This is a genomic window from Streptomyces sp. NPDC059080 (assembly GCF_042739975.1).
Taxonomy (GTDB): domain Bacteria; phylum Actinomycetota; class Actinomycetes; order Streptomycetales; family Streptomycetaceae; genus Streptomyces; species Streptomyces benahoarensis.
Genome location: NZ_JBHYGX010000001.1, coordinates 268,952 through 374,591 on the forward strand (window position 1 = coordinate 268,952; position 105,640 = coordinate 374,591).

Below are 105,640 nucleotides of genomic sequence, written 5' to 3' on the forward strand. Positions count from 1 at the left end.
GCGCTCACCCCCCCGGGGGGGGGGGGGGGGGGGGGTGGGGGCGGGGGGGGGGGGGGGGGGGGGGGGGGGGGGGGGGGGGGCACCGGCCCCCCCCCCCCCGCCCGGCCACGGGCCTACGGCAGCGGTCGGTAGCCGTCCGCGAAGTAGTCCTCGGCGGTGCCCTCCCGGTTGACGTCCCAGGTGGCGCAGTGCAGGGACCCGCCGTATTCGAAGACGTCACGGAACGGCAGGGGGAAGACCTCGAAGCCGAGCTTGTCGAGCAGTTCCTGGAGCGGCTTCTCCCGCTCCTCGCAGACCACCTTCGTCGGCGAGATGCTCAGCACGTTCATCGACAGCCACTTGGAGGACTGGCAGTGGACCGGCATCTCGTCGTTGGTGGACGTCGGCTGCGGCGCGTCGATCAGCTCCCAGTCGTTGCGCAGGAACAGCTGCTCCTCGCCCTCGCGCAGTGGCCGTTCCGGGTTCGTCAGGACGAGCCCGGGACGCAGCGGGACGAAGGTGCAGTCGATGTGGGAGGGGAAGAAGTCGAGCGGGAAGTGCACGGGGTGCACCCGGAAGCCGCGCGGCTCCAGATGGCGCTTGAGCCAGTGGATGCCGAGCCGGTTGGTGGTCATCGACTCCTGTACGACAAGGTCCCGCCCGAACCGGCTGATGTCGGCGGCGTCGAAGACCACCTCGTCCTGGGTGACGCAGAACTCCGACGCGTGCATCTCCCGGTGCCGCTGCTCCAGCGGCCAGTCCCAGAACCCCTCGCGGTACATGGAGTCCGCCATCGACGGCTTCGGCGCCACCGTCCACACCGCGTCGGGGTCGCCGTGCCAGTACCCGTAGACCAGCTTGCGGTACGCCTGGTACTCGAAGTACCGGGCCCGGCGCGACATCGTGGCCTCGATGATCTCGTTGCCCACCGTGATCATCACGTCCCGGGGGCACACCACGCAGTACGGGTTCGCCACCTCGAAGTCCGGGGTGCGCAGCGGGCCGGGCGTGCCCGGTGGCTCGGGCCTGCGCACCGTCACCCCCTGCGAGGCGAGCAGCGCCGCCAGACCGTCCAGCTGCGCGTTGGCGCGGTCGATCATCTCGGCGGGTTTGGGGCCGGTGGGGAAGGGGGCGGGCCGGCCGTCCGCGGCCCGCAGTTGCGGCCGGTATCCGGGTTCGGTGGGCTCGAAGCAGGCATGGTCGGCGATGCCGACGACGATCTCCCGCAGCGGGTCCCATTCGTTCCAGGAATTGACCGGGCTCACCGGTCGGCTCATGGTGACACTCCCTCTCTGTCGTCCGTCAGTACGCGGTCGGTGTGCGGTGCCCGGAGCCCGGTGCGGCCCGGGCGTCCAGGGGGAAGGAACGCAGCCCCGGGTCGCCCAGGTGGGCGGCGAGGGCGGCGCAGGCGGGCCCGGCGCGGTGGTCCGCCGCCGGGGGAGTCAGGGCCGACAACGCCGTGACGCCGTGTGCGGTGTGGTGGTCGATGACCTGTCCGTCGTGGTGCAGTTGCCCACGTCCGTCCGGATGCCCGGCGTCCGTCACCGGCACCGTCAGCGCGTACGACGGCGCCGCCGCCACGGCGCGGCGCACAAACCGTTCGAGCGCGGCGTGGCCGACTCCCTCCAGACCGGGCAGCTCCTCCTGGACCGCGCGGTTGAACAGGTAGACGGGGAAGTCGGGATGGGCGGCGCGCAGACCGAGGCCGGAGGCGTGGCGCGGGTTGAGTTCGGTGGCGGTGAAGCCGTCCGGGGTGAGGATCCCGTCCACGCTGAAGATCCCGCGGTAGCCGGTGGCGCGGACCAGCTCCGCGCCCGCGCGCCGGGCGGCGCCGCGGATGTCCTCCACCGCCGCGTCCCCCGGCCGCCAGTGCGTGGACGAGCCGCAGAACAGCAGCCGCCCGGTGGCCGGATCGCCCAGCGTGACGATCTCGATCGGGTCGAACACGGCGATCCCGTCGGGCAGCGCCGCCCCGAGCACGCTGCACGGCACCCCGTCAGTGAACCGGGCGACCCGGACCCGCTCGCTCCGTCCGGCGAGGTCGCGCACGGCGCCGTCGAACTCCTCGGGGCGCGGCACCCACCGCAGGCCCCGCGCGTCCCCGACATGGCCGCGGGTCGAGTCGGCGGCGACCACGACCCCGGCCGGCCCGCCGAGCGCGGTGGCTGCCCCGGAACGGCGCAGCACCTCGGCGCTGTCGCCGACGAGGTGGGGCGGCGATGCCACACCGGCGGCGGACCACAGCGCGTCGATGGTCGTCTTGTCCTCGACGGCGGCCCACTCCGGACGCCGCCACCCGTGCACCGGCCGTCCCCAGAACGCGGCCACCCCGGTCCGCGGCGTCCCGAGCGCCTGCCACGCCCGCTCCGGGTCCCGCGCGTCCAGCCAGCGCCGGACCTCGTCGGACGGGTCGCGCAGCCACGCCTCGAACTCGGGGCGGGAGCGCCGCGGTCCGGCGTCGGAGCAGTGCCAGCTCGCCGGGACCTCGGGCGCGCCGGGCCCCGGTCCGGTGCGGGCGACGACCGCCTCCACCCGGGCGCCGCACGCCCGCAGTTCACCGGCGAGGGAGCGGGCGCGGTGGTCGAAGTCGTCGAGCAGCAGGACGGCGCCGCGCCCGGCCCAGTGGCGCCGAAGCGCCCCGGTCACGGTGGCGATGAGGGCGGCCGCGGATTCCCCGGCGTCCTCGGGACGCGGGGCGTTCTCGGGACGCGGGGCGTTCTCCCGGCGGGTGGTGCGGGTCATGTCTGTTCCTTCCGGCCGACCGGGGCACCGTCGTCCGGTGCCGGTACGGCGTCGCGGGGTGAGGTGGCGGCGAGCCTGAGGTAGACGGCGGCGCCCGCGAGCAGCGCGCACGCCATCACGGCCCAGGGCGCGCTGCCCGACACGGAGAACAACAGCGTGTGCACACCGGGTCCCAGCGCGCCCGACAGGCCCCAGGCGAGCTGGTAGAGGGCGCTGTAGCGGCCGGTGTCCCGCGCGGTGGCGAACGACAGCACAAGGGTCATCGCGACCGCCCCGAAGACTGCCTCGCCCAGGCTGAACACCAAGACCAGCAGGACGAGCAGCACCGTTCCGGCGGCGCCCGGCACGCTCCCCAGCAACACCAGCGCCCCGAGGGCGAGCGCGACCAGAACGGCGGCCAGTGCCATCAGCCGCATCGGCGGATACCGGCGGCCCAGCGCCAGCGCCGGCGCCTGGCACGCGGGGATCGCCACGCAGGACAGCACGTACGCCACCGGCGGCAGCCACAACGGCATGCCCAGCGACCGGAGATAGACCGGCAGCACCGAGTCGAACGCCACGCTGGAGAGGGTCAGGGAGAGCGTCGCGCCGGTGAAGACGAGGAACCGGCGGTCGGCGAGCACCCCGCGGTACGACGCGCCCGACCGGCGGTCCGGTGCGGGCCCCGCCGCTGGGCCCGCACCGCGGCCCACCCGGAGGAACAGCACACCGGCGACGGCGAAACTTGCCGCGTTGGCCAGCGGGATGGCGTGCCACAGCGCGGCGCCCCCGGTCTCTTCCGACGCCGCCACCAGCGCCACCGCCAGCGCGCCCACCCCGAGCCCCACGTTGCGCAGACTGTTCATCAGGGCGAACAGGCGGCGCCGCGCGTGCTCCTCGGAGGTGACGCCGCCGACCAGCCCCGCATGGGCGGCCCAGTACAGACGGTCGCCGAAACTGACGGCGAAGGCGGTGACGGCGACCGTGACGGGGCGGTCGGCCAGCAGGTAGCAGGGGAAGGCCACCGCCCGGATCGCGCAGCTGAGCACCGCGGCGGGGAACGGCCCCATCCGGTCGGTGAGCACCCCGACGGCCAGCCCCCCTGTCAGCAGCGCGGTCAGCGATCCCGCGCTGAGCGCCCCGCCGGCGGCGGTCAGCGCCATGCCCTGGCCGTAGGTGAAGTACAGCAGCGAGAACGTGATCCACACGCCGCTGCCCACCGCGTCCACGACCATCGCCGTCATGAAGGCCGCGGCGTGCCGCCTCGTGCCGGTCACGGCGCCCATCGCGCCTCCCGCGACCACCAGGCGTCGACCTCCTGCAGTTGGGCGGTGAGCGGTTCGCCGCCGTCGATGCGGAAGAGGAGTTCGGCGACGCTGTCCGTGCTGGACCGCGGGCCCTCGTACCGGGTGCCGGGCGCGCCGGAGGCGGCGTAGCTGCGGGCGCGCGGCAGCGGACAGCGGTCCGGCAGCCGCGCCAGGGTGCCGCGCCGGGGCGGGAACCAGCCCCAGCCGTGGCGCGGATAGCGCCGCCCGGGATCGGGCACCTCGGTGGCGAGCCCGGCCTGGCCCCGCACATGCGCCTCGTAGAGGCCGGTCCCCGTCGAGCGGGCGTACGCCTCGGCGATGCCGCAGCCGCCGGGGCGGCAGGCGATCTCGCACAGGACCAGCGCGTCCAGGGGCGTGTGGAAGAACTCCGCGTGGAAGGCGGTCACCTCCTCGACGGCGGGCAACGCCGCGACCACCCGCGCCGTCGCGGCCAGCAGCCGGTCGCCGAGCGGGTCGCCCGCACCGAACATGCCGCTGACGCTGGGGGCGCCCCGGGTCGCCGTGTCGAGGTTGGTGTGCAGATAGCGGGAGGCGAGGGCGTGCAGGACCGTGCCCTTCGCCATCAGCCCGTCGACATGGCAGAGGTAGCCGTCGACGTACCGCTCGGCAAGCCAGACGTGGTCGGCGGGCAGTGCACAGGCGTCCACCTCCCGGGCGTCGCGCAGCACCCGCACCCCGATCGACCCGGCGCCGTCCGCCGGTTTCACCACCACGGGAAGGCCGTGTCCGGCCACGAAGGACCGCAGGCCCTCGGTGTCCTGGACCGGCGCCATCGGGGCGACCGCGATGCCGTGCCGCGCCGCCAGCACCTTCATCCGGTGCTTGTCCCGATAGGCAAGGGCGCTCGCCGTCGACTGGCCGGGCAGGCCGTGGCGCTCCCTGGCCCGCGCCGCGCGGAGCACGTCGATCTCCGCGCAGGTGACCACCCGCTCGATGCCGCCGCCCGCACAGATCCGGTCGATCACCTCGTCGACCTCGGGCGACGCGTAGTCGTCCACGGTCTCCAGGCGGACGAACCGCTCCCGCGGCACCGGACGGGACGGCGGCGCCACGGCCGACCGCGCCGTCACGACGATCAGCTCTGCGCCCGGCAGCCACTCCGGGTAGAACGGCAGCAGGGGCCTGCGGTTGAGCAGCAGCAACGCCATGGACAGCCTTTCGTGACGCACTCCTCGAAGCGACGGCGCGGGGCGCGGCGCGACAGAACATCGGACGGTGGGTCAGCGCCGCAGGAACCACTGCCGCAGTGCGGCCGTGGCGTAGCACCCCGAGGGCAGCAGGAAGGAGACCTCCACCGCGCGGCGCCCGGGGAACGCGCCGTCCGGACCGTCCGCGCCGACGGTCAGCGCCGTCTGGATCACCGTGGGCCGGACCGTCGGCCGCTCCACGGGCCCGTCCCGGTACGCGTAGCGCAGATACGGAAGTTCCTGGCAGGACGCGAGCAGCGCGGCCACCCCGTCCGCCGTGGCGGGGAAGCGGTAGGGCAGCCCGTCCACGGCGCTCTCGGGGGCGTCGTCCGGGCAGACCGCCGCGATCAGGTCGCGGACCTGCGCGTTCCACGCGTACGAGGAGTGCGCGGCAAGGTAGAACGCCACGGTGCGCGGGTCCAGCGCGCGGAAGAGGTCCCGGTCCTGGCCCGTCCACCGGGCGGCCTCGCCGCTCTCCGGCGCGCCGAGCCCGGCCAGCTCCCGCCGGGCGAGGGCCCAGTCCTCCTCCAGCAGCGCCTCGCCGACCAGATGGGTGCGTTTGGGACCGCCGGGTACGCCGAAGCGCTGGGTGTCGTAGTAGTTGACGAACAGCAGGTTGACCCGCCGCCGTTCCGTCAGCCGTGCCGCGGCCGCCTCGTCGAGGTTGCGCAGCACCACCCGGAAGCCGTTGCCGTTGAGCTGCCCGACGGCCAGCGGCTCTTGGCCGTAGCCGTAGTGGCTCAGCCGCAGCTCCCGCTCCGGCCCCGACCGCTCCGTGAACTCCCCGGGCGGCGGGCCGTCGCCGGGCGGGGACGTCAGCGGCACGGACAGCAGCTGCTCCGTGATCCCGTCCTCGTCCTTCAGGCCCGCGTAGCCGACGTCCGCGCGGGCCACGCCGAGCCGCTCCGCCACGGTCCCCACCGCCTCCATCGTGGTGTGGCCGCGCTTGTGCAGCAGGAGGTAGCGGTGGGTGGCGTGCGCCGGGGCGGTCAGCGCGACGACGAGGTTCTCCCGTACCCGGAAGTCCTCCTGACGGTGCTTGAGCACCAGGGCGTCGGTCATATGCGGTCCCTCCCCGCGGTCCGGGTGGCGGTGGCCGTCGCCGGGACGGCCGGCGGCTCCTGACGTGACCAGGCGGCGACGCGGGCGCCGATCACGAGCGAGACGAGATGGGTGTTGGCGCGCACCGGAACCGGGATGACCGAGGCGTCGGCCACCTGAAGCCCTTCGGTGCCGTGCACCCGGCAGCGCGCGTCGACCACCGCGTCCGGGTCGTCCGCCCGGCCGATCCGCGCGGTGCCCATGGGGTGGTGGGCCGTCCGCGCCGCCCGGCGGACGAATGCGCCGAGCCGGGCGGGCGAGCGCACCGTCTCCGCGTCCATGTCGATGACCTCGCCGGTCAGCGCGGTGAACGCGGGCCCCCGCAACATCTCCCAACACCGCCCGACGCCGTCCCGCAGGCGCCGCAGATCCTCCGGGTCCGCGGCGTAATCGATGGCGATACGGGGCGGTTCGGCGGGGGAGCGGGAGACGGTGGTGACCGTCCCGCGGCCCCGGGGCGCCATCAGGTTGGCGGTCACCATGAAGGCCCGGCCACCGGGCACCCGGTCCGCCAGGTGCGGGGCGTAGACGTCAAGTTCGACGTGGTTGAGCGCGTACAGCTGCATGTCGTTGGCGACGTCCGAGTCCGGCGCGGTGTACCGCAGGACGGCCTGGGCACACGGCACGGACGGGTCACACAGCTCCGCGGCGGCCGGGATGACACCGAGGGGGACCTGGGAGTGGTCCGCGAGTCCGGCGCCGACGCCCGGCAGATCGGCAACGACGTCCACCCCGAGCGCGCGCAGCGTTGCGGCGGGCCCGATGCCGGACCGGTGCAGCAGGCCGGGGGTCCCGTAGGCGCCCGCGCACAGCGTCACGCGCGCGCCGTACACCTCGGTGGCGGTGGAGCCCGCGACGGTCACCACGCCCCGCGCCCGCGCTCCGTCGAACAGCACCCGGTCCACGAGGGTGTCGGCCCACACCGTCAGGTTCGGCCGCCCGCGCACCGGGTCCAGGTACGCGGCCACGGCCGACACCCGGCGTCCGCCGTCGGCGAGGTTCAGCGGCAGCGGCCCGACGCCGGTCGCCCCGGGCGCGTTGTGGTCGGCGGCGTAGGGGTGGCCGTACGCGGTCGCGGTCGCCACGAGGGCCACCGACAGCGGCGACAGCGCGGACCGGGGAGGCCGTCGCAGCGGCAGCGGGCCGTGGGTACCGTGGTGGGCTCCCCCGAAGTCCGCGTCGGACTCCAGCGCGGTGAAGAACGGCAGGATGCGCGGCCACGACCACGCGTCGTCGCCCGCCAGCCGCGCCCAGTCGGCGAAGTCGTCCGGCTCGGGGCGCAGCGCGATGCAGCTGTTCACCGCCGACGAGCCGCCGACGACCCGGCCGCGCGGCAACGGCAACAGCGCGCCGTCCGCCCGCTCGCCCACCAGCGACCAGTCGTGCTCCACCATCGACGGGGTGCAGCCGTTGCGCAGGTCGGCCGGGAGCCGGGCCGGGTCCGGATCGGGCCCCGCCTCGATCAGCAGGACCCGCCGTTGCGGATCGGCCGACAGCTCGGCGGCGAGCACCGCCCCCGCGGCTCCCGCGCCGACCACGACGTCATCGAAGTCCTGACGCATCGCTTCTCCTCTCCGTGACGGTGCCCGCGGACGGCGCCGGCCCCTGTGACGTATCGGTGAGCCGCAACAGCCACCGGGACAGCTCCGCGGGGCGGGTGAACCGCAGGACGTCCAGCGTGAGCCGGGGGGACTGCCGGGCCAGGGCCCGCAGCTCCTCGCGGGCCGCGTGCCGGGTCGACCAGCCGTACCGCAGGATGTGCTCCGGGTCGGTGAACACGGCCCGCAGCCGCGGTTCCCGGTTACCGCTCCACAGGACCTCCTGGTGCAGCGACCGCAGCAGCGTCCGCAGCACCAGGCTGGTCATCGTGGTGCGGGCCGGATAGTCGAGCCAGACGAGCAGATCGGCGCGGTCCGCGAGCAGCTGGGCGACTTCCGGGTAGTGCCACTCCGTGATCCACCGCGGCGCCCCGCAGGCCCGTCCGACGTCCTCCACGAACTCCTCGCGCGGCTCCCAGCCGGCCCGGTAGTACAGCGCGTCGAGTTCGATACGGGGCAGCGCCAGCAGCGTGGCGAGCTTCCCGGCGAGCGCCGTCTTGCCCGCGCCGCTACCGCCCGCGACAAGTACCCTGTCCGGCCGGCGTGGCAGGTCAGCCGCCGGATCGAGCGCGTGCAGTGTCACCGTCGGATCCTCCCGGTCCGTTCGCCGGCCGCCTGTGCCCGCCGGCGCCTCAATGATCAGCACAACGGCCTCCGCTGACGCCCTGACAGATGTGAGGGTGTGCGCGGCCCGGACGGCCTGCATGATCGGCGGCATGTCGCATACCAACGGTGAGAACGCCGGCGTGGACGAGGAACGGACCCGTGAGCGCGACCGGCGCCATGTGTGGCACCCGTGGTCCCCGGTGCGGAAGAGCGGCGCGGACGGCCCGGTCCTGGTGTCCGGCGAGGGGTATCGCGTACGGGATACGACGGGCCGCGGATATCTCGACGCGATGGCGTCGGCGATGAACTCCAGCTGCGGCTACGCCCATCCGGCGCTGCTCGCGGCGGCCGGGAAGCAGTTGGCGCTGCTGCCCCACTTCGACCTGAGCGTCGGCTCGCATCTGCCGGTCGGCCGCGTCGCCGAGCGCCTGGCCGGTCTGTTGCCGAAGGGCCTGGAGCGGACCCTGTTCGTCAACAGCGGTTCGGAGGCCACCGAGGCCGCGGTGCGGATCGCCCACGACCACTGGACGAACAGGGGCGAGCCGCGCGAGCGCATCGTCACCTTCGCCGCCGGCTACCACGGCACCACCTATGTCGCCCAGCACCTGTCCGGGCTGCCGACCAACGCCCTCTACGGCGGCGAGCCGTTCCCGGTGACCCGGGTGGGCTCACCGCTGCCCCCGCGCGAGCTGCGCACCCCCGCCGGGCTCGCCGCGCTGACCGGGGCGTTCGAGAGCGCGGTGCTCGACGGCCCGCCGCCCGCCGCGGTCTTCGTCGAACCGCTCCTGAACGTCGGCGGCGGCGTGGTGCTCCCCGCCGGTCTGCTCCGCGTCCTGCGCGACCTGTGCGACCGGACCGGCGCCCTGCTCATCCTGGACGAGGTGTTCTGCGGCTTCGGCCGCACCGGCCGGATGTTCGGCTTCGACCACGACGGTGTCACCCCTGACCTTGTCACCATGAGCAAGGGCATCAGCGGCGGCTACCTCCCCTTCGCGGCGCTGACCACCACGGAGGAGGTCTACGCGTCCTTCGCCGCCGACCCGCTCATTGGAGGGCTGCGCTACGGCCACACGACCGGCGGGCACGCGGTGGCCTGCGCGGTCGCCCTCGCCGTCTTCGACGTCCTGGAGGAGCAGAAGCTGACCGAGTCGGCCGCCGCGCTCGGCGGGCACCTCCTCGACGGGCTGCTCCCGATGCTCGACCATCCGCAGATCAGCGATGTACGCGGGCTCGGGCTCGTCGCGACGGTCGAATGCCACCGCCCCGAGACCGCGGCCGCGCTGGTGGCCGGGGCTGCCGCGCGCGGGGTGCTGCTGCGCCGTCAGGGCCCCTGCGTGATGGCGATCCCGCCGCTGATCATCGACCGGGACGGGATCGCGGAGCTGGTGCACGTGATGGGACAGGCTCTTGCGGACCTGTGACCCGACGGCGGGGGAGCAGCCCCAGATGTGCCTCCTCCACCAGACCGGACCGCAGGGCCATCGCCACGATCGCCTCCCGCTTCCAGTAGGAGCGCTTTCCGTCGGAGACACCGGCCCATTCGCCGATCCGCAATTTGTGCGTCGCCAGATAGCCGATGTGATGGTTGACGGCGGCGCGGCTCAGCCGCTGTGGGAGGCGTCCGCCGAGTCGGGCGATGACGTCCATGACGGTCGGCACGGCACCGGGCGGACCGCCCCGCAACTGCGGTTCGCACAGGGCGACAAGAACACGGAAATAGACGCACCGTTCATCGAGCCGAGGCCAGTTGGTGGTGCGGCCCGCGACGGAGGAAACGGCAAGAAACCGGGGCTCGGGACCGAATACGTTGACGACGCCCGTACCGCGCTGCACCGGAATTACCAGCCGGGCGAGTTCGAAGGGAATGGGAATATCCGCGCGGCGGGGTGCCACCTTGATGAATTCCCCGCCGGTCTCCATGTTTTCGACGAAGTAGGTGTCCTCGGCGTGCAGATTGGTCAGGCACCAGTGCCCGCCGCGGGCGGTGACCACGGCGACACCGTCCGGTCCGGGGCGGGTGGCGGGCGAGAAGGCGAGGGCGTCGCTCTCCGGGTCGTAGCGGATGACCATCCGTGCGTTCTCGGTGAGTTCGTGGCGCCGGGGCGTGCCCGGGGGAACCACACCCCCGGATAACCATCCGGCGAATTGAAGAGAGACATTCCACACAGAGAAGAATCCTTTTCCGAACGCTGTTGTCGGGAACGTGAATTCACTGTTCTGCAGGCGTGATCCACACTAGCCGGGGCGCTGAGCCCACGGCAGACAGCCGCAGCCGTTCGTCCGAAACCTGTCGGTCGGCCGGGCGCGGCGAGGCATGGTTTTCCGCCGCAGGTATTGACTAAAAGACGCCGGTTGTCGATAAGCGTGGAGGCTTCATCATGTCGATTTCCCTGACGTTGAACTCGGAGATGCAGCCGGCGACGGCCAGCGGCGAGCAGGCGGTCTCGGCGGTCACGAAACTCCAGGACCTGCTCGCCGAACAGGCGGAGGCCACCGACCGGGAGGGGCGCTTCGCTCGCGAAAGCGTCGAAGCGCTCGCGGACGCCGGGGTCTTCGCCGCCGCTGCCCCCGCCGACCTGGGCGGACTCGGCGTCGAGCGGCTCCACGACCTGACGGTCCTCACCTCCCGCATCGCCCGCGCCGACGCCTCGGTCGCCGTCGCCTTCTACATGCACACCGCCCTGGCGTGGTACTTCGCCCGCGTCGTCCGCTTCGCGGCCGACGGCGAGCCCGGCTATCTGCCCCGCGCGCAGTGGCTGGAAGCCATTGGCGCACGACGGATGCTGCTCTGCTCGGCAGTGGCCGAACGCGGCGCCGACTACTGGAACCTGGCCACCACGGCGACCGCCTCGTACAACGGCTGGGTGGTCAACGGCCGCAAGATCCTTGCCTCGCTCTCGCCCTCCGCGACGCATTTCTACTGCCGTCTCAAGGCCGTCCGCGGAGGAGGCGACCACCTGGCGAGCGCCCTGATCCCCGCCACCACGCCCGGGCTGCACGTCGAGGACGACTGGCAGGGGCTGGGGCTGCGCGGCTCCGGCAGCGGCTCCGTCCTGTTCGACGAGTGCGTCGTGCCCGACGACGCGCTGCTGGTCCGGGGCCCCTGGGGCAAGCGGGATCCCGGCATGCTGGAGGGGCGAGCGGTCAGCGGCATGGGGCTCAACGGCGTTTACCTGGGGCTCGCCGAGGCGGCCCGTGACCACGCGCTGCGGGCCCTGACCGCCCGGGGGGCGGGCCGCGACCGGACGAGCGCGGCATCCGTCAAGTACGCCGTCGCCGAGATGGAGACCGCGCTGACCGCGGCCCGCGGCACGCTCACCACCGCCCTCCAGGATTTCGACGCCCACCTGATGCTGAACAAGCCACAGGTGATCACCGACGACATGAGCCGGGCCATGATGAAGGAGTGCCAGCTGGTCAGTGCGGTGGTGGAACGCGCCGCCACCCAGGTCGTGGACCACGCCATGCGCCTGACCGGCGGCGCCAGCTACCAGGCCCGCCACCCCCTCGCCCGCGCCCACCGCGATGTGCGGGCGGCCGCCTTCATGCCGCCGTACTCGCCGCCGGAGGACGCTGTCGACTTCGTCGCCGACACCACGCTGGGCCTCCCGGGCGGCCGGGACGGAGCCGGGTGAGCGGGTGACCCCGAGTTTCCGTGGCAGATGCCGCCACGGACACCCCTAGACGACCGCCGACCCGACGACATCCGATGTCGCCAACGGTCCCGACAAGGGGTGAGGCAGCGGAGTGCGAGCTTCGCTGCGGCAGTGGGGGGGGGGGGCGCCCCCCGGCCCGGGCCCCCCCCCCCCCCGGGGCGCCGCGCCCCGCCCCCCCCCCCCCCCGGGGGGGGGGGGGGCGGGCGGTCGCGAGGCGGGCGGGCGGGGGGCCCCGCCCCCCCCCCGCCCCCCCGGCCCCCCAGCCGCGTCCGGTGCCGCGGCGCGCCTGACCGCCGCCGAACGGGGAGGGGAGGCGCAGGCCGGACGGTGAGGATGCTTGGATGGGCCGGTCGAACACGGGATCTGGCGGTGGCCCTTGCGGGAACGGCCGCCGGGGACCGCGACGGGCACGGACCGTTCCGACCGGCGAGAGGGCGCACCCACATGAAGATCCTCATCAGCGCGGACATGGAGGGCGCCACCGGCGTCACCTGGCCCGCCGATGTGCTGCCGGGCACGCCCCAATGGGAGCGCTGCCGCCATATGTTCACCTCCGACGTCAGTGCCGCGGCCGCCGGGTTCTTCGCCGGGGGCGCCGACGAGGTGCTGATCAACGAGGCGCACTGGTCGATGCGGAACCTCCTGCTGGAGCAGCTCGACGAACGCGTCCAGATGCTCACCGGCCGTCACAAGTCCCTGAGCATGGTCGAGGGCGTCCAGCACGGCGACGTCGACGGCATCGCCTTCATCGGCTACCACACCGGCGCCGGAACCGAGGGCGTCCTCGCCCACACCTACCTCGCCAACTCCCTCACCGGCGTCTGGGTCAACGGCACCCGCGCCAGCGAGGGCTACCTCAACGCCCTCGTCGTCGCCGAGTACGGCGTCCCCGTCGTCCTCGTCACCGGCGACGACCGCACCTGCGTGGACGCCTGCGGCTACGCCCCCCAGGCCCGTACCGTCGCCGTCAAGGACTACGTCTCCCGCTACGCCGCCGTCTGCCGGCCCCCGGCCCGTACCGCTGCCGACATCCGCGAGGCCGCCCGCGCCGCCACCGCCCTGGCGGTCCGCCACGAACCGGCGCGCGGCGGGCCGTTCCGCGTGGAGATGGAGTTCGACGCCGAGCACCTCGTCGGCGCCGCCTCCTGCGTCCCCGGCGTCGAACGCTGCGGGGAACGCCGCGTCGCCTACACCAGCGACGACATGTACGAAGGGATCCGCTGCTTCAAGGCGGTCACCACCCTCGCCTCGTCCGCGGTGGAGGAGCAGTATGGCTGAGCAGCAGCACGGACCCGTCGACGACAGGGCCCTCGACGAGGTCGTCCGGTTCACCTCGGATCTGATCCGCATCGACACCACCAACCACGGCGACGGCGCCTGCCGGGAACGCCCGGCCGCCGAGTACGTCGCCGAAGCCCTCGCCGAGGCCGGGCTCGAACCGACGCTGCTGGAGCGGACCGAGGGCCGCACCAATGTCGTCGCCCGCATCGAGGGCACCGACCCGTCGGCCGATGCCCTCCTCGTCCACGGTCACCTCGACGTCGTCCCCGCCGAGCCCGCCGACTGGACCGTCCACCCCTTCTCCGGCGAGGTCCGCGACGGCGTCGTCTGGGGCCGTGGCGCCATCGACATGAAGAACATGGACGCGATGGTGCTCGCCACCGTCCGCCGCTGGGCCCGCGACGGCGTCCTCCCCCGCCGCGACATCGTCCTCGCCTTCACCGCCGACGAGGAGGCCAGCGCCGAGGACGGCTCCGGCTTCCTCGCCGACCGGCACGCCGCGCTCTTCGAGGGCTGCACCGAGGGCATCAGCGAATCCGGCGCCTTCTCCTTCCACACCGACACCGGGCTCCACCTCTACCCCGTCGCCGCGGGGGAACGCGGCACCGCCTGGCTCAGGCTGACCGCCCACGGCCGCGCCGGACACGGTTCGAAGGTCAACCGCGCCAACGCCGTCACCCGCCTCGCCGCCGCCGTCACCCGCATCGGCGAGCACCGCTGGCCGGTCCGCCTCACCCCCACCGTCCGCGCCGCCCTGCGCGAACTCGCCGCCCTGCACGGCATCACCGACGCCGACCCCGGCGCGCCGGACTTCGACGTCGACGCCCTCCTCGCCCGCCTCGGCACCGCCGCCGCGCTCGTCGAGCCGACCGTCCGCAACAGCGCCAACCCGACGATGCTGGACGCCGGTTACAAGGTCAACGTCATCCCCGGCAGCGCCGGAGCCCAGGTGGACGGCCGGGTCGTGCCCGGCGGCGAGGACGAGTTCCGCGCCACCCTGGACCGCCTCACCGGACCCGACGTCAGCTGGGAGACCACCCACGGCGAGGTCGCCCTCCAGGCACCCGTCGACTCGCCCGCCTTCGCGGGCATGCGCGCCGCTCTGGAGCACTTCGACCCGGACGCCCATGTCGTGCCGTACTGCATGTCCGGCGGCACCGACGCCAAGCAGTTCTCCCGGCTGGGCATCACCGGCTACGGCTTCTCCCCGCTCAAGCTCCCGCAGGGCTTCGACTACCAGGCGCTCTTCCACGGCGTCGACGAACGCGTCCCCGTCGACGCCCTGCACTTCGGCGTCCGCGTCCTGGACCACTTCCTGCTCCGCGCCTGACCGCTGCCGCGCGGCCGGCGCCCCGCCCGGGACCGGCCGCGCGTCCGGGCGGTCCCGTCGTCCGCGCACCCCACGCCCCGGCTCCGCCGGTGAACAAGGAGGAAGACCCGCATGGTGACCACGGCCCCCTACGGCGCCTGGACGTCCCCGGTGGACGCCCGGACCGTCGCTGCCCACGACGGACGCCCCGCCTTCGTCGGGGTGATCGGCGACGAGGTCTGGTGGACCGCGCCGCGCCCCGCCGAGGGCGGCCGCCGGGCGCTCGTCCGCCGCCGCGCCGACGGTACGGAGGAGTCCGTGCTCCCCGCGCCCTGGAACGTCCGCAGCCGCGTCCACGAGTACGGCGGCCAGCCCTGGGCCGGGACCGTCACCGACCGCGGACCGCTCGTCGTCTTCAGCGACTTCGCCGACCAGCGCCTCTACGCCTACGCCCCCGACCACGACGCGGCGCCCCGCCCGCTCACCCCGCTCTCGCCCGTCGGCGACGGACTGCGCTGGGCCGACCCCGTCCTCGTCGGCGACGAGGTGTGGTGCGTCCTGGAGGAGTTCACCGGCGACGGGCCCACCGATGTCCGCCGCCTCGTCGCCGCGGTGCCCCTCGACGGCTCCGCCGCCGCCGACCGCGCCGCCGTCCGCGAACTGGGCGACGACCGCCACCGCTTCGTCACCGGCCCCCGCCTCTCGCCCGACGGCCGCCACGCCGCCTGGCTCGCCTGGGACCACCCCCGGATGCCCTGGGACGGCACCCTCGTGATGCTCGCGGACACCACCGCCGACGGGGAGTTCACCGCCGTCCGCCCGATACTCGGCGACCTCGGGCCCGACGCGCCCGCGCCCGGGCAGCGCGGCGAGTCCGTCGCCCAGATCGAATGGGCCCCGGACGGCGCCCTGCTCTTCGTCTCGGACCGCGAGGGCTGGTGGGAGCTGTACCGCACCGAGCTCGCCGACGGCCACGCCGCGGAGCCCCGGCGGCTGTGCGCCGCCCGCCGGGAAGAGTTCGGCGGCCCGCTGTGGAACGTCGGCTCGCGGTGGTTCCTGCCCCTGGAGAGCGGCACCCTCGCCACCCTCCACGGTCACGGCACCACCGCCCTCGGCATCCTCGACCCGGTCAGCGGCGATCTCGTCGACACCGCCGGACCCTGGACCGAGTGGGCGCCGGCCCTCGCCGTCCACGGCAGCCGCGTCATCGGTGTCGCCGCCGGGCCGCACACCGGATACGAGATCGTCGAACTGGACACCTGCACCGGCCGCGCCCGCGTCCTCGCCCACCACCACACCGACGCCGTCGCCCCGGCCTACTACCCGCGCCCCGAGGCCCGCACCTTCACCGGCCCCGGCGGACGCGACGTCCACGCCCACCTCTATCCGCCGCACAACCCGGACCACACCGCGCCCGACGGGGAGCTGCCGCCGTACGTCGTCTGGGCCCACGGCGGTCCCACCGGCCACTCCCCGCTCGTCCTCGACCTGGAGATCGCCTACTTCACCTCCCGCGGCATCGGCGTCGCCGAGGTCAACTACGGCGGCTCCACGGGCTACGGCCGCGCCTACCGCGAACGGCTGCGCGGCCGGTGGGGCGTGGTCGACGTCGAGGACTGCGCGGCCGTCGCCGAGGCGCTGGCCGACGAGGGCACCGCCGACCGCGCCCGGCTCGCCATCCGCGGCGGCAGCGCCGGCGGCTGGACCACCGCCGCGTCCCTCACCTCCACCGGCCTGTACGCGTGCGGCACCATCAGCTACCCGATCCTGGATCTCGCGGGCTGGGCGACCGGCGAGACGCACGACTTCGAATCGCAGTACCTGGAATCCCTCGTCGGCCCCCTCGCGGAGGTCCCCGACCGCTACCGCGAGCGCTCGCCGCTGCACCGCGCCGACCGCATCCGGGCGCCGTTCCTGCTGCTCCAGGGCCTGGACGACGTCATCTGCCCGCCCGCGCAGTGCGACCGTTTCCTCGCCGAGGTCGCCGGGCGCGGCATCCCGCACGCCTACCTCGCCTTCGAGGGGGAGGGCCACGGCTTCCGCCGCGCCGACACCATGATCCGGGCCCTGGAGTCCGAACTCGCCCTCTACGCCCATGCGTTCGGCGTGGAACGCCCGGATCTGACGCCGCTCGCCCTGCGGCACTGAATCCGGCGGGGGGGGGGGCCCCCCCCGCGGGGGCGGCCCCCCCCCCCCCGCCGGCCGCGCCCCCGCGGGCCCCCCTCCCCCTCCCCGGCCGCGCGCCCCCCCCGCGGGCCGCGCCCCCCCCCCTCCCCGGCCCGGCGGGCCGCGGGGCGGGGGGGGGCGGGGGGCCCCCCGCCCACGCCCAGGTTTTCCGTGTTCCCGCCGTTGACATGCGAGTTGGGCATCCCTGAGCATGAGCGCGCCGTTACCGACTGGTGGGTACGGCACGTCCCTGTGGAGGTCCCCGTGCCCAGCGTCTTCCGCCCCACGCATCGCCGCACCACCCGCCCCGTGCACCGCGCCGCCCTGACCGTGCTGACCGCCACGGCGCTCACCGCCCCGCTCGCCCTCGCCGCCCCGGCCACCGCCGCGTCCGCCGACCCGTACACCGCCACCGCGCTCAAGCTCACCGTCCGCGCGGGCGGCCGCGACTGCACCGTGGACGCCGACCTCTACCGCCCGGCGGGCGTCGACGCGGCGCATCCGGCGCCCGCCGTGCTGACCACCAACGGCTTCGGCGGCAGCAAGTCCGACGGCTCGACCGCCACGACGGCCAAGGCGTTCGCGTCCCGCGGCTATGTCGCCCTCGCCTACTCCGGACTGGGCTTCGGTACGTCCGGCTGCCCGATCTCGCTGGACGACCCCGGGATCGACGGCAAGGCCGCGAGCCAGCTCATCGACTTCCTCGCCGGGGCCCGCACCGCCGACGACGGCACCCGCGTCGACTACGTCACCAAGGACCGCACCGCGAAGGGCGCCGCCCCCGACCCGCGCGTCGGCATGATCGGCGGCTCCTACGGCGGCGCGATCCAGATGGCCACCGCCGCCGTCGACCACCGCGTCGACGCGCTCGTCCCCCTCATCACCTGGAACGACCTCGCGTACTCCCAAGACCCCAACAACGCGGGCCGCACCGACGGCGTGACCGGGCCGGTCCCCGGCGCGTACAAGAAGGAGTGGACCAGCGGGTTCTTCCTGATAGGCGAGGCGCAGGGGCTGCTCCACCCGAGCCTGGACCCGTCCCGGCTCGGCGGCGCGGGCTGTCTGCACTTCGTCGCCGACGCCTGCCGCACCAAACGGCTGCTGGACTCCGGCCGTTACCCCGCCGACCGCACCGCGCAGATGCTGGCGTACGCGCGCAGTGTCTCCCCGGTCTCGTATCTGAAGTCGGTCAAGGCGCCGACCCTGCTCGTCCAGGGGGAGGCCGACACCCTCTTCAACCTCAACGAGGCGACCGCCACCTACCGGACGCTGAAGGACCAGGGCACCGACGCCAAGATGATCTGGCAGTCCTGGGGCCACAGCGGCGGCATGGACAAGCCCGCGCCCGGCGAACTCGACCTGGGCAAGGGCAACCTGGAGACCAGCTACGTCGGCCGCCGCATCCTGGCGTGGTTCGACCGCTACCTGAACCACCGCACCGGTACGGACACCGGCCCCGCGTTCGCCTACTACCGCGACTGGGCCGCCGACGGCGACACCTACGGCACCGCGGACACTTTCCCGACGGGCAGTGCGCGCACGCTCTACCTTTCGGGCGACGGCACGCTCGTCGACAGCCGCGCGAAGGTGGTCCGCGGCAGCCGCGAGTACCGCAACTGGCTGGTGCCCACCAGCCATTCGGAGAACTCCCTCGCCGGGATACTGGGCCTGCCCGACCCCGCGCCGTACGACACCCGGGGCACCGCCCTGGACTGGACGTCCGAGCCGGTCACCGGCGGTCCGCTGGACGTCGCAGGCATCCCCCGGGCGACACTGAAGGTCGTCTCGCCCCGGACCGAGCGGACGCAGGGCAGCTCCGACGCCGCCGACCGGCTGGTGCTCTTCGCCAAGCTCTACGACGTCGCACCGGACGGCTCCCAGACGCTGGTGCACCGCCTGGTGGCGCCGGTGCGGGTACCGGACGTCACCCGGAAGTTCACCGTCCAGCTGCCGGGCATCGTCCACCGCTACGCCCCGGGTCACCGGCTGCGCTTCACGCTCGCGGCGAGCGACAGCGCGTACAAGGGCAACCGCGGCATCAAGCCGGTGACGGTCACCAGCGCGCCCGGCGACACCGGAGCCCTCGAACTCCCCGTCGTCCAGGGGAGCGTGCGGTAGCGGAGAGGGCGCATCCGAGGACATCGCGCGCCGCCCTCCGCCGCCGACCGGTGGCGCGGGGCGGCGCGCCCCCGGGGGCCCCGGGGGGGGGGGCGCCCCCCCCCCCCCCCCCCCCGCGCGCCCCCCCGCCCCCCGCCCCCCCCCCGCGCGCCGGGGGGCCGGAGGGGGCCTCTGGCGGCCATACGGCCCCCCCCCCCCCGCCGCCGCCGGGGGGGGGGGGGGGCCCCGCCCCGCGGAGCCGGGCGGGCGTGCGCTCCCCGGCACGGCCACGGCGGAGCGCCGCCCGGCCCGGCCCCGCACGGCAGCGGACCGGGACCGTCCCCCTCCGCCACGCGCCGCCCCTGCCGCCCCACCCGCCCCACCACGGCTCCGGCACTCCGGATGCGGTCCGCCCCCGGCTACCCCTGGCCCGGCGCGCGGCGCCAGACTGCGCCCATGGGGCAACGACTCGGCGGGGAAACCGCGCAGGCATGGGCGGCGCTCGGCGGCGCCCCGGAGCTGACGGACCGTATCCGGTACACCGGACCACCGGGGCTGCTGCCCGCCCGGCTGCCGGTGCGGGAACTGGCCCGCGCCACGGTCGCCGGCTGCGCCCTCGCCGCCGCCGAACTCACCGCACGCCGCACCGGGCGCCCCGTCCCCGCCGTCCGCGTCGACGACGGCGCGGTGGCGACCGCCTTCGTCAGCGAACGCCATCTGCGCATCGACGGCCGGGCCCCGTCCACCTTCGCCCCGCTCTCCCGCTTCTGGCGCACCGCCGACGGCTGGGTCCGCACCCACACCAACTACCCGCACCACCGCGAGCGGTTGCTGCACGCCCTCGGCCTGCCCGCGACCGCCGACGCCGCCGATGTCGCCGCCGAGCTGGCCGGACGGCGCGCCGAGGAGGTCCAGGAGACGGTGTACGCGGCGGGCGGGCTGGCGGTCGCCGCCCGCACGCCCAGGGAGTGGGCCGTCCACGGCCAGGGCGCGGCCGTCGCCACCCACCCGCTCGTCACCCGTCAGCGCCTCGGCGCGAGCGCCCCGCCGCGCCGCCTGCCGCCGCTGGCGGGCGACCCGCTGCTGCCCGCCCGGGGGCTGCGCGTCCTCGACCTGACCCGGGTGATCGCGGGCCCGGTCGCCACCCGGACGCTCGCGCTGCTCGGCGCCGACGTGCTGCGCATCGACGCGCCGCAGCTGCCGGAGAGCCAGGACGCGCACCACGACACCGGGTTCGGTAAACGCTCCACCGCCCTCGACCTGGGCGCCCGCTCCGGCCGGGCCGCCTTCGAGGAGCTGCTGGCCGACGCGGACGTGGTGGTGACCGGCTACCGCCCCGGCTCCCTCGACCGCTTCGGCCTCGCCCCCGAGGCGCTGGCCGAACGCCGTCCGGGCCTGGTCCTCGCCCGCCTCTCCGCCTGGGGTGAGGACGGCCCCTGGGGCGGCCGCCGGGGTTTCGACAGCCTGGTCCAGGTGGCCACCGGCGTCGCCGTCGTCGAGGCGGCCGCCGACGGCACGCCCGGCGCCCTGCCCGCCCAGGCGCTCGACCACGGCACCGGCTATCTGCTGGCCGCGGCGGTGCTGCGCTCCCTCACCGAACAGGCGGAGACCGGCGGTGCGCAGCTCACCACGCTCTCCCTGGCCCGCACCGCGCACTGGCTGGTGCACGGCATGGCCCAGGACATCCCGCTGGGGCCCGCGGCCGACGGCACGTACGCCCCCGACCGTCATCTGCGGAGCACTGACAGCCCGGTCGGACGGCTGCGGTACGCGGCCTCGCCGGTCGCGTTCGACGGCGGGCCCACGGACTGGGCGGCCCCGCCCGGCCGGTGTGGCGCGGACGCGCCCCGGTGGCGCCACGACGGCTGACCCGCCGCCACGGTACGGACGGACCTGGCCGGACGCGCCCGCCGCTCCGTACGATCGGCCGATGACCGCTGATCACTACCTCGCGACGGGTCCCCGGGTGGGCATCCGCCACTTCACCCCGGACGACCGCGCCGAGTTCACCGCCCGGGCACGGGAGAGCGCCACACTGCACCGGCCGTGGCTCTACCCGCCGTCCGACGCCGACGCGTACGCCGGGTACGTCGCCAACCTCCGTGAACCGGCGCGCGAGGGCTTCCTGATCTGCGAACGCGACGGCGGTTCGATCGCCGGATATCTGACGATCAACAACATCGTGCACGGCGCCTTCCGCTGCGGGGCGATCGGCTACGGCGGCTTCGCGCACGCCGCCGGACGCGGCCTGATGAGTGAGGGCCTGCGGCTTGTCCTGCGGTACGCCTTCCACGTCCTCGGGTTGCACCGCCTGGAGGCCAACATCCAGCCCGGCAACGAACGTTCCCTCGCCCTGGTGAGCCGCGCGGGCTTCCGGCTGGAGGGCTTTTCGCCGGACTTCCTCCTCATCGACGGCGCCTGGCGCGATCACGAGCGCTGGGCGATCACCAGCGAGATGGTGCCCGAGGACGAGGCGGCCTGACGGGGCGGGGGCCACAGGGGCAGGCCGGGGGCCAGGGCGGGCTGAGGTCGGTAACTGAACGACACCAGGGCGGCGCCGTAGACCAGCGATCCCTCGGGCGTGAAGCGCCGGAGGCATGGGACGCGCGGGCGCCGGGCGCGGGCCGGAGCGGGTCCGGCCGTCCGTTGCGCGCCCGGCCGGAAATTCCCCCGGAGAGATCAGCGGGACGCGGAATCATCCTCGATCGTTACGCGTTGTGACGGACATGAAGGCAATCATCACGAACAGCTACGGCGGGCCCGAGGCCCTCACGCTCGCCGACCGTCCCGACCCCAAGGTCGGCCCCGACTCCGTCCTCGTCCGCGTGCGCGCCGCCGGGGTCAATCCCGTCGACTGGAAGGTCGTCGCCGGTGCGCTCGATCCGATGATGGACGCGTACTTCCCGCTGACCCCCGGCTGGGACGTGGCCGGTGTCGTGGCGGCTGTCGGCGTCGACGCCACCGAATTCGCCGTCGGCGACGAGGTCATCGGCTATGTCCGCAAGGACGCCATCCAGCACGGCACCTACGCCGAACTGGTCGCCGCGCCGGTGCGCACCCTCGCCCGGCGTCCGGCGGCGCTGAGCTGGCAGCAGGCGGCGGGGCTGCCGCTCGCCGGGCTGACCGCGTATCAGTCGATCCGGCGGGTCGGGCTGCGCCACGGCGAGACGGTGCTGGTGCACGCGGCGTCCGGCGGCGTCGGCTCGCTCGCCGTGCAGATCGCCGTGGCGGAGGGCGCCCGCGTCATCGGCACCGCGGGCGAGCGCAACCACGCCTTCCTCCACTCCCTGGGCGCCGAACCGGTGGTTTACGGTCCCGGGCTCGCCGAGCGGGTGAGGGAGTTGGCGCCCGACGGCGTGGACGCGGCGCTGGACTTCGTCGGCGGTGGTGTGGTGGCCGTCTCCCAGGAAGTCCTCAAGGACAGATCGCGGGTGGCGTCGATCGCCGACGGCGAGGTCACCGCCCGCGGCGGCCACATGGTGTGGGTACGGCCCGACAGCGCCGATCTCACGGCCCTCGCCGCGCTGGCGGACGCCGGGCAGCTGACGGTCCCGGTTGAGGCCACCTTCCCGCTCTCCGGGGCTGCCGACGCCTTCCGCCTCAGCCAGGGCGGCCATGTCCGCGGAAAGATCGTTCTGGAGGTGTCGTGACGGGGTGAGCGGGGGCAGACCGACGGCGTGGGGGCCCGGCTTCGTACGGGCGGCTTTGCACGGACCGCCTTGTACGGGCGGCTTCGTACGGGCGGCTTCGTGGGGGCGGTGCGGCCGTCGGCACGGGTGCCCGGGGCCGCACCGCCCGTCGGTCGGTGCTGCGGGCGCGTCAGCCGCCCTGCCGGTCGACGTATTCGAAGATCGAACCGTCCGGGTGGCGGGCGATGAGGTTGCGGCCGATCGGTGTCGGCAGCGGACCGGCGATGATTTCCGCGCCGACCGCCCGCAGATCCGTCACCGCCTCGTCCACATCCTTGACGGCCAGCGTCGCGGTCACCTTCGACAGCACCGAAAGCTCCGCCTCCGGCCCGCTCATGAGGAAGAAACAGCCCACCGCCGCGACCGCGACCGGACCGTGCTGGAAGCGCACGGCCTCGGTCCCGGTCAGCCGCTCGTAAACACCGACGGCGGCGTCCAGATCGCCGACGCACACCCGCAAGGAGGTCCCCAGAATGTCCATACGGCGAAGGGTAGTTGAGCAGGGGCACGGTGCGCGATCAGCAGATCCGGGACAGGGGTCGGGGCGGGCGCGGTCGTCCGCGCCGACGTGCCCCGCGGCGTCACACCCGGCAGAGGATCTCGCCGTGCAGCACCGCGAACCAGGCGTCCTCCTCGGCGCCCCACGTCCGCCATGTCGCCGCGATCTCCGTCAGCTCCCGCGGGGTGGCGTGCCCGCCGTCCACCGCCAGCTTCGCGTACCCCGAGGAGACCGTGCGGTCCGCCCACAGCCCGCTCCACCAGGCGCGCTCCTCGGGGGTGCGGTAGCACCAGGTGCCGGCGGTCGCGGTGACCGCCTCCGGGGCGAAGCCCGCCTGTCGTGCCCAGGCATGCAGGCGACGGCCGGCGTCCGGCTCACCTCCGTTGGCGCGCGTCACCCGCTCGTAGAGATCCAGCCATGCGTCCATGCCGGGGACCTCCGGATGCCACGTCATCGCCGCGTAGTCCGCGTCGCGCACGGCGACGATGCCGCCGGGCCTGGTCACCCGGCGCATCTCCCGCAGCGCCTGGACGGGATCGCCGACGTGCTGGAGCACCTGATGGGCGTGGGTCACACAGAAGGTGTCGTCCGGGTAGTCCAGTGCGTGGACGTCACCGACCGCGAAGCGGACGTTGGCCAGGCCCCGGTCCTCGACGGTGGCGCGGGCCTTCTCCAGGATCCCGGGCGCGTGGTCGAGGGCGGTGACCCGCCCGTCCGGCACCAGCTCGGCCAGATCGGCCGTGATGGTGCCGGGACCGCAGCCGATGTCCAGCACCTCCATGTGCGGACGGAGCGAACCCAGCAGGTAAGCGGCCGAGTTGGCGGCGGTGCGCCAGGTGTGCGAGCGGAGGACGGACTCGTGGTGGCCATGGGTGTAGACGGCGGTCTCCTGCGGCATGCGGTCTCCTTCGCGGCGTCGGGCGGCGGCCCCGCGCTCCGGCGGCCCGGCCCGGGTGTCCCTGGGGCGCCCGCGCCGCAGCAGCGCGGACGCCCTCGCGGCGTGGTGGATTCACCGTACGCCGCCGTCTCGCATCACGAGAGAGGTATCTCAGTATTCGGGCAGCAGGCGGTAGACCGTCAGCGCCTCGTTCTCCTTCGTCAGCGTCAACGGGCCCGGACCGGAGGTGACTTCACCGTCGTACGCCAGGTCCGTGCCGTCCGGCAGCCCGCCGATCCGCAGGCGGCGCAGCCGCGCCTCCTTGAGCACGGGGGAGGAGCGCGGGGTGCCGGTCAGCGCCGCCGCCAGCAGCCGGGTGCGGGCCAGTCGCCCGGCCCGCACCACCCGTACGTCGAGGACTCCGTCGGCCGGATCGTGGCGGCGCGCGGGCGTCAGCCCCAAGCCGCGGTAGGAGCAGTTGCCGACGAACAGCATCCACAGCTGCATCCGGCGGCCGTTGATCTCGGCGGACACCGGCTGCGCGGTGCGCAGCACGTGCCAGGCGGCGAGCACCCCCGCGGGCCAGGCGCCGATCGTGCCCGCCCAGCGTTCCCGCAGCCGGACCAGCTCCGGATAGGCGCCGATCGAGAAGGTGTTGAGGAAGTACCACCCCTCGCGGTGCGGCGCGGCGCGGAAGCGCACCAGGTCGACGGCGACCGCCTCACCGTCCTCCACGGCGCGCGCGGCCTCACCGACCGTCTCGATGCCCAGGTCGTACGCGAAGTGGTTGTGGGTGCCGCCGGGCAGCACCGCCAGCGGCAGCCCGTGCCGGACCGCGACGGCGGCCGCCGCGTTGACGGTGCCGTCGCCGCCGAGCACGCCCAGCGCGCCGCCGCACCGCTTGGCGTTCTCCGCGGCCTCCTTCAGCGCCTTGTCCAGAGCGGGGGCATCCGGTCCGCCGCAGGTCACGACCGTGGCGCGGGGCAGCGCCCCGTGCACCTCCGGCGCCCGGTCCGGCCGGGTCTCGCCGCGCTGCCCCGATCCCTGGTTCGCCACCACGAACAGCCCGCGGCCGCCGGGCAGCGCGGGCGCGTCGGCGCGCGGCCGGGCCGGGGGCGCCAGTTGGGCCCGGGTCGGGGCGAGGCCGCGGACCGCGAGGGCGGCCCCGGCGCCGAGCGCGGCGCCCGCCAGCACATCGCTGGGATAGTGCACCCCCGTGTAGACACGGGAGAACGCCACGGACGCGGCGAGCGGCGCCAGCGCCAGCCCCCACCATGTGTTCTCGAAGGCGACCCCGGTGGCGAAGGCGACCGCGGACGCCGCATGCCCCGACGGGAACGACGAGGTGAAGGGCTGGCGCCGCAGACGGCGTATGACGGGCACCGGGTCCAGGAGCGGCCGTTTGCGCCGTACGGAGCGTTTGCCCAGGGTGTTGACGGTCGCGGACGCCACGGCGAGGGAGGCGACCCCGCGCACGGCCGCCCGGCGCGCCGGGCGGCCCCCGAGCGCCGCGGCCCCGGCGGCGAGCCCCAGCCAGAGCAGCCCGTGATCCGCACCGCGGCCCAGCCGCGGCAGCACCTGCTGCGCACCGGGCCACTCGCGCGTGGCAATGGTGGCGAAGAGCTGTCGGTCGACACGGGAGAGGAGTGAGCGCATGCGGCCTCTTGTACCCCAAGTGGGAGGTGCGATACGGGAACGTTGCCGGGGTGGGTGTCGCCGTGGCGGGGCCCGGGCCGCCGTTGCCCCGGGCCCGAGGGGCCAGGGCGTTCTGGGGTGGCTCGGCGTTCCTGGGCGGTGGTGGGGTGTGCTGTGAGGTCGGTTGTTCCTGGGCGGTGGTGGGGTGTGCTGTGAGGTCGGTTGTTCCTGCGCGGTGGCCGGGCGTGCTGCGAGGCTGGGTATTCCTGGCCGGTGGCCGGTGGCCGGTGGCCGGTGGCCGGTGTGCCGGTTGGGCCGGTGGCCGGTGGGCGCGGGAAAACCACCTGCCCGCCGTGCCCCGGTGTGCTTTCCTCCCGGGATGATCAGGAACCGTGACGCCGCCGACCTCGACGCCTGCGCGGCGGTGCTGGCCGAGGTGCACCGCCACAACGGCTACCCGCACCACTGGCCCGCCGACCCGGCACGCTGGCTCACCCCCGACGGCCTCACCGCCGCCTGGGTGGCCGAGGAGTCCGGCGTGATCGTCGGTCATGCCGCCCTGTGCGGCCCGGAGATCAGCCGCCTCTACGTCCACCCCACCGCCCGCGGCAGCGGCGTCGGCGGCAGCCTGCTGCGCACCGCCCACGACACGGCACTCGCGCACGGCCGCGCCCCGGTCCTGGAGGTCAAGGCCACCGACCACACGGCCGTCGCCCTGTACGAACGTCACGGCTGGACGCGCACCGCCACCGAGGAACAGGAGTGGCGGCCGGGGGAGCGGGTGGTGATCCACCGTTACCGGGCGGGGCGGGGCGACTGAGCGGAGGCTCGGCAAGGCTCCGGCTCGGACGGCCGCCCGCCCCGAAGCGCCCGCCCCACCCCAGCCCCACCGGGCCGGCATCCCCACCTCGTACACACGCCCACCCCTGCCCCATTCGTCACGCCCACCCCTGCCCCATTCGTATGGCACCGGGGTCGTCAGATCCGGCCGGGTGGGCGTGGCACGGGGTCCGCTGACGTGTCGGGGGTGTTCGGGGCGTGGGATCTGCCAAGGTGGGCCGGGCGTGATTCATGTGATGGGCCCACGAACGACCCGCGCGGCCGACATCCGGTCGGCGCACCGGCGGTGCCGCGACCGGCGGCCGTCGGCGGCCCACCGTCCCGTCGTGTGCACTGTGGAGGTACGGATGCAGCGGACCGCCCCGGATCCGCGGCCGGAGCCCGCCCCGGAACCGCCCGGCCTCCCGGTGCTCCCCGAACTCGCCGACCGGCTCGCCGCCGCGGCCGGGCGCGCCGAGCCGGAACCGCTCGGCGGCTCCGGGGAGCTGCGTACCGCCGCCGCCGGATACGCCGGGCGCCGCGGCCCGGCCGCCGCCCCCGACCGTCTGCTCGTCGGCCCCGGCGCGCCCGCCCTGCTCCTCGCGCTGTACGCGGCGGTGGGCGGCGCCGTGGTGCTGCCCCGGCCCTGTGCTGCCTGGTACGCGCCGCCCGCCCGGCTGCTCGGCCGGGCCGTGCACCTCGCGCCCGTACCGGCCGAATCGGGCGGCGCGCCGGATCCGTTCGCCTTTCTGGAGACCGTGCGGCGGGCCCGGATGGAGGGCGCGGAGCCCGGGGTGCTGGTGCTGTCCGTCGCCGACGATCCGACCGGTACCTGTCCGCCGCCCGAGTTGCTGCACGAGGTCTGTGAGGCGGCCGTGGGGGAGGGGATGTGGGTGGTCAGCGACGAGACGCGCCGCGATCTGCTGCACGATCCGCACGACACGGTGGTGCTCAGCCCGGCCGAGATGCTGCCCGCGGACGTCGTGGTGCTGACCGATCTGCGTGCCACCCTGCTGCCCGCGTCCTGGCCGGTCGGGGTCGCCCGGTTCCCCGCGGGGGAGCGCGGCGCCGCGCTGCACGCCGCCGCCCTGGGCGCGCTGACCGCCGCGTCCACCCCGCTGCCCGGGCCGCTCGCCGACGCCGCCGGGTACGCACTCGGCGAACCCGCCGCGGTCCGCGCCCGCACCGCGGCCGCCGCCCGGCTGCACGGCACCCTCGCCGCCGCCCTCTACCGCACCCTCACCGCCGCCGGTGCGCTCTGCCGCCCGCCGCACTCCGGCAGCCACCTCTACGCCGACCTCGAACCGCTCCGCCGCCGCCTGTCCGCCGTCGGGGTCACCGGAGCGGCGGCGCTGGAGCGGGAGTTGGCGCCCTGGGCGGCGCGCGGCGGGCACCGCTTCGGCGACGACCCCGGCGCGCTCCGCGTCCGCCTGAGCACCGACGCGCCCCTGGGACGCGACGCGGACGCCCGCCGCGCCGTCCTGGACGCCCCCGACCCGCTGCGCACCGCCCCGGTCGCCGCGGCACTGACCGGACTCGACCGTGCGCTGACCGCCCTGACCACCGGCGGCTGACCGCCCTGACCACCGGCGGCTGACCGCCCTGACCACCGGCGGCTGACCGCCCTGACCACCGGCGGCTGACCGCCCGCCCGCACCGCTGTCCGACACGGACCGCCGCCCGCCCCCGTCCGTATCCGCCCCGGCCCGCCGTCCGCACGAACCCCCGCCACCCCCGCCCGGCCTACCGGCCCTGCCGCACCGTCCCCCCGGCCGCGTCGTTCCACCTCCGAAAGGGAGCCCCGCGATGACCGAACAGACCGAGCGCTCCGTCCCCGCGTCCCCGCACACCGGGCCGGCCGTGCCCCCGGGGCCGTCTGTCGTGGCCCGATCCGCAGTAGGGCGTCCCGGCGCGCCCGTCCGACCGGCTGCGCCGCCGCTCACCGCACCGCGGCCACTGGCCGAACCCCGCACCTGGCCGCGGGACTTCACCGACCGGCTGACCGCGCCGCTGCCCGGCGTCCGGGCGCTGGCCCGTATCGCGCGGGAGGGCAAGCTGCGGCCCGCGCCGGAGACGATGGCGCAGATCCAGGACCTGCCGTTCGCGCCCGGCCCGCTCCCGGCCGCCGGGCTCGCCACCACCGCCGTCACCTGGGCCGGTCACGCCAGCTGGATCGTCCGCATCGGCGGGCTGACCGTCCTGACCGACCCGGTCTGGTCCCGAAAGATCCTCGGCACCCCCGCCCGGGTCACGCCCGTCGGTGTCCGCTGGGAGGATCTGCCACCGGTCGACGCGGTGGTCATCAGCCACAACCACTACGACCACCTCGACGCCCCCACCCTCAAGCGGCTGCCCCGCACCACCCCGCTGCTGCTCCCGGCGGGCCTCGCGCCCTGGGCCCGGCGGCGCGGCTTCACCGCCGTCACCGAACTGGACTGGTGGGAGGCGGTCGAACTGCCCGCGCCCGGCGGGCCCGTACGCGTCGACTTCGTCCCCGCCCACCACTGGAGCAAACGCACCCTCCTCGACACCTGCCGCACCCTGTGGGGCGGCTGGGTGCTCACCGCGCCCGACGGCCGCCGGGTGTACTTCGCCGGGGACACCGGCTACGGCCACTGGTTCGAGGAGATCGGCCGCCGCCACCCGGGCATCGATGTGGCGCTGCTGCCGATCGGCGCGTACGACCCGCGGTGGATGCTGCGGCCGGTGCACACCGACCCCGAGGAGGCGGTCCGCGCCTGCCAGGATCTCGGCGCGCGGGTGCTGGCCCCCATGCACTGGTCGACGTTCCTGCTCTCCGGTGAGCCGCCGATGGAGCCGCTGCACCGGGTCCGCGCCGCCTGGCAGGCCACCGGACGGCCCCGCGAGGACCTCTGGGACCTGCCGGTCGGCTCCTCCCGCGTCCTGCCCGAGACCTGACGCCGTCTCACATCCCGCCGTGCGGCTCCCGGGCCCGCACCCGCCGCCACAGCGCCGGGACCGCGCCGACCAGCACTGTCAGCGCCACCGCCGCCGCCACGCCCTGCCACGGGCTGCCGAACAGCGAACCGCCCGCCACCCCGATGAGCTGGTACGTCGCCGTCCAGGCCAGGCAGGCGGGCGCGTCGCCGCGGGCGAAGGTGCGCAGCGGCATCCGCGACAGCAGGCACGCCAGCATCACCGGGATCCGCCCGGCCGGAACCAGCCGCGACACCACCAGCACCAGCACCCCGTGCGTCCGCAACTGCTCCTGCGCCTGCGCCAGCCGCTCGGGCGCCGCCCGGTCGCGCAGCCGCTCCGGCCACCGCGAACCGCTCCCGGCGCGCAGCCCGCGGGCGCCCAGCCAGTACAGGCCCATATCGCCGAGGAACGCCGCGACCGACGCCACCACGAAGACGCCGAGCAGCGCGAACGGCGACGCATGGTGGAACGCGACCACCGCCGCCGAGCTGACCACCGCGCCCGTCGGCACCACCGGCACCAGCGACCCCAGCACCACCAGCAGGAAGAGCGACGGATAGCCCACCGCCTGCTGCGCCGACTCCGGCGGTACCCCGGTCGCCAGCACCGCGCCGAGCGTCATCGCGCGACCACCGGCCGGACCCGCTCGCCGTGCGCGGGCCGGTACACCCGCACTCCGGGCGCCAGCGCCGCGGCCTGCCGCTCGAACTCCTGGCCCGGCGCGTGGAACTCGTGCGGCCGCACCGCGTCAAGCCCGATCGGCCAGTACGTGCCGTAGTGCACCGGCACGGCACACACCGGCCGGAGCAGCGCCGCCGCCCGGGCCGCGCGCCGCGCGTCGAGATGCCCGCTCCCCAGGAACGGCCCCCAGCCGCCGACCGGCAGCAACGCCACCTCGCACTCCCCGACCGCCTCCGCCATCGCGTCATACAGCCCGGTGTCGCCCGCGAAGTACGTCCGCGCGGCGCCCCGCACGACATAGCCCAGGGCGGGCACGCGGTGCGGCCCGTACGGCAGCCGCCGTCCGTCGTGGGCCGCCGGGACCGCGGTGACCGTGACCGTGCCCGCCGGGTCCGCCGCCACCGTCTCGCCGGGCGCCACCTCCGTCAGCCGCAGCCCGCGCGCGACCCGCCGCAGGGCGGGCACCGCGGCGGCCGCGCCCCGGGGCACCACGACCCGGGTGCCGGGCGCGAGCCGGGCGAGGGAGGCGGGGTGCAGATGGTCGGCGTGCAGATGGGAGACGACGACGAGATCGGCGCGGGCGGCCTCGGGCGGCGGCAGGGCACCGCGCCGCCGCCGCAGATGGGCCAGGCGGCGGGCGAACAGCGGATCGGTGAGCACCCGCACCCCGGAGTCCTCGATCGTCGCGGTGGCATGCCCCCACCAGGTGATCTCCACCGGCACCGCGGACCTCCCGACTCCCGGCGCCGGGCCGACTCCCGCGCGCCGCCACCGATCCTGCCTCATCCGCGCCCCGCCCCCGGCCCCGGGGCCAACGGGACGTCCCTTTCCTTACCTTTCCGTCCATCACGGGGCCAAGGCCGGGGACCGGCGCGTATATGACACGCTGGGGCGGATGCCCGCGCCGCCGGCCCGGGGCCGGAGCGGAAGAGAGGAAGGCCGTGACCGGGCGGTGGAGAAACCTCGGCGGCGCCGTGCTGCGCGTACTCGCCGTCTGGGCCGTGTCCAGCCTCACCCTGCTGCTCCTCGCCATGGTGCTGCCGGACTTCCGCCTCCAGTCGCCCGGCGGCGACAGCCTCACCCGCACCGCGCTGACCGCCGTCCTCGGCGCCGGCGCCTTCGGTCTCCTCGGCGCGCTGGTCTGGCCGCTGCTGGTCCGCGCGTTCCTGCTGGTTCCCGCCCTCGTCCTGGGCCTGCTGGTCTTCTTCCTCAACGGCTCGCTGCTGCTCGTCGCCCTCGCCCTGCTCCCCGAGGGCCGCGGCCAGGCCGCCCCCGAGACCGCCGTGATCGTCGCCGCCGTGATGTCCGCGACCTCCTCGGCCACCTCCGCCTTCCTCGCCGTCCGCAACGACGAGGCGTACCGCAGACGGCTGGTGCGGCTCGCCGGACGCCGCGCCCGCCGCGCCGGGGCCGCCGAGGCCCGCACCCCCGGCACCCTCTTCGTCCAGCTCGACGGCGTCGGCCACGACGTGCTCCGCGACGCGACCGAGGGCGAGCGGCCGCTGATGCCGACCGTGGCCCGCTGGCGCGCCGACGGCCACCACCTGACGCCCTGGCACACCGACTGGTCCAGCCAGACCGGCGCCAGCCAGCTCGGCATCCTGCACGGCACCAACCACGACCTGCCCGCCTTCCGCTGGTACGAGAAGGAGAGCGGCCACACCCTCGTCAGCAACCGCCCCACCAGCGCCGCGGAACTCCAGCGCCGCGCGGTGTCCCGCACCGGCGACCCCGGGCTGCTCGCCGACGACGGTGCCAGCCGCGGCAACCTCTTCAGCGGCGGCGCCGACCAGGTCGCCCTCGTCATGTCGGTCGCCGCCCGCCGAGGCCGCGCCACCCGCTCCCGCGCCGGATACTTCGCCTACTTCTCCGACCCGGCCAACGCCACCCGCACCGCCGTCTCCTTCGCCGCCGAACTCCTCCGCGAGACCGCCCAGGCGCTCCGCAGCCGCCTGCGCCGCGAGGCACCCCGCGTGGGACGCGGCGGCCTCTACCCCGTCCTCCGCGCCTTCGCCACCGTCGTCGAACGCGATGTGGTGGTCGCCGCGATCGTCGGTGACCTCCTCGCCGGACGCACCGTCGTCTACGCCGACCTCGTCGCCTACGACGAGGTCGCCCACCACTCCGGGCCGCGCCACCGCGACACCCACCAGGTGCTCCGCAGCCTCGACCGGGCCCTCGCGCTCCTCGCCCAGGCCGCCCGGCACGCCCCGCGCCCGTACCGCATCGTGCTCCTCTCCGACCACGGGCAGAGCCCCGGGGCGACCTTCCTGGACCGCTACGGACTGAGCCTGGGCGACCTCGTACGCGCCGGGTGCGGGCTGCCGGTGCCGCGCCGGGTGCGGCGTACCCACAGCGGCGCCGAGGCGCGGGAGGCGGCGCGCGCCGCGCTGGGCAGGCCCGAGGACACCGACGGCCACAGCGCCGCCTCCCAGCCGGTGGTGCTGGCCTCCGGCAACCTCGGCCTGGTGTCGTTCCCGGACATGCCCGGCCGCGTCACCCGCGAGGAGCTGGACCGCCGCAACCCGGCGCTCCTCGGCACCCTCGCCCACCACCCCGGCATCGGCTTCCTGCTGGTCCGCTCGGCGGAGCACGGCGCGGTGGTGCTCGGCCCGGCCGGCGCCGAACACCACCTCGACACCGGCCGGATCGTCGGCGCCGACCCGCTCGCCCCGTTCGGCCCGGGCGCGGCCGACGCGGTGCGCCGCACCGACGGCTTCCCGCACGTCGCCGACATCATGGTCAACTCCGCCTACGACCCGGCCACCGGCGAGGTGCACGCCTTCGAGGAGCAGATCGGCTCGCACGGCGGCCTCGGCGGCGACCAGGGCCGCCCGTTCCTGCTGGCCCCCGCCGACCTCTCACCCCCGGTCCCCGACAGCGCCCCGCCCCTGACCGGCGCCGCGCAGGTCCACCACGTCCTGCGCCGCTGGCTGCGCGAGGCGGCGGAAAACCGCCCGGCCGCCGCCCCGGCCGACGGGGGAGTCCGGGTCGCCGACGAGGCGTGAGCGCACCCCGCACCGGCGAGTCGCACGCCTCGGACCAGGGAAGACACCCGTTCGGCGGGCCGCCCGGGATTTCCGTCCGCCACCCGCCGGGCCGTAGATCCTCCGTCCCGGCGAACGCTTGACGAGAGCATTCGCGGCGATTTTGTACCCCGCCCCGAACCGGTGACCATGTGCATCAGTCCGGCACACCGGACACCCGGCACGACGAGAGACACCCACTCCATGCACCCCAGCCCCGACGAGCGGCACCCCGGGACGGGTGCGGCCACCGACGCACCCGAGCCGACCCGCCGCTTCGGTCTCGCCACCGCCACCTGCCTGGTGATGGGCAACATCATCGGCGGCGGCATCTTCCTGCTCCCCGCGTCCGTCGCCCCGTTCGGCACGGTCAGCCTCGTCGCCTTCGGCGTCCTCACCCTCGGCGCCGTGGCCCTCGCGCTGGTCTTCGGCAAGCTGGCCCGGCGCCACCCGGACACCGGCGGGCCCTACGTCTACGCCCGGGAGGCGTTCGGCGACTTCGCCGGGTTCCTGTCGGCCTGGTCGTACTGGACCCTCACCTGGGTCAGCAACGCGGCCCTCGCGGTCGCCGCCGTCGGGTACGTCCACGTCCTGCTGCCGGGCCACGCGGGGCGCGGCACCGACCTCGTCGTCGCGCTGGCCGCGTTGTGGCTCCCGGCGCTCTCCAACCTCGCCGGGACCCGCTACGTCGGCGCCGTGCAGATGGTCTCCACGGTCCTGAAGTTCGTCCCGCTGCTGTTCATCGCCGTCGTCGGCCTGTTCTTCTTCGACCCGGCCAACCTCGGCTCGTTCACCGAGGGCGGCACCGGCGCCCTCGGCGGACTGTCGGCCGCCGCCGCGATCCTGCTCTACAGCTACGTCGGCGTGGAGTCCGCGGCGATGAGCGCGGGTGAGGTCCGCGACCCGGGGCGCAACGTCGGCCGCGCCACGGTCCTGGGCACCCTCGGCGCCGCGCTGGTCTACCTCCTGGGCACCCTCGCCGTCTTCGGCACCGTCTCCCACGACAAGCTGATCCACTCCAAGGCGCCGTTCTCGGAAGCGGTCAACGCGATGTTCGGCGGCCACTGGGGCGGCACCCTCATCGCCGCCGCCGCCGTCATCTCGATCGTCGGCGCCCTCAACGGCTGGACGCTGATGAGCGCGCAGTCCCCGTACGCCGCCGCGCAGGACGGCCTCTTCCCCGCCGCCTTCCTCACCAAGCGGCGCGGCGTGCCGACCTTCGGCGTGATCGCCGCCGCGGTGCTGGCCAGCGGCCTGACGGTGATCAACTACCTGTTGGGCTCCGCCGGCGTCTTCGAGATCCTGGTGCTCATCACCACCTTCTCGGCCACCGTCCCGTACCTCCTCGCGGCCGGGGCACAGATCTACTTCCTGCTCACCGGCGAGCGCGACCGGGTCCGCCCGGGCCGCTTCGTCCGCGACCTGACCCTGGCGCTCGCCGCGTTCGGCTTCACCTTCTGGCTCGTCGCCGGGGCCGGGTACGCCGCGATCTACCAGGGCGTGCTGTTCCTCTTCGCCGGGATCCTCGTCTACGCCTGGATGGCGGCGCGCCGCACGGGACGCGGGCAGCGTGCCACGGGCGCCGAACCGGTGCACCCCGGGGACGCTCCCACGCCGTAACCCGGCGGCCCGGCCCCGCCGCCGGGCGCCCACCCGGGCCCGCATGCCACGCTGGTAGCGGTACGGGCCCGACTCCCGTACCGGCCCGCCGGGTGCGGAGCGACCGCGCCGGGAGACGACGAGGGAGGCGACCGGGATGCCCCAGCCGGAACCGCTCAGTGACCAGGACATCGCCGCACGGCTCGGGCAGCTGCCGGGCTGGTCGGTCTCCGAGGGCCTGCTGCGCCGCGGCTACCACTTCGCGGGCCACTTCCCGGCCGCCGCGATGGTCCTCCACATCGCGCAGATCCAGGAGGAACTGGGCCACCACGCCGATCTGACCCTCGGCTACAACCGGCTCGCCGTCGCGGTGAACACCCACAGCGTGGGCGGCCGGATCACCGCCCTCGACTTCGGTCTGGCCCACCGGATCGAGGCCATCGCCTCGGGGCACGGGGCCGACTGAGCCGGTACGCACGCGGGGCGGGGGCCGGGCCGGGCGGTGTGCCGTCGGCCCGGCCGTGGCGCGTCAGCCCGAGGAGCGGGTGACACCGGGGCCGGGGCGCGGGACCGCGCCGGTTGGCCGTACGGGGGGCTCCGAGGCCGGGCCGGGGGCGGGCTCCGGTACGGGCGCGGGGGAGGCGTCCCCCGCGCCGCCGTCGCCATCCGCCCCGTCCCACCCCGCCCGCCGCAGCTCCACGTTGAACTGGGCGCCCGAGAGCAGCGACAGGTGGGAGAACCACAGCCAGATCAGGAAGACCACCGGACCGGCCAGCGACCCGTAGAGCCGGTTGAACGTGCCGACGTACGACGCGTAGAACGTGAACGCCGCCGACGAGACCAGCCACATCAGCACCGCGACCACCCCGCCCGGCACGGCGCGGGGCACCTCGCGCGCGGGCGGCGGGCCGGAGCGGTACAGCACCATCACCAGCACCACGGCCAGCAGCAACAGCAGCGGCCACTGGAGGAGGTTCCAGGTCTGCTCACCGGCCTCGCCCAGGCCCAGCGTCCGGCCCAGCGCCGTCGCGATCGGCCCGCTGACCAGCAGCGCCACGGCCGAGCTGATGAGCAGCGCGATCAGCAGCAGCGCGGTGGCGAGGATGCGCGGCGCCTTGCGCCACGGCGGCCGGTCGTCCTTCGTACGGTTCATGGCGTGCAGCGCCCGCCGGAACACCGCCAGATAGCTGCACGACGACCAGACCGCGCTGACCAGCGCACCGCCGACCAGCATCCAGGCGGCGGTGCGCTGATGCGCCATGCCCACCAGCGCCCGCCGCAGCGTGGGGCCGGAGTCGGCCGGTGCCAGCGACGTCAGATGGTTGATCAACTGCTCGGTGGCCGAGGGATCGGCGAGCCCGATCAGCGACACCGTCACGATCGTCGAGGGCAGCAGCGCCAGCACCGAGTAGTACGTCAGGCTGGCCGCCCAGTCCGTCACATCGTCGTGCCACACCGAGAGCGGCGTACGGCGCAGCGCGGTACGGCACTGGCGCGCCGTCGGCAGCGCGCGCCGCATCCGGCCGCGGCGCGGGGCGGTCCCGGCGCTCACCCGGACCTCCTGCTGAGACGCGGCGGTGTGCGGTGCGGCCCGCGGCGGATACCACTCCCGGCCATGTCGTGTCCGTCCTTTACGCGAGCAGGGTGTACGTCGAGGGGGCGCGCCGACGGGGCGGGTGGCGCCGGGCGCCGGAAGACCTCCTACGCGGGGGCGATACGGATCACCAGGCGCGGTGGCCGGACGAGGCCCAGCCGGTCGCGCAGGGCGCGCAGCTCCGCGGTGAGCGCGGCCCGCGCCTCGGCCGGATCGCCGAACACCAGCACCGCCCGGACCACGGCACGACGGCCCCGCACCCGCACCCGGGCCCGCGCGATGCCCGGCACCCGCAGGGCGGTGTCCCGCAGCAGCGTGCCGAGCCCACGCCGGTCCAGGGCGGCGTCCGCGCCGGGCAGCAGCCGCGCCCCGGCGCCCTCCCGGAGCCCGCCCGGTACGAGAGCCAGTACCACCATCGCCACGCCCAGCAGCGCGACCACCGCGCCGCCCGCGATCAGCCGCCCGTCGGTGAGCCGCAGGGCGGCCACCGCCCCGTCGAGCAGCCCGCCCAGGATCCCCATCGGGCCGGACGGACCGGGGAGCGGCCGCCCGCCCCACGCCACCGCCAGCGCGGCACAGCAGGGCACCACGGCACCTGCCGTCAGTACCACGCTCCACCGGCGTCCCACGCGCTCCATCGCCGTCCTCCTCATTCCTGGTTCCGCTCCGTGAGGCGCGTGCCGTGCCGCGCCCCTCTCGCCTGCCCACTGTTCTGATGAAGTCAACCTCATCCACCGGCCCCCTTGCGCCCGAACCCCGTGGAGTAGGGGGTCAGCCCGCGGGCGCCGCGCCGTCAGCAGTGCCGGTACACGTAACCGTGCTCCCCTTCGGGCCGTACGTCGCGATCGCGCAGGGTGAGGGAGAGGCGGTCGCCCCAGTGGCGGCAGCCGGTGGTGAAGTCCCGGGTGCGGTACTCGATGTCGAGGACCCGGCCGTCGTAGGCGGTCAGATAGCGGTCGCACTCCCGGTAGCGGGCGCACTCCTCGGTCACCGCGAAGTCGAAGCCGATCCGGTCCCGCTCCCCGAGCAGTCCGGCGGTGTTCTTCTGCGCGAAGGCCAGCCCCCGTGCGTGGGCCCGCTGCGCCAGCAGCCGGGCGAACGCCGCCGCGTCGTCCGCGTCGAGCCGCCCGCCGGAGCGTTCGTACGAGTCGAGGTTGTCGGCCTCCACAGCGTCGAAGCCCGCCGTGGCGCAGCCGTCGATCCAGCGCCCCACGACCTCGGCGGCGGCCGCGCGCCGGGCGGACGTGGACACGTCCAGCAGCGGTTCGTCCCAGTCCTCGTCGATCACCAACGGGCCGTCGTCGCCGTCCTCGTGCAGCAGCAGTTCGGGGTGGTGGTGCCGCCACCAGCCGACCGCCGCACCGGGCTGCGTCTGGAACGCGTTGACGTAGCAGACGCTGTAGCGGCCCTCCGCCGGTTGCGCGGTGCGGTCGCGGGAGACCACCCGTACGTCGTCCCGCGGCGGGTACGCGCCGCCCAACTGGTAGTCGAAGACGGCGTCGGCGGGCGGCAGCCGCACTGTGCCGGGAGCGGTTGAGGTGGCCGCGGGCCGTGCGCCGGACGGGCCGCCGGCGGTGGGGGAGCAGCCGGAGAGAGCGGTCACCGAGCACAACAGGGCGAGGAGCAACGCGGGGCGAGGGGACGGGCGGCGCACGACGGCATCAGCTTTCGGTCGGTTCGCCCCGGGGGACCGGCCCGGGAAGCGGACCGGAGCGCGCGCGGTCCGTGCGCTCGGAGGGGACATCAGGAAGCGTACGCACCGGGGCGCGTTCGCCTGCCGTGCGCCCCCTGGCCGCGGCGTACGCCCTGGGGGCGGCCCGAGGCCGACGGGGGCCGACGGGGGCGCCGGGCGGGCGCCGGCCGGGGCGCCCGTCACCGCCCGGCCGCGTCACGCATCGGCCCGACCGTCAACCGGCCGCCCCCGCGCCACGCCCGGCCCGGCCCCCACCTCCGTTCACCCTCCGTCCAACCCCCTCGCCCGCCGGAACCGGGCCACCCCCTCGCCCAGCTCCACCACCGGCACCGGATAATCCGACGCAGTCCCCTCCCGGCCGCTCAGCTCCCACGGCCGGTGGACGGCGGCGCCCGGTACGTCCGCCAACTCCGGTACCCAGCGCCGCACATACGCGCCCTCCGGGTCGAAGCGACGGCCCTGGACGACCGGGTTGAGGACCCGGTTCGGGCGGGTGTCGGTGCCGGTGCCCGCCGCCCACTGCCAGTTCAGCTGGTTGTCGGCGAGGTCGCCGTCCACCAGCAGACCGAGGAAGTGCCGGGCGCCGACCCGCCAGTCCACGTACAGCGTCTTCGTCAGGAAGCTCGCGGCCAGCAGCCGGGCCCGGTTGTGCACCCACCCCTCGTGCCGCAGCTGCCGCAGCGCCGCGTCGACCACGGGATACCCGGTACGCCCGTCCCGCCAGGCCGCCGCCTCCTCGCCGTCGCCCCGCCAGTGGTCGCCCCGGGGGCGGTAGTCCCGCCAGGCCGCCGCCGGACGCGCCGCCAGCACCTGGTGGTGGAAGTCCCGCCATGCCAGCTGCCGTACGAAGGCGCGCGCCCCCGCGTCGTCCCGGGCCGCCGCCTCGCGGACCAGCTCCACCGGGGAGACGCAGCCGAAGTGCAGATACGGCGACAGGCGCGAGGTGGCGTCGCCCGGCAGATCGTCGTGCCGGTCCGCGTACGCGGCCAGCCCCGTGCGCCGCCAGGCGGCGAAGCGGCGGCGGCCCGCCGTCTCGCCGCCCTCGGGGAGCCCGGGCGACGGACGCCCACCGGGACACAGCGCCTCACCCGTGGGCAGCGCCGCCGAACGCACCCCCTCCGGCACCGCGACCGTGCGCGGCGCGGCCACCACCGGGCGCGTCCCCTCGGCCTGCCAGCGCCGGAAGTACGGCGTGAACACCGCGAAATGGTCCTTGCCCGGCCCCGAGGGGACCACCGCGCCCGGCGGCACCGCCGTGATCACCGCGTCGTGGACCACCAACCGCCGCCCGTCGGCGGCGAGTTGGGCCGCCAGTCGCCGCTCCCGGCGCGCCGCGTAACCGGACACCCCGGCCGCGAGATGCACCTCCCCGGCGCCGCACTCCGCCGCCAACCGGCAGGTCTCGGCCACCACCTCGCCCGTACGGACGATCAGCCGCCCGCCCCGGGAGCGCAGTTGAGCGTCCAGATCGGCCAGCGCGGCCGCCAGGAACGCGGCACGGTTCGCCGTCACGAACCCGGCGGCGGCCACCCCCGAGTCCACGACGAACAGCGGCACCACCCGGGCCGCGGCCCGTACCGCCGCCCGCAGCACCGGCTGGTCGCGCACCCGCAGATCGGACGTGAACAGACACACCGCGACATCCATGCCCCCACCCTGGCGCATCCGCCGCGGCCCGGTGTCCGCCGACGCACCCCGCGCCCGGCCTCAGGCGAACGCCAGCCCCCGCCACGGCGACGCCGGATCCTGGGTGAGCGCCCGGTGCACATGCAGCGCCTCGGCGTACGGGGCGCCGAACCAGCCGTTGTCGAAGGCGAGCATCCGGCCCAGCGCGTACCCGGCTGCGTACCCCTCCCAGGAGCCGTACGCCTCACGGGCCAGCGCACCGGCCCGCTGCACCGCCTGCTCGGCCTGCGGCGGGGCACACAGCCGCGCGCCCAGGCCCCAGCGGACGAGGTTCACCGCGTGTGTGAGGTCCAGTGCCAGCACCGAATCCACGCATCCGTCGGCAGGCAGCAGCCCGTCCGTGCGGAACCGCTCCTCGTACCGCGTCACCAGCTCCGGCACCCCGGCCTCGCCGTCCTGCTCCGAAGCGTCGCCGTCCCGGCGGGCGCGGAGCGCCGCCTCGGTCTCCGCGGGCAGGAAACGGCCGCCGAGCAGCTGCTCCAGCCGCTCCTGCCAGGACGCCGGGTCGGTCACCGACCACTGCTCGCGCAGCGTCTGCGCGTCCGAGGCGTGGTCGAGGAAGGCGGTGCCCAGTTCGTTCCACGGCACGCTGTGGTGCACCGCCAGCGGCGCCCCGCAGGCCAGCCCCTGCGCCAGCGGCCCGTGCAGCGGCCCGGTGGCGAGCGTGGTGAGCAGCCCGCCGGGGCGTACGCCGAAGTGGGCGCGTGCCTGCAGCCAGGCCGCCCGGTGCGCGGGCGTCGCCGCCAGATACGCCGCCGACGGCGTCCCCGGGTTGACCGCCAGCCGCCACTTGTCGTTCGGCCAGTCCTGTGCCAGTTCTTCGACCGAGACCCGGTCGAAGAACTGCTGCGGCTGCCAGGGCGGCAGCATGCCCCGCGTCAGCACCGGCAGACATGTCCCGCCGGCCACCGGATCGTCGTAGACCGGCAGCGGATCCTGACCCGGCTGCGGCGCCACCAGATAGAGATCCTCGCCCGCCAGGGCCGCGACCTGGCCCGCCCCGTCGCCACGCGCCGTTGCCTCGCACAGCCGCCGCTCGGTGTCCGTCGGCGGCATCCATACCGGAGTACCCACCCGCCCGACCTTACGGCGCCCGCCCCGACCCGCCGCCACCAGGGCATCTCTTAGGAATCACCCCCAGCCTTGCCGAACCGGCAACGACGCTTGCTCCCCGCCGGTGCCCGGTCCAGGCTCACCCCATGACCCACGACGACGCCCGCCCGCACACCCCCGCGCACGGCCACGGCGCGCACGCCCCCGGACATCACCACGGCGACGCCGACATGGACTGGGAGGTGATGGGGCCGCTCCTCGAAAGCGGCGCCGAACTGCACTCCGCCGTCTTCGAGCAGGCCGCCGCCTGGCTGCGCACCCTGCTCACCCCGCAGGACCCGGACCGGCCCGCCGCCCCCGTCCGCCGCATCCTGGACGTCGGCAGCGGCCCCGGCGTCGCCACCTGCCTGCTGGCCCGTGCCTTCCCCGAGGCAGAGGTCGTCGCCGTCGACCCCACACCCGCGCTGCTGGACCGCGCCCGCGCCCGGGCCGCCGCCCTCGGCCTCGCCGACCGCGTCACCACCCACCGCGCCGAACTCCCCGACGGCCTGGACGACGACGCGGCCCCGGAGCCCGGCGGCCACCCGGCCGGGCCGGTCGGCGACGCCGATCTCATCTGGTCCAGCCGGACCCTGCACCACGTCGGCGACCAGCGGCGCGCCGTCGCCACGCTTGCCCGCCATCTGCGCCCCGGCGGTCTGCTCGCCCTCTCCGAGGGCGGTCTGCCGCAGCGTTTCCTGCCCCGCGACATCGGACTGGGCCGCCCGGGCCTCCAGGCGCGGCTGGACGCGGCGACCGAGGAGTGGTTCGCGCGGATGCGGGCCGCGCTGCCCGGCGCCGAGGACACCGTCGAGGACTGGCCCGCCGTCCTCACCGACGCGGGCCTCGGCACCCCGCACAGCCGCAGCTTCCTCGTCGACCTGCCCGCCCCGTTGTCCGCCGCGGGCCGGGCGTACGTGAGCGCCGGACTGGCCCGCGCCGTCGAGGCGTTCGGCGACGAGTTCGCTCCCGACGACCGGGCCGTTGCCACCCGCCTCCTCGACCCGGACGACCCGGCCGGTCTCACCCGCCGCCCGGACGTCTTCCTGCTCGCGGCTCAGACCGTGCACGCGGCCCGCGCCCGGTAGCCACCGGACCGGAAAACGCCCCGGCCGCCGCCCGCCCGGCGACCGGGGCGCGCCCGCGCCTCCCGGGCCCACCGGAACGGGGCCCGTCACCGGTGGCATGGCAGCCCCGGTGCCCCCTGGTTAAGCTCGGTCGGGGGGCCGACGACCCTATCCAGGGAGGCTCCGATGAAGCTGACCGAACCGCGTGACGTCGCCCCGCGCCTCGCCACCGGCGCGTTCCTCCTCAACTCCGGTCTGGGCAAGATGACGGCCGACGACGAGACCGCCGCCGGGATCCACGGCATGGCCTGCACCGCGTACCCGTTCCTGGAGAAAATCGAACCACGCGTCTTCGTGCGGCTGCTGGCCTGGTCGGAGGTGGCCGTCGGCAGCGCGCTGCTGGCCCCCGTCGTACCGAGCCGCCTCGCCGGCGCCGCGCTCACCGGGTTCTCCGCCGGACTCGTCGGCCTCTATCTCCGCACCCCCGGAATGCGCGAGCCGGGCAGCCTGCGCCCCACCCAGGACGGCATCCCGCTCGCCAAGGACACCTGGATGCTCGGCATCGGCCTGGGCCTGCTCAGCACCGGCGCACGCTGGGGCTGCTGCTGCCGGCGGCGTCGCTGCCGCCGCTGAACCGCACGCCCGGCCGGCGTGCGGCCGGACGGTGCGTGAGCGACACCCCGCGTGACGCCGACCGGCCGAACCCGTTCGCGATTCCGGGTGCTTCCGCATCACTCGAATGCAGCATGTACGACTGGCCGGTTTGTTCGTTGGACCGGGCGTGATGTCAGCACGCGCCAGTGACCGTGCGCGGCCGGGTGGCCCCGCCGTGCGCCGAGCCGAAGGACCCGGCGGGCCGCCCCGCCACCGTCCCGCCGGCCGCTCCGGTGCCTGCGCGGGGCCACCGCCCGCCCGCCGTACGCCCGCCCGGGCCCGGCGCATACGTACGCGCCGCCCCGCCGCGTGCCGATCGGCGTCCGGCCGCGCGGCCCCCGGGCGGTTCGGCGCCGCGCGCCGTCCGTGAACGTCCCCCTGCGACCACGTCCCTCACCCGATCCGGCCCCGCCACTGCGGGCCCGCCCCGGCGGCTGCGCCACTGCGGGCCCGCGGCGCACGCGTATCCCGGCCGGGTCCTCCTCCCGAAAGACATGACGTGCACGAGACCCAGACCTACATCCCGGTGCAGCAGACCGATGAGTTCGTGCCGAGCCAGGGCACCTTCGCCCGTCCGGTCCGGGACACCGAACCCCCGGCCGGCATCCCGCTGTTCGCACCGCAGCCGGACCCCTACGGGTTCGACGCGGTCGCCTGGGCGAACGTCCCGGTGTGGGAGACCGACGGCCCGGCGCCCCAGGACCCGCGCGCGGCGGACGGATATCCGGCGCCACCGCCCGCCGGGCCCGCCGTCAGCCATGCGCGCACCCGGCAGCACCGGCCCGGCGTCCACCGCGCCGACTCCGCCCGGCTGCGGCGCTGGGCGCGGCGGATCAGCGCCACCGTCGCCGCTCTCACCGCCGTGATGATCAGCGTGCTGGGCGCCATGGTCTGCTACGCGCCGCTGCGCGCCCTCGCCTCTGAGGGCGCCTCCGGCGGCCTCGCCGACCTGTGGCCGCTGCTGATCTACGGCCCCTGGATGGTGGCGTCGCTCGCCATCCTGCGCGCCTCCGCCAACGGCCGCCGCGTCGCGCACTCGTGGTGCGTGGTCATCCTCTTCTCCGCCCTCGCCGTCGTGCTGTGCGTCGCGCACGCCCCGCTGACGCTGTCCGCCATCAGCGTCGCCGGGCTGCCGCCGATCACCGCGCTGCTCTCGTTCCACCAGCTGGTGCGCCAGATCGGACCTCCCGCGCCGCCGCGCCCCGCCCCGGCGGAGGAACCCGGCAGCGGCCACCATCGCAAACCGCCGGGCTCCCGGCCGTAACCCGCCGCCCGCACGCACCGCGCCGCCGCCCCGGTCCACCGGGACGGCGGCGCGTTCCGCTGCCGGGCTCAGGCGACGTCGAAGGCCGCCGGGTCCGGGCCGAGCCGGGTGCCGTTGTCGAGACCGGCGACGGCCGCGAGGTCCGCGTCGTCCAGCGCGAAGCCGAAGACGTCGATGTTGGCGGCGATCCGCGACGGCGTCACCGACTTCGGGATGACGACGTTGCCGAGCTGGAGGTGCCAGCGCAGCACCACCTGGGCGGGCGTCACACCGTGCTTGGCCGCGATCTCGGTGAGCACCGGCTCCGCCAGCAGGTCCTTGCCCTGGCCCAGCGGCGACCACGCCTCCGTCGCGATGCCGTGCCGGGCGTGCACCGCACGGGATTCGGCCTGCGGGAAGTACGGGTGCAGCTCGATCTGGTTGACCGCCGGGACGACCGACGTCTCGCCGATCAGCCGCTCCAGGTGGGCGGGGAGGAAGTTGGAGACGCCGATGGCCCGGGCGCGGCCCTCCGCGTAGATCTTCTCGAAGGCGCGGTAGGTGTCGAGGTACGCGTCCTTGGCGGGCAGCGGCCAGTGGATCAGGTACAGGTCGACCTGCTCCAGGCCGAGCTTGTCGAGGGAGGCGTCGAAGGCGCGCAGCGTGGCGTCGTAGCCCTGCTCGGAGTTCCAGAGCTTGGTGGTGACGAAGAGTTCGTCGCGGGGGATGCCGGAGGCGGCGAGCGCCCGGCCGGTGCCCGTTTCGTTGCCGTAGATCGCGGCGGTGTCGATGCTGCGGTAGCCGGCCTCCAGGGCGTGGCCGACGACGACGGCTGCCTCGTCGTCCGGCACCTGCCAGACGCCGAAACCGAGCTGCGGCATCGTGACGCCGTTGTTGAGCGTGATGGTGGGGACCTGGCTCACGGGAATCGATCCTTACGTTGTGGTGCGTGTGCGGGGATGACAACGATCACCCGCCGCCGCGTATTCCCGTACACGGGGGAGAAAAGGCCCCGTACCGCCCGGATGGCCGCCCCGTCCGGCTCAGCTCCGGTAGAGCGCCTCCACCTCGGCCGCGTACGCCGTCTCGATCGCCTTCCGCTTCAGCTTCAGCGACGGCGTCAGCAGCCCCTGCTCCTCGCTGAACTGGTGGGCCAGTATCCGGAACGTCCGGATCGACTCGGCCTGCGACACCAGGGTGTTGGCGGCGACCACGGCCCGCCGGATCTCCGCCTCCAGATCCGGGTCGCGCACCAGCTCCATGGGGCGCATGCCCGGTTTGCCGCGCATCGTCAGCCAGTGGGCGACGGCCTCCGGGTCCAGCGTCACCAGCGCGGCGACGAACGGCCGGTCGTTGCCGACGACGATGCACTGCGCGACCAGCGGGTGCGCCCGGACCCGGTCCTCCAGGACCACCGGCGAGACGGTCTTGCCGCCGGAGGTGATCAGGACCTCCTTCTTGCGGCCGGTGATCGTCAGATAGCCGTCCTCGTCGAAGGAGCCGAGGTCGCCGGTGGCGAACCAGCCGTCGTGCAGCACGGCGCCGGAGCCCTGCGGATCGCCCAGGTACCCCTGGAAGACCTGGCCGCCGCGCAGCCAGATCTCGCCGTCGACCGCGACGCGGACGGTGGTGCCGGGGATGGGCGTGCCGACGGTGCCGAACCGTGTCCGCTCGGGCGGGTTGGCGGTCGCGGCGGCGGTGGACTCCGTCAGGCCGTATCCCTCGAAGATCCGCACCCCGGCACCGGCGAAGAACAGGCCGAGGCGGCGCTCCATCCGGGAGCCGCCGGACATCGCGTGCCGCACCCGGCCGCCCAGCGCCTCGCGGACCTTGGAGTAGACGACCTTGTCGAAGAACTGGTGCTGCATCCGCAGGGCGGCCCCGGGACCGGAGCCGGTGCCGAACGCCTTGTGCTCCAGAGCCTCGGCGTGGCGGATCGCGACGTCGACGGCCTTGTCGAACGGCCCCTCCTTCCCCTCGGCCTCCGCCCGCCGCCGGGCCGCCGCGAAGACCTTCTCGAAGACGTACGGCACCGCGAGGACGAAGGTCGGCCGGAAGCTGCGCAGGTCGGGCAGGAGGGCGCGGGCGCTCAGCTCCGGCTGGTGGGCCAGCTTGACCTTGCCGCGGATGGCGGCGACCTCGACCATCCGGCCGAAGACGTGCGACAGCGGCAGGAAGAGCAGGGTGGACGCCTCGTCGCCGGGCCGGGAGTGGAACGCCGAGTCGTAGCGCTCGACGACGTTGTCCGCCTCCGCCATGAAGTTGGCGTGGGTCAGGACGCAGCCCTTGGGGCGGCCGGTGGTGCCCGAGGTGTAGATGACCGTGGCGATGGCGTCCGGGGTGACCGCCATCCGGTGCCGGTGCACCACATCGTCGTCGAGATGGGCGCCCGCCGCGGTCAGTTCGGCCACCGGGTCCGCGTCGAGCTGCCACAGGCGGCGCAGCTGCGGCAGCCGCCCGATGACCGAGCCGACGGTCATCACATGGTCCTCGTGCTCCACCAGACAGGCCGTCACGCCCGCGTTGTGCAGCATCCAGAAGACCTGCTCGGCGGAGGACGTCGGGTACAGCGGTACGGACTGGCCGCCGATCGCCCAGATGGCGAAGTCGAAGACGGTCCATTCGTAGCGGGTGCGGGACATGATCCCGACCCGGTCGCCGAAACGGATGCCCTGGGCGAGCAGGCCCTTGGCCAGCGCCATGACCTCGTCCCGGAACTGTCCGGCGCTGACGCCGGTCCAGCGCCCCTCTCCGTCCTTACGGGCGAGCGCGATCCGGTCCGGATCGCGTGCCGCATGGTCGAAGACGGTGTCCGCCAGCCCACCGACCCGGGGCCCGGTCGCCAACGGCTCCACGGTGAACTCGCGCAATGACCCAGCTCCTTGTGGTACTCCTCACACGGCCGCGACCGTACCCCACGGCATTGCCCCGTGGGAGGGCCCTACCACGTTCCGAACGGGCCGGGACGCCCTCAGGCCACCCGGAGGAAACGGACCGCTCCCCGGAAGAGCGGACATGGGCCGGTCATCCACCTGCGGAACGATCACGGCCTGGGGACCGTATCTGCACCGAATCTCTGCACCGGAAGGGTGAACCCGCGGTAGCGTCCGGCCGGAAACCGCTGCTGGAGCCGGGCTGGAGCCGGGCTGGAGCCGGGCCGGAGCCGGGCCGGAGCCGGGCCGGAGTTCACCGGCCGTCACGGCAGTTGCAGCCGGTCGCCCCCGGCCAGGATCGCGTCGGCCAGCGCCTCGGCGGGACCGCGGGCGGCGGTGGCGCGCCGCCCGTGCAGCAGGACGAAGTCCACCCCGCCCAGCTCCGGCAGCCCGGCCCGGGGTGCCATCCGCACCAGGCCCGGCGGGATCATGCCGAGGGTGTGCGCCATCACCCCGAGCCCGGCGCGGGTGGCGGCGATCAGCCCGTTGAGGCTCCCGCTGGTACACGCGATGCGCCAGGCCCGGCCGTGCTCCTCCAGGCACTCCAGCGCCCGGGCGCGGGTGACCGCGGGCGGCGGGAAGACGACCAGCGGCACCGGGCGGTGCGGATCGAGCCGCAGCCGGTCGCTGCCCACCCACACCAGCCGGTCCCGCCACACCAGCCGGCCCTCGGGCCCCTCCGGGCGCCGCTTTGCCAGGACGAGGTCGAGCCGCCCGGCCGCCAGAAGTTCATGGAGGATGCCGGAAAGTTCGACGGTCAGCTCCAGATCGACCTCGGGGTGTTCGCGGCGGAACCCCTCCAGGACCTCCGGCAGCCGCGTCAGGACGAAGTCCTCGGACGCGCCGAACCGCAGCCGCCCGCGCAGCCGGGTGCCGGTGAAGAACCCGGCGGCGCGCTCGTTCGCCTCCAGGATGGTGCGGGCGAAGCCGAGCATCGCCTCGCCGTCCTCGGTCAGCTCCACGCCGTGCGTGTCCCGTGCGAACAGCCGCCGCCCGGCCGCCTCCTCCAGCTTCCGCACATGCTGGCTGACGGTCGACTGCCGCAGCCCCATGCGGTGCGCGGCCTGGGTGAAGCTCAGGGTCTGCGCGACGGTGAGGAATGTACGCAACTGCGCGGGATCGAACACGGGGCACCTCGGGTGGGCGACGGTCCGGCCACCGTGGGCCCGCGCCCGGGGGAGCGGCGTGGCCGGAACGGGCCGGTGTGCGGCCATGGTAATCACGTTCCGGCATCACAGTGAGTGTGGCGAACGGGGTTCCCGATATCCGTGGGGACCGGCACTCTGGAGAGGGCACCGTCCATGCCGCCATCCGAATGCCGAACAACCGAAGTGAGACCATGCGCCGCCCTGCCCTCGCCCTTCCCTCCTGGCTCCCCGTGGACGGATACATCCTGGCGCTCCTCGCCACCGTCGGACTCGCCGCGCTCCTCCCGGCCACCGGATCGGCCGCCACCGTTGCCGACGCCGCCGCCACCGGGGCCGTCTCCTTCCTCTTCTTCCTCTACGGAGCCCGCCTCTCGACCGCCGAGGCGATGGCCGGACTCCGCCACTGGCGGCTCCATGTGACCGTCCTGGCCTGCACGTTCGTGCTCTTCCCGCTGCTCGGCCTGGCGTCGCGCGGCCTGGTGCCGTACGTCCTGCCGGGCGGTCTGTACACCGGCGTGCTGTTCTTGTGCCTGGTGCCGTCCACGATCCAGTCGTCCATCGCGTTCACCTCCATCGCGCGCGGCAATGTGGCGGCGGCGATCTGCGCCGGGTCGTTCTCCAGCCTCGTCGGCATCGTCGTCACGCCGCTGCTCGCCGCGCTCCTCCTGGACGGTGAGGGGCCCGGTGTCTCGGGCGGCGCGCTGGTCTCGATCGTCTGCCAGCTGCTGCTGCCGTTCCTGGCGGGCCAGGTGCTGCGCCGCTGGATCGGCGGTTTCCTCACCCGGCACAAGAAGGTTCTCGGCCTGGTGGACCGCGGCTCGATCCTGCTGGTCGTCTACAGCGCGTTCAGCGCCGGGGTGAGCGCCGGTATCTGGCATCAGGTCTCGCCGTTGCGCCTGCTGGTCCTGCTGGGCGTCCTCGGGTTGCTGCTCGCGGTGATGCTGATCCTGACCTCGTACGGCTCCCGGAAGCTGGGCTTCGGGCGGGCCGACCGGATCGCCATCACCTTCGCCGGTTCGAAGAAGAGCCTGGCCGCCGGGTTGCCCATGGCCAGCGTCCTCTTCGGCGCCCAGGCGGGCCTGGCGGTGCTGCCGCTGATGCTCTTCCACCAGATGCAGCTGATGGTCTGCGCGGTGCTGGCGAAGCGGTATGCGGCGCGGGCGGAGGCGGACGGCCCGGAGGCGGGCCGCCCGGCGGACGTCCCGGAGGGCGACGGCCCCGCCGAGACCCACGACGGTGAGCCGGTCGGCGCCGGGGAGCCCCGTTAGGACCGCCGCCCGTCCGCCCGTCCGCCCGTCCGCCCGTCCGCCCGGTCGACGGCGCCGACGGCGCGGGGAAGGGCGCGGGCGGCTGACGGACGCCCGGGGCTCAGCTCCCGTCGGCCGTCTCGTCGAGGCCGAGGCGGTGCGCGCCCGCGTAGACGTTCATGGAGCTGCCGCGGAGGAAGCCGACCAGCGTCAGGCCGGTCTCGGCGGCGAGGTCCACGGCGAGCGACGACGGGGCGGAGACGGCGGCGAGCGCGGGGATGCCCGCCATCACCGCCTTCTGCGCCAGCTCGAACGAGGCCCGGCCGGAGACCATCAGCACGCACGACGACAGTGGCAGCCGGTCGTCCTGGAGCGCCCGCCCGACGGCCTTGTCGACGGCGTTGTGCCGCCCGACGTCCTCGCATACGTCCAGCAGCTCACCGTCCGGGCGGAACAGCGCGGCCGCGTGCAGCCCGCCCGTCCGGTCGAAGACCCGCTGGGCGCCGCGCAGCCGGTCGGGGAAGGTGCTCAGCGTCTCCGGTGTGAGGCGGACCGCGGGGCCGCGGGAGGCGTCCGGCGCCCAGCGTGCGGTGGTGCGCACCGCGTCCAGGCTCGCCTTGCCGCACAGTCCGCACGACGACGAGGTGTAGACGTTCCGCTCCAGGCTGATGTCCGGCACCGGAACGCCGGGCGCGAGGCGGACGTCGACGACGTTGTAGGTGTTCGCGCCGTCGTCGGTGGCACCGGCGCAGTAGACGATGTTCGCCAGCTCCGCGGCGGACGCCAGGACGCCCTCGCTGACGAGGAAACCGGCCGCGAGCGCGAAGTCGTCGCCCGGGGTGCGCATGGTGATCGCCAGTGGCTTGCCGTTCAGCCGGATCTCCAGCGGCTCCTCGACGACCAGGGTGTCGGGCCGGGCACCCACGGAGCCGTCCCGTACGCGGATGACGCGGCGCCGTTCGGTGACCCGTCCCATGTCTGCCTCCACCCGCCGTGCGGTGCCCGGTGTGCGGTGCCCGGTGTGCCGTCGCCGGTGAGGGGTGCGGCAGGCCCGGTGTAACGGTACAACGTACTCGGTAAACTGTAGACGATAGCCATGAGCGGCCGTCCGGTGCCGCCCCCGAGGGCCGCGCCCGGCCGCCACACCAAGGGGGACCCGATGCTGTCCAGCGGACTTCCATACGGAGCCGTCCCGAAGCTCGAACGGCCCGGCCCACTGCGCGAGCGGGTCTACGAGGCGCTGCTTGAACTCATCACCACCCGCGCGCTGCGCCCCGGAGCCCACCTGGTGGAGAGCGAACTCGCCGGGCACCTCGGCGTCTCCCGGCAGCCGGTCCGGGAGGCGCTGCAGCGGCTGAACACCGACGGCTGGGTCGATCTGCGGCCCGCCCAGGGCGCGTTCGTCCACGAGCCGACCGAGGAGGAGGCCGACCAACTGCTCTCGGTCCGTACGCTGCTGGAGGCCGAGGCCGCCCGGCTGGCCGCCGCGCACACCGGATCGCCGGGCATCGCCGCCCTGGAAGAGCTGTGCGTCACCGGTGAGCGCGCGGTGCGCGACGACGACGTGGACGGCGCGGTGGCGGCCAACGCCGCGTTCCACGCCAAGGTGATGGAGCTGGCGGGCAACGCCGTCCTCGCCGAGCTGGCCGAGCAGGTCGGCCGCCGGGTGCGCTGGTACTACACCCCGGTGGCCCGGCAGCGCGGCGCCCAGTCGTGGATCGAGCACCGCGAACTGATCGCCGCCATCGCCGACCGCGACGAGGCACGCGCCACCGCCGTGATGCGCGCCCACACCGAGCACACCCGGCGTACGTATCGCGAGCGGGCGCGGGAGAACGGGCACGACCAACGGCGCGGGTGAGCGGCGGGGCGGGCCTCCCGGGCCCCGGGACCCGGGCGGGCCTCCGGGCTGCCGCGGAGCACGGACGCCCGGCCCGGGCCCGCGCCTCGGCGTCCGCCCCGGACCGCCCGGCCCCGCGCCACCGGAGCCTCCGGCCCACCCCACCGGGCGTCGCTCCACGTCACCCGGACACCCCCGCCCGTTCCGCTCCCCGAGACGCCCCTGACCGGCGGCGCGGCGGACCGGTAATCTGCATACGATCACGCACCACCCGATGACGAATGGCGAGACACGTATGAGCGAGGGGACAGCACCCGAGGCCGGCGAGGCGGCGGCCGTCTCCGACCGGGCGGCCCGGGAGCGGCTGCTCTACCTGCGCAGCAGCATCGACAACCTCGATGCCGCGCTGGTGCATCTGCTCGCCGAGCGGTTCAAGTGCACCCAGCAGGTCGGCGAATTGAAGGCCCGGCACAGCCTGCCGCCCGCCGACCCGGCCCGTGAGGCCGCCCAGATCGAGCGGCTGCGCACGCTCGCCGCCGACGCCCGGCTCGACCCGTCGTTCGCCGAGAAGTTCCTCAACTTCATCATCAGCGAGGTGGTCCGCCACCACCGCGCCATCGCCGAGGGCACCCACGAGACACCGGGCACCCCCACCGACGGATGACCGGAGCGGGCGGCGCCTCCCCGGCACCGCCCGCCCCGCTCGATCCCGCTCACCGGGCGCGCCTCAGATCAGCTCACGGCTGACCGGCCGCTTACCGGGCATCGCCGCCCGCGGCCGCTCCCGGCCCGGCTGCCGCAACAGCAGCACGCACCCGGCCGCCACCAGCGAGACACCACCGGCCAGCGCATAGGCGCCGTCGTACCCCCAGGCGCCCACCACCATCGAGCCGAGCCCGCCGCCGAACAGCCCGCTGATCAGCTTCCCGCTGTAGACCAGGCCGTAGTTGGTGGCGTTGTAGTTCTCCCCGAAGTAGTCCGGGGTCAGCGTGGCGAACAGCGGGTAGAACGCGCCGCCGCCGAAGCCGGAGAGGAACGCGAAGACGAGGAACAGCCACTGGCTGTGGACGTTCCCCGCCCAGATCACCCCGAACTGCGCCAGCCCCAGCACCACGATGACGAAGACCAGCGTGGTCCGGCGGCCCCACAGATCCGACAGCCATCCCATGACGGCCCGCCCGACGCCGTTGACGAGGGACATCACGCCCATCGACGACGCCGCCACCAGTGGCCCGAAGCCGACCTCCCGCGCGTAGTCCACCTGGAAGGAGATCCCGAAGATCGACACCCCGGCCGTCAGCACGACGGACAGCCACATCAGCGGCAGCATCCCGCTGCGCAGCGCCTCCTTCGGGGTGAACTGCCGTACCGCGGGCGGGTTCTTCGCCAGACTCGCCGCGCTCCGGCGGTCGGCCACCGGCGGCGCCGCACCGTCCGGCGTCCCGGCCGGCGGCGCGATGTGCGGCGGCCACCAGTTCGGCGGCGGATCCCGGAAGAACCAGGCACAGGCCGCCACCACGACGAGGATGTACACCCCGATGAGGTCCAGCACCTCGTCGTAGTCGGAGGTGTCGAAGGCGTAGTTGAAGAGGAAGATGAACGGCAGCGCGCCGTAGGCGAAGCCGCCGTTGACGAAGCCGGTCTTCGCGCCCCGCCGCTCCGGGAACCACTTGCCGACCATGTTGATGCAGGTCGCATAGATCAGCCCCGAACCGAGACCGCCGACCACACCGAAACCGCAGAGCGCCAGCGCCACGCTGTCCACATGCGCCAGCGCCGCGAAGCCCACCAGGCACAGCACCGAACCGAGGTACATCGCCCACCGCGCGGTCAGCACCCCCCGCTCCCGTAACCACCCCGCGGGGAAGGCGATGCCCGCCTGGAAGAACACCCAGACGCTCAGAATCCAGAAGGTGTCGCTCTGCGACCAGCCGTGCGCGCGCGAGAGCGTGTCCTCGGCGGAGCCGTACGCGTACTCCGACACGCTGATCGCCATCATCGCGACCCACGGCAGATACACCATCAGCTTGCGGGAATGCCCCAGCAGATCCCGGTCGCTCTCGCCGATCCGGTAGACCCGCCCCTTGCCGTCCGTGACGTTGCGGTACCCGGCCCGCCGGTCCGCCCCGCCCCCGTCTTCCTTGTTGTCCTGTTCCGTCCCCGTGCTCATCGTCCGTCCCCTGCCCGTCGCATGGCCGCCGTCAGCTCCCCCCTGTCCGCTCTCCGCACGTCCGCATGGCCGGTCTCACGGCAGCCTCCCCGCCGCCCGCGCCCAGCGGTACTTCGCCCCGAGCACCGCCACCGGCTTCTCCGTCGTGTACGGATACGCCACGACACCCCGCTCGAAGAGGTACGCGCACGCCTCCTCGACCTCGGTGTCCCCGGCCAGCGACGCCACCACCGGCTTCTCGATCCCGCGCGCCCGGAACTCCGCGACCAGCCGCGCCGTCAGCTCCGCGAAGACCATTGGCGGGGTGACGAGGGTGTGCCAGTAGCCGAGCACCAGCGCATGGATACGGGGATCCTCCAGACCCAGCCGGATCGTCGCCTCGTACGTCGACGGCGGCTCCCCGCCCGTGATGTCCACCGGATTCCCGGCCGCCCCGAACGGCGGTATGAACCGCCGGAACGCCGCGTCGAGATCGCCGGGGATGTCCATCAGCCGCAGCCCGTTGTCGACGATCGCGTCCGACAGCAGCACCCCCGAACCGCCCGCACCGGTGATCACGACGACGTTGTCCCCGGCGGGCGTGGGCAGCACCGGTAGCGCCCGCGCGTACTCCAGCATCTCCGCCAGCCCCGGCGCCCGGATCACGCCCGCCTGCCGCAGGATGTCGTCGTAGACCGCGTCGTCCCCGGCCAGCGCCCCGGTGTGCGAACCGGCGGCCCGTGCCCCCGCGCCGGTCCGCCCCGCCTTCAGCACCACCACCGGCTTGTGCGGCACCGTCGCGCGCGCCGCTGCCACGAACGCCCGGCCGTCCTTCAGGTCCTCCAGGTGCATCGCCACACAGTCGGTGTGCGCGTCCTCGGCGAAGTAGGTGAGCAGATCGTCCTCGTCGACGTCCGCCTTGTTGCCGAGGCCCACGATCGCCGAGACGCCCGTGCCGGTGGCCCGCGCGAAGCCGAGGATCGCCATCCCGATACCGCCGGACTGCGAGGTCAGCGCCGTCCCGCCGCGGACGTCGTACGGGGTGCAGAAGGTGGCGCACAGGTCCTGCCAGGTGGAGTAGTAGCCGTAGATGTTCGGCCCCAGCAGCCGGATGCCGTACTCCTCGCCGATCGCCACCAGCCGCTCCTGGAGGGCGTGTTCCCCGGTCTCGGCGAAGCCGGACGGGATCAGCACGGCGTTCGGGATGCCCTTGCGCCCGGCCTCCTCCAGCGCCGCGGGCACCAGCGGCGCCGGAATGGCGAACACCGCCACATCGACCTCACCGGGGACGTCCCGCACCGAGCGGTACGCCTTGCGGCCCAGGATGTCGTCGGCCTTCGGGTTCACCGGATGGATCTCGCCGGGGAAACCGCCGTCGACGAGGTTGCGCATCACCGAGTTCCCGATCTTGCCGGGCTCCGCCGACGCCCCGATCACCGCGACCGACCGCGGCCGCATCAGCCTCCGCATCGCGGTCAGGATCTCCTCCCGCGAGCGTTGCCGCCGCACCGCCGGAGCGCCCTGCGCCAGCAGGATCCGCACGTCCGCGGCGCGCACCCCGTCCGCCGCCGCGAACACCGGGTTGAGATCGATCTCCGCGATCTCCGGGAAATCCGCGGCCAGTTGCGACGTCCGCACGATCAGTCCGGTCAGCGCCGAGCGGTCCACGGGCGGCGCGCCCCGCACGCCGCGCAGCACCTCCGCCGCCCGGATCGAGTCCAGCATCGACGCGGCGTCCTCATCGCTCGCGGGCGCCAGCCGGAACGTGACGTCCCCCAGCGCCTCCACCAGAACCCCGCCGAGCCCGAACGCCACCACCTTCCCGAACGTCGGATCCGTCACCGCCCCGACGATCACCTCCTGGCCGCCGGAGACCATCTCCTGCACCAGCACCCCGTCGATCCGCGCCCCGGGGGAGTGCGCGGTCGCGCTCCGTACGATGTCGCAGAAGGCGGCGCGCACCTCGGCGGCGGACGCCAGCGCGGTCCGCACCCCGCCCGCCTCCGTCTTGTGCACGATGTCCGGCGAGACGATCTTCAACGCCACCGGGAATCCGATCCGGTCGGCCAGCGCCACCGCATCATCGACGGTCTCCGCCAGCCCCTCCGCCGGGGTCGCGATGCCGTACGCCTCGGCCAGCCGCCGGCCCTCGGGCGCGGTCAGCGCGGTACGCCCCTCGGCCCGCGCCGCCGCCAGCACCGCCCGCACGGTCTCGGCGCGCCCCGTCCCGTCCTCGTGCTCCGCCATCAGATCACTCCGTTCGCCTTGAGCAGCCGCAGTTCCTCGTCGGCGAGCCCCAACTCGCCGCCGTACACCTCCTGGTTGTGCTCGCCCAGCAGCGGCGAGCGGTCGACCTCGACGGGGGAGTCGGACAGCTTCAGCGGGGAGCCGACGGTGGTGAACGCGCCGCGCTCGGGGTGATCGACGGTCACCACCATCCCGTCGGCAGCCAGCGACGCGTCCTCGATGAGTTCCTTCGTCGACAGCACCGGACCGCACGGGATGTTGTGGGCGTTGAACCGCTCCAGCACCTCCCACTTGGGCAGCGTGGCGCTCCACTCCTCGATCAGCTGGAACATCTTCGCCAGCTTCGGCAACCGCGCCTGGGGCGTCGCCCACTCCGGGTCGTCCGCCAGCTCCGGGCGTCCGATCAGCTCGGTCAGCGGCCGCCAGCCGACCGGCTGCACGATCACGTACACGTAGTCGTTCGGGCCGCCGGGCGCGCACCGCACCGCCCAGCCGGGCTGCCCGCCGCCGCTGGCGTTCCCGCTGCGCGGCACCGTGTCGCCGAAGCTCTCGTTCGGATACTCGGCCAGCGCGCCGTGCGTCAGCCGCTGCTGGTCGCGGAGCTTGACCCGGCACAGGTTCAGTACCGCGTGCTGCATCGCGACGTTCACGCGCTGGCCCCGGCCGGTGCGTTCGCGCTGGTAGAGCGCGGCGAGGATGCCCGCGACGCAGTGCACACCGGTCCCCGAATCGCCGATCTGCGCGCCGGTCGCCAGCGGCGGCCCGTCCTCGAAACCGGTCGTCGCCATCGCCCCGCCCATCGCCTGCGCCACCACTTCGTACGCCTTGAACGCGGTGTACGGGCCGTCGCCGAAGCCCTTGATGGAGGCGTAGACCAGCCGCGGGTTGATCTCCTGGACGCGCTCCCAGGGGAAGCCCATCCGGTCGACGGCGCCGGGGCCGAAGTTCTCCACCAGGACGTCGCTGCGGGCGATCAGCTCGGTGAGGAGCTCCTTGCCGCGCGGGCTCTTGGTGTTGAGGGTGATGCTCCGCTTGTTGCAGTTGAGCATCGTGAAGTAGAGGGAGTCGGCGTCCGGCAGATCGCGCAGCTGCTGCCGCGTGATGTCCCCGGTGGTCGCCTCCAGCTTGACCACGTCCGCGCCGAGCCAGGCCAGCAACTGCGTGGCGGAGGGCCCGGACTGCACATGCGTCATGTCGAGGACGCGGACGCCCTCAAGTGCCTTGGTCACGACGGGTTCACCTCACTTGTACATCGTCTGGTTCATCGTTCCGGGGGCGTACGCGTCCGGATCCACCCACACATTGATCAGCGACGGCTTGCCGCTCTCCCGCGCCCGCTCCAGCGCCGGACGGATCTGCGCCGGATCGCGCACCTCCTCGCCGTGGCCGCCGAGCATCCGTGCGAACTGGTCGTACGGCACATCGCCGAGGGTGTTGCCGACCCGCTCCCGGTCGTCGCCGTACTTGGCGCGCTGCCCGTAACGGATCTGGTTCATCGAGGAGTTGTTGCCGACGATCCCGACGAACGGCAGATCGAAGCGGACCAGCGTCTCGAAGTCCCACCCGGTCAGCGAGAACGCGCCGTCCCCGAAGAGCGCCACGACCTCCTTCTCCGGCCGCGCCTGCTTCGCCGCCATCACGAACGGCACCCCGACCCCGAGCGTCCCCAGCGGCCCCGGGTCCATCCAGTGCCCCGGCGCCTTCGGCTGCACCACCTGCCCGGAGAAGGTGACGATGTCACCGCCGTCCCCGATGTACACCGAGTCCTCGGTCAGAAAGTCGTTGATCTCGCTGACCAGGCGGTACGGGTGGATCGGGTGGGCGTCCGAGCGCAGCTGCGGCAGCCGCTTCTCCAGCGCGGCCCGCTCGACGGCCCGCAGCTCCTCCAGCCACTCCTTGCGCTGCACCGAGCCGCCCGACGGCTGCCCGGACGCGGCCTCGGCGACGGCGGTGAGCACCAGCCCCGCGTCGCCCACGATCCCCAGATCCACATCGCGGTTCTTCCCGACCGTGCGGTAGTCCAGATCGATCTGCACGACGGTGGCCTCCGGCGACAGTCGCTTGCCGTACCCCATCCGGAAGTCGAACGGGGTGCCGACGATGACGATGACGTCGGCCCGCGAGAAGGCGTGTCGCCGCGAGAGCTGGAAGTGGTGCGGATCCCCGGGCGGCAGCGTCCCGCGCCCGGCGCCGTTCATGTACGCGGGGATGTTCAGCGCCCGCACCAGCGAGGTGGCCGCGTCGGTGGCCCGGGTCGTCCAGACCTGGCTGCCCAGCAACATCGCCGGCCGCTCGGCCCGCACCAGCAGATCGGCGAGCTTCTGTACGTCGTCCGGATCGCCCGGCGACCGCGTCGAGGCCCGGTACCGCCCGGCCGCGGGCACCCGCGCCTTGTCCCGCTCGACCTTGGCGTCGAGGACATCCCGGGGGATCTCCAGGAACGACGGTCCGGGGGCGCCGTGGTAGCACTCGCGGAACGCCATCGAGACCATGTCGGCGACGCGCGCGGTGTCCGGCACGGTCGCCGCGAACTTGGTGATCGGCGCCATCATGTCGACGTGCGGCAGGTCCTGGAGCGACCCCATCTTGTGCTGGGTGCTCGCCCCCTGCCCGCCGATCAGCAGCATCGGCGACTCCGCCCGGAAGGCGTTGGCGACCCCGGTGACCGCATCCGTCGTCCCGGGGCCCGCGGTGACCACGGCACACCCCGGCTTCCCGGTGATCCGTGCGTACCCGTCGGCGGCGTGCGCGGCGACCTGCTCATGGCGTACGTCGATGACCTCGATGCCCTCGTCGACGCAGCCGTCATAGATATCGATGATGTGCCCGCCACAGAGGGTGTAGACGACGTCCACACCTTCCGCCTTGAGCGCCTTCGCAACGAGGTGCCCGCCGGAGATGAGGTCCTGCGCGTCCTCGGGCATGGGGCATCGCTTCCCTTCGAGGGGCCGCTCGCAGACGACCCGTGACATGGTCGGATGTGGATTGCATACAGTCGACGAATACTGTATGAACCCGTTATCCCGCATCGTCCGGCCGCTGTCCAGGGGGTAAGGGGGCGCGTTCGGGCCAAGGATTGGTCATGCCCGGGTCGTGCACGGAAAGGGTGTCGCCGCGAATGCGGGTGTCTGTGCCCCGAGGCGAGTGAGGCACCTCATGAGGTGCCTGATGCGTGCGGGGCTACGGATCACCTGTGCGCACTTTGTCCCCTATCGTCCACTACGCATGGATCTGTCCAGCAGATACGCAGGTGAAAGGCGCTCCGAAACCTTGGTATCGTTGTCCATGTCGCCGCGGGGCACACCCCCGCGAAGACCGCACCTGGTCCGGGTGGCGGAATGGCAGACGCGCTAGCTTGAGGTGCTAGTGCCCTTTATCGGGCGTGGGGGTTCAAGTCCCCCCTCGGACACCAGTCACATCCCCACGGTCTCGTTGAGGCCGTGGGGATGTTTCGTTTCCCCCATGCGTGCGGGTCGGGAGCGATCAAGGCGGCGTACCCCCTCTCCGCTGAGGGGTTGGCGGTTCTCGGCTGGAGGAACTCGTCCGGGTGAGAGCCGGTCCGAAGGCCGCGCCGCGGTGCACGTGACTCAGGTCTGCCCGCTCACGACCCCGCCGCATGCCCCTCCAGCACCCCCGTGCGTTTGCGTTGGACGAACCAGTAGTAGAGGAAGCCGCCGCCGGCGACGATGCCGATGAAGAGGAAGGCGCCCCAGCGGAGGTACCAGTGCTGGGGGCCCGTCGCGTTGTAGACGGCGGCGCGGGGCCAGGCGAGGTTCAGGGACATCGCCAGGCCCCAGAGGACGGCGAGGATGTTGACCGGGAGGCCGAAGCGGCCCAGGGAGAATGTGCCCTTGGCGGGGATCCAGCGGCCGCGGAGGCGCTGGATGAGCATCGGGACGGTGACCAACAGGTAGGCCAGGTAGATCATGATGATCGCGATGCTGGTGATCACGGAGAAGATCTGCGGTTGGTTGACGTTGATCAGCAGGATCGCGACGCCCACCAGGCCGATGACGACCGCGGGCAGCACCGGGGTCTGGAAACGCGGGCTGACCTTCGCCAGCAGGGACGCGGCGGGCAGGTTGTTGTCGCGGGCCATGGCGAAGGCGAGGCGGATGCCCGCTGTGTGGACGGCCAGTTCGCAGACGGTGATCGCGATGACCACGCACCACAGCACGATCTGGCCCACCGTCGAGCCCAGCGTGGAGAGCACCACGTACTGGAGCCCGTCCACGGACAGTTCCTTGGCGTGCAGATCGGGCACCGCGAGGAGGGCGAAGAGGAGGATCAGACCGCCGATGAGGAACGAGGCGATCAGGGCCCGCAGGATGGCGCGCGGTGCGTTGCGGCCGGGGTCCTTGGACTCCTCGCCCAGCGAGGACGCGGTGTCGAAGCCGTACATGACGTACGCCGAGGCGAGCGACGCGGTCAGGAAGGCGCCGAGGTAGCCGAGGCTCTGGCCGGCGCCCAGGCCGAAGGTCTTGGTCACCGCGGACGGGCCGCGGGTGATGCGGGCGGCGAGCAGGACGATCAGCACGATCGCGGCGATCAACTCGATGGCGACGCCCGCGGAGTTGATGCGCGCCATCAGCTTGACGCCGAACGCGTTCACCAGCGTGGTGAACAGGATGAGGACGCTGCCCAGCAGTACGGCGTTGGCCGCGGCGTCGGTCCGGCCGCTGCCGTTGCCGATGAGCTGGAACCACGACGAGATCTGCGGCAGCGTCACCTGATAGGCCAGGGCCACGGCGGCCAGCGACACCATGGTGGCGGTGAGCATCATCCAGCCGCCGAGCCAGCCGATGTGCGGGCCGCCCATCCGTTTCGCCCAGTTGTAGATGGATCCGGCGACCGGATAGCGGGCGGCCAGCTCGCAGAAGCAGAGTGCGACCATCAGCTGTCCGCAGAACACCATCGGCCACGACCACCAGTACGCCGGTCCGCCGTGGCTGATGCCGAAGTAGAAGAGCTGGAAGGTGCCGGTGAGGATGGAGATGTAGCTGATGCCGGCGGCGAAGGTGTGGAAGTTGCCGAGGGTCCGCTTCAGCTCCGGTTTGTAGCCGAACTCGGCCAGCGAAGCGTCGTCGTCATGCGTGCCGTCGTCCCGGGTGCCGGGGCGCGGCGAACCCGCCTCGCTCACTCGAACCACCTCTGCGGCCGCGGCGCGGTGTTCCGCCACACGTGCTTGGCCTCCTGGTATTCGGCGAGGCCCGCGGGTCCCAGTTCCCGTCCGACACCGGACTGCTTCATGCCACCCCACTCGGCCTGTGGGACATACGGATGGAAGTCGTTGATCCAGACCGTGCCGGCCCGCATCCGGGCCGCCACGCGGTGGGCCTTCTCGGCGTCCTGGGTCCAGACCGCGCCGGCCAGGCCGTACACCGTGTCGTTGGCGAGCCGGACCGCCTCGTCCTCCTCGCGGAACCGTTCGACGGTCAGCACCGGGCCGAAGGACTCGTCGTGGATCACCGACATGTCCGGGGTGCATTCGTCCAGCACCGTCGGCAGGTAGTAGAAGCCGTCGCGCAGCGCCGGGTCCTGCGGTGGTCGGCCGCCGCAGCGCAGGACGGCGCCCTCGGCGAGCCCCGCCTCGACATACGCCGCGATCTTGGCGCGGTGCGCCGCGGAGATCAGCGGGCCGGTGCGGGCGTGTTCGTCGAAGGGGCCGCCGAGCGGGATCCGTCGGGCGCGGGCGACCAGCTCGTCGACGAACCGGTCGTGCAGGTCGTTCTGGACGAGCAGCCGGGCGCCCGCCGAGCAGACCTGGCCGGAGTGGAGGAACACCGCGGTCAGGGCGTGGTCGACGGCGGTGTCGAACTCGGCGTCGGAGAAGACGATGTTCGGGTTCTTGCCGCCCAGCTCCAGGGCGATCTTCTTGACGGTGGGGGCGGCCGCGGCCATGATCCGGCGCCCGGTGGTCAGGCCGCCGGTGAAGGACACCAGGTCCACCCGGGGATCCTCGGTCAGCGGGGCGCCGACGAGCGGGCCGGTGCCCAGGGTGAGGTTGGCCGCGCCGTCCGGCAGGCCCGCCTCGGCGAGCAGCCGCATCAGGTGGATCGCGGTGTGCGGGGTCAGCTCGCTGGGCTTGAGGACGAAGGTGTTCCCGGCGGCCAGCGCGGGGGCGACCTTCCATGCCGTCTGGAGCAGCGGGTAGTTCCACGGGGTGATCAGTGTGCAGACGCCGACCGGCTCATGGCGGATGAGGCTCTCGATCCCCGGCTGGCCGGTGTCCACCACGCGGTCGGTGCCGCCGGACGACGCGAGGTTGCCGAAGTAGCGGAAGCAGTTCGCGATGTCGCCCATGTCGTAGACGCTCTCGACCAGCCGCTTCCCGGTGTCCAGCGATTCGGCGCGGGCCAGCGCCTCCGTGTCGCGCACCAGCAGATCGGCGACGCGCAGCAGCAGGGCGCCGCGCTCGGCGGCGGGCGTACGTGGCCAGGGCCCGTCGTCGTACGCGCTGCGGGCGGCGCCGACGGCGGCTGCCGCGTCCTTGGGGCCGCCTTCGTCGACGGTCGCGACCAGGGTGCCGTCCGCCGGGCAGCGGATCTCGCGCCGCTGGCCGTCGGCCGCTGCGGTCCAGCGGCCGCCGATGAACAGGTCCGGCATGGGGATGCCTCCGGTCTCCGGTTGTCGCGCCTGGCCGGCGACGGGCGGGGCGCCGCCTGCCGCCGGGGTGCGGGCGCCGTCTGCCGCGGTTCGGTGATCCGCACCCGGGTGATGATCTCGGTACCGAGCGTAGGCGCGGCGGTGCCGCTCCGCACGGCATGGCACCCCGGGCTTTTCCCCGAGCGTCGCGGCGACGGCCCGTAAGGGTGCCGGGCCACGCGGCCGGTCCGCACCGGGGCGCGCCGTGCCCGGGCCGGGCGTGCCCACCCCACCCGGCCCGGATTCACGGGACCCGCCGACGCTTCCGGCCCGTAAGGGAGCCACCCGGCCGCCCGTACGGGAAGGGCGCGGCCGGGGGAGAATCGGGTCATGCCCACCGCACCCGGCGGCCGTCCATGGACCCCGCCCGTTCCGTCCCACGCCGCCCGTCCCTGCCGTCCGGTGCCCGACGTGGCGGCCTACCTCACCGGCCGCTGGAGCATCGAGCGGCGCGTCCTCGACGTACGGGCCGGGGCCGAGGGGAGCTTCCGAGGCATCGCGGAGTTCCGGCCGGAGGGCGCGGACGGCGCGCTGCTGCACGTCGAGGAGGGCGAGCTGACCTGGGCGGACGCGGTCCATCCGGCCGGGCGGACGCTGTGGCTGCGGCCCCGGCCGGACGGTACGGCCGCGGTGGAGTTCGCCGACGGCCGCCCCTTCCACGACCTCGATCTGCGGACCGGACGCTGGCACACCGTCCACCCGTGCGCCGCCGACCGCTACGACGGGACGTTCACCGTGACCGGAGCGGACACCTGGGAGCTGGAGTGGCGGATCGACGGACCCGCCAAGGAGGCGGTGCTGCACTCGGTCTACCGCCGCCGGTAGGCCGGGCGCGGCACCGGGCGCCCGGCGCCCACACCCGTGCGGACCCGGCACGGCGTCAGCCCTTCGTGGCGCGCAGCGCGTAGAGAAGGGGGACGATCGGCTCGTCGGGCGGCAGCCGCCACCAACCGTTGTCGCCGGGCACCATCGTGTCGAACCGCTTCCACGGGGCCTGTTCCGTCTCCCGCAGTACGTCGACGCGGAGCCCGGCGCCGGACACCGCCGTGACGACCTCGCCGAGGCCGTGCCGCCATTCGTAACTCGTCGTCGCGTCCGCGAGCGGCGGGCCGTCGGTGTACGTGTGCGGGCTGTCGCTCCGCAGCGGGCCGCGTCCGGCCAGGTAGTCGTGGCGGAGGAGCAGATCCTGGTTGTCGGGGGCCGGGGTGGGGCCGAGCGCGTCGAGCAGCGGATGGAATTCGACGAGGTAGAGCATGCCGCCCGGGCGCAGCAGCGAGGCGGCGGTCTCGGCCCAGGCGGTGAGGTCGGGGAGGTAGCACAGAGCGCCCTTGCCGGTGTAGATCACGTCGAAACGGCGGTCGTCGAGCGCTTCGGGCGCGCGGTGGACATCGGACTGGACGAACGTCAGGTCCCGGCCGCTCTCGGTGGCCAGGCGGCGGGCCTCGGTCAGGGCGGCGGCGGAGAAGTCGAGGCCGACGGCGCGGGCGCCGCGGTCCGCGAAGGCGGCGGTTTCGGTGCCGAGGTGGCACTGGAGGTGGAGGAGGTCGCGGCCCCGCAGATCGCCCAGGTCCTGCCATTCGAAGGGGGCGAACCAGTCGTCGGCGGTCCGGGAGCCGTCCAGTCCGTAGAAGTCGCTGGCGACGTGGACGGGGGTGCGGGCGTCCCAGTTGGCCTCGTTGGCCCGCACCATGTCCGCGACGGTCGGCCCGTCCTGCGGCGGCGTTCCGCTGTGCTCCGGCTCGCGCATCTGTGTGGTCATGGGGGCCTACCTACCCGGCGTGGCGGGTGGGATGACAGAAGCCTCCCGGACGGCGGCCGATTCCGGGGCCGTCGGCCGCGCCACCCGCTGTGACCAGGGGTGTTGTTGCCTGCCGTGTGCCCCGCGCCGTAATCTCGCTTATCAGTGGAATTTGCCGATTGGTAGGGAGTTTTCCGTGGCCGATGACGTCCGGGACCGATTGGCGGAGCTGGACTTCGCGGGGATCACCCCCGAGGAGTTCGCCGGGATCGTCAAGGGCATCAGCGCCCGCCAGATCACCGAGATCGCCACCGGGGAGCTGCGCGCGCGGGTGCTGGGGGAGATCTTCGGGCGGATGGGCGAGCAGTTCCGTCCCGCGGCCGCCGGGGAGCTGCGCGCGCTGATCCGGTGGCGGATCACCGGCGAGTCGGAGGCCGTCTACGAGACCGTCATCGCCGACGGGTCGTGCACGGTCACCGAGGGCCGGTCGGCCGCCGACGCCCGGCTGACCCTGGCGATGGGGGACGCCGCCTTTCTCAAGCTGGTCTCCGGCAACGGCAGTCCGGTGACGATGTTCCTCACCCGGAAAATCACGGCCAGCGGCGATCTGGCCCTCGCCGCCGGGCTGCACCGCTACTTCGACATCCCCGCGACATGACCTCGCCCCGGCGGCCGTCCGCCCGGACGCGACCGGTGGAGGACGCGCCGGGGGTGGTAGGCGCCCGGTACGCGCTCCCTCGTGCGGCGGCCGGTCTTCGGGTGGAACGGGTCGCCGCCCCTGAGTGGCGTGGCGGCGGACCGCCCCGAACGGGGGGCGATTCCCGGCCACACTGAGCGAGGGGTTGCCCGCTCGGCCCGGCCCGTTCCGTCGCCCGGACGCCGATGGGTCCGCACGGCTTCCCGAGCGATTCCCGACGGACCGTCAAGTACCGCCTCCCGCAGGCTTACCGGTCGATTGATCCCGGCTCCCATCTGCAACAACGCTCTTCCGTAGGTATGTTGGGAGGCGAGCCCGGCCCGGTCGCCCGTTCGTATGGCGGCCGCAGAACCATGCCGGTGGCGCCGAACGACGGGAACGTAAGTCATGAGCCAAGAGCCACAGCCGCTGTCCACTGTCGTCGATGTCAGCATCCCGAGCGTGGCCCGGATGTACGACCATTACCTCGGCGGCAAGGACAACTACTCCGTCGACCGTGAGGCGTGCGAGGAGCTGGACAAGATCGCGCCCAGCACCCGTGCGCTGGCCATCAACAACCGCCGATTCCTCCAGCGGGCGGTGCGCTGGCTCGCCCAGGAACAGGGCATCCGGCAGTTCATCGACCACGGCTCCGGCCTGCCGACGCAGGACAACGTCCACCAGGTCGCCCAGGCCATCGACCCGGAATCCCGCGTCGTCTACGTCGACAACGACCCGATCGTCCTCGCGCACGGCCGGGCGATGCTGGAGGAGGACCACCGCACCGCCGTGATCCAGGCGGACATGCGCGACACCGACGGCATATTCGGCAGCGCCGAGGTCGAGCGGCTCATCGACTTCGGCCAGCCCGTCGCCGCGCTCTTCGTCTCCGTACTGCACTGCATCCCGGACGAGGACGACCCCAAGGCCCTCGTCACCCGGGTCGCCGAAAAGCTCTGCCCCGGCAGCTTCCTGGTGGCCTCCCACTTGGTCAGCGAGGACCAGGCGACCCGGGACTTCGTCACGGAGCTCATGCAGGTCTCCACCCAGGGGCAGTGGGGCCGGGTGCGCCGGGCGAGCGAAGTGGAGACGTTCCTGGAGGGGCTGGAGGTCCTGGAGCCGGGGCTCGTCGAGGTCTCCACCTGGAAGCCGGACGGCAGCCTGGGACCGAAGCAGACGACCAAGGAGTGGATCGAGTACGGCGGCGTGGCGCGGAAGAACTGACCCACCGGCAGACATGAGGGAGGCGGGGCCGCCGGGCCCCGCCTCCCTCATGTGTGATGCCGTCCGGCGGCTCAACTCAGCTCGCGCAGCAGCCCTTCCAGGATCGCCAGCGAACCGCGCGGCGATTCGGCCTGGGCGCTCAGCCGGTCCATGACGGCGAGGTAGTGGTCCACGTCGTCGCGCTTGTCCAGGTAGAGCGCGCTGGTCAGCTGCTCCAGATAGACGATGTCCGGCAGATCCGGCTCCAGGAACCGCAGGATCGTGATCGGCCCACCGGCCGCCGCGAGCCCGCCGAGGCTGAACGGTGCGATCTGCAGCGTGACGTTCGGCAGCTTCGACATCTCCAGCAGATGGCGCAGCTGCTCGGCCATCACCTGCGGGCTGCCCAGCGGACGCCGCAGCGACGCCTCGTCTATCACCGCCCACAGCCGGGGCGCGTGCGGCGCCGTCAGCAGCTTCTGGCGCTCCACGCGCAGCGCCACCCGCCGCTCGACGTCCTCGGCCGACGCCCGCGGATGACCGAGCCGGGCCACCGCGTGGGCGTACTCCGGCGTCTGCAGCAGACCCGGGACGAACTGCACCTCGTACGTCCGGATCACCGACGCCGCCTCTTCGAGACCGATGTGCGTCTCGAACCAGCTGGGCAGCACATCGTTGTACCGATGCCACCACCCCGGGTTGCTGGTGCGGCGGGCGAGCGCGAGGAAATCGGCGCGCTCCGCATCGGCGGTGACGCCGTAGAGCGTCAGCAGATCGGAGATGTCCCGTTCCTTGCAGCTCACCCGGCCCAGCTCCAGGCGGCTGATCTTGGCGTGGGAGCCGCGGATCGCGTCACCCGCCGCCTCCCGGGAGACGCCGGCGGCCTCCCGGAGTCGCCGCAGCTGGGTGCCGAGGACGATGCGCAGCACCGTCGGCCCGCCCCGCGGGTTGTCGAGGTAATGGCGCAGTGAGGGTTCACGGCTCGGCTGCGCGGCGGTCATGCGGACTCCCCTGGGTGGTTGGGCGAGCGCTCAGTGTCCCACTGCGAAAAGGAAACGTACAGCGAGTCGATTATCCGGACGACATATGCGTCAGTCACGGCCGATCAGATCGTCGAAGTCGCCGTCCTTGGCGCCTTGGACGAATGCCGCGATCTCGTCGCGGGTGTAGATCAGGGCCGGTCCGCCGGTGTGCCGGGAGTTGCGCACCGCGACCCCGCCATCCGAAAGAACCGCCAGCTCAACGCAGTTGCCGCTCGGGTTGCTGCGGCGGCTCTTGCGCCACTGGGCCCGCTCGATACGGGTCGACTGAATGCCGTTGGGCACCGTCTCCATCACTGTCGCTCCCTTGCTGGAGGCACGGCCTCCTACCGGTCCCGGGCCCGTCATCCACGATGGCGTGAACAAGCCCCTGTGCGACCGTCCTTACCGATGTAATTGCAGATGCACTTGCAGCGGGGGGCGGCTGACGAGGATATTAGCTGTCCCGAGCAGTGCAGCCCAGACCAGAAGCGCCCCTTCGCGGAGACGTGATGACGACACATCCGGCAGAGACCGTGTACGCAACACCGCGCAAGGAACTGCGCGACGACGGCAGGTGGGTGCCCGGCCCCGATGCGTTCGCCGCCTGCGCGCTGAGCGCCTCCGCCCGCACCGTCGCCGACGCCCGGCGCTTCACCCTGTCCACGCTCCGCGGCTGGCAGATATGCGCCGCCCTCGCCGACGACGCCACCCTCATCGTCTCCGAACTCGTCAGCAACGCCCTGCGCTACGGCGTCCGCGACGCCCACGGCACGGCGGGCGGCCGGGTGGCGGGGCCCGTCGTCACCCCCGCCTGGCTCGCCCTGACCCGGCGCGACGACGGCGTCATGTGCGCGGTCTCCGACGGCGGCGGGAGCACCCCGGTGATCGGCACACCCGACCCGCTCGCCGAATCCGGCCGCGGCCTGCGCATCGTCGAACAGCTCAGTGACGCCTGGGGATGGACCCTTCCCGACCGCACCGGCAAAACCGTCTGGGCCACCCTCTCGCCCCGCAACTGATCCAGGGCCTGTCGTCGAACTCCCGTTGTCGCCCGGTACGGCCCGGGGCCCGGACGCAAAGATGCCCGGGCGGGCCGGTCACCGGCCGCCCGGGCATCCGCCGCCCAAGCTCGTCCTCAGTGATCCTCCGGAGGCAGCCCGAAGGCCGTCAGGAGGCGTTCGGCGGCCAGCGTCGCGGTGAGCAGACCCGAGCGGACCTCCCGCTCGACGTCCGGGGCGATCCGCCGCACCTCCGGATCGTGGCGCAGCCGGTCCACGAGCTGATCGCGGACCATCGTCCACACCCACTCCACCTGCTGCGCACGGCGCCGCTCGGCGAGCGCGCCGGTCGACTCCAGCAGCGCACGGTGCCGCTCCACGCGCTCCCACAGCTCATCGAGGCCCGTGCCCTCCCGGGCGCTGCAGGTGAGCACCGGCGGCGTCCACGCCGCGTCCGGCGGCTGCAACAGCCGCAGCGCACCGGACAGTTCCCGGGCCGCCGCGCGGGCGTCCCGCTCGTGCGGACCGTCGGCCTTGTTGACGGAGACCAGATCCGCCAGCTCCAGCACGCCCTTCTTGATGCCCTGGAGCTGATCGCCGGTCCGCGCCAGCGTCAGCAGCACGAACGTGTCGACCATGTCGGCCACGGCCGTCTCGGACTGCCCGACGCCCACCGTCTCCACCAGGACGACGTCGTACCCCGCCGCCTCCATCACGATGATCGACTCCCGGGTCGCCCGCGCCACCCCGCCCAGCGTCCCGGACGTGGGGGAGGGCCGGACGAACGCCGCCGGGTCGGTCGCCAGCCGCGCCATCCGGGTCTTGTCGCCCAGGATGGAACCGCCGGTACGGCTCGACGACGGATCGACGGCGAGCACCGCGACCCGGTGCCCGGCGCCCGTCAGCCGCGAGCCGAGCGCGTCGATGAACGTCGACTTGCCGACCCCGGGCACCCCGCTGATCCCCACCCGCCGCGCCGCACCGGAGTAGGGCAGCAGCGCGACGAGCAGCCGCTGGGCCGCCGCGCGGTGGTCGGCGCGGCTGGACTCCACCAGCGTCACGGCCCGCGCGATCCAGGCCCGGGAACCCGCCCGGACCCCCTCCGCGTACCGCTCGACATCGATCCTCGCGGGCATCAGCGCCTCACCGCTCGTGGCCAAGGGCCTGCGCGAGGTCCCGGACCAGGTCGTACGCGGCGTCCGGGATGACCGTGCCGGGCGGGAAGACCGCCGCGGCGCCCATGTCCCGGAGCGTCTGCACGTCCTGCGGGGGGATCACCCCGCCCACTACGACGGTGATGTCCTCCCGGCCCTCGGCCGCCAGCGCCTCGCGCAGTGCGGGCACCAGCGTCAGATGGCCGGCTGCCAGTGACGAGACGCCGACGATGTGCACATCGGCCTCCACCGCCTGCCGCGCCACCTCGGCCGGGGTCTGGAACAGCGGGCCGACGTCGACGTCGAAACCCAGGTCGGCGAAGGCCGTGGCGATCACCTTCTGGCCGCGGTCGTGGCCGTCCTGGCCCATCTTGGCCACCAGGATGCGCGGCCGGCGGCCCTCGGCGCGCTCGAACTCGGCCACCAGATCCCGGGTGCGGCCGACACCGGAGGAGGGGCCCGCTTCATCTCGGTACACACCGGAGATCGTACGGATCTGCCCGGAGTGACGGCCGTAGACCTCCTCCAGGGCGTCGGAGATCTCCCCGACCGTCGCCATCGCACGCGCCGCGTCCACCGCCAGCGCGAGCAGGTTGCCCTCCAGCCCCTCGCCGGGACCGGACCGCGCCGCCTCGGTCAGTGCCCGCAGCGCCGCCCGGCAGGCGTCCTCGTCCCGCTCGGCCCGCAGCCGCTTCAGCTTCTCGATCTGCTGGGCACGGACCGCGGAGTTGTCGACCTTGAGGACCTCGATCTCCTCGTCGGTCTCCACCCGGTACTTGTTCACCCCGATCAGCGCCTGCCGCCCGGAGTCGATCCGCGCCTGGGTACGGGCCGCCGCCTCCTCCACCCGGAGCTTGGGGAGGCCCGCGTCGATCGCCTTCGCCATCCCGCCGGCCGCCTCCACCTCCTCGATGTGCTGCCACGCCCGCCGCGCCAGATCCTGCGTCAACTTCTCGACGTACGCACTGCCGCCCCACGGATCGATGACCCGGCAGGTCCCCGACTCCTGCTGGAGGAAGAGCTGGGTGTTCCGGGCGATCCGCGCGGAGAAGTCGGTGGGCAGCGCCAGCGCCTCGTCCAGCGCGTTGGTGTGCAGCGACTGGGTATGGCCCTGCGTCGCCGCCATCGCCTCCACGCACGTCCGCGTCACGTTGTTGAAGACGTCCTGCGCCGTCAGCGACCAGCCCGACGTCTGCGAATGGGTGCGCAGCGACAGCGACTTGGGGTTCTTCGGGCCGAACTGCTGCACCAGCTTGGCCCACAGCAGCCGCGCCGCCCGCAGTTTGGCGATCTCCATGAAGAAGTTCATGCCGATCGCCCAGAAGAAGGAGAGCCGCGGCGCGAAGGCGTCCACGTCCATGCCCGCCGCCATGCCCGCGCGCAGATACTCCACCCCGTCGGCAAGCGTGTACGCCAGCTCCAGATCGGCCGTCGCGCCCGCCTCCTGGATGTGGTACCCGGAGATCGAGATGGAGTTGTACCGCGGCATCTTCTGCGAGGTGTACGCGAAGATGTCGGAGATGATCCGCATCGACGGCTGCGGCGGATAGATATAGGTGTTGCGGACCATGAACTCCTTGAGGATGTCGTTCTGAATGGTCCCGGCCAGCTTCTCGGGCGGTACGCCCTGCTCCTCGGCGGCCACGATGTAGAGGGCGAGAACGGGCAGCACCGCGCCGTTCATCGTCATCGACACCGTCATCCGGTCCAGCGGAATGCCCTCGAAGAGCTGACGCATGTCGTAGAGCGAATCGATCGCCACGCCCGCCATGCCGACGTCACCCGTCACCCGTGGGTGGTCGCTGTCGTAGCCGCGGTGGGTGGGCAGGTCGAAGGCGACCGACAGGCCCTTCTGCCCGGCCGCGAGATTGCGCCGGTAGAAGGCGTTGGACTCCTCGGCGGTGGAGAACCCGGCGTACTGCCGGATGGTCCACGGCTGATTGACGTACATCGTCGGGTACGGGCCGCGCAGATACGGCGTGATGCCCGGGTACGTCCGCAGGAAGTCCACACCGTCGAGATCGGCGCCGGTGTACAGCGGCTTCACGCCGATGCCCTCGGGCGTCTCCCACGTCAGGTCCGCGACGCTCGCGCCGGTGGCCTGCTCGACGGCCTTGGCCCACCGCGCGGGGTCCGTGCCGTCCGCCGTGCCGTCCAGCGGCACCCCACTGAAGTCCGGGACGGTGCCCGGGCCGTCCGTCCGCCGTGTCCCGGTCATCACGCCACCTCCATAACGTCCAGGGCCGAGGCGAGGGCCCCGGCCGCGTCGCAGCCGGTGAAGACGTACGCGTCCACCCCTGCCTGCCCGAACTCCTCGCGCCGCTCACCGGGCGCACCCGCCAGATACACCCGCACCGCACCGGCCGCCTTCAGCGCCGCCGCGACCTGGGCCGCCTGCTCCGCGTAGAGCGTGTCGCTGCCGCACAGGCACGCGATCCGGGCGCCGCTCGCCGCGAAGGCGGCGGCCACCGTCCCGGCGTCCACCGACGCGGGCTCGTGCACCGTCTCGACGCCGCCCGCCTGGAAGAGGTTGGCGGCGAACGACACCCGCGCGGTGTGCGCGGCGGCCGGACCCAGCGCCGCCAGGAACACCTTCGGACGGGCGCCGGTGGCCGCCAGATGCGCGTCCGACCTGGCCCGCAGCGCCTCGTACGCATCGTCCCGCCGCACCCGCGGCAACCCGCCCCCGGCAGGGACCGGCGCGGCCTCGCGGCGCACCGGGGCCTCCGCAAGATACGGGAACTCGCTGACGCCGGTGATCGGTTCGCGGCGGGTCGCCAGGTCACGGGAGCGGCGCTCCCAGGTCGCCGCGAGCCGGTCAGCGATCAGCCCGGAGCGGAGCGCAGCGGCCTGGCCGCCCGCGCCCTCGATCTCCTGGAACCACGCCCAGGCCGCGCGCGCCAGCTCGTCCGTCAGCTCCTCGACGTACCAGGAGCCACCGGCCGGGTCGATCACCTTCGACAGATGCGACTCCTCCAGCAGCACCGCCTGGGTGTTGCGGGCGATACGGCGGGCGAACGCGTCCGGCAGGCCGAGGGCCGCGTCGAACGGCAGCACCGTCACCGCGTCCGCGCCGCCGACCCCGGCCGACAGCCCGGCGACGGTGGTGCGCAGCATGTTCACCCACGGGTCGCGGCGGCTCATCATCACCGGCGATGTCACCGCGTGCTGGCGCTGCGCCCGCGCCTCGGGCGAGGCGCCGCACACCTCGGCGACCCGCGCCCACAGGCGGCGCGCGGCGCGCAGCGTGGCGATGGTCAGGAACTGGTCGGCGGTGGCGGCGTAGCGGAACTCCAGCTGGCCGCAGGCGGCGTCGATGTCCAGGCCCGCGGCGGTCAGCGCGCGCAGCTGGGCGACGCCGGTGGCCAGCGAGCAGCCCAGCTCCTCGGCGGCCGAACCGCCGGCCTCGTGGTACGGCAGCGCGTCGACGGTCAGCGCCCGCAGCCCCGGCGCCTCGGCGGCGCACCGCGCGGCCAGCGACGCGGCGGCCGCCAGGTGGGCGTCGAGCGCGGTGTCGTCGCCGCCGCGGGCGACGAGCGCCAGCGGGTCGGCGCCGAGCGTGCCGGTCAGAGCGGCCGGGACCACGCCGCCGGCGGCGGCCAGCGCGAACAGCGCCTCGGCGGCCGCGGCGAACTCCCCGCCCGCGTCGAGCGCGACGGCGGCGAGGTCCAGATGGACGCCCGCGAGGGCCCGCGGCAGCGCGTCGAGGGGCACCCCGTCCTCGCCCACGGCCAGCCACAGCGAGGTGACGCCGTTCTCCAGGTCGGCGAGGGCCGCCTCGTTGACCCGGTCCGGGTCGGCGTACGCCTGGCGCTGGCGTACGTCCCATCCGGCGACGGTGGCGCCCTCGGGACGGCCGCCCCGGACGAACGGCGGGAAGCCGGGGAGCCCCGCGTCGGGGTACCCGTCGTCGGCGGTGTAGAGGGGACGGACGCGGATGCCGTCGGGGAGATCGGTGGCGAGCGCGTCCTCGGGGGCGTCCGCCGCCGGGGTGGCGCCCGACTTGCGCAGCACACCCGCGACGAGGTGCTGCCACTGCGTGCGGTCGGCTTCCGGGAACGCGGCGGCCAGGGGGAGTTCGGGGGACTCGGCGGTCATGGCAGCAGGCTAGGCGAATGAGCGTCAGCTGGAGCAGGGGCTCTCGCTGTGACCTTGAACTCGTTGATCCGTGCGGGTGCAAGGGCGCGGCACGGGGCGGCCGGAGCACGGTACGGCGCGTCCGGCCGCGTGCCGCCGCGCCTCAGCGGGCGTGCTCCCGGCGCCATTCCCGGGCCCGTTCCTCGATGTCGAACGGGGTGAGGCCCAGCGGCGGTCCTTCGAGCGGGGCGCGCAGGGCCGCGCGGATCTTCTCGTTGACGACGGTCAGGATGCGGCGCAGCGCCGCCTCGCTCGGCGCGGCGGCCGCGGTCTGCGCCGCCTCCTCGGCCTCCTTGCGCAGCGCCAGCGACGGAGGCAGGTAGGAAAGGTCCTCGCGGGCCATCTTGTCCTTGACCCACCACAGTTCGTCGTACGGCTTGTCCAGACCGGGCAGCGGTTTGCCGACGCCGGGCAGCCCGGCGAAGTCACCCCGCTCCTGCGCCTCGCGGATCTGCTTGTCGATCCAGGACTCGAAGTCGACGCCGGGGGGTTTGCGCTCGGTCATCGGGTGCCTCTCGCGGGATGCGGGCCTGCGGGACCGTGCCGCACCGCGCGCGGGGCCGCTGCGCGCGGGGGCGCTTCTCCACGGTAGCCCGCCCGGCACGGGCGGCGGCGGGCTCAGGGCGACGACGGCACCGCGGACGGCTGGACCACCGGGAACGCGGTGTCGCCGGCGCAGATCATCGGGCCGACGCGGGAGCCGGAGCCGGTCAGGGTGACCCGTACGGAGGATGGCGGGTGGCCGCCGGGCACCTCGGCGTTGGCCGCCGTGCACACCAGCTGGCTCAGGGCGGCGGTGTCCAGTTTCCGCGGCGGGACGGGCAACACAATGTCGACCTGGCCATCGCCCGCGCGTGCCCGCAGCCGGCCGGGCAGCTCGGGCAGCGCGCTGGAGAGCCCGCGCTGCCGTTCGGCGTGGTCGGGGCCGTCGAGCAGCAGGTCGAGGGCGAACTGCGGGTCGGCCGGCGCCTTCGCCGGGCGGGTCGCGGAGCGCAGTCCGGCCGGGCCGTAGAAGAACAGCTGGACGCCGGTCTCCGGGCGGCCCGGGGCCTTCACCCCGGACGCCGGGGCGCCCGCGTCGATCACATCGCTGGGCTCGATACCGCAGCCGGCCGGCACGGTCACGGCGGCGCAGGCCAACGCGGTCACGGCCAGGAGCCGGGGGGCGCGGGGGCGGGGGGAGGTCATGCGGGGGCCTCCTTGCCAGGGGTGTGCGAGGTGGCGGATCCCGGGGTCGGGTCGGCCGGGCCGTCGGAACCGGCGGGCCCGGGGCCCGTCCGCGCCCCCGCCTCGTCCGGCGGCCGCACCGGCAGCTCCACGGTGAACACCGCGCCGCCGCCGGGCGCGTTGGCGGCGCGGACGGTGCCGCCGTGCAGCAGGACGTTCTCCCGGGCGATGGCCAGGCCCAGGCCGCTGCCCTCGGAGCGGGCGCGTGCCGAGTCCGCCTTGTAGAAGCGGTCGAAGACGTGCGGCAGCACCTGCGGATCGATGCCGGGGCCGCTGTCGCGGACCTCCAGCATCAGCCGGTCCGCGCCGGGTCCGGGGGCCCGAAGCCGGACGTGGACCGGGCTGCCGCCGTGGTGCAGGGCGTTGCCGACGAGGTTGGCGACGACGACGTCCAGCCGCCGCGGGTCGACGCGGGCGCGGACGCCGTCGGGCAGCTCCGCGCCGACCTCGTCCTGCCAGGCGCGGGCCTGGAGCGTCTTGCGGACGGTCTCGGCGACGTCCACCTCGTCCAGGTGGAGCGCGGCGGCGCCCGCGTCGAACCGGGAGACCTCCATCAGGTCCTCCACCATGCGCGTCAACTTTCCGGTTTCCTGACTGATCAGCCGGACCGCGGACGCGGTGTCCGGGTCGAGCGTCGCGGCGTCCTCGTCCAGTACGTCGGTGACCGCGGTCATCGCGGCGAGCGGGGTGCGCAGCTCGTGCGAGACGTCCGCGGCGAACCGGTGGGCATTGGCCTCCAGGCGCCGCAGCTCCGCGACGCTGGCCTCCAGCTCCTCCGCCATGTCGTTGAACGACCGGGACAGCCCGGCGAGTTCGTCGGTGCCCTTGACCTCCAGCCGGGTGTCGAGCTTCCCCTCGGCGAGCCGCCCGGCCGCCTGCCGTAGCCGCCGCACCGGCCGCAGCACACCCCGGGCGGCGAGCAGCGCGGGCAGCACCGACAGCGCCAGCGCCGGCAGCGCGCCCCGTTGTGCCGCGCTGACCAGCGCCTCGACGTTGGCCTCCTCGGCGTTCAGGGGGAGTTGGGCGTAGACGGACAGGGCGGACGGCGCGCCGTCGGACTGGCGTACCGGCATGCCGATCAGCAGCCAGGGATCGCCGTTGCGCACCACCCGCTGGAACGCCGGGACATGGCGCTGCTCGACGGACTTCTCCAGATCGGCGGGGAGAACGGCCGGGCTGCCGGGCGGGGCGTCGTCGCCGCCCGGGACGCCGCGGTAGCGGACGCGGACGTCCCAGTCGCGGGAGGTGCCGGAGCGCTCCAGCTGGAGGCGGAGGGCCTCCAGATCGGTGCGGGTGGGCGGCACGGCCAGCTCGGGGGCGAGCGAATTGATCTGGGTGCGCAGGTCGTTGACGGCCATGTCCTGGGAGCGCTGCAGGATGGCGTTGCGGGCCTCGCGGTACGTCAGCCCGGCGGTGGTCAGCGCGCTGACCGCGGCGACCAGCAAAAACGCCACGACCAGCCGGGCCCGCAGGCCCCGCAGCAGCCCCGGGGGCAGCAGGCGGCGGCGCCTCACAGGGGGCCGAAGCGGTAGCCGAAACCGCGCACGGTCTGGACGAAGCGGGGGCTGCGCGGGGTGTCCTCTATCTTCGTGCGCAGCCGCATCACACAGGCGTCCACCAGCCGGGCGTCGCCGTGGTAGCTGTGCTCCCAGACGTGTTCCAGCAGCTGCTGGCGGCTGAAGACCTGCCCGGGGGTGGCCGACAGGAACAGCAGCAGCTTCATCTCGGAGGGCGCGAGCGCGAGGTCCCGGCCGCCCTTGGCGACGACGAGCCCGGCGCGGTCGATGGCGAGCGTGCCGTACGACTCGACGGGCGCGGGGCCGAGTTCGGCGGCGGCCCCGTCGGCGGGCGGCGCGGTGCGGCGCAGCACCGCGCGGATGCGCGCTTCCAGGACCTCGCCGCGGGCCGGTTTGACGATGTAGTCGTCGGCGCCCGCCTCCAGGCCGAGGACCACGTCGAGGTCGTCGCCGCGTGCGGTGAGCATGATGATCGGCAGTTGCCGCTCGGCGCGGATCAGGCGGCAGACCTCGAAGCCGTCCTTGCCCGGCAGCATGAGGTCGAGCAGCACGATGTCCGGCCGGAAACCGGGCAGCAGACCGAGCCCTTCCTCGCCGCTGCCCGCCGCCGCGACATCGTGGCCGCGCCGCCGCAGGGCGAGGGTCACCCCGTCGCGTACGGCGGCGTCGTCCTCGATCAGAAGTACACGTGGCATGGGTTCAGTATCAAGAACTTTCATGATGGATCGGTAACAGAGGCATCCTGATCGTTTTCCTTATCATCTGTGGGGGTGCGGCTGGGTGTCGGAAAACGCCCGGACCGTACGAGACGACAGAACTCCCACACGATGCGAGGGACGGCATGAACACGGCGGGGCGCTTCGGGAACGGGCGCGGGATCCTCAAGACGGTCACCGCGACGATGGTGGCGCTCGGCGCCGCCGGGGCGCTGGCCCTGGCGTGGCCCGGCGGTCCCACGAGCGCGGAGGCGGACACCCCCGCGGCCACCCCCGCGGCCACCCCCACGGCCACCCACCGTCCAGCCGTCCGCCCCGTGGACCCGTCGATCGTGCACGCCTCGGACCGCCCCGGCCGCAGCCTCAACGTCACCATCGACGACGGCCCGGACCCGGTGTGGACCCCGAAGGTCCTGGAGGTGCTGGAACGGCACCACGTCAAGGCGGTGTTCTGCATGATCGGACCGCAGGCCGCGGCCCACCCCGACCTCGTACGCCGGGTGGTCGCCGCCGGGCACCGGCTCTGCGACCACACGATCAGCCACGACACCGGCATGGACCACCGGCCGGAGCGCTACCAGTCGGACCAGATCCTCCCCGCACAGCGGATGATCGAGAAGGCCGGGGGCGCGCCGGTGCGCTACTACCGGGCGCCCGGCGGCGCGTTCACGCCGTACAGCCGCGCCCTCGCGGCCCGGCACGGGATGCGGCCGCTGGGCTGGAACATCGACAGCAAGGACTTCGAGGGCGGCTCCGTCGCCACGATCGAGGCGACCGTCCGAAGCGAGCTGACGAACGGTCCGACCGTCCTCTTCCACGACGGCGGCGGCGACCGCTCCCGCACCGTCGAGGCGCTGGACCGCCTGCTGCCGTCGCTGCGGCAGCAGGGCTACGGGTTCGGCTTCCCGCAGCACTGAGGCCGCGTCCCCGGTGGGCACGGAGCGGTGCCCGCCGGGGACGCGGTGGGGAGCGGGCGCCGGGCGGTCACGCCGCGCCGAACAGGGTGGCGAGACCGCGGTCGACATCGAGGTGGGCCGGCTCCCGACCGGCCGGGACCGCCGCGTACGACCGGGCGAGGAAGCGCCGCACGTCCGCCGTCCGCAGCTGCACCATCGCCACGCCCTCGTCGGCGTGGAACTCCATGACCGTGCGCTCCGGACCGGCCGGACGCACCTGCACATCGCCCCGGCCCGCGGGAGCGTGCACCCCCTCGGCCAGCAACTCGCGCGCGAACGCCCAGTCCACCGCGGCTCCGTCGAGCGAGATCTCCGGCGGGAACGACATCCGCACCGCCAGCGGATCGGAGGGGTGGTAGCGCAGCACGGCGGGGACCGTGTGCGGTCCGGGGGTCGTCGCGAGGAGGCGGACCTGGACGGCGTGGTCGATGGCGGCGGGCATCGCGGCGGCTCCTCACAACTGTCGGTTCACGGCATCACTCATCCCTTAGGACGAACGACGGGCCCCGGTCGTGCACGCACAGAGGGTGTGATCTGCGTCATGGCGCGCATCGGCGGAGGAGAAGCGGGTAGCCGCCGTGGTCGTCCACCGGCCACCGCGCCGCCCGCCGGCCCGGGCGCCGCCCGCGCCGCGCCGTCCACTGGCCACCGCGCCCGCCGCTCAGGGCCGTCCGCCGCCGTCCGCCCCCACCAGGAACTCCTCGACGATGCCCGGCGCGGCGGCCGCGGCGAACCCCGGTGCCCGCGCCGCGGCCAGGTCCGGGATCCGGTGGCGGCCCTCGCCCGCGGCGAACGCGGCCGTCAGCGTCACCAGACCGGCCCGGCGGCCGAACGGCGTGCTGGAGAACGTCCACGCCGCGACCGCCGACCGCTCCAACGCCAGCGTGTCCCGGCTGAACACCCCCGAACGCACCACGAGATGGCCACCGCACAGCCCGTGCCCGAGCGCCCGGTACGCCGCCCGCGCCGCCCACCACGCCACGCCCGCCGACACCACCGCGTACGCCCCCGCCCAGGGCAGCAGCACCGGCGCGAAGGCCACGCCGCAACCGGCCGACAACGCCGTGCCCGGCAGCGTCACCCACAGCAGTCCGCGCAGCCGCCGCCTGCGCAGCGCCGCCCGGGGATGGCGCACCAGCGTGGCCGGGACGCCCCGCCCCGGGAGCGGCGGATCGGGGAACGGCGCGCGCAGCGCCCCACCGGCGACCCGCACCGCCAGCGCGCGCGGCGCGGGCGGCAGCAGCCCGCTGCGCGCACGGTTCTCGTCGCGGTCACCGAGCCCGCCGGCCACGGCCCGCACCGCCGCCCCGCCGCCCGCCCGCAGCAGCAGCGGCTCCCGGAGCAGCACCCCGCGCAGCCGGGCCCGGCCGACGGTGACCGTACGGGTGGTGAACAGGCCACGCCGCACCCGCAGCGTCGAGGCATCGGCCCACTCCAGGCGGTGGTCCCACCAGTTCTCCGCGTACAGCGCCACCGCACCGACCGCCCCGGCGGCCAGCAGCACGAGCAGCGCCGCAGGGACCGTCAGCCACGGCGACACGGTGCCGAACGCCGCGAACGCCCGCTGTACGAAGCCCAGTTCCCAGAAGTCGACGCCCATGCCGTGCAGCACGCGGTGGACCGTACCCGCCGCGATCAGTACGCCGCCGACCACCCAGAACGTCAGCGGCGCGTACCACAGCCAGCGCGGCGAGAAGCGCGCCAGCACCGGATCGTCCGTCGCCGCGCCGGACGACGCGCGGGCGAGCAGCGCACCCCGCAGCCGCCCGGCCTCGGCGACCGGCAGCGCGTCCAGCACCGGCACACCGCTCCCGTCGCCCGCGGTCCCGGCCCGCAGCGCCGTCAGCCGCAGCACCCGGTGGAGCGGCGTCGCGGTGAGATCGACGGTACGGATCCGGTCCAGCGGCACGGTGCGCAGCCGCCGGGTCAGCACCCCCGTCCGCACCTCCAGCGCGGCGCCGGTGACCCGGAACTCCGTACGGGCCCAGCGCACCGCGCCGACCGCGGTGACCACGGCGAACGACACGGTGAGTGCGGCCAGCGCGATCCAGGTGCCCGGCGGGATCCGCCCGCCGGTGGCCACGGCCGCCGCCGCGAGGGAGGTCAGCGGCGGGAGCGGCCAGGTGGCGTGGACCAGGAGGGTGCGCGGATGGGTGCGGCGCCAGCCGCCGTCCCGGGGCGGCGGGGGAGTCGTGGGGGTCATGCCGCGTCCCCCGGGACCAGCTGCGCCGCCGCGCCGATCCGCCGGGACAGCTCGTCCGCCCCCGCGTCGGACAGCCCGCGGATCGTGAGGTCACCCGCGGTCGATGCGGTGGTGACGGTGACCGTCGCCAGCCCGAACCGGCGCTCCAGCGGGCCCCGCACCGTGTCGACCGTCTGCACCCGCGACAGCGGCGCGATCCGCCGCCGCTGCCGGTACCAGCCGTCGGACGCGTACACCGCCCGCTCGCCCAACTCCCAGGCGTGCACCGCGTACCGCACCCGCGGCATCAGCGCGAGGTGGGCGAGCGCCGGGACGACGAGCGCGGCCAGGAGCGGGCCCAGCCACGGCAGCGCCCCCGGGAAGAAGAGCAGGGCGCAGACCGCGAGCGCCGCCGCGGTCAGCAGCGCCGGGCCGCTCACCGTCAGCAGCGCCCGCGCCGTCCACCAGCGGCGCGCCCGCGGGTCGACGCGATGCCGCGGCGGCCGCAGCGCAGCGGTGGGAGGAGGTGCGGTTCCGGATCCAGGCATGGCGATTCCCCGTTTGCAAGTCAACCGTATTGGACGTGAGCACGTTATACCGTACGAGTGACTTGTAAAAACGGGCCGTGCCGGAACGGTCCGACGACGGGAGGCCGGGGCGTGCCCAAGAAGGTCGATCACGAGGCCCGGCGACGGGAGATCGCGGAGGCGCTCTGGCGGATCGCGAGCGCCCGGGGCCTGGACGGCGCCGGACTGCGCGACGTCGCCGCCGAAGCCGGTATCTCCCTGGGGCGGCTACAGCACTACTTCCGCAGCAAGGACGACATGCTCGCCTTCGCCCTGCGCCACATCAACGCACTGGCCGACCGCCGCATCCGCGACCGCATCGAGGCCCTGGACGAGGAGCCGACGCCCCGCGTGGTGCTGCGGACCTGCCTGGTCGGCATGTTGCCGCTGGACGACCGCAGCCGCACCGGCGCCCTCGTCGGTGCCGCCTACTTCGTCCGCGCCGTACACGACGCGGACCTGCGCGCCGAGGCCAAGAACGGCATCCCTCACCTCCGTGACTTCTTCACCGGGCAACTCCGCCGCGCCGCGGACCGCGGCGAACTCCCGCCCGCCCGCGCCACGGACGACGAGGCGATGCTCCTCATCAGCCTCGTCGACGGCCTCTCCACCTATCTCCTTCTGGAGGTCCACACCCCGGAGCAGGCCCTCCGCCTGCTCGATCTCCACCTGGGGCAACTCTTCGACGGGAGAGCCGGGGAGCGGCGGGGAGCGGCGGGGTGACGGGCTCGGGTGACTGCCGATCGCCGGAGTTGAACTGACGTCACGTCAGGGCGGCGTGAGGGCTTCGGGCTGCCCAGCGCCCGCCGCCCGCGCTGAGGGTGCTTCAGGAAGATTGGCCCCACCTGCCCTTGTCTGTCCCCACCCGCCCTTACCTTTCGTTTCCGGGGTGGACGCTCGTGTATCACGCGGGGCGTACGGGAGCGCACCGTGACCCCTTTCACCCATGCCACGTGCCGGTCATGGCCCGACAGATGGGAGAATCAACGCTCCTAGGAGGACGAATTCCCGGGCCTGCTCCCGGACCGAACCTTCCCGGGACGCGCGGCCACCGCCGTCCCGTCCCGGGGCGAACACCGAAGGTTGCCCCCCATGTCTGAAGCCACCGCGGACTCCGCGCGGCCCGCGGACCGGCTCACCCCCACCGTGTCGGTCCCCGCACAGACCGGCCCCCCCGAGGAACCCGGCGCCTCCGCCGTCGACGTCTACGCCGAGCTGTACGCCCAGGAGCATCCGCGCCTGGTGGGCTACGCCCGCTCGCTGCTCGCGAACACCTGGCTCGCCGAGGACGTCGTCGCCGAGGCGCACTTCCGGGTGTGGCGCCGCATCCATGGCGGCCACCACATCGACAACGTCCCGGCGTATCTGCGGACCACCATCCGCCACCTCGCCTCCAGCGCCGGATCGGACGCGGCCCGCGAGGTCCCCCGAGACCCCGAGGACGGCCAGACCTGGCCCGAGGTCGCCACCGTCGTCGGCGCCACCCCGCCGGAGGACCCGGCGCAGCGCGTCGCCTACGTCGACCAGCTCGCCCGCGTCCTCGACCAACTCCCGCACCGCTGGGTGAAGGCCCTCTGGCTCGCCGAGGCCGAGGGCCAGCCGCTGGAGGCCGTCGGCAAGGCCATCGGCGCGGGCAAGGGCGCCACCGCCGTCCTCCTCCACCGTGCCCGGGAAGGCATGCGCCAGGCGTTCCTGCGCGGCCTGCCGGGCAGCCCGGATGCGGCCGCGTGCGGCACCCACTGGGAGCGGATGCCCGCCTATCTGCGCGGCGAGGCCACTGCCCGGCAGGCCGACGGCATCGCCGAGCACCTCCCGGACTGCGCCGACTGCCGCGACCGGCTCGCCCTGCTCACCCGCGCCAACCACCGCCTGCCCGCGCTCACCGGCCCCGCGCTGCTGGTGTTCCTGGCCGGGGGATCGGCGAAGTTCCTGCTCCCCCTGCTCGGCGCCGGAGCCGGGGCGGGAGCGGCCGCCGCGGCCTCCTCCGGCGCCACCCCGGCCCCCGGCAGCGTCCTGGGGGCCCTGCGCCGACTGCTGCGCATCCGCTCCGGACCGGCCACCGCAACGGCCGCCGGAGTCACGGTCGTCGCCGTCGCCGGGGCGGCGGTGGCCGCCGGGTACGTCCTCACCGGCGAGGATGCCCCGCCGCCGAAACCCCGGCCGCACGCCACGGCCCCGGCGCCGCGGTCGCCCGCTGCCCCGGCCACGCGCGCCGCTCCCCACGGCAGCCCGGATGCGCTGTCCCCGGCCGCCCCTCCGGCGCACCCCGCCGTGGGTACTCCGTCGGCGCCGTCCCCGTCCCCGTCCCCGTCTCCGTCCGCCACCACCGCACCGCCGTCGCCCCGGCCCTCGGATCCGTCGACCGCGCCCACGACACCCGGGCCCACGGAGACTCCGAGCCCGACGCCGACCCCGAGTCCTACGACATCGCCGTCACCGACGCCCACGCCGACTCCGACCCCTACGCCGACCCCTACGGAAACCCCGACGCCGACCCCCACTCCGACCCCTACGACCACGCCGACCACTGTCCCGCCCAGCCCGACGCCGACCGTCCACTGCGGCTGGCACCGGGAAGGCTCGACATGGGTGTGGAGCTGCACGCGGGGGTAGAGGGTGTCCGTGGAGTCCCGTCGTCGGTGCGGCTGCGGCAGCAGTTCGAGGGGGTGCTGTGGCGGTTTCGGACGGGCGGGCAGTGGCGGGAAACGCCCGCCGTCCCTGCGCCCGCCCGGACGCGCCCGCCCGGACGCGCCCGCCCGGACGCGCCCGCCCGGACGCGCCCGCCCGGACGCGGTCGCCGGGGGCAAGGCGTACTCGTCCCGCGGGCTCAGGCGAGGGAGGCGACCAGCAGGGTGAAGGCGGCGATGATGACGGCGACGCGGACGTAGTGGAAGCGGTCCCAGCGGTTCTTCTGCTCCTTCCAGTCCTCGGGCCGGTTCTCGGGGGTCCATGTCTTGCCCCGGTTGTTGATCGGGACGAGCAGCAGAAGCGACATGATCACGCTCAAGATCAGCAGCGCGGCGGCGATGACGACGAGGCCGGCGCTGGGGCGGTGCCATCCGGCGATGGCCCAGACCGCGACAAGAACGAGCGAGCCGATGTACCAGACCGGCATCACGGCGCCGAGCATCCGGCCGCCGTGGCTTCGGCCGAGTTGGCCGCTGTCGTCGGGGAGTGCGTTGAAGATCGGGTTCATGACGAAGGCGACGGAGAACTCCACTCCCACCATCAGGCCGACGATCACGGTGGTGACGATCTCAAGTGCGTTGAGCATGACTGCCCCTCCTGGATCTAGCGCTGCTAGCTGATGAGGCAACGCTAGTGCTACTGCCGCTCGATTGTCTAGCGGTGCTAGGATCGACTCATGTCGGTACAGGAACGCAAGCAGCGTGAACGGGTGGAGCGCGAGCGCCTCATCGTGGCCACGGCCCGCGAACTCGCCGAGCAGCAGGGCTGGGACGCGGTCACCACCCGCCGGCTCGCCGAGCGCATCGAATACAGCCAGCCCGTCCTCTACAGCCATTTCCGCGGCAAGCGCGAGATCATCGGTGCCGTCGCCCTCAAGGGTGCCGCCGAGATGGCCGTGGCGCTGCGGGCCGCGACCTCCGCCGCGGACGGCCCTCGCACCCGGGTCACCGCCCTCGCCCGCGCCTACCTCGACTTCGCGGAGCGCAACCCGGCGGTCTACGACGCCATGTTCCGGCTCGACGGCGGCCTGGCGTTCGCGAACGAGGACACCCCGGAGCCGCTGAAGGACGCCTTTGCCGCCCTACTGGAAAGCCTTGGCGAGGCCGCCGGGGACGGCGTCCACCCGGCACTGTTCACCGAGGTGTTCTGGGCGGCCCTGCACGGGGTGGCCACCCTGACCCGGGCGGGACGGCTGCCGCCGGAGGACACCGAGCGGAGGGTGGAGCTGCTGGTGGACCGGCTCGCCATGGTCTGACACACCGTCCTGGCGGGCACGCAGCCGGGGTCCTCGGGCCCCGCTGCCTGCCTGCGGTATCGCTTCCGGTCACTCGCGCCCCCACGGCGCAGCCGCAGATCGCCGGGCCCCCCGTACCCCAGACGGGGCACCCGCCCCGGAAGCTGCGGTGCTCATTGATCACGACCCGATACGCGCCCCGGGGGCCGGAGTGGGCGCGCCCCGGGGCACGCGTTCCGGGACGCTTCGTCAGGGGCCCGCACGTCGCGGTGACGAACGGGCGGCCGAAGTGGGGGCCTTGCCGTGAGTCGGCGGGCCTCGCCCTCAGTCCAGCAGGCTGCCGAGGCGGCCTTCCAGGACGACGAGGAGTTCGCCCAGCCCCTCGGAAAGTTCCTCGCGGCGGCGCTCACCGACGCCGTCGAGCAACGTCGCCTCGTACGCCAGCTGTTCGGGCAGGATCCGGTCGATGAGGTCGCGGCCCTCGTCCGTGAGGGAGAGATGGGCGACCCGGCGGTCGCGGTCGTCCGCGCGGCGGCTGATCAGCCCGCGCGCCTCCAGCTGCCGCAGCCGCTTGGTGACCGCGGCGCCCGACGCGAACGTCTCCCGCGCCACCCGGCCCGGCGTCAGCTCCCGGTCCATCCGGCGCAGCGTGCCCAGGATGTCGAACTCCGGACGGGACAGCCCGGCCCGCCGCAACGGCGCGTCGGCGGCCTGCTGCAACAACGCCGAACAGCGGTTGAGCCGCCCGATCAACGCCATCGGACCGGTGTCCAGCCCCGGGTGCACCTGCTGCCACTGACGCAGCACTCCCGCGACGATGTCCTCGGCCACCCGGCTCTCCTCTCGGCCTCGTACGGCGCGGGCCCGGCTCAGCTCACCGTCGTACGCCGTCAATTGTGCCTGCCGCGGCCACTGCTTCCGGCACGGGCCGGACGGACGGCGCGGACCCGGCCAGGCGCCGCGCCAGCAGCGCCAGGGTGCGGTGACCGTGCTGTTCCGCCCGGGCCACCCGCTCCTCCGGCAGCGCCCGCTGCCACCACTCGCCCGAGGCCACATCGACGGCCTCCCGCAGCTCGGCCAGCGCCCCGGCCAGCCGGTCGCGCGCCCAGCCGGTCTCCCGCGCGTCCGCCGCACCAAGGACCGCGTTCGCCGCGAGCAACCGCCGGGCCGCGATCTGCGCCGCGGTGGTCCGCTCCAGCGCCGCCCCGATACGGTCGCCGGCCCGCCGATTGGTGACCAGTACGCAGCAGACCAGGCCCAGCACGGCACCCACCACCGTGTCGATCCACCGGTCGGCGACGAGCACCCGGGCCGGCAACGGGTTGCCGAACTCCGTCAGCAGCAACGCCATGGGCGTGACGCACACTGACCCGAGCCAGTAGTTCCGCGTGATCCACGCCTCCGCACCGAACTGGAAGACCAGCGCGAGCGCGATCATCGCCAGATGACCGGTGTGGATCAGCGGCAGCAGCGCGGTGAACAGCACCAGCCCCAGCAGATTCCCCACCGAACGCTGCAACGCCCGCTGTCCGGACAACGTCGTGTTCGCCTGGAACACCGACGCCGCCGTGACAACGGCCCAGTACGGATGCCCGACCCCGAGCCCCATCGAGACCCATCCGGCCAGCGCACACCCCACGGCGGTCCGGAGTCCGACCGGCAACAGCGGCGAACCGGGCCGGAACGCGGCTCCTACGGTTCGCCATCCGCGCGCCCGCCCGGGGGCAGGGGCGCGCGGTGCGTACCCGGGGGGCCCGGATCCGCGGGTCGCGTCACCTCGGGGCCCGGGGATCCCTTCGCCGATGCCGTCGACGGGAGCCTCCTCGGCCTGCGCACGGTCCTCGGGTCGGCCGGCCTGGCCACGGTTCTCGGGTCGGTCGGCCTGGCCACGGTCCTCGGGTCGGTCGGCCTGCGCACGGCCCTCGGGTCGGCCGGCCTGGCCACGGTCCTCGGGTCGGCCGGCCTGTGCATCGCTGTCCTGCGCATCGCTGTTCTGAGGCCGGCCGGCATCGATGTGCCGGTCGATGCGTTGGCCGGCCTGCTGGCGGTCCAGCTCGATGCCGATCAGCTCCGCCCGCTGCGACGGGGTGAGGGCCACAACGGGGAGTGGCCCATTGCCGCGGACCTCATGCGCCCATTGAGCGAATACTTCGGCTTCCGCTTCCGCTTCCGCTTCGGCTTCCGCTTCGGCGGTGGCGGGAGGCGCCGGTATGACCGTACGGGACGAGTGGGGTGCGGGCCCGCCGATGCGCTCACCTGCGCCCCCACCGTTCTCCCCGTCCACTGCCCCGCCCAGCACAGCCTCGGCCCGGACGAGCAGCCGCTCCAGTCCGGTCCGTGACTCGGCCTTCGCGGGCGTACGCGCGGGAACCAGGAAAACCGTGTGCCAGGCGGCGTTCACCGCCGTCGCCGTCGCCTGCCGGGCACGCGCCACCGCGCCCTCGGCCTCCCCGGGCGCCGTGCCCAGGGCCGTCGCCTCGGCACGCAACTGCGCCGCCGCTGCCTCCAGCGCCCGAGCGGTGGCTATCCGCTCCGGCCCCCGCGCCCGCACCAGCGCGGGCGCCATCCCCACCAGCCACGCCACCGATCCGGCCGCCAGCGCCAGCATCAGATGCAGCGGTACGTCCGCGATCTGCTGCGGCACGAAGAACGCCGACGCCGCGATGAACGTGAAGATGAGATTGCCCGGCGGCCCGATCCGCGTCGCATCGCAGACCACCTTGTGTACCGCGGCAAGCACCGAGGCCAACGCCACCAGCACCGCGGCGGACGACACCAGCGACGCCGCCGTCAGCGCCACCCCCAGGCTCGCCACCATGCCGAGCACCACCCACGGCAAGGTCCGGGCCCGCGCCGCATACGGGAGCCCGTGCCCGTAGAGGGCGCACATCGCTCCCGCCGAGGTGTAAAGCACCAGGTCCATGCGTCCCAACGCGAAGAGCGTGAAGTCCGGGATCGCCAGCGCCACCACCGCGCTCAGCGCCGGCTTGTGCCAGATGTCCACCGGCTGCCGCAACCGCACAGCACTCCACACCGGCAACGGCCGCACCCCACTCCACAGAGCCCCGCCCCCGCGCCTCCCGGCCGCCTTCGCGTGCTTACTCATACGCAAAGATTAGCAGGTGTTTTACTTATGAAAGATATAGTGTGAGTCACGTGGGGCGGTGCGGGTTGGCGGGGGAGGGGACGTGGGGTGGGGTGCAGCCCGCCGTCGGGGCGGGCGGGCGAGGTGCAGGGCTTGCGGAGGAACCGGTCCAGCGGGCGGGCCGCAGCTCGGGGCGCGGTGGGAGAAGTGGTGGGAGAACACGGGCCGCAGTCGGAGTGCGGGCTGTACTCGGGGCGAGGTGCCCGGACGTGCTCGTCTATGCCCCGGCGGCTGCCCGGAGCTCGCTGCCGAGCAGCGCGGGGTGCCGTTACCTGCGAGACGGCGCCCACCTGCGCGGCGGACGGAGTTCCTCAGACCCGGGACGAGACGCCATGCGGGACGAGACGCAGTCCGGGACGAGATGCCATCCCGTACGGGGCTCGGCCGCTGGGGGAGCCCCGAGGGCATGCACCCGCCAGGCAGCAGCTACCCCCGGGGCCACACTCCCCAGGTCCCGACCTCCAGCGCCGATTCCTGCCGCCCGCCTACCTGCCATCCGGCTGACCTGCAACTCTCTACCGCTCAGAGCTACCGGCTCTGTCCGCCACAGGAGGCCCCTCTCCGGCTCAGCAGCGCGCGTTCTTCACGTACAGCGCACGCGCCGAACTCGCTTGGGCGTAGCGCACATTCTTCGTTGTGCCCTTGCTGAGCCGCCCGCGCGGATCGGCATGATGCGGGACCACGATGACGTAACACGCCGGACGCCGACTGCACAGATTCGTCAGCCGCACGTAACGCTGATGGCTCTTCGTATAGAACTTCCGCACCTTCACACACTGGACAGGCGGCCCGGCAGCCGCCGCCTCCGACGCAGCCGTCAGGCTCAGCGTCCCCCCGCACAGCATCGCGGCCAACGCTGTGACCAGCAACTTCCGCATCACTACACTCTCCCCCGGATCAGGCCCCCGACGCTTCTCCCGCCAACGGACCCAGCTGGCTTCGTAGGCTCATTCTCCATTCTCCATACGCAGCGACAGGTATCAGCACCGGCCACGGGACGTCATCTTCTGGCCACCCTCGCCCCGCCCCTCCCACTGGGCCCATACGGTCCGACCCGGCCTGGCCGCCACCCCGCACCCCGACCTCTCCGCCCTGGATCAGCGACCCGCCCCCAAGGGGGCCGACGGGAGACGGACGCACACTCCCGGGCCCGCACAGCGTCCGCCGCCCGTCCCGTCCCGGCCCGCACAAACCCACCCCGGGGCCCGGGCCCCCGACCGCCAACGGCCCCGCTGCTCACCCAGCGTCAACGGTCCCCGCCGTCACCACCTTCAGTCCACGATCGGTGAACTCCCGGACCGCCTGCTCGGGCGCACCACCGTCCGTGATGAAGGTGTCGAACACCTCCGCACCGCCGATCCGGGCGAAGCAGCGCGCGCCGATCTTCGACGAGTCGGCGACGACGACCGCTCGCCGTGCCCGCTCGGCCATCAAGTGGTTGATCCGGGCCTCGGCCTCGTCGTGAACCGTCGCTCCCATCACCGGGTCCATCCCGTTGGCGCCGATGAACGCGAGGTCCACCGAGATCTGCTGGAGCACCAACTCGCTGAACGGGCCCACCAGCTCGAAGGAGCGGGAGTGCGCCACACCGCCGGTCAGCACGATCTTGATCTGGGGGCGTACCGCCAGCTCGTTGGCGATGTTGAGGGAGTTGGTGACGATCGTCAGATGGGGTTGCGGCCCGGCTTCGGCGAAGTCCGGACGGACGGCCAGAGCCCTGGCGATGGCCGTCGTGGTGGTGCCTCCGCTCAGGCCGACCACATCGCCACGCTCGACCAACCGCGCCGCAGCCTGTGCCACTGCCTCCTTCTCCTCGGACCGATGCGCGTGCTTGTAGCGGATCGGCAGGTCGTACGCCACAGAGCTGAGCACCGCCCCGCCCCGGGTGCGGGTCAGCAACTGCTGCTCGGCGAGTGCGTCCATGTCGCGCCGCATCGTGGCAGCGGAGACCTCCAGTGCGGTCGCCGCCTCCTCGACGTCCACCCGGCCCCGTTCGCCGAGCAGCTCAAGCAGTGCGTTCATCCGTTCATGGCGCTTCATGCGGCGAGCCTAGCCGCGCTATGGCAACGTTCCTGCCGCTCACCCCCGCGCCGCCGGCGCCTGCGCCGCGTACTGCCCGGGCAGGTCGGGCGCGGTGTTCACCACCCCCAGCAACCTGGCGGCTTCCCTGGCCACCTCCTCCCTTGCCGGTTTCAGGTACTTACGCGAGTCGATGAGCTCGGCGTCGGCTCCCAGCGTCTCCCGTATGGACCGGGTGAACACCGACACCAGATGCGTGGAGATGTTGATCTTCGTCATTCCGGCGGCGATGGCGCGTTGCAACTCGGCGTCCGGCACTCCGGACGACCCGTGCAGCACCAGCGGCACCGGGAGCGTTTTGCACAGGCGGGAGATCAACTCCTTGTCCAGCACCGTCGTCCGTTCCCGCATCGCATGAGAGGAGCCGACGGCGACCGCCAGTGCGTCGACGCCCGTAGCGTCGATGAACGCCAGCGCCTCGTCCGGATCGGTCCGTGCGCCGGGCGCGTGCACCCCGTCCTTTCCACCGACCTCACCGAGTTCCGCCTCGACGAAGGCGTCACGCTCATGGCACCAGGCGGTGAGGGAGGCGGTGGTGGCGACGTTCTGTTCGTAGGGGAGCGCAGAGGCGTCCACCATGAAGGAACGCACACCGGCCGCCGCGCCCTGATGCACCAGCTCCGGATCGGTCAGGTGATCCAGATGTACGGCGATGGCGGCGGACGAATCCTCCGCGAGCGCGAGGGTGGCCAGTGTGATCGGGCGCAGACCGCCGTGATATCGGATGCAGTTCTCGCTGATCTGCAGGATGAGGGGCGCTTCGGCTCGCTCAGCGGCGGTGACCAGCGCCTCGGCGGTCTCCAGATGGATGACGTTGAAGGCCGCGGCGCCGACGCCGTTCACCCGCGCGGCGTCCATGAGTGAGGAGGTCGAAACAAGAGGCATGGGGTGCTGACTCCCTTGCGTGCGGGTCGGGTCGCTGCCTACCGGGCCGCCGGAACGGTGAGCATCACGGACCGGGTCAGACTGCGCGGGCTGTCGGGGTCGAGGCCGCGGGCGCGGGCCCGTTCCAGGGCCACTCGCTGTACCAGCACCAGGTCCGCGAGCGGGTCGCGGTCGTGGCGGACGAAGCGAGCGCCGGTGCGGGTCACCTCTGCCTCCAGGCCCGCCGGGGCGGCACCGAAGAGCCAGGTCACCCGGTTCGGGGCGGCTATCGAGATCGGGCCGTGGCGGTACTCCATCGCCGGGTAGGACTCCGTCCAACTCTGGGACGCCTCCCGCATCTTGAGAGCCGCCTCGTTGGCCAGGCCGTAGGTCCATCCCGTGCCCAGGAAAGTGAACTGTTCAGCTTCCACCCACTCCTGCGCGAGCGGGGTGGTGAGGGCGCCCCGTGCGTCGTGGATCGTCTCGGTCAGGTCCTCACCCAGGTGTGCGCGGAGCAGGGTCAGGGTGGTGGTGGCGAAGCGGGTCTGGACCACGGAGCGTTCGTCCGCGAAGGGCAGGATGACGGTCTCGTCCGAGAGTTCCGTCGCCGGGGTGTCGGGGTCGCCCAGGATCGTCACCGTCGGGATGCGGCCCTTGACGGCTTCCAGGACGTGCAGCACCTCGGTCGTGGTGCCGGAGCGGGTGATCGCCACCACCGCGTCGTAGCCGCGTGCGTCACCGAGGAAAGCCTCCGAGGCGGCGAAGGGGTCGGTCACCCCGGCTCCGGAGCTCTCGCGGAGCGCCGCGTACGACTGCGCCATGAACCAGGAAGTTCCGCAGCCGATGACGGCCACCCGCTGCCCCGGCTCCGGCAGCGGACCGTCCGCGGCGCCGATACCGGCGGCCTCGGCCCAGGTCTCCGGCTGACTGTGCAGCTCCTGCTCCATGTAGGACGTCTCGCTCATGGCACACCCTTCGTGAACGGTGGGTTGCACTGCTTGGCTTCTCGTCTGCGCGATTAATGAGTGGAAGTGCGTTCTTTCTTGCTGTTGTAATCAACTCTACGCATTGTGAGTCTGTCGGGCCATCCCTCGTGCGAGTGAAGTGTTCGAGAGGTGGAGTGCGGGACATCGCTCGACTGGCCCCTTCCGGGCGGTGGGCGTTCGGCGATCGGGATTCACTGAAGACTGTTGACAGTTGCGCGAAAGGACTTCAATACTTGCATGATCAGTCATGAGTAGGTCGGCACGCAGCGCGAAGGACCCGCCATGTCCACTGCAACGCTCTCCGAGACGCCCCCGCCACCACCGCCCGGGAAGGCCCGCCGCACGGGGCGGCTCTTCGCGCTGACCGGCGCCTTCGTCGGCGTCATCTATGGCTACGACTCCGGCAGCATCTCCGGCGCGCTGGTGTTCCTCAGTCGGGATTTCCACCTCACCGAGGCGGAAAAGGGCCTGGTCAACAGCATTCTCGTGGGCGGCTGCATCGTTGGTGCGCTGCTCGGCGGCAAGCTGGCGGACGCCTTCGGCCGCAAGGCCGCGATGCTGATCGTCGCGGGTTCGTACGCCCTCTTCGTCACGCTCTCCGCACTCGCGCCCAATGTCGTCGTCCTCAACGCGGTCCGCTTCCTGCTCGGGGTGGCGATCGGTATATCGATCGTCGCCGCCCCGCTGTACATAGCGGAATCGACACCCGCGCGTATTCGTGGCGCGTCCGTCGCCGCCTACCAGGTCGCGACCGTCACCGGCATCGTCATCACGTACTTCGTCAACTGGGGCCTGGCCGACGGTGGTCACTGGCGGTGGATGCTGGGGGCGTCGGCGATCCCCGCGGCGCTGGTCATGATCCCGCTGTTCCGGCTGCCGGACACGCCCCGGTGGTACGTCCTCAAAGGGCGGACCGAGCGCGCGGTTGAGGTCATGGCGATGACGGATCCGGATGTCGAGGCGCGCACCGAAGTGGCTGCGCTCTCCGCGGCGCTCGCCGCGGAGAGCGGCGGCACCGCCCGCTCCCTGCTGCGCAAGCCCTACGTCCGCGCCACGGTCTTCGTCGTCGGCCTCGGCTTCTTCTGTCAGATCACCGGCATCAATGCCGTGACCTACTACAGCCCGCAGATCTTCGCGCAGATGGGATTCACCGGCGATGGGCTGAACTTCCTGCTGCCCTCGTTCGTACAACTCGCCTCGCTGGCCGCCACCGTGCTGGCGATTCTCATCATCGACCGGCTGGGCCGCCGCGTGGTCCTGCTGACCGGCATCGGCACGATGGTCGTCATGCTCGCCGTGCTCACGGTCGTCTTCGGCGTGGGAGAGATGCACGGCACCACGACCTGGGTCGGCTTCGGTGCGATTCTGATGTTCACTGCGGCCTTCAACTTCGGCTTCGGCTCGTTGATATGGGTCTACGCGAGTGAGGCATTCCCCGCACAGCTCCGGTCGACGGGCGCCTCGGTGATGCTCACCGCCGACCTCGTCGCCAACCTCCTCATCGCGCAGTTCTTCCCGTCCCTGATGTCCTGGATCGGGGCCTCCTGGACGTTCGCCGGGCTGAGCGTGCTGGCGCTGGGCGCGCTGGTCTTCGCCTCCTTCACCGCGCCCGAGACCAAGGGGCGTCATCTGGAGGAGATCCAGAGTTACTGGAGCAACGGAGGCCGCTGGCCCACCCCTACGTCCGCCCCCGCTCCCGCTACGGAGGTGGTGCGGTGACCCGTGGCCGCCGGCCGGGTCCGCCTACGGCCCGGTGGGCGGCGGGGCGTTGGACCGCCCGTTCGATACCGTGGCGTCATCATGGACAACACCAGCCCCGTCTCCCTCGATGACGAACTGCGGAACTGGCCGGCCGACGAGGCCGAGGCGCGCGCGGTCCAGGACCGGCTGCGGCGCCATGTGCGCCTCGACGAGCCCGGCCCGCCGCCGGACTTCGAGGGCACCGTCGTCGGCGTCGACGTGGCGTACGACGACGGGCGGGATGTCGTCGCGGCCGCGGCCGTGGCGCTGGACGCCCGCACCCTGGAGGTCGTGGACGAGGCCACCGCGGTCGGCCGGATCTCCTTCCCGTACGTCCCAGGGCTACTGGCCTTCCGGGAGATCCCGACGGTCATCGACGCGCTGGCCGGTCTCGCGCGGACGCCCGGCCTGGTGGTGTGCGACGGCTACGGGCGGGCGCACCCGCGACGCTTCGGGCTCGCCAGCCACCTCGGAGTCCTGACCGGTCTGCCCACGATCGGCGTCGCCAAGAACCCCTTCACCTTCCGCTACGACGCTCCCTGCGACGGACGCGGGGCGACCTCGCCGCTCCTGGACGACCTCGACGACCTCGACGGCATCACGGAGGAGGTGGGCCGGGCCCTGCGCACCCAACAGGGCGTCAAGCCCGTCTTCGTCTCCGTGGGACACCGCACCAGTCTCGACGGCGCCTGCGCCCACACCCTCCGGCTGGCACCGCAATACCGGCTACCCGAGACGACCCGCGCGGCCGACGCCCTCTGCCGGCGGGCACTGGCCGCCAGCTGAGCCACGGCCTCGGCCCGGCGCTGGACCGTGCCTCGGCCCGGCGCTGGACCGTGCCTCGGCCCGGCGCCGGGGGGAACTCCGGCCCCCGACGGATCATGACGCGGCGCTGCAAGGCATCCGTGATGTCGGGAAAGCCCTCCCCGTCAAGGGGCGAGGCGATGACGGTCACCCCTGAGGTCGCGGGGCAGCCGTCACTCTCAGGTGGCCTCCCGACGCCCCCGTATCCAGAAGTCCGGCCCCCGTTTCCCGTCCGTTGGGGAAGTGCCCCCGAGACCCGCGGTCTTGACACCCCGCCTGGTCTGGTCCACATTCACCGATGACATGGGACGTCCCATGTCCGGACGGCGGCACGGGCACGGGCCCCCACCGCCCTGTGTGCCCCCGCCGCGCACCCGCACCACCGGCCCCGTACGGCAGAAGGCTGGACCTGCATGCCCCTCCCCGCACCACTCACGGGCGTCGTGCCGCCCGTGTGCACGCCGCTCACCGCGTCCGGTCGCGTCGACGTCGACTCGCTCGCCTCCCTCATCGAGCACCTCATCGACGCCGGAGTGGACGCCCTGTTCGTGCTCGGCTCCACCGGGGAGGCGGCCTGCCTGTCGGACGGCAGGCGCAGCACCGTCATCGAAACGGTCGTCGCGGCGGCCCGTGGACGGCTTCCCGTGCTGGCCGGAGCCATCGACATGGCGACCACCCGCGTCCTCGACCACGCCCGTACCGCCCAGGCCCTGGGCGCCGACGGCATCGTGGCCACCGCACCCTTCTGCACCCGCACCCACCCGGCCGAGATCGCCGACCACTACCGCCGCATCCGCGCCGCCGTGGACCTGCCGCTCTTCGCCTGCAACGCCCCCGCGTCCGTCCACACCGAACTGCCCGCGGACACGGTGCTCGAACTGGCGGCGGACGGAGTACTGGACGGAATCGAGGACAGTAGCGGCAACACCGGCGCACTACGCCGCCTCCTGGTGGGGCTGCCGGCCCTGGACCGGCCGTTCTCGGTGCTCACCGGCTGCGAACTCTCCGTCGACGGCGCCCTGCTGGCCGGGGCGCACGGCGTCGTCCCGGGTCTCGGCAACGTGGACCCCGCGGCCTACGTACGGCTCTACGAGCGCGCCCGCGCGGGGGACTGGCGCGCGGCCGCCAAGGAACAGGACCGGCTCGCCGCGTTGTTCGCGCTCACCGACGCCGGCGACGAGAGGCTGATGGGCCGCGGATCGTCGGCCCTGGGAGCGCTCAAAGCGGCGCTGCATCTCCTGGGCGTCATCGGCTGCCCGGACACCGCGCCGCCGCAGATCCCGCTCGACGGTGCCGCGCGCGACGCGGTGCGCCGTCTGTTGGAGGAGGCGGAACTGCTCTGAGGGCGCGCGGCCGTCACTCGGTCGAGTCCGGCTGCCGGCCCAGATGGTGGCGGCGGTCGTCAGACCCCGGACCGCGTCCTTCTTCACAAAGATCAGGCCGCCGCCGATGAAGCCGATACCGGACACGACCTGCGCGGCGACACGGGAAGGGTCCAACGCCACGCCGTCCATTCCCAGCATCGTGCCGAAGCCGTGGATCGACACCTCCATGAAGAGCGCGCTGCCGACCCCGACGAGCGTATGGGTGCGCAGCCCGGCGCTCTTCTGCCGGGCCTCCCGTTCCATCCCGATCAGCGACGACAACAGCAGCGCGAGGGCCAACTCCGCGAACTGACGCGGACCCTGACCCGGATGGAGGGCGAACAGCGGGGTGGCGAGAGGAAGGCGCGACATGCGCGCATGGTCCTCCCGAGGCGCCCGCGCATCGTCGCTTCGCGGGCCGTTGTCAGTGGTCGCCGTTAGCTTGGATGACGAGGTCGGACGAGGGCGTCGGCGCAGTCCGGGCGCGTGTGGGAAGCGGCCGGGAACGGCGCCGGAACGACCGGAACCTGACGAGGCGGGTGCGTCCGGCGGAGACGGAACGGAAGGGATGGGGAGGGCGGGATGGCGAAGGTGTGCGGAGCGGTGTGTTGCGGGCGGGCCGTGACGCCGGGGCCCGTGGGCGCGGCGGGGCGGTACCGCTGCATAGCCCCGTCGTGGTCCATCGCCGGTTTCGACGGGGGATAGCGGCGCGCGGTGTAGCGCGGACCCGTGGCGGTGAAGGCGGTTGAGCCTCGCCGCCATTGTCGTTCCGGGGGTACGCAGCGATATCCAGGGGGCTTGTGGAAAGTGGAACACGTTCTTAACATCACGGGTGTTACATCAGAAGTGTCACAGTGTGGGGGAAGGGCGAGGAGCGTGATGACGGAGTCAGGCAACGGCCCGCTCAGCGGGGTGCGCGTGGTGGAGCTGGCGGGCATCGGCCCCTGCCCCTTCGCCGCCATGACCCTCGCCGACCTCGGCGCCGACGTCGTACGCGTCGACCGTCCGGGCGGCGCCGCACTGGGCATCGACCCGGCGTACGACCTCACCAACCGCAACAAACGCTCGGTCGTGATCGACCTCAAGACGCCCCAGGGTGCGGAGCGGGTGCGGGAGCTGGCCGAGCGCGCCGACATCCTCATCGAGGGATACCGCCCCGGCGTCGCTGAGCGCCTGGGCGTCGGTCCGGACGCCTGCCTGGCACGCAACGAACGGCTCGTCTACGGCCGGATGACCGGCTGGGGCCAGCAGGGCCCGCTCGCCGACGCCGCCGGACACGACATCTCCTACATCGCGATCACCGGCGCCCTGGGCATGATCGGCGCGCCCGACGCCCCGCCCACCGTCCCCGCCAACCTCCTCGGCGACTACGCGGGCGGCTCGCTCTACCTCGTCATCGGCCTCCTGGCCGCACTCCGGCACGCCGCCGCCGGTGGCAGCGGGCAGGTCGTCGACGCCGCCATCGTCGACGGCACCGCCCACCTCTCCTCGATGATCCACGGCATGCTCGCCGCCGGAGCCTGGCAGGACAGACGCGGCGCCAACCTCCTCGACGGCGGCGCGCCCTTCTACGGCACGTACGAGACGGCGGACGGCGGCCATATGGCGGTCGGCGCGCTGGAGCCGCAGTTCTACGCCGAGTTCATCCGCCTGCTCGGCATCGAGGGACAGGTGCCCCAGCGCGACGACCTCGCCTCCTGGGGCGCGCTGCGTGACGCCATCGCCGCCCGCTTCAGGGCCCGCACCCGCGCCGAATGGACCGCCGTCTTCGAGGGCACCGACGCCTGCGTCGCCCCGGTGCTGTCGCTCCGCGAAGCCCCCGGCCACCCGCATCTGGCCGCCCGCGGCACCTTTCTCGACCACGGGGGACTCACCCAGCCCGCCCCCGCGCCCCGGTTTTCCCGCACCCCCGGGGCCATCCGCCGCCCGCCCGCCCAACCGGGCGCCGACACCGCGGAGATCGCCCGCGACTGGGCCGTCCCCGGCCTGCTCGACGACGTACAGGACATACCGCCGCCCACCCCGGAACCGACCGCGACAGGCCCTTCCCCGGCGCCTCGCCCCGGCACGCCAGAGGCCCGCTGACGGCCGCCGCGCGCCCCTTCGCCGCTCACCGCAACTCGGCTCCCAGGAGGGCCAGGACACCATGAAGCGCCAGATCTTCACCGCCATCGCGATGACCGAGCCCGGCGCCGGTTCCCCTCTCCAGGGCATCCGCACCGCCGCCGCCGACCACGGCGAACCACTGGATCCTCAACGGCTCCAAGACCTTCGTCAACGGCCGCATCCAGACCCTCTACGGAGGGGCGACGGAGATCACGAAAGAGATCATCGGCCGCTCCCTGCTCGGCTGACCCGGCGCCGCCCGCCGCGCCCCGCCACACCCTGCCGAGGCTTTCCCCTCATCCGAAAGGCTGCCTGACTTGAGCACCGAAGCGTACGTGTACGACGCGATCCGCACCCCGCGCGGCCGCGGCAAGGCCAACGGCGCCCTGCACGGCACCAAGCCCGTCGACCTCGTCGTCGGTCTCATCCACGAACTGCGCCGCCGCTTCCCCGGTCTGGACCCGGCCGCCATCGACGACATCGTCCTCGGCGTGGTCAGCCCGATCGGCGACCAGGGAGCCGACATCGCCAAGATCGCGGCCATCGCCGCGGGGCTGCCCGACACCGTGGCCGGAGTCCAGGAGAACCGCTTCTGTGCCTCCGGCCTGGAAGCCGTCAACCTCGCCGCCGCCAAGGTCCGTTCCGGATGGGAGGACCTGGTCCTGGCCGGTGGCGTCGAGTCCATGTCACGGGTGCCGATGGCCTCCGACGGCGGCGCCTGGCACCTGGACCCGATGACCAACTTCGAGACCAATTTCATCCCGCAGGGAGTCGGCGCCGACCTCATCGCCACCCTCGGCGGCTTCTCCCGGCACGACGTCGACACCTTCGCCGCCCTCTCCCAGGAACGCGCCGCCCAGGCATGGAAGGAAGGCCGCTTCGACCGCTCCGTCGTCCCGGTACGCGACCGCAACGGCCTGGTCGTCCTCGACCGCGACGAGCACATCCGCCCCGGCACCACCGCCGAGTCGCTGGCCGGTCTCAAGCCGTCCTTCGCGACGATCGGCGACGCGGGCGGCTTCGACGCCGTCGCGCTGCAGAAGTACCACTGGGTCGAGAAGATCGACCACGTCCACCACGCGGGCAACTCCTCCGGCATCGTCGACGGCTCCGCCCTCGTCGCCATCGGCAACGCCGCCGTCGGTGAGCGCCACGGCCTGACGCCACGCGCCCGGATCGCCGCCGCCGCGGTCTCCGGCGCCGACCCGACGATCATGCTGACCGGTCCCGCGCCCGCGGCGCGCAAGGCGCTCGCCAAGGCCGGCCTGACCATCGACGACATCGACCTCGTCGAGATCAACGAAGCCTTCGCCGCCGTGGTCCTGCGGTTCGCCCAGGACATGGGGCTCTCTCTCGACAAGATCAACGTCAACGGCGGCGCCATCGCCATGGGCCACCCCCTGGGCGCCACCGGCGCGATGATCATCGGCACCCTCATCGACGAGCTGGAGCGCCAGGACAAGCGGTACGGCCTGGCCACCCTCTGCGTCGGCGGCGGCATGGGCATCGCCACCGTCATCGAGCGCCTCTGACCGCCCGTCCCACCCCTTACGGAGAAGCCACAGTGAGCGAGACCTCTGCGATGTCGACCATCCGCTGGGAACAGGACGAGACCGGCGTGGTCACCCTGGTCCTGGACGATCCCGGCCAGCCCGCCAACACCATGAACGACGCCTTCAAGACCTCCCTCACCGCGGTCGCCGACCGCCTGGAGGCCGAACAGGACACCGTCCGCGGCATCATCGTCACCTCCGCCAAGAAGACCTTCTTCGCCGGTGGTGACCTGCGCGAACTGATCGCCGTCACCCCCGAAGGCGCCCAGCGGGCGTTCGAGGCGGGCATGGGCATCAAGCGCGATCTGCGCCGCATCGAAACCCTCGGCAGGCCCGTCGTCGCCGCCCTCAACGGCGCGGCCCTGGGCGGCGGCTACGAGATCGCGCTCGCCTGCCACCACCGCATCGCCCTCGACACCCCCGGCACCAAGATCGGCCTGCCGGAGGTCACCCTCGGCCTGCTGCCCGCGGGCGGCGGCGTCACCCGCAGCGTGCGACTCCTCGGCATCGCCGACGCCCTGCTGAAGGTGCTGCTCCAGGGCACGCAGTACAACGCCGCACGGGCGAAGGACGCCGGTCTGATCCACGACGTCGCCGCCACGCCCGAGGAACTCCTCGCCAAGGCCCGCGCGTTCATCGACGAGCACCCCGCCTCCCAGCAGCCCTGGGACGTCAAGGGCTACCGCATCCCGGGCGGCACCCCCGCGCAGCCCAAGTTCGCCGCCAACCTCCCGGCGTTCCCCGCCAACCTCAAGAAGCAGCTCAACGGCGCGCCCTACCCGGCGCCGCGCAACATCCTCGCCGCCGCGGTCGAGGGCTCCCAGGTCGACTTCGAGACCGCCCAGACCATCGAGGCGCGGTACTTCACCGAGCTGGTCACCGGCCAGATCTCGAAGAACATGATCCAGGCGTTCTTCTTCGACCTCCAGGCCGTCAACTCCGGCGCCAGCCGCCCGAAGGACATCGCGCCCCGCACCGTCGAGAAGGTCGCCGTCCTCGGCGCCGGGATGATGGGCGCGGGCATCGCCTACAGCTGCGCCCGGGCGGGGATGCAGGTCGTCCTCAAGGACGTCTCGCCGGAGGCCGCCGCCAAGGGCAAGGCGTACTCCGAGGGGCTGCTCGCCAAGGCCCTGGCCCGGGGCCGCACCACCGAGCGCAAGCGGGACGAACTCCTCGCCCGCATCACCCCCACCGCCGATCCGCAGGACCTCGCGGGCTGCGACGTCGTGATCGAGGCGGTCTTCGAGGACGCCGCCCTCAAGCACAAGGTCTTCCAGGAGATCGAGCACATCGTGGCGCCCGACGCGCTGCTCTGCTCCAACACCTCGACCCTGCCCATCTCGCAGCTGGCCGAGGGGGTGCAGCGGGACGCCGACTTCATCGGCCTGCACTTCTTCTCGCCCGTCGACAAGATGCCGCTGGTGGAGATCATCAAGGGCGAGCGCACCGGCGACGAGGCGCTGGCCCGCGCCTTCGACCTGGTCCGCCGCATCCGCAAGACCCCGATCGTGGTCAACGACGCGCGGGGCTTCTTCACCTCGCGGGTCATCGGCCAGTTCATCAACGAGGGCGTGGCGATGGTCGGCGAGGGCCTCGACCCGGCCTCCGTCGAACAGGCCGCTGCCCAGGCCGGGTACCCGGCCAAGGTGCTCTCCCTCATGGACGAGCTGACGCTGACGCTGCCGCGCAAGATCCGCCGGGAGACGCAGCGCGCCGTGGAGGCGGCCGGCGGCAGCTGGGCGGCGCACCCCTCCGACGCGGTCGTCGACCGGATGGTGGACGAGTTCGGCCGCACCGGGCGCAGCGGCGGCGCCGGTTTCTACGACTACGCCGAGGACGGCACCCGCAGCGGCCTGTGGCCCGGGCTGCGCGAGCACTTCACCCGGCCGGACGCCGCCATTCCGTTCCGTGACATGCAGGAGCGGATGCTGTTCGCTGAGGCGCTGGACACCGTCCGCTGCTTCGAGGAGGGCGTGCTGACCTCGGTCGCCGACGCCAACATCGGCTCCATCCTCGGCATCGGCTTCCCCGGCTGGACCGGCGGTGTGCTCCAGTACATCAACGGCTACGAGGGCGGCCTGCCCGGTTTCGTGGCCCGCGCCCGGGAGCTGGCGACGGCGTACGGCGAGCGCTTCGCGCCGCCCGCGCTGCTGGTCGAGAAGGCGGAGAAGGGAGAGCCCTTCCGCGACGCCTGAACGAACGGCCCGAGCGGGCGGCGGCGGGACCGGGCGGCGGCGGGGGAGAGAGCCCCCGACCGCCAGGCCCGGGCCGTCGTCGCGGCCCGGCCCGCCCCGCGCCCGGCCGGTGCCCGGGCCGAAGCCCCGCGACCGCCCGGCCTGAGGTCCGGCCCGGCCCCGCCCGAAGGCCCGCGACCGCCCGGCCTGAGGTCCGGCCCGGCCCCGCCCGAAGGCCCCGCGGCCGCCCGGTCCGAGGCTCGGCCTGGGCCTCGCCGCCACCTGGCCTGCCGCCCGAAGCCCTGCGACCGCCCGGCCCGCACCACCGTCCAGGCGCGCCCCTACCCCTCTCCGAACGCCTCCCGCAGCTCCTCCTTCATCGACCGCTGGAACGCGGTGACCAGGGCCTGTACCACCATCGGCTGCATATGGGCGGAGAGTGACTTGATGCGGGCGACGTCCTCCGCGCCGGGGCCGCCCTCGCGGTACGGCTCCCAGACCTCGTCCTTGAAGAGACGGCTCAGCTCCCGCGCCGCCGACCGGGAGTGCTCCAGTACGACGGTGCGGGCCGCGAGGATCGTCTCCAGCGCGATCGGCACGTCCAGCAGCCGGACGCCCAGATGCAGCAGCCCGGGGTCGACCTGGAAGACGTCCGGGGCATCGGTGCGGACCAGGACGCTCATCGCCGCCAGCCGGTCCAGGTCGTCCTCGGTCAGCTCCCGGCCGACCCGGCGTTCCAGCTGCTCGCGGGTGGTGTCCTCCGCCTTGTCCGGGATCCAGCTCGCCACCAGCGCCCGGTGGAGGGCCAGGTCCTGGGCGCTCAGATCGGGCGGCAGCTGCTGTAGATAGCGTTCGATCGCCGACAGCGTCATGCCCTGGTGCTGCAGCTCCTCGATCAGCGCGAGCCGCGAGAGATGGCCGGGACCGTAGCGGCCGACGCGGCGGGGGCCGATCTCCGGCGGCGGCAGCAGCCCCCGGGTGCCGTAGAAGCGGATCGTACGGACGGTGACACCGGCGCGGGCGGCCAGTTCGTCGACGGTCAGGGCGGTGCCGGACCCGGTTCCGGTCTCCGTGGCGGACTCTTTCATGCGGGACAGTATTGCTGTCTCACCAAAAGTGTGAAACCTCTGGAACGCCTCGCCGGATTCCGCGCGGTGTCCTGTGCGGCCACTTCGGCGCCTCGCCGGGAACGGTGCGCCCGTCCGCCGTAATTTCCCGCGAAGATCGCCGGGAATTCATCCGGGCGCGTACGGATCGGCGATTTCAAAATGTCTCCCGGGGGCAACAGTGGGCAAACAACCCCAACTTCAGATTGGCCGATATCTCGTGTGATCCAGACCACAGACGGGGGGCCCGGGTTCGGGGAAGGTGTGCCGTCGGCCATTCGTGTGAACCGTGGGATTCGGCCATGGTTCCCAGCGCCTGCTTGAAAGCGAGTTGAACCACCAGTGAGTACAGAGACCGTTACGGATGAAGCACCGCAGTCGCCAGGTGGGGGCGGACGGCAGGACGCGGGGGACGCCGGGTACAGCAAGGCCCTCAAGAGCCGCCACATCAACATGATCGCCATCGGCGGGGCGATCGGAACCGGCCTCTTCCTCGGCGCGGGCGGCCGGCTCCACTCCGCCGGTCCGGCGCTGGCCGTCGCCTACGCGGTCTGCGGCCTCTTCGCCTTCTTCGTCGTCCGCGCCCTCGGCGAGCTGGTCGTGCACCGCCCGTCGTCCGGCTCGTTCGTCTCGTACGCCCGGGAATTCCTTGGCGAGAAGGGCGCCTACGTCGCCGGTTGGATGTACGTCGTCAACTGGTCCACGACCGGTATCGCCGACATCACCGCGATCGCCCTTTACACCCACTACTGGAGTCTGTTCACCGACATTCCGCAGTGGGTGATGGCGCTGATCGCACTCGCCGTGGTGCTCACCGTCAACCTCATCTCGGTCAAGATCTTCGGTGAGCTGGAATTCTGGTTCGCGATCATCAAGGTCGCGGCGCTGGTCGTGTTCATGCTCATCGGCATCTTCCTGCTGGCCACCCAGCACCCGGTGGGCGGCCACACCCCCGGCCTGCATCTTCTCTCCGACAACGGCGGTTTCTTCCCCACCGGTCTGCTGCCCGTGGTGATCGTTCTCCAGGGCGTCGTCTTCGCGTACTCCGCCGTCGAGCTGGTCGGCGTCACCGCGGGTGAGACCAGCGAGCCCGAGAAGATCGTTCCCAAGGCGGTCAACTCGATCATGTGGCGGGTGGGCGTCTTCTACGTCGGCTCGGTGCTGCTGCTGACGCTGCTGCTGCCGTGGAACAAGTACGTCGGCGGGGAGAGCCCCTTCGTGACCGTGCTCTCCAACGTCGGCGTCCCGGCCGCCGGTGATGTGATGAACCTCGTCGTGCTGACCGCCGCGATGTCGAGCCTCAACTCCGGCCTCTACTCGACCGGCCGCATCCTGCGCTCCATGTCCATGGCGGGCTCCGCGCCGAAGTTCGCCGGGCTCATGAACCGCAACCAGGTGCCGTACGGCGGCATCATGCTCACCTCCGCCGTCTGTGTGCTCGGCGTGGTGCTCAACTACGTCGTCCCGGGCAAGGCGTTCGAGATCGTGCTGAACATCGCGGCGCTCGGCATCATCAGCACCTGGTGCACGATCATGGTCTGTCACATGGTGTTCGTGCGCCGGGCCAAGGAGGGCGTGGTCCAGCGGCCCCGCTTCCGGCTTCCCGGTACGCCCGTCACGGACCTGGTGACCATCGCGTTCCTGCTCGGTGTCATCGTGCTGATGTGGTTCGACGACGGTGTCGGCCGCCAGACCGTGATGTTGATCCCCGTCCTCGCGCTGGCGCTGTTCGGCGGCTGGTTCGTGGTGCGCGGCCGGGTCAGCCGTCTCGCCGCGGAGCGTGAGGGCGAAGCGACGAAGTAGCGGGCACCGCACGGGAGGGCGGTCGCGACGGGCTCCGGTCCGCCGCGACCGCCCTCCCGTGTCCGTACCGGCTCAGCCGCCGATGAGCGGGTAGTGGTCGGAGAGGGTCCCCGGCCCGGTCACGTCCTCCGCGCTCAGCCCTGGTGGACCGTGTGCGTGGCCGCGATCTTCGGCCATGAGGCGGGGCGGGGCGCCGGGGCCGTGCCGCGGGCACCGAGGGCCTGCCGGGCCGCGCCCGCCGACGGCTTGGACTGCTGGAACAGCCAGGTGTCGAAGAAGTCCGCGAGCGGCTTGCCGGACTTCTTCTCGGCGAATGCCACGAAGTCGGCGACCGAGGCGTTGCCGTACGCGTGCTCCTGCGGCCACGACCTGAGCAGGCCGAAGAAGACCTTGTCGCCGAGCTTGTTGCGGAGCGCCTGGAGGGCCACCGCGCCTCGGTCGTAGACGGCGCCGTCGAACTGGTGGTCCGGGCCCGGGTCGCCGGGCTTCACGGTCCAGAACGGGTCGTCGGCCGGGTGCTGGTCGAAGACGTAGTCGGCGAGTTCCTGCGCGGTGCCCTCGCCCTCCTTCTCGGACCAGAGCCACTGCGCGTACGCCGCGAAGCCCTCGTTGATCCAGATGTCCTTCCAGCCCTTCAGCGAGACGCTGTCGCCGTACCACTGGTGGGCCAGCTCGTGGACGACGACCGAGACGTTGGCGCCGCGGTCGAACACCTTCTTCCCGTAGAACGGGCGGGTCTGGGTCTCCAGCGCGAATCCGGCCGGGACGTTCGGGACGTAGCCGCCGACGGCGCTGAAGGGGTAGCGGCCGTAGACCGACTCCAGCCACTCGGTGACCTCGGCGGTGCGCTCGATGCTGGCGCGGGCGGCGCCCTCGTTCGCGCCGAGGTCCTTGCTGACGGCGTTGACCACGGGCACGCCGCCCTCGGTGGTGCCGGTGGTGACGTCGAACTTGCCGATGGCGAGCGTCGTCAGATACGTGGCCTGCGGCTTGTCGGAGCGCCAGTTGTAGCGCGTCCAGCCGAGCTTGGAGGTCTGCGAGGCCAGCACGCCGTTGCTGATCGCCTGGGTGCCGTCGGGCACGGAGACCGAGATGTCGTACGTCGCCTTGTCGGTCGGGTGGTCGTTGCTCGGGTACCACCACACGGCCGACTCCGGCTCCTGGGCCGCCACCCCGCCGTCGGGTGTACGGGCCCACGCGGTGTAGCCGTCGATCTTCACCTCGGAGGGCTTGCCCGCGTACCGCACCACGACGCTGATCTGCTTGCCGCGCTCCAGCGGCGCCGCCGGGGTGATCTCCAGCTCATGGGCGCCGGAGGCGGCGAACGTCGCCTTCCTGCCGTCGACGCGGACCTCGCTGACCTTCAGCCCGAAGTCGAGGTTGAAGCGGGACAGGTCCTGGGTGGTCTTGGCGAGGAGCGTTGCCGTGCCCTCCAGGAGGTCCGTCTTGGGCTGGTACTTCAGGCGCAGGTCGTAGTGGGAGACGTCGTAGCCGCCGTTCCCGCTCTCCGGGTAGTAGGAGTCGCCCGCACCGGGCGCGCCGGGGGTGAAGCTCGCCGCCGAAGCCGGGACCGCCAGCAGCAGACCGAGCGCGGCCGCGCCCGGGACGAGGAGTCTGTGACGCACCGAGTCCTCCAACTCGTAGGGGTGGTGGAACCGTTCCGACCCTATGTACGCCCCCGCCCCTCGTCATGTCCATGGCCTCAGCTGACACATGAACGACATGCGTGACGCGGCGGAGCGGGGCCGCCGAGCGGTTCCGGGACCCGGAGCGCCGGGGCGGGGCGCCGGGGGGGCGGCCGCCCCCGCGCCCCCCCCCCCGCGCGCGCCCGCGCGCCCCGCCCAGCGCCCCCCCCCCCCCCCGGCGCCGC

Annotated in this window: 86 protein-coding genes, 1 tRNA gene and 3 pseudogenes; 39 read left to right on the forward strand and 51 right to left on the reverse strand. The window is 73.6% G+C overall.

Features of this window, described 5'->3' with window-relative positions:
* Window positions 1-113: 113 nt before the first annotated feature.
* Genes ACFWWQ_RS00670 through ACFWWQ_RS00700 form a run of 7 tightly spaced genes read right to left on the reverse strand, consistent with a single transcriptional unit; the run spans window position 114 to window position 8,497 of the window.
* Entirely contained in the window at window positions 114-1,256 is a 1,143-nt protein-coding gene (locus ACFWWQ_RS00670) for a glycine amidinotransferase (protein WP_384587807.1), read from the reverse strand.
* A gap of 25 nt (window positions 1,257-1,281) precedes the next feature.
* Entirely contained in the window at window positions 1,282-2,721 is a 1,440-nt protein-coding gene (locus ACFWWQ_RS00675; RefSeq protein WP_384587810.1) for a hypothetical protein, read from the reverse strand.
* A complete protein-coding gene (locus ACFWWQ_RS00680; protein WP_384587813.1) occupies window positions 2,718-3,986 on the reverse strand; it encodes an MFS transporter in 1,269 nt (422 codons plus the stop codon). The genes ACFWWQ_RS00675 and ACFWWQ_RS00680 overlap by 4 nt, the downstream gene beginning before the upstream one ends.
* Window positions 3,974-5,197 (reverse strand): acetyl-CoA carboxylase biotin carboxylase subunit family protein, encoded by a 1,224-nt coding sequence (locus ACFWWQ_RS00685; RefSeq protein WP_384587816.1) that lies wholly within the window; start codon window positions 5,195-5,197, stop codon window positions 3,974-3,976. The genes ACFWWQ_RS00680 and ACFWWQ_RS00685 overlap by 13 nt, the downstream gene beginning before the upstream one ends.
* A gap of 51 nt (window positions 5,198-5,248) precedes the next feature.
* Window positions 5,249-6,277 carry a tRNA pseudouridine(13) synthase TruD gene (gene truD / locus ACFWWQ_RS00690; protein WP_384587819.1) on the reverse strand — a complete coding sequence of 343 codons (1,029 nt, stop codon included), beginning with the start codon at window positions 6,275-6,277 and terminating at the stop codon, window positions 5,249-5,251.
* Window positions 6,274-7,878, reverse strand: a complete 1,605-nt coding sequence (locus tag ACFWWQ_RS00695) for a GMC family oxidoreductase (RefSeq protein WP_384587822.1) — start codon at window positions 7,876-7,878, stop codon at window positions 6,274-6,276. Before ACFWWQ_RS00695 ends, truD begins: the two co-directional genes overlap by 4 nt.
* Window positions 7,859-8,497, reverse strand: a complete 639-nt coding sequence (locus tag ACFWWQ_RS00700) for an adenylate kinase (RefSeq protein WP_384587825.1) — start codon at window positions 8,495-8,497, stop codon at window positions 7,859-7,861. The genes ACFWWQ_RS00695 and ACFWWQ_RS00700 overlap by 20 nt, the downstream gene beginning before the upstream one ends.
* A 133-nt stretch (window positions 8,498-8,630) precedes the next feature.
* On the opposite strand from ACFWWQ_RS00700, the gene ACFWWQ_RS00705 reads away from it, so the two are divergent.
* Entirely contained in the window at window positions 8,631-9,941 is a 1,311-nt protein-coding gene (locus tag ACFWWQ_RS00705) for an aspartate aminotransferase family protein (protein WP_384587828.1), read from the forward strand.
* Here the strand turns inward: ACFWWQ_RS00705 and ACFWWQ_RS00710 are convergent.
* Window positions 9,877-10,641, reverse strand: coding sequence for a hypothetical protein (locus ACFWWQ_RS00710; protein WP_384587831.1), 765 nt, complete (start codon window positions 10,639-10,641; stop codon window positions 9,877-9,879). The genes ACFWWQ_RS00705 and ACFWWQ_RS00710 overlap by 65 nt on opposite strands.
* A 257-nt stretch (window positions 10,642-10,898) precedes the next feature.
* On the opposite strand from ACFWWQ_RS00710, the gene ACFWWQ_RS00715 reads away from it, so the two are divergent.
* The 8 genes from ACFWWQ_RS00715 to ACFWWQ_RS00750 all read left to right on the forward strand — a co-directional run bounded on the left by ACFWWQ_RS00715 (window position 10,899) and on the right by ACFWWQ_RS00750 (window position 22,679).
* Window positions 10,899-12,155: an acyl-CoA dehydrogenase family protein gene (locus ACFWWQ_RS00715; RefSeq protein ID WP_384587834.1), complete on the forward strand. Its 1,257-nt coding sequence runs from the start codon at window positions 10,899-10,901 to the stop codon at window positions 12,153-12,155.
* A 465-nt stretch (window positions 12,156-12,620) separates the two neighbouring features.
* On the forward strand, window positions 12,621-13,454 hold the full coding sequence (locus tag ACFWWQ_RS00720; protein ID WP_384587837.1) for a M55 family metallopeptidase: 834 nt from the start codon (window positions 12,621-12,623) through the stop codon (window positions 13,452-13,454).
* A complete protein-coding gene (locus tag ACFWWQ_RS00725) occupies window positions 13,447-14,787 on the forward strand; it encodes a M20/M25/M40 family metallo-hydrolase (RefSeq protein WP_384587840.1) in 1,341 nt (446 codons plus the stop codon). Before ACFWWQ_RS00720 ends, ACFWWQ_RS00725 begins: the two co-directional genes overlap by 8 nt.
* 111 nt (window positions 14,788-14,898) lie before the next feature.
* Window positions 14,899-16,914: a prolyl oligopeptidase family serine peptidase gene (locus tag ACFWWQ_RS00730; RefSeq protein ID WP_384587843.1), complete on the forward strand. Its 2,016-nt coding sequence runs from the start codon at window positions 14,899-14,901 to the stop codon at window positions 16,912-16,914.
* A gap of 282 nt (window positions 16,915-17,196) precedes the next feature.
* Entirely contained in the window at window positions 17,197-19,050 is a 1,854-nt protein-coding gene (locus ACFWWQ_RS00735) for a CocE/NonD family hydrolase (RefSeq protein ID WP_384587846.1), read from the forward strand.
* Window positions 19,051-19,485: 435 nt separating this feature from the next.
* Complete coding sequence (locus ACFWWQ_RS00740; RefSeq protein WP_384587849.1) at window positions 19,486-20,898, forward strand: CoA transferase; 1,413 nt, start codon at window positions 19,486-19,488, stop codon at window positions 20,896-20,898.
* A 61-nt stretch (window positions 20,899-20,959) separates the two neighbouring features.
* A complete protein-coding gene (locus tag ACFWWQ_RS00745) occupies window positions 20,960-21,511 on the forward strand; it encodes a GNAT family N-acetyltransferase (RefSeq protein WP_384587853.1) in 552 nt (183 codons plus the stop codon).
* Between the two features lie 244 nt (window positions 21,512-21,755).
* On the forward strand, window positions 21,756-22,679 hold the full coding sequence (locus ACFWWQ_RS00750; RefSeq protein WP_384587856.1) for an NADP-dependent oxidoreductase: 924 nt from the start codon (window positions 21,756-21,758) through the stop codon (window positions 22,677-22,679).
* Window positions 22,680-22,848: 169 nt separating this feature from the next.
* Here ACFWWQ_RS00750 and ACFWWQ_RS00755 read toward each other — a convergent pair whose 3' ends face one another.
* The 3 genes from ACFWWQ_RS00755 to ACFWWQ_RS00765 all read right to left on the reverse strand — a co-directional run bounded on the left by ACFWWQ_RS00755 (window position 22,849) and on the right by ACFWWQ_RS00765 (window position 25,750).
* Entirely contained in the window at window positions 22,849-23,199 is a 351-nt protein-coding gene (locus ACFWWQ_RS00755; RefSeq protein ID WP_384587859.1) for a VOC family protein, read from the reverse strand.
* Window positions 23,200-23,299: 100 nt separating this feature from the next.
* Window positions 23,300-24,115 (reverse strand): class I SAM-dependent methyltransferase, encoded by an 816-nt coding sequence (locus tag ACFWWQ_RS00760; protein WP_384587861.1) that lies wholly within the window; start codon window positions 24,113-24,115, stop codon window positions 23,300-23,302.
* Between the two features lie 150 nt (window positions 24,116-24,265).
* Entirely contained in the window at window positions 24,266-25,750 is a 1,485-nt protein-coding gene (locus tag ACFWWQ_RS00765) for a bifunctional phosphatase PAP2/diacylglycerol kinase family protein (RefSeq protein ID WP_384587864.1), read from the reverse strand.
* A gap of 358 nt (window positions 25,751-26,108) precedes the next feature.
* On the opposite strand from ACFWWQ_RS00765, the gene ACFWWQ_RS00770 reads away from it, so the two are divergent.
* The 3 genes from ACFWWQ_RS00770 to ACFWWQ_RS00780 all read left to right on the forward strand — a co-directional run bounded on the left by ACFWWQ_RS00770 (window position 26,109) and on the right by ACFWWQ_RS00780 (window position 29,467).
* Window positions 26,109-26,549: a GNAT family N-acetyltransferase gene (locus tag ACFWWQ_RS00770; protein WP_384587867.1), complete on the forward strand. Its 441-nt coding sequence runs from the start codon at window positions 26,109-26,111 to the stop codon at window positions 26,547-26,549.
* Window positions 26,550-26,916: 367 nt separating this feature from the next.
* Window positions 26,917-28,122, forward strand: a complete 1,206-nt coding sequence (locus ACFWWQ_RS00775) for an aminotransferase class I/II-fold pyridoxal phosphate-dependent enzyme (protein WP_384588143.1) — start codon at window positions 26,917-26,919, stop codon at window positions 28,120-28,122.
* Window positions 28,123-28,354: 232 nt separating this feature from the next.
* Window positions 28,355-29,467, forward strand: a complete 1,113-nt coding sequence (locus ACFWWQ_RS00780) for an MBL fold metallo-hydrolase (RefSeq protein WP_384587870.1) — start codon at window positions 28,355-28,357, stop codon at window positions 29,465-29,467.
* Between the two features lie 7 nt (window positions 29,468-29,474).
* Here the strand turns inward: ACFWWQ_RS00780 and ACFWWQ_RS00785 are convergent, their stop codons facing one another.
* Both ACFWWQ_RS00785 and ACFWWQ_RS00790 read right to left on the reverse strand, forming a co-directional pair.
* Window positions 29,475-30,110: a DedA family protein gene (locus tag ACFWWQ_RS00785; protein ID WP_384587873.1), complete on the reverse strand. Its 636-nt coding sequence runs from the start codon at window positions 30,108-30,110 to the stop codon at window positions 29,475-29,477.
* On the reverse strand, window positions 30,107-30,892 hold the full coding sequence (locus tag ACFWWQ_RS00790) for an MBL fold metallo-hydrolase (RefSeq protein WP_384587876.1): 786 nt from the start codon (window positions 30,890-30,892) through the stop codon (window positions 30,107-30,109). The genes ACFWWQ_RS00785 and ACFWWQ_RS00790 overlap by 4 nt, the downstream gene beginning before the upstream one ends.
* A 155-nt stretch (window positions 30,893-31,047) precedes the next feature.
* Here ACFWWQ_RS00790 and ACFWWQ_RS00795 point away from each other — a divergent pair, with 155 nt between their 5' ends.
* The 3 genes from ACFWWQ_RS00795 (at window position 31,048) to ACFWWQ_RS00805 (ending at window position 35,260) form a co-directional block, all read left to right on the forward strand.
* Window positions 31,048-33,177: a phage holin family protein gene (locus ACFWWQ_RS00795; RefSeq protein WP_384587879.1), complete on the forward strand. Its 2,130-nt coding sequence runs from the start codon at window positions 31,048-31,050 to the stop codon at window positions 33,175-33,177.
* 222 nt (window positions 33,178-33,399) lie between these two features.
* The gene (locus tag ACFWWQ_RS00800) at window positions 33,400-34,815 is read left to right on the forward strand and encodes an amino acid permease (RefSeq protein WP_384587882.1); all 1,416 of its coding nucleotides are present in this window, start codon (window positions 33,400-33,402) and stop codon (window positions 34,813-34,815) included.
* Window positions 34,816-34,951: 136 nt separating this feature from the next.
* Window positions 34,952-35,260, forward strand: a complete 309-nt coding sequence (locus tag ACFWWQ_RS00805) for a 4a-hydroxytetrahydrobiopterin dehydratase (protein WP_384587885.1) — start codon at window positions 34,952-34,954, stop codon at window positions 35,258-35,260.
* A gap of 63 nt (window positions 35,261-35,323) precedes the next feature.
* Here the strand turns inward: ACFWWQ_RS00805 and ACFWWQ_RS00810 are convergent, their stop codons facing one another.
* The 5 genes from ACFWWQ_RS00810 to ACFWWQ_RS00830 all read right to left on the reverse strand — a co-directional run bounded on the left by ACFWWQ_RS00810 (window position 35,324) and on the right by ACFWWQ_RS00830 (window position 40,841).
* The gene (locus ACFWWQ_RS00810; RefSeq protein ID WP_384588146.1) at window positions 35,324-36,313 is read right to left on the reverse strand and encodes a YihY/virulence factor BrkB family protein; all 990 of its coding nucleotides are present in this window, start codon (window positions 36,311-36,313) and stop codon (window positions 35,324-35,326) included.
* A gap of 182 nt (window positions 36,314-36,495) precedes the next feature.
* Window positions 36,496-37,026 carry a DUF6286 domain-containing protein gene (locus ACFWWQ_RS00815; protein ID WP_384587888.1) on the reverse strand — a complete coding sequence of 177 codons (531 nt, stop codon included), beginning with the start codon at window positions 37,024-37,026 and terminating at the stop codon, window positions 36,496-36,498.
* Window positions 37,027-37,181: 155 nt separating this feature from the next.
* Complete coding sequence (locus tag ACFWWQ_RS00820; protein ID WP_384587891.1) at window positions 37,182-37,991, reverse strand: endo alpha-1,4 polygalactosaminidase; 810 nt, start codon at window positions 37,989-37,991, stop codon at window positions 37,182-37,184.
* Window positions 37,992-38,342: 351 nt separating this feature from the next.
* Entirely contained in the window at window positions 38,343-39,728 is a 1,386-nt protein-coding gene (locus tag ACFWWQ_RS00825) for a cryptochrome/photolyase family protein (RefSeq protein ID WP_384587894.1), read from the reverse strand.
* Between the two features lie 60 nt (window positions 39,729-39,788).
* Window positions 39,789-40,841 carry a DUF1266 domain-containing protein gene (locus tag ACFWWQ_RS00830; protein ID WP_384587897.1) on the reverse strand — a complete coding sequence of 351 codons (1,053 nt, stop codon included), beginning with the start codon at window positions 40,839-40,841 and terminating at the stop codon, window positions 39,789-39,791.
* Window positions 40,842-40,966: 125 nt separating this feature from the next.
* Here ACFWWQ_RS00830 and ACFWWQ_RS00835 point away from each other — a divergent pair, with 125 nt between their 5' ends.
* From ACFWWQ_RS00835 to ACFWWQ_RS00845, 3 genes are all read left to right on the forward strand, one after another.
* Window positions 40,967-41,947: a class I SAM-dependent methyltransferase gene (locus tag ACFWWQ_RS00835; RefSeq protein WP_384587900.1), complete on the forward strand. Its 981-nt coding sequence runs from the start codon at window positions 40,967-40,969 to the stop codon at window positions 41,945-41,947.
* A gap of 165 nt (window positions 41,948-42,112) precedes the next feature.
* Complete coding sequence (locus ACFWWQ_RS00840) at window positions 42,113-42,559, forward strand: hypothetical protein (RefSeq protein WP_384587903.1); 447 nt, start codon at window positions 42,113-42,115, stop codon at window positions 42,557-42,559.
* Window positions 42,560-43,079: 520 nt separating this feature from the next.
* The gene (locus ACFWWQ_RS00845) at window positions 43,080-43,844 is read left to right on the forward strand and encodes a DUF2637 domain-containing protein (protein ID WP_384587906.1); all 765 of its coding nucleotides are present in this window, start codon (window positions 43,080-43,082) and stop codon (window positions 43,842-43,844) included.
* Window positions 43,845-43,912: 68 nt separating this feature from the next.
* Here the strand turns inward: ACFWWQ_RS00845 and ACFWWQ_RS00850 are convergent, their stop codons facing one another.
* The 3 genes from ACFWWQ_RS00850 to ACFWWQ_RS00860 form a co-directional block, all read right to left on the reverse strand.
* Window positions 43,913-44,746 carry an aldo/keto reductase gene (locus tag ACFWWQ_RS00850; RefSeq protein ID WP_384587909.1) on the reverse strand — a complete coding sequence of 278 codons (834 nt, stop codon included), beginning with the start codon at window positions 44,744-44,746 and terminating at the stop codon, window positions 43,913-43,915.
* A 120-nt stretch (window positions 44,747-44,866) separates the two neighbouring features.
* Entirely contained in the window at window positions 44,867-46,693 is a 1,827-nt protein-coding gene (locus ACFWWQ_RS00855; protein ID WP_384587912.1) for an AMP-dependent synthetase/ligase, read from the reverse strand.
* A gap of 326 nt (window positions 46,694-47,019) precedes the next feature.
* Window positions 47,020-47,883 carry a LysR family transcriptional regulator gene (locus tag ACFWWQ_RS00860; protein ID WP_384587915.1) on the reverse strand — a complete coding sequence of 288 codons (864 nt, stop codon included), beginning with the start codon at window positions 47,881-47,883 and terminating at the stop codon, window positions 47,020-47,022.
* A gap of 212 nt (window positions 47,884-48,095) precedes the next feature.
* On the opposite strand from ACFWWQ_RS00860, the gene ACFWWQ_RS00865 reads away from it, so the two are divergent.
* Window positions 48,096-49,172, forward strand: coding sequence for a bile acid:sodium symporter family protein (locus tag ACFWWQ_RS00865; protein WP_384587918.1), 1,077 nt, complete (start codon window positions 48,096-48,098; stop codon window positions 49,170-49,172).
* A 100-nt stretch (window positions 49,173-49,272) separates the two neighbouring features.
* Here the strand turns inward: ACFWWQ_RS00865 and fdhD are convergent, their stop codons facing one another.
* Window positions 49,273-50,127: a formate dehydrogenase accessory sulfurtransferase FdhD gene (fdhD, locus tag ACFWWQ_RS00870; RefSeq protein ID WP_384587921.1), complete on the reverse strand. Its 855-nt coding sequence runs from the start codon at window positions 50,125-50,127 to the stop codon at window positions 49,273-49,275.
* A 183-nt stretch (window positions 50,128-50,310) separates the two neighbouring features.
* On the opposite strand from fdhD, the gene ACFWWQ_RS00875 reads away from it, so the two are divergent.
* Together ACFWWQ_RS00875 and ACFWWQ_RS00880 are read left to right on the forward strand one after the other, a co-directional pair.
* A complete protein-coding gene (locus ACFWWQ_RS00875) occupies window positions 50,311-51,012 on the forward strand; it encodes a GntR family transcriptional regulator (protein WP_384588149.1) in 702 nt (233 codons plus the stop codon).
* A gap of 274 nt (window positions 51,013-51,286) precedes the next feature.
* Entirely contained in the window at window positions 51,287-51,655 is a 369-nt protein-coding gene (locus ACFWWQ_RS00880) for a chorismate mutase (protein WP_384587925.1), read from the forward strand.
* Window positions 51,656-51,718: 63 nt separating this feature from the next.
* Here ACFWWQ_RS00880 and ACFWWQ_RS00885 read toward each other — a convergent pair whose 3' ends face one another.
* From ACFWWQ_RS00885 to ACFWWQ_RS00900, 4 genes are all read right to left on the reverse strand, one after another.
* On the reverse strand, window positions 51,719-53,161 hold the full coding sequence (locus ACFWWQ_RS00885; protein ID WP_384587928.1) for an OFA family MFS transporter: 1,443 nt from the start codon (window positions 53,159-53,161) through the stop codon (window positions 51,719-51,721).
* 75 nt (window positions 53,162-53,236) lie between these two features.
* A complete protein-coding gene (locus tag ACFWWQ_RS00890; protein ID WP_384587931.1) occupies window positions 53,237-55,387 on the reverse strand; it encodes an acetate--CoA ligase family protein in 2,151 nt (716 codons plus the stop codon).
* On the reverse strand, window positions 55,387-56,616 hold the full coding sequence (frc, locus tag ACFWWQ_RS00895) for a formyl-CoA transferase (RefSeq protein ID WP_384587934.1): 1,230 nt from the start codon (window positions 56,614-56,616) through the stop codon (window positions 55,387-55,389). The genes ACFWWQ_RS00890 and frc overlap by 1 nt, the downstream gene beginning before the upstream one ends.
* Window positions 56,617-56,628: 12 nt before the next feature.
* Complete coding sequence (locus ACFWWQ_RS00900; RefSeq protein ID WP_384587937.1) at window positions 56,629-58,311, reverse strand: thiamine pyrophosphate-binding protein; 1,683 nt, start codon at window positions 58,309-58,311, stop codon at window positions 56,629-56,631.
* 400 nt (window positions 58,312-58,711) lie between these two features.
* Here ACFWWQ_RS00900 and ACFWWQ_RS00905 point away from each other — a divergent pair.
* Window positions 58,712-58,799 (forward strand) — tRNA-Leu (locus tag ACFWWQ_RS00905).
* Window positions 58,800-58,988: 189 nt separating this feature from the next.
* Here the strand turns inward: ACFWWQ_RS00905 and ACFWWQ_RS00910 are convergent.
* On the reverse strand, window positions 58,989-60,527 hold the full coding sequence (locus tag ACFWWQ_RS00910) for an APC family permease (RefSeq protein WP_384587940.1): 1,539 nt from the start codon (window positions 60,525-60,527) through the stop codon (window positions 58,989-58,991).
* Window positions 60,524-61,993, reverse strand: coding sequence for an aldehyde dehydrogenase family protein (locus tag ACFWWQ_RS00915; protein WP_384587943.1), 1,470 nt, complete (start codon window positions 61,991-61,993; stop codon window positions 60,524-60,526). Before ACFWWQ_RS00915 ends, ACFWWQ_RS00910 begins: the two co-directional genes overlap by 4 nt.
* 369 nt (window positions 61,994-62,362) lie before the next feature.
* Here ACFWWQ_RS00915 and ACFWWQ_RS00920 point away from each other — a divergent pair, with 369 nt between their 5' ends.
* Window positions 62,363-62,857: a DUF6314 family protein gene (locus tag ACFWWQ_RS00920; RefSeq protein ID WP_384587946.1), complete on the forward strand. Its 495-nt coding sequence runs from the start codon at window positions 62,363-62,365 to the stop codon at window positions 62,855-62,857.
* Window positions 62,858-62,912: 55 nt separating this feature from the next.
* Here ACFWWQ_RS00920 and ACFWWQ_RS00925 read toward each other — a convergent pair whose 3' ends face one another.
* Window positions 62,913-63,779, reverse strand: a complete 867-nt coding sequence (locus tag ACFWWQ_RS00925; RefSeq protein WP_384588151.1) for a class I SAM-dependent methyltransferase — start codon at window positions 63,777-63,779, stop codon at window positions 62,913-62,915.
* Window positions 63,780-63,966: 187 nt separating this feature from the next.
* Here ACFWWQ_RS00925 and ACFWWQ_RS00930 point away from each other — a divergent pair, with 187 nt between their 5' ends.
* Both ACFWWQ_RS00930 and ACFWWQ_RS00935 read left to right on the forward strand, forming a co-directional pair.
* Window positions 63,967-64,428 carry an SCP2 sterol-binding domain-containing protein gene (locus ACFWWQ_RS00930; RefSeq protein ID WP_384587949.1) on the forward strand — a complete coding sequence of 154 codons (462 nt, stop codon included), beginning with the start codon at window positions 63,967-63,969 and terminating at the stop codon, window positions 64,426-64,428.
* Between the two features lie 426 nt (window positions 64,429-64,854).
* A complete protein-coding gene (locus ACFWWQ_RS00935; protein ID WP_384587952.1) occupies window positions 64,855-65,670 on the forward strand; it encodes an SAM-dependent methyltransferase in 816 nt (271 codons plus the stop codon).
* A 71-nt stretch (window positions 65,671-65,741) separates the two neighbouring features.
* Here the strand turns inward: ACFWWQ_RS00935 and ACFWWQ_RS00940 are convergent, their stop codons facing one another.
* Together ACFWWQ_RS00940 and ACFWWQ_RS00945 are read right to left on the reverse strand one after the other, a co-directional pair.
* On the reverse strand, window positions 65,742-66,650 hold the full coding sequence (locus tag ACFWWQ_RS00940; protein WP_384587955.1) for a helix-turn-helix domain-containing protein: 909 nt from the start codon (window positions 66,648-66,650) through the stop codon (window positions 65,742-65,744).
* A 90-nt stretch (window positions 66,651-66,740) separates the two neighbouring features.
* The gene (locus ACFWWQ_RS00945; protein WP_384587958.1) at window positions 66,741-66,983 is read right to left on the reverse strand and encodes a DUF397 domain-containing protein; all 243 of its coding nucleotides are present in this window, start codon (window positions 66,981-66,983) and stop codon (window positions 66,741-66,743) included.
* A 197-nt stretch (window positions 66,984-67,180) separates the two neighbouring features.
* Here ACFWWQ_RS00945 and ACFWWQ_RS00950 point away from each other — a divergent pair, with 197 nt between their 5' ends.
* Window positions 67,181-67,690 carry an ATP-binding protein gene (locus ACFWWQ_RS00950; protein ID WP_384587961.1) on the forward strand — a complete coding sequence of 170 codons (510 nt, stop codon included), beginning with the start codon at window positions 67,181-67,183 and terminating at the stop codon, window positions 67,688-67,690.
* A gap of 116 nt (window positions 67,691-67,806) precedes the next feature.
* On the opposite strand, the gene meaB is transcribed toward ACFWWQ_RS00950, so the two are convergent.
* The 7 genes from meaB to ACFWWQ_RS00985 all read right to left on the reverse strand — a co-directional run bounded on the left by meaB (window position 67,807) and on the right by ACFWWQ_RS00985 (window position 76,399).
* On the reverse strand, window positions 67,807-68,805 hold the full coding sequence (gene meaB / locus ACFWWQ_RS00955) for a methylmalonyl Co-A mutase-associated GTPase MeaB (RefSeq protein WP_384587965.1): 999 nt from the start codon (window positions 68,803-68,805) through the stop codon (window positions 67,807-67,809).
* Between the two features lie 7 nt (window positions 68,806-68,812).
* Entirely contained in the window at window positions 68,813-71,041 is a 2,229-nt protein-coding gene (scpA, locus tag ACFWWQ_RS00960; protein ID WP_384587968.1) for a methylmalonyl-CoA mutase, read from the reverse strand.
* Window positions 71,041-72,921, reverse strand: coding sequence for a methylmalonyl-CoA mutase family protein (locus tag ACFWWQ_RS00965; protein WP_384587971.1), 1,881 nt, complete (start codon window positions 72,919-72,921; stop codon window positions 71,041-71,043). Before ACFWWQ_RS00965 ends, scpA begins: the two co-directional genes overlap by 1 nt.
* A gap of 142 nt (window positions 72,922-73,063) precedes the next feature.
* On the reverse strand, window positions 73,064-73,465 hold the full coding sequence (locus ACFWWQ_RS00970; protein ID WP_384587974.1) for a DUF1992 domain-containing protein: 402 nt from the start codon (window positions 73,463-73,465) through the stop codon (window positions 73,064-73,066).
* 113 nt (window positions 73,466-73,578) lie between these two features.
* Window positions 73,579-74,148: a hypothetical protein gene (locus tag ACFWWQ_RS00975; protein WP_384587976.1), complete on the reverse strand. Its 570-nt coding sequence runs from the start codon at window positions 74,146-74,148 to the stop codon at window positions 73,579-73,581.
* Window positions 74,145-75,701, reverse strand: coding sequence for an ATP-binding protein (locus ACFWWQ_RS00980; RefSeq protein WP_384587979.1), 1,557 nt, complete (start codon window positions 75,699-75,701; stop codon window positions 74,145-74,147). The genes ACFWWQ_RS00975 and ACFWWQ_RS00980 overlap by 4 nt, the downstream gene beginning before the upstream one ends.
* Window positions 75,698-76,399 carry a response regulator gene (locus tag ACFWWQ_RS00985; RefSeq protein ID WP_384587982.1) on the reverse strand — a complete coding sequence of 234 codons (702 nt, stop codon included), beginning with the start codon at window positions 76,397-76,399 and terminating at the stop codon, window positions 75,698-75,700. The genes ACFWWQ_RS00980 and ACFWWQ_RS00985 overlap by 4 nt, the downstream gene beginning before the upstream one ends.
* Before the next feature lie 146 nt (window positions 76,400-76,545).
* Between ACFWWQ_RS00985 and ACFWWQ_RS00990 the strand changes: the two genes are divergently transcribed.
* Window positions 76,546-77,337 (forward strand): polysaccharide deacetylase family protein, encoded by a 792-nt coding sequence (locus ACFWWQ_RS00990; protein WP_384587985.1) that lies wholly within the window; start codon window positions 76,546-76,548, stop codon window positions 77,335-77,337.
* Between the two features lie 67 nt (window positions 77,338-77,404).
* Here the strand turns inward: ACFWWQ_RS00990 and ACFWWQ_RS00995 are convergent, their stop codons facing one another.
* The 3 genes from ACFWWQ_RS00995 to ACFWWQ_RS01005 all read right to left on the reverse strand — a co-directional run bounded on the left by ACFWWQ_RS00995 (window position 77,405) and on the right by ACFWWQ_RS01005 (window position 80,106).
* Window positions 77,405-77,818, reverse strand: a complete 414-nt coding sequence (locus ACFWWQ_RS00995) for an SsgA family sporulation/cell division regulator (RefSeq protein WP_384587988.1) — start codon at window positions 77,816-77,818, stop codon at window positions 77,405-77,407.
* Between the two features lie 219 nt (window positions 77,819-78,037).
* Entirely contained in the window at window positions 78,038-79,579 is a 1,542-nt protein-coding gene (locus tag ACFWWQ_RS01000) for a PH domain-containing protein (RefSeq protein WP_384587991.1), read from the reverse strand.
* On the reverse strand, window positions 79,576-80,106 hold the full coding sequence (locus ACFWWQ_RS01005; protein ID WP_384587994.1) for a PH domain-containing protein: 531 nt from the start codon (window positions 80,104-80,106) through the stop codon (window positions 79,576-79,578). The genes ACFWWQ_RS01000 and ACFWWQ_RS01005 overlap by 4 nt, the downstream gene beginning before the upstream one ends.
* A 111-nt stretch (window positions 80,107-80,217) precedes the next feature.
* Between ACFWWQ_RS01005 and ACFWWQ_RS01010 the strand changes: the two genes are divergently transcribed.
* From ACFWWQ_RS01010 to ACFWWQ_RS01020, 3 genes and pseudogenes are all read left to right on the forward strand, one after another.
* Window positions 80,218-80,847 (forward strand): TetR/AcrR family transcriptional regulator, encoded by a 630-nt coding sequence (locus tag ACFWWQ_RS01010; RefSeq protein ID WP_384587997.1) that lies wholly within the window; start codon window positions 80,218-80,220, stop codon window positions 80,845-80,847.
* 369 nt (window positions 80,848-81,216) lie between these two features.
* Entirely contained in the window at window positions 81,217-82,737 is a 1,521-nt protein-coding gene (locus ACFWWQ_RS01015) for a sigma-70 family RNA polymerase sigma factor (RefSeq protein ID WP_384587999.1), read from the forward strand.
* Between the two features lie 8 nt (window positions 82,738-82,745).
* A pseudogene (locus ACFWWQ_RS01020) lies at window positions 82,746-82,859 on the forward strand (IS5/IS1182 family transposase); the annotation flags it as partial.
* Between the two features lie 92 nt (window positions 82,860-82,951).
* Here ACFWWQ_RS01020 and ACFWWQ_RS01025 read toward each other — a convergent pair.
* Window positions 82,952-83,398, reverse strand: coding sequence for an anthrone oxygenase family protein (locus ACFWWQ_RS01025; protein ID WP_384588002.1), 447 nt, complete (start codon window positions 83,396-83,398; stop codon window positions 82,952-82,954).
* 90 nt (window positions 83,399-83,488) lie between these two features.
* Here ACFWWQ_RS01025 and ACFWWQ_RS01030 point away from each other — a divergent pair, with 90 nt between their 5' ends.
* A complete protein-coding gene (locus tag ACFWWQ_RS01030) occupies window positions 83,489-84,067 on the forward strand; it encodes a TetR/AcrR family transcriptional regulator (RefSeq protein WP_384588005.1) in 579 nt (192 codons plus the stop codon).
* A gap of 303 nt (window positions 84,068-84,370) precedes the next feature.
* On the opposite strand, the gene ACFWWQ_RS01035 is transcribed toward ACFWWQ_RS01030, so the two are convergent.
* The 6 genes from ACFWWQ_RS01035 to ACFWWQ_RS01060 all read right to left on the reverse strand — a co-directional run bounded on the left by ACFWWQ_RS01035 (window position 84,371) and on the right by ACFWWQ_RS01060 (window position 91,099).
* Window positions 84,371-84,877 (reverse strand): MarR family winged helix-turn-helix transcriptional regulator, encoded by a 507-nt coding sequence (locus ACFWWQ_RS01035; RefSeq protein WP_384588008.1) that lies wholly within the window; start codon window positions 84,875-84,877, stop codon window positions 84,371-84,373.
* A 43-nt stretch (window positions 84,878-84,920) separates the two neighbouring features.
* A complete protein-coding gene (locus ACFWWQ_RS01040) occupies window positions 84,921-87,152 on the reverse strand; it encodes an FUSC family protein (RefSeq protein ID WP_384588011.1) in 2,232 nt (743 codons plus the stop codon).
* A 605-nt stretch (window positions 87,153-87,757) separates the two neighbouring features.
* Window positions 87,758-88,069, reverse strand: coding sequence for a hypothetical protein (locus ACFWWQ_RS01045; RefSeq protein WP_384588014.1), 312 nt, complete (start codon window positions 88,067-88,069; stop codon window positions 87,758-87,760).
* A gap of 358 nt (window positions 88,070-88,427) precedes the next feature.
* Entirely contained in the window at window positions 88,428-89,231 is an 804-nt protein-coding gene (locus tag ACFWWQ_RS01050; protein ID WP_143943622.1) for a DeoR/GlpR family DNA-binding transcription regulator, read from the reverse strand.
* Between the two features lie 39 nt (window positions 89,232-89,270).
* Entirely contained in the window at window positions 89,271-90,155 is an 885-nt protein-coding gene (locus tag ACFWWQ_RS01055; protein WP_384588017.1) for a ketose-bisphosphate aldolase, read from the reverse strand.
* 38 nt (window positions 90,156-90,193) lie between these two features.
* Window positions 90,194-91,099 carry an SIS domain-containing protein gene (locus ACFWWQ_RS01060; RefSeq protein WP_384588020.1) on the reverse strand — a complete coding sequence of 302 codons (906 nt, stop codon included), beginning with the start codon at window positions 91,097-91,099 and terminating at the stop codon, window positions 90,194-90,196.
* Between the two features lie 303 nt (window positions 91,100-91,402).
* On the opposite strand from ACFWWQ_RS01060, the gene ACFWWQ_RS01065 reads away from it, so the two are divergent.
* The 3 genes from ACFWWQ_RS01065 (at window position 91,403) to ACFWWQ_RS01075 (ending at window position 95,007) form a co-directional block, all read left to right on the forward strand.
* Window positions 91,403-92,839 carry a sugar porter family MFS transporter gene (locus tag ACFWWQ_RS01065; protein ID WP_384588023.1) on the forward strand — a complete coding sequence of 479 codons (1,437 nt, stop codon included), beginning with the start codon at window positions 91,403-91,405 and terminating at the stop codon, window positions 92,837-92,839.
* An 81-nt stretch (window positions 92,840-92,920) separates the two neighbouring features.
* Window positions 92,921-93,646, forward strand: a complete 726-nt coding sequence (locus ACFWWQ_RS01070) for an endonuclease V (RefSeq protein ID WP_384588026.1) — start codon at window positions 92,921-92,923, stop codon at window positions 93,644-93,646.
* Between the two features lie 431 nt (window positions 93,647-94,077).
* Window positions 94,078-95,007, forward strand: a complete 930-nt coding sequence (locus ACFWWQ_RS01075; RefSeq protein ID WP_384588029.1) for a dihydrodipicolinate synthase family protein — start codon at window positions 94,078-94,080, stop codon at window positions 95,005-95,007.
* Window positions 95,008-95,046: 39 nt separating this feature from the next.
* On the opposite strand, the pseudogene ACFWWQ_RS01080 reads toward ACFWWQ_RS01075, so the two are convergent.
* Window positions 95,047-95,400: pseudogene (locus tag ACFWWQ_RS01080) on the reverse strand (MgtC/SapB family protein); the annotation flags it as partial.
* Between the two features lie 507 nt (window positions 95,401-95,907).
* On the opposite strand from ACFWWQ_RS01080, the gene ACFWWQ_RS01085 reads away from it, so the two are divergent.
* The 4 genes and pseudogenes from ACFWWQ_RS01085 to ACFWWQ_RS01100 all read left to right on the forward strand — a co-directional run bounded on the left by ACFWWQ_RS01085 (window position 95,908) and on the right by ACFWWQ_RS01100 (window position 100,882).
* The gene (locus ACFWWQ_RS01085; RefSeq protein WP_384588032.1) at window positions 95,908-97,113 is read left to right on the forward strand and encodes a CaiB/BaiF CoA transferase family protein; all 1,206 of its coding nucleotides are present in this window, start codon (window positions 95,908-95,910) and stop codon (window positions 97,111-97,113) included.
* A 70-nt stretch (window positions 97,114-97,183) separates the two neighbouring features.
* Window positions 97,184-97,316 (forward strand): annotated as a pseudogene (locus ACFWWQ_RS01090) (acyl-CoA dehydrogenase family protein); the annotation flags it as partial.
* 135 nt (window positions 97,317-97,451) lie between these two features.
* A complete protein-coding gene (locus tag ACFWWQ_RS01095; RefSeq protein WP_384588035.1) occupies window positions 97,452-98,666 on the forward strand; it encodes an acetyl-CoA C-acetyltransferase in 1,215 nt (404 codons plus the stop codon).
* A gap of 50 nt (window positions 98,667-98,716) precedes the next feature.
* Entirely contained in the window at window positions 98,717-100,882 is a 2,166-nt protein-coding gene (locus tag ACFWWQ_RS01100; protein ID WP_384588154.1) for a 3-hydroxyacyl-CoA dehydrogenase NAD-binding domain-containing protein, read from the forward strand.
* Window positions 100,883-101,202: 320 nt separating this feature from the next.
* Here ACFWWQ_RS01100 and ACFWWQ_RS01105 read toward each other — a convergent pair whose 3' ends face one another.
* Window positions 101,203-101,949, reverse strand: a complete 747-nt coding sequence (locus ACFWWQ_RS01105) for a MerR family transcriptional regulator (protein ID WP_384588038.1) — start codon at window positions 101,947-101,949, stop codon at window positions 101,203-101,205.
* 360 nt (window positions 101,950-102,309) lie between these two features.
* On the opposite strand from ACFWWQ_RS01105, the gene ACFWWQ_RS01110 reads away from it, so the two are divergent.
* Window positions 102,310-103,770, forward strand: coding sequence for an amino acid permease (locus ACFWWQ_RS01110; protein WP_384588040.1), 1,461 nt, complete (start codon window positions 102,310-102,312; stop codon window positions 103,768-103,770).
* Between the two features lie 134 nt (window positions 103,771-103,904).
* Here the strand turns inward: ACFWWQ_RS01110 and ACFWWQ_RS01115 are convergent, their stop codons facing one another.
* The gene (locus ACFWWQ_RS01115) at window positions 103,905-105,395 is read right to left on the reverse strand and encodes a M1 family metallopeptidase (protein WP_384588043.1); all 1,491 of its coding nucleotides are present in this window, start codon (window positions 105,393-105,395) and stop codon (window positions 103,905-103,907) included.
* Window positions 105,396-105,640: the final 245 nt, after the last annotated feature.

Bases quoted from the DNA above. Each gene is read 5' to 3' on its own strand.
- ACFWWQ_RS00670 (WP_384587807.1), bottom strand. From the start codon at position 1,256: ATGAGCCGACCGGTGAGCCCGGTCAATTCCTGGAACGAATGGGACCCG.
- ACFWWQ_RS00675 (WP_384587810.1), bottom strand. From the start codon at position 2,721: ATGACCCGCACCACCCGCCGGGAGAACGCCCCGCGTCCCGAGAACGCC.
- ACFWWQ_RS00680 (WP_384587813.1), bottom strand. From the start codon at position 3,986: ATGGGCGCCGTGACCGGCACGAGGCGGCACGCCGCGGCCTTCATGACG.
- truD (WP_384587819.1), bottom strand. From the start codon at position 6,277: ATGACCGACGCCCTGGTGCTCAAGCACCGTCAGGAGGACTTCCGGGTA.
- ACFWWQ_RS00695 (WP_384587822.1), bottom strand. From the start codon at position 7,878: ATGCGTCAGGACTTCGATGACGTCGTGGTCGGCGCGGGAGCCGCGGGG.
- ACFWWQ_RS00705 (WP_384587828.1), top strand. From the start codon at position 8,631: ATGTCGCATACCAACGGTGAGAACGCCGGCGTGGACGAGGAACGGACC.
- ACFWWQ_RS00715 (WP_384587834.1), top strand. From the start codon at position 10,899: ATGTCGATTTCCCTGACGTTGAACTCGGAGATGCAGCCGGCGACGGCC.
- ACFWWQ_RS00720 (WP_384587837.1), top strand. From the start codon at position 12,621: ATGAAGATCCTCATCAGCGCGGACATGGAGGGCGCCACCGGCGTCACC.
- ACFWWQ_RS00725 (WP_384587840.1), top strand. From the start codon at position 13,447: ATGGCTGAGCAGCAGCACGGACCCGTCGACGACAGGGCCCTCGACGAG.
- ACFWWQ_RS00730 (WP_384587843.1), top strand. From the start codon at position 14,899: ATGGTGACCACGGCCCCCTACGGCGCCTGGACGTCCCCGGTGGACGCC.
- ACFWWQ_RS00740 (WP_384587849.1), top strand. From the start codon at position 19,486: ATGGGGCAACGACTCGGCGGGGAAACCGCGCAGGCATGGGCGGCGCTC.
- ACFWWQ_RS00745 (WP_384587853.1), top strand. From the start codon at position 20,960: ATGACCGCTGATCACTACCTCGCGACGGGTCCCCGGGTGGGCATCCGC.
- ACFWWQ_RS00750 (WP_384587856.1), top strand. From the start codon at position 21,756: ATGAAGGCAATCATCACGAACAGCTACGGCGGGCCCGAGGCCCTCACG.
- ACFWWQ_RS00755 (WP_384587859.1), bottom strand. From the start codon at position 23,199: ATGGACATTCTGGGGACCTCCTTGCGGGTGTGCGTCGGCGATCTGGAC.
- ACFWWQ_RS00760 (WP_384587861.1), bottom strand. From the start codon at position 24,115: ATGCCGCAGGAGACCGCCGTCTACACCCATGGCCACCACGAGTCCGTC.
- ACFWWQ_RS00765 (WP_384587864.1), bottom strand. From the start codon at position 25,750: ATGCGCTCACTCCTCTCCCGTGTCGACCGACAGCTCTTCGCCACCATT.
- ACFWWQ_RS00770 (WP_384587867.1), top strand. From the start codon at position 26,109: ATGATCAGGAACCGTGACGCCGCCGACCTCGACGCCTGCGCGGCGGTG.
- ACFWWQ_RS00775 (WP_384588143.1), top strand. From the start codon at position 26,917: ATGCAGCGGACCGCCCCGGATCCGCGGCCGGAGCCCGCCCCGGAACCG.
- ACFWWQ_RS00780 (WP_384587870.1), top strand. From the start codon at position 28,355: ATGACCGAACAGACCGAGCGCTCCGTCCCCGCGTCCCCGCACACCGGG.
- ACFWWQ_RS00785 (WP_384587873.1), bottom strand. From the start codon at position 30,110: ATGACGCTCGGCGCGGTGCTGGCGACCGGGGTACCGCCGGAGTCGGCG.
- ACFWWQ_RS00795 (WP_384587879.1), top strand. From the start codon at position 31,048: ATGACACGCTGGGGCGGATGCCCGCGCCGCCGGCCCGGGGCCGGAGCG.
- ACFWWQ_RS00800 (WP_384587882.1), top strand. From the start codon at position 33,400: ATGCACCCCAGCCCCGACGAGCGGCACCCCGGGACGGGTGCGGCCACC.
- ACFWWQ_RS00805 (WP_384587885.1), top strand. From the start codon at position 34,952: ATGCCCCAGCCGGAACCGCTCAGTGACCAGGACATCGCCGCACGGCTC.
- ACFWWQ_RS00810 (WP_384588146.1), bottom strand. From the start codon at position 36,313: ATGCGGCGCGCGCTGCCGACGGCGCGCCAGTGCCGTACCGCGCTGCGC.
- ACFWWQ_RS00815 (WP_384587888.1), bottom strand. From the start codon at position 37,026: ATGGAGCGCGTGGGACGCCGGTGGAGCGTGGTACTGACGGCAGGTGCC.
- ACFWWQ_RS00825 (WP_384587894.1), bottom strand. From the start codon at position 39,728: ATGGATGTCGCGGTGTGTCTGTTCACGTCCGATCTGCGGGTGCGCGAC.
- ACFWWQ_RS00835 (WP_384587900.1), top strand. From the start codon at position 40,967: ATGACCCACGACGACGCCCGCCCGCACACCCCCGCGCACGGCCACGGC.
- ACFWWQ_RS00840 (WP_384587903.1), top strand. From the start codon at position 42,113: ATGAAGCTGACCGAACCGCGTGACGTCGCCCCGCGCCTCGCCACCGGC.
- ACFWWQ_RS00865 (WP_384587918.1), top strand. From the start codon at position 48,096: ATGCGCCGCCCTGCCCTCGCCCTTCCCTCCTGGCTCCCCGTGGACGGA.
- fdhD (WP_384587921.1), bottom strand. From the start codon at position 50,127: ATGGGACGGGTCACCGAACGGCGCCGCGTCATCCGCGTACGGGACGGC.
- ACFWWQ_RS00875 (WP_384588149.1), top strand. From the start codon at position 50,311: ATGCTGTCCAGCGGACTTCCATACGGAGCCGTCCCGAAGCTCGAACGG.
- ACFWWQ_RS00880 (WP_384587925.1), top strand. From the start codon at position 51,287: ATGAGCGAGGGGACAGCACCCGAGGCCGGCGAGGCGGCGGCCGTCTCC.
- ACFWWQ_RS00885 (WP_384587928.1), bottom strand. From the start codon at position 53,161: ATGAGCACGGGGACGGAACAGGACAACAAGGAAGACGGGGGCGGGGCG.
- ACFWWQ_RS00890 (WP_384587931.1), bottom strand. From the start codon at position 55,387: ATGGCGGAGCACGAGGACGGGACGGGGCGCGCCGAGACCGTGCGGGCG.
- ACFWWQ_RS00900 (WP_384587937.1), bottom strand. From the start codon at position 58,311: ATGCCCGAGGACGCGCAGGACCTCATCTCCGGCGGGCACCTCGTTGCG.
- ACFWWQ_RS00915 (WP_384587943.1), bottom strand. From the start codon at position 61,993: ATGCCGGACCTGTTCATCGGCGGCCGCTGGACCGCAGCGGCCGACGGC.
- ACFWWQ_RS00920 (WP_384587946.1), top strand. From the start codon at position 62,363: ATGCCCACCGCACCCGGCGGCCGTCCATGGACCCCGCCCGTTCCGTCC.
- ACFWWQ_RS00925 (WP_384588151.1), bottom strand. From the start codon at position 63,779: ATGCGCGAGCCGGAGCACAGCGGAACGCCGCCGCAGGACGGGCCGACC.
- ACFWWQ_RS00935 (WP_384587952.1), top strand. From the start codon at position 64,855: ATGAGCCAAGAGCCACAGCCGCTGTCCACTGTCGTCGATGTCAGCATC.
- ACFWWQ_RS00940 (WP_384587955.1), bottom strand. From the start codon at position 66,650: ATGACCGCCGCGCAGCCGAGCCGTGAACCCTCACTGCGCCATTACCTC.
- ACFWWQ_RS00945 (WP_384587958.1), bottom strand. From the start codon at position 66,983: ATGGAGACGGTGCCCAACGGCATTCAGTCGACCCGTATCGAGCGGGCC.
- ACFWWQ_RS00950 (WP_384587961.1), top strand. From the start codon at position 67,181: ATGACGACACATCCGGCAGAGACCGTGTACGCAACACCGCGCAAGGAA.
- meaB (WP_384587965.1), bottom strand. From the start codon at position 68,805: ATGCCCGCGAGGATCGATGTCGAGCGGTACGCGGAGGGGGTCCGGGCG.
- scpA (WP_384587968.1), bottom strand. From the start codon at position 71,041: ATGACCGGGACACGGCGGACGGACGGCCCGGGCACCGTCCCGGACTTC.
- ACFWWQ_RS00965 (WP_384587971.1), bottom strand. From the start codon at position 72,921: ATGACCGCCGAGTCCCCCGAACTCCCCCTGGCCGCCGCGTTCCCGGAA.
- ACFWWQ_RS00970 (WP_384587974.1), bottom strand. From the start codon at position 73,465: ATGACCGAGCGCAAACCCCCCGGCGTCGACTTCGAGTCCTGGATCGAC.
- ACFWWQ_RS00975 (WP_384587976.1), bottom strand. From the start codon at position 74,148: ATGACCTCCCCCCGCCCCCGCGCCCCCCGGCTCCTGGCCGTGACCGCG.
- ACFWWQ_RS00985 (WP_384587982.1), bottom strand. From the start codon at position 76,399: ATGCCACGTGTACTTCTGATCGAGGACGACGCCGCCGTACGCGACGGG.
- ACFWWQ_RS00990 (WP_384587985.1), top strand. From the start codon at position 76,546: ATGAACACGGCGGGGCGCTTCGGGAACGGGCGCGGGATCCTCAAGACG.
- ACFWWQ_RS00995 (WP_384587988.1), bottom strand. From the start codon at position 77,818: ATGCCCGCCGCCATCGACCACGCCGTCCAGGTCCGCCTCCTCGCGACG.
- ACFWWQ_RS01000 (WP_384587991.1), bottom strand. From the start codon at position 79,579: ATGACCCCCACGACTCCCCCGCCGCCCCGGGACGGCGGCTGGCGCCGC.
- ACFWWQ_RS01005 (WP_384587994.1), bottom strand. From the start codon at position 80,106: ATGCCTGGATCCGGAACCGCACCTCCTCCCACCGCTGCGCTGCGGCCG.
- ACFWWQ_RS01015 (WP_384587999.1), top strand. From the start codon at position 81,217: ATGTCTGAAGCCACCGCGGACTCCGCGCGGCCCGCGGACCGGCTCACC.
- ACFWWQ_RS01025 (WP_384588002.1), bottom strand. From the start codon at position 83,398: ATGCTCAACGCACTTGAGATCGTCACCACCGTGATCGTCGGCCTGATG.
- ACFWWQ_RS01030 (WP_384588005.1), top strand. From the start codon at position 83,489: ATGTCGGTACAGGAACGCAAGCAGCGTGAACGGGTGGAGCGCGAGCGC.
- ACFWWQ_RS01040 (WP_384588011.1), bottom strand. From the start codon at position 87,152: ATGAGTAAGCACGCGAAGGCGGCCGGGAGGCGCGGGGGCGGGGCTCTG.
- ACFWWQ_RS01045 (WP_384588014.1), bottom strand. From the start codon at position 88,069: ATGCGGAAGTTGCTGGTCACAGCGTTGGCCGCGATGCTGTGCGGGGGG.
- ACFWWQ_RS01050 (WP_143943622.1), bottom strand. From the start codon at position 89,231: ATGAAGCGCCATGAACGGATGAACGCACTGCTTGAGCTGCTCGGCGAA.
- ACFWWQ_RS01055 (WP_384588017.1), bottom strand. From the start codon at position 90,155: ATGCCTCTTGTTTCGACCTCCTCACTCATGGACGCCGCGCGGGTGAAC.
- ACFWWQ_RS01060 (WP_384588020.1), bottom strand. From the start codon at position 91,099: ATGAGCGAGACGTCCTACATGGAGCAGGAGCTGCACAGTCAGCCGGAG.
- ACFWWQ_RS01065 (WP_384588023.1), top strand. From the start codon at position 91,403: ATGTCCACTGCAACGCTCTCCGAGACGCCCCCGCCACCACCGCCCGGG.
- ACFWWQ_RS01070 (WP_384588026.1), top strand. From the start codon at position 92,921: ATGGACAACACCAGCCCCGTCTCCCTCGATGACGAACTGCGGAACTGG.
- ACFWWQ_RS01075 (WP_384588029.1), top strand. From the start codon at position 94,078: ATGCCCCTCCCCGCACCACTCACGGGCGTCGTGCCGCCCGTGTGCACG.
- ACFWWQ_RS01085 (WP_384588032.1), top strand. From the start codon at position 95,908: ATGACGGAGTCAGGCAACGGCCCGCTCAGCGGGGTGCGCGTGGTGGAG.
- ACFWWQ_RS01100 (WP_384588154.1), top strand. From the start codon at position 98,717: ATGTCGACCATCCGCTGGGAACAGGACGAGACCGGCGTGGTCACCCTG.
- ACFWWQ_RS01105 (WP_384588038.1), bottom strand. From the start codon at position 101,949: ATGAAAGAGTCCGCCACGGAGACCGGAACCGGGTCCGGCACCGCCCTG.